The sequence below is a fragment of the Roseobacter sp. YIN89 genome (assembly GCF_057219365.1).
Genome location: NZ_JBXVVD010000001.1, coordinates 901,059 through 1,013,139 on the forward strand (window position 1 = coordinate 901,059; position 112,081 = coordinate 1,013,139).

At 59.2% G+C, this 112,081-nt stretch carries 118 protein-coding genes (2 of these 118 only partly in view); 61 read left to right on the forward strand and 57 right to left on the reverse strand.

The features are described 5' to 3' along the window. The 3 genes in view from proC to AC2D8V_RS04440 are tightly spaced (at most 11 nt apart) and all read left to right on the forward strand, a layout consistent with a single transcriptional unit that may run on beyond the window. Positions 1-260: the 3' end of a pyrroline-5-carboxylate reductase gene (gene proC, locus AC2D8V_RS04430; protein WP_484732304.1), read on the forward strand. The gene continues 556 nt to the left of window position 1, outside the view; 260 of the gene's 816 nt are visible here — the last part of the coding sequence; the start codon falls outside the window, past its left edge; it ends in the stop codon at positions 258-260. Beyond that, positions 253-591 (forward strand): tRNA-binding protein, encoded by a 339-nt coding sequence (locus tag AC2D8V_RS04435; protein WP_484732305.1) that lies wholly within the window; start codon positions 253-255, stop codon positions 589-591. Before proC ends, AC2D8V_RS04435 begins: the two co-directional genes overlap by 8 nt. An 11-nt stretch (positions 592-602) precedes the next feature. Beyond that, on the forward strand, positions 603-1,541 hold the full coding sequence (locus tag AC2D8V_RS04440) for a 2-hydroxyacid dehydrogenase (RefSeq protein WP_484732655.1): 939 nt from the start codon (positions 603-605) through the stop codon (positions 1,539-1,541). A gap of 2 nt (positions 1,542-1,543) precedes the next feature. Here AC2D8V_RS04440 and AC2D8V_RS04445 read toward each other — a convergent pair whose 3' ends face one another. Together AC2D8V_RS04445 and AC2D8V_RS04450 are read right to left on the reverse strand one after the other, a co-directional pair. Continuing rightward, positions 1,544-1,789: a hypothetical protein gene (locus tag AC2D8V_RS04445; RefSeq protein ID WP_484732306.1), complete on the reverse strand. Its 246-nt coding sequence runs from the start codon at positions 1,787-1,789 to the stop codon at positions 1,544-1,546. 48 nt (positions 1,790-1,837) lie between these two features. Next, on the reverse strand, positions 1,838-2,431 hold the full coding sequence (locus AC2D8V_RS04450) for a thymidine kinase (protein ID WP_484732307.1): 594 nt from the start codon (positions 2,429-2,431) through the stop codon (positions 1,838-1,840). A 277-nt stretch (positions 2,432-2,708) separates the two neighbouring features. Here AC2D8V_RS04450 and AC2D8V_RS04455 point away from each other — a divergent pair, with 277 nt between their 5' ends. After that, complete coding sequence (locus AC2D8V_RS04455; RefSeq protein ID WP_484732308.1) at positions 2,709-3,176, forward strand: hypothetical protein; 468 nt, start codon at positions 2,709-2,711, stop codon at positions 3,174-3,176. Between the two features lie 12 nt (positions 3,177-3,188). On the opposite strand, the gene AC2D8V_RS04460 is transcribed toward AC2D8V_RS04455, so the two are convergent. From AC2D8V_RS04460 to AC2D8V_RS04480, 5 genes are all read right to left on the reverse strand, one after another. After that, complete coding sequence (locus tag AC2D8V_RS04460) at positions 3,189-4,313, reverse strand: beta-ketoacyl-ACP synthase III (RefSeq protein ID WP_484732309.1); 1,125 nt, start codon at positions 4,311-4,313, stop codon at positions 3,189-3,191. Between the two features lie 97 nt (positions 4,314-4,410). Then, a complete protein-coding gene (locus AC2D8V_RS04465) occupies positions 4,411-4,713 on the reverse strand; it encodes a hypothetical protein (protein ID WP_484732310.1) in 303 nt (100 codons plus the stop codon). A gap of 39 nt (positions 4,714-4,752) precedes the next feature. Further along, positions 4,753-5,712 (reverse strand): homocysteine S-methyltransferase family protein, encoded by a 960-nt coding sequence (locus AC2D8V_RS04470; protein ID WP_484732311.1) that lies wholly within the window; start codon positions 5,710-5,712, stop codon positions 4,753-4,755. An 86-nt stretch (positions 5,713-5,798) separates the two neighbouring features. After that, positions 5,799-9,143: a carbamoyl-phosphate synthase large subunit gene (gene carB / locus AC2D8V_RS04475; protein ID WP_484732312.1), complete on the reverse strand. Its 3,345-nt coding sequence runs from the start codon at positions 9,141-9,143 to the stop codon at positions 5,799-5,801. A 157-nt stretch (positions 9,144-9,300) separates the two neighbouring features. Continuing rightward, positions 9,301-10,059: an alpha/beta fold hydrolase gene (locus AC2D8V_RS04480; protein ID WP_484732313.1), complete on the reverse strand. Its 759-nt coding sequence runs from the start codon at positions 10,057-10,059 to the stop codon at positions 9,301-9,303. Positions 10,060-10,215: 156 nt separating this feature from the next. On the opposite strand from AC2D8V_RS04480, the gene AC2D8V_RS04485 reads away from it, so the two are divergent. From AC2D8V_RS04485 to AC2D8V_RS04505, 5 genes are all read left to right on the forward strand, one after another. Beyond that, positions 10,216-10,677 (forward strand): c-type cytochrome, encoded by a 462-nt coding sequence (locus AC2D8V_RS04485; protein ID WP_484732314.1) that lies wholly within the window; start codon positions 10,216-10,218, stop codon positions 10,675-10,677. Positions 10,678-10,680: 3 nt separating this feature from the next. After that, a complete protein-coding gene (locus AC2D8V_RS04490) occupies positions 10,681-11,574 on the forward strand; it encodes a c-type cytochrome (RefSeq protein ID WP_484732315.1) in 894 nt (297 codons plus the stop codon). A 560-nt stretch (positions 11,575-12,134) separates the two neighbouring features. Beyond that, complete coding sequence (locus AC2D8V_RS04495; protein WP_484732316.1) at positions 12,135-12,788, forward strand: VPLPA-CTERM sorting domain-containing protein; 654 nt, start codon at positions 12,135-12,137, stop codon at positions 12,786-12,788. Between the two features lie 502 nt (positions 12,789-13,290). Beyond that, positions 13,291-13,617 (forward strand): hypothetical protein, encoded by a 327-nt coding sequence (locus tag AC2D8V_RS04500; protein ID WP_484732317.1) that lies wholly within the window; start codon positions 13,291-13,293, stop codon positions 13,615-13,617. A 481-nt stretch (positions 13,618-14,098) separates the two neighbouring features. After that, positions 14,099-14,578: a GNAT family N-acetyltransferase gene (locus AC2D8V_RS04505; RefSeq protein ID WP_484732318.1), complete on the forward strand. Its 480-nt coding sequence runs from the start codon at positions 14,099-14,101 to the stop codon at positions 14,576-14,578. Positions 14,579-14,634: 56 nt separating this feature from the next. On the opposite strand, the gene AC2D8V_RS04510 is transcribed toward AC2D8V_RS04505, so the two are convergent. The 4 genes from AC2D8V_RS04510 to AC2D8V_RS04525 form a co-directional block, all read right to left on the reverse strand. Further along, a complete protein-coding gene (locus AC2D8V_RS04510; RefSeq protein ID WP_484732319.1) occupies positions 14,635-15,237 on the reverse strand; it encodes a response regulator transcription factor in 603 nt (200 codons plus the stop codon). A gap of 533 nt (positions 15,238-15,770) precedes the next feature. After that, entirely contained in the window at positions 15,771-18,713 is a 2,943-nt protein-coding gene (locus tag AC2D8V_RS04515; RefSeq protein ID WP_484732320.1) for a calcium-binding protein, read from the reverse strand. Positions 18,714-19,058: 345 nt separating this feature from the next. Further along, positions 19,059-19,436, reverse strand: a complete 378-nt coding sequence (locus tag AC2D8V_RS04520) for a phospholipase D-like domain-containing protein (protein ID WP_484732321.1) — start codon at positions 19,434-19,436, stop codon at positions 19,059-19,061. Between the two features lie 17 nt (positions 19,437-19,453). Further along, positions 19,454-19,591, reverse strand: a complete 138-nt coding sequence (locus AC2D8V_RS04525; protein WP_484732322.1) for a hypothetical protein — start codon at positions 19,589-19,591, stop codon at positions 19,454-19,456. Positions 19,592-19,610: 19 nt separating this feature from the next. Here AC2D8V_RS04525 and AC2D8V_RS04530 point away from each other — a divergent pair, with 19 nt between their 5' ends. Beyond that, positions 19,611-20,648 (forward strand): hypothetical protein, encoded by a 1,038-nt coding sequence (locus AC2D8V_RS04530; RefSeq protein ID WP_484732323.1) that lies wholly within the window; start codon positions 19,611-19,613, stop codon positions 20,646-20,648. A gap of 224 nt (positions 20,649-20,872) precedes the next feature. Here AC2D8V_RS04530 and AC2D8V_RS04535 read toward each other — a convergent pair whose 3' ends face one another. Then, entirely contained in the window at positions 20,873-21,223 is a 351-nt protein-coding gene (locus AC2D8V_RS04535; protein WP_484732324.1) for a hypothetical protein, read from the reverse strand. Between the two features lie 229 nt (positions 21,224-21,452). Between AC2D8V_RS04535 and AC2D8V_RS04540 the strand changes: the two genes are divergently transcribed. Then, a complete protein-coding gene (locus AC2D8V_RS04540) occupies positions 21,453-22,133 on the forward strand; it encodes a recombinase family protein (RefSeq protein ID WP_484732325.1) in 681 nt (226 codons plus the stop codon). A 320-nt stretch (positions 22,134-22,453) separates the two neighbouring features. On the opposite strand, the gene AC2D8V_RS04545 is transcribed toward AC2D8V_RS04540, so the two are convergent. After that, on the reverse strand, positions 22,454-23,836 hold the full coding sequence (locus AC2D8V_RS04545) for a DUF6538 domain-containing protein (protein WP_484732326.1): 1,383 nt from the start codon (positions 23,834-23,836) through the stop codon (positions 22,454-22,456). Between the two features lie 101 nt (positions 23,837-23,937). Here AC2D8V_RS04545 and AC2D8V_RS04550 point away from each other — a divergent pair, with 101 nt between their 5' ends. Continuing rightward, on the forward strand, positions 23,938-25,656 hold the full coding sequence (locus tag AC2D8V_RS04550) for an adenylate/guanylate cyclase domain-containing protein (protein ID WP_484732327.1): 1,719 nt from the start codon (positions 23,938-23,940) through the stop codon (positions 25,654-25,656). A gap of 30 nt (positions 25,657-25,686) precedes the next feature. Here AC2D8V_RS04550 and AC2D8V_RS04555 read toward each other — a convergent pair whose 3' ends face one another. Together AC2D8V_RS04555 and glyA are read right to left on the reverse strand one after the other, a co-directional pair. Further along, entirely contained in the window at positions 25,687-26,679 is a 993-nt protein-coding gene (locus AC2D8V_RS04555) for an NAD(P)H-dependent flavin oxidoreductase (protein ID WP_484732328.1), read from the reverse strand. A 107-nt stretch (positions 26,680-26,786) separates the two neighbouring features. Then, complete coding sequence (glyA, locus tag AC2D8V_RS04560; protein ID WP_484732329.1) at positions 26,787-28,082, reverse strand: serine hydroxymethyltransferase; 1,296 nt, start codon at positions 28,080-28,082, stop codon at positions 26,787-26,789. Positions 28,083-28,292: 210 nt separating this feature from the next. Here glyA and AC2D8V_RS04565 point away from each other — a divergent pair, with 210 nt between their 5' ends. The 3 genes from AC2D8V_RS04565 (at position 28,293) to AC2D8V_RS04575 (ending at position 30,585) form a co-directional block, all read left to right on the forward strand. Continuing rightward, complete coding sequence (locus AC2D8V_RS04565) at positions 28,293-29,054, forward strand: NAD kinase (protein WP_484732656.1); 762 nt, start codon at positions 28,293-28,295, stop codon at positions 29,052-29,054. Beyond that, a complete protein-coding gene (locus AC2D8V_RS04570; RefSeq protein ID WP_484732330.1) occupies positions 29,051-30,295 on the forward strand; it encodes a Coenzyme F420 hydrogenase/dehydrogenase, beta subunit C-terminal domain in 1,245 nt (414 codons plus the stop codon). Before AC2D8V_RS04565 ends, AC2D8V_RS04570 begins: the two co-directional genes overlap by 4 nt. Positions 30,296-30,378: 83 nt before the next feature. After that, positions 30,379-30,585, forward strand: coding sequence for a CsbD family protein (locus AC2D8V_RS04575; RefSeq protein WP_484732331.1), 207 nt, complete (start codon positions 30,379-30,381; stop codon positions 30,583-30,585). A gap of 102 nt (positions 30,586-30,687) precedes the next feature. Here the strand turns inward: AC2D8V_RS04575 and AC2D8V_RS04580 are convergent, their stop codons facing one another. The 8 genes from AC2D8V_RS04580 to AC2D8V_RS04615 all read right to left on the reverse strand — a co-directional run bounded on the left by AC2D8V_RS04580 (position 30,688) and on the right by AC2D8V_RS04615 (position 38,694). Beyond that, positions 30,688-31,251: an SCO family protein gene (locus AC2D8V_RS04580; protein ID WP_484732332.1), complete on the reverse strand. Its 564-nt coding sequence runs from the start codon at positions 31,249-31,251 to the stop codon at positions 30,688-30,690. Then, positions 31,251-31,814, reverse strand: a complete 564-nt coding sequence (locus tag AC2D8V_RS04585) for a hypothetical protein (RefSeq protein WP_484732333.1) — start codon at positions 31,812-31,814, stop codon at positions 31,251-31,253. Before AC2D8V_RS04585 ends, AC2D8V_RS04580 begins: the two co-directional genes overlap by 1 nt. After that, entirely contained in the window at positions 31,811-32,266 is a 456-nt protein-coding gene (locus tag AC2D8V_RS04590; protein ID WP_484732334.1) for a hypothetical protein, read from the reverse strand. The genes AC2D8V_RS04585 and AC2D8V_RS04590 overlap by 4 nt, the downstream gene beginning before the upstream one ends. Positions 32,267-32,385: 119 nt before the next feature. Next, a complete protein-coding gene (locus AC2D8V_RS04595) occupies positions 32,386-33,627 on the reverse strand; it encodes an adenylate/guanylate cyclase domain-containing protein (RefSeq protein WP_484732335.1) in 1,242 nt (413 codons plus the stop codon). A gap of 23 nt (positions 33,628-33,650) precedes the next feature. After that, positions 33,651-35,546, reverse strand: a complete 1,896-nt coding sequence (locus tag AC2D8V_RS04600) for a propionyl-CoA synthetase (RefSeq protein WP_484732336.1) — start codon at positions 35,544-35,546, stop codon at positions 33,651-33,653. A gap of 213 nt (positions 35,547-35,759) precedes the next feature. Continuing rightward, the gene (locus tag AC2D8V_RS04605) at positions 35,760-36,014 is read right to left on the reverse strand and encodes a hypothetical protein (RefSeq protein WP_484732337.1); all 255 of its coding nucleotides are present in this window, start codon (positions 36,012-36,014) and stop codon (positions 35,760-35,762) included. 23 nt (positions 36,015-36,037) lie between these two features. Beyond that, positions 36,038-36,319 carry a hypothetical protein gene (locus tag AC2D8V_RS04610; RefSeq protein ID WP_484732338.1) on the reverse strand — a complete coding sequence of 94 codons (282 nt, stop codon included), beginning with the start codon at positions 36,317-36,319 and terminating at the stop codon, positions 36,038-36,040. 101 nt (positions 36,320-36,420) lie between these two features. Continuing rightward, positions 36,421-38,694, reverse strand: coding sequence for an NADP-dependent malic enzyme (locus AC2D8V_RS04615; protein WP_484732339.1), 2,274 nt, complete (start codon positions 38,692-38,694; stop codon positions 36,421-36,423). Between the two features lie 200 nt (positions 38,695-38,894). On the opposite strand from AC2D8V_RS04615, the gene AC2D8V_RS04620 reads away from it, so the two are divergent. Further along, the gene (locus AC2D8V_RS04620; RefSeq protein ID WP_484732340.1) at positions 38,895-39,986 is read left to right on the forward strand and encodes a cupin domain-containing protein; all 1,092 of its coding nucleotides are present in this window, start codon (positions 38,895-38,897) and stop codon (positions 39,984-39,986) included. Here AC2D8V_RS04620 and AC2D8V_RS04625 read toward each other — a convergent pair. Continuing rightward, a complete protein-coding gene (locus AC2D8V_RS04625) occupies positions 39,983-40,201 on the reverse strand; it encodes a hypothetical protein (RefSeq protein WP_484732341.1) in 219 nt (72 codons plus the stop codon). The two genes, AC2D8V_RS04620 and AC2D8V_RS04625, sit on opposite strands and share 4 nt — an antisense overlap. Positions 40,202-40,289: 88 nt before the next feature. Between AC2D8V_RS04625 and AC2D8V_RS04630 the strand changes: the two genes are divergently transcribed. From AC2D8V_RS04630 to AC2D8V_RS04650, 5 genes are all read left to right on the forward strand, one after another. Further along, entirely contained in the window at positions 40,290-40,685 is a 396-nt protein-coding gene (locus tag AC2D8V_RS04630) for a cytidine deaminase (protein WP_484732342.1), read from the forward strand. 1 nt (position 40,686) lies between these two features. Then, positions 40,687-41,997, forward strand: coding sequence for a thymidine phosphorylase (locus AC2D8V_RS04635; protein WP_484732343.1), 1,311 nt, complete (start codon positions 40,687-40,689; stop codon positions 41,995-41,997). Beyond that, on the forward strand, positions 41,997-43,193 hold the full coding sequence (locus AC2D8V_RS04640; protein ID WP_484732344.1) for a phosphopentomutase: 1,197 nt from the start codon (positions 41,997-41,999) through the stop codon (positions 43,191-43,193). Before AC2D8V_RS04635 ends, AC2D8V_RS04640 begins: the two co-directional genes overlap by 1 nt. Positions 43,194-43,289: 96 nt before the next feature. After that, on the forward strand, positions 43,290-43,925 hold the full coding sequence (gene upp, locus AC2D8V_RS04645; RefSeq protein WP_484732345.1) for a uracil phosphoribosyltransferase: 636 nt from the start codon (positions 43,290-43,292) through the stop codon (positions 43,923-43,925). Between the two features lie 72 nt (positions 43,926-43,997). Then, positions 43,998-44,603, forward strand: a complete 606-nt coding sequence (locus tag AC2D8V_RS04650) for a hypothetical protein (RefSeq protein ID WP_484732346.1) — start codon at positions 43,998-44,000, stop codon at positions 44,601-44,603. A gap of 3 nt (positions 44,604-44,606) precedes the next feature. Here AC2D8V_RS04650 and AC2D8V_RS04655 read toward each other — a convergent pair whose 3' ends face one another. From AC2D8V_RS04655 to AC2D8V_RS04665, 3 genes are all read right to left on the reverse strand, one after another. Further along, a complete protein-coding gene (locus AC2D8V_RS04655; protein WP_484732347.1) occupies positions 44,607-45,620 on the reverse strand; it encodes a M48 family metalloprotease in 1,014 nt (337 codons plus the stop codon). 315 nt (positions 45,621-45,935) lie between these two features. Next, on the reverse strand, positions 45,936-46,379 hold the full coding sequence (locus AC2D8V_RS04660; protein ID WP_484732348.1) for a MaoC family dehydratase: 444 nt from the start codon (positions 46,377-46,379) through the stop codon (positions 45,936-45,938). A 96-nt stretch (positions 46,380-46,475) separates the two neighbouring features. Next, entirely contained in the window at positions 46,476-48,101 is a 1,626-nt protein-coding gene (locus AC2D8V_RS04665) for an AMP-binding protein (protein ID WP_484732349.1), read from the reverse strand. Positions 48,102-48,204: 103 nt separating this feature from the next. Between AC2D8V_RS04665 and AC2D8V_RS04670 the strand changes: the two genes are divergently transcribed. From AC2D8V_RS04670 to AC2D8V_RS04680, 3 genes are all read left to right on the forward strand, one after another. Continuing rightward, positions 48,205-48,861 carry a sulfotransferase family 2 domain-containing protein gene (locus tag AC2D8V_RS04670; RefSeq protein ID WP_484732350.1) on the forward strand — a complete coding sequence of 219 codons (657 nt, stop codon included), beginning with the start codon at positions 48,205-48,207 and terminating at the stop codon, positions 48,859-48,861. Between the two features lie 237 nt (positions 48,862-49,098). Further along, positions 49,099-49,758: a Hint domain-containing protein gene (locus tag AC2D8V_RS04675; RefSeq protein WP_484732351.1), complete on the forward strand. Its 660-nt coding sequence runs from the start codon at positions 49,099-49,101 to the stop codon at positions 49,756-49,758. Between the two features lie 162 nt (positions 49,759-49,920). Then, positions 49,921-50,895 carry an ornithine cyclodeaminase family protein gene (locus AC2D8V_RS04680; RefSeq protein ID WP_484732352.1) on the forward strand — a complete coding sequence of 325 codons (975 nt, stop codon included), beginning with the start codon at positions 49,921-49,923 and terminating at the stop codon, positions 50,893-50,895. A gap of 18 nt (positions 50,896-50,913) precedes the next feature. Here the strand turns inward: AC2D8V_RS04680 and AC2D8V_RS04685 are convergent, their stop codons facing one another. The 10 genes from AC2D8V_RS04685 to AC2D8V_RS04730 form a co-directional block, all read right to left on the reverse strand. Then, positions 50,914-52,317 (reverse strand): alpha/beta fold hydrolase, encoded by a 1,404-nt coding sequence (locus tag AC2D8V_RS04685; protein WP_484732353.1) that lies wholly within the window; start codon positions 52,315-52,317, stop codon positions 50,914-50,916. 121 nt (positions 52,318-52,438) lie between these two features. Beyond that, positions 52,439-54,637, reverse strand: coding sequence for a 3-hydroxyacyl-CoA dehydrogenase NAD-binding domain-containing protein (locus AC2D8V_RS04690; RefSeq protein WP_484732354.1), 2,199 nt, complete (start codon positions 54,635-54,637; stop codon positions 52,439-52,441). A 37-nt stretch (positions 54,638-54,674) separates the two neighbouring features. Continuing rightward, positions 54,675-55,568 (reverse strand): hypothetical protein, encoded by an 894-nt coding sequence (locus AC2D8V_RS04695; protein ID WP_484732355.1) that lies wholly within the window; start codon positions 55,566-55,568, stop codon positions 54,675-54,677. Between the two features lie 7 nt (positions 55,569-55,575). Continuing rightward, positions 55,576-56,787, reverse strand: a complete 1,212-nt coding sequence (locus AC2D8V_RS04700; protein WP_484732356.1) for an acetyl-CoA C-acetyltransferase — start codon at positions 56,785-56,787, stop codon at positions 55,576-55,578. A gap of 47 nt (positions 56,788-56,834) precedes the next feature. After that, a complete protein-coding gene (locus tag AC2D8V_RS04705) occupies positions 56,835-57,473 on the reverse strand; it encodes a glutathione S-transferase family protein (RefSeq protein ID WP_484732357.1) in 639 nt (212 codons plus the stop codon). A 288-nt stretch (positions 57,474-57,761) separates the two neighbouring features. Further along, positions 57,762-58,910 (reverse strand): acyl-CoA dehydrogenase family protein, encoded by a 1,149-nt coding sequence (locus tag AC2D8V_RS04710; RefSeq protein ID WP_484732358.1) that lies wholly within the window; start codon positions 58,908-58,910, stop codon positions 57,762-57,764. Positions 58,911-58,930: 20 nt separating this feature from the next. After that, a complete protein-coding gene (locus tag AC2D8V_RS04715) occupies positions 58,931-59,143 on the reverse strand; it encodes a hypothetical protein (protein WP_484732359.1) in 213 nt (70 codons plus the stop codon). A gap of 16 nt (positions 59,144-59,159) precedes the next feature. Continuing rightward, positions 59,160-59,582, reverse strand: a complete 423-nt coding sequence (locus AC2D8V_RS04720; protein WP_484732360.1) for a GFA family protein — start codon at positions 59,580-59,582, stop codon at positions 59,160-59,162. Beyond that, a complete protein-coding gene (locus AC2D8V_RS04725; RefSeq protein WP_484732361.1) occupies positions 59,582-61,363 on the reverse strand; it encodes an acyl-CoA dehydrogenase C-terminal domain-containing protein in 1,782 nt (593 codons plus the stop codon). Before AC2D8V_RS04725 ends, AC2D8V_RS04720 begins: the two co-directional genes overlap by 1 nt. A 36-nt stretch (positions 61,364-61,399) precedes the next feature. Then, positions 61,400-61,801 (reverse strand): MerR family transcriptional regulator, encoded by a 402-nt coding sequence (locus AC2D8V_RS04730; RefSeq protein ID WP_484732362.1) that lies wholly within the window; start codon positions 61,799-61,801, stop codon positions 61,400-61,402. 209 nt (positions 61,802-62,010) lie between these two features. Here AC2D8V_RS04730 and AC2D8V_RS04735 point away from each other — a divergent pair, with 209 nt between their 5' ends. Both AC2D8V_RS04735 and AC2D8V_RS04740 read left to right on the forward strand, forming a co-directional pair. Then, positions 62,011-62,577, forward strand: coding sequence for a hypothetical protein (locus AC2D8V_RS04735; RefSeq protein ID WP_484732363.1), 567 nt, complete (start codon positions 62,011-62,013; stop codon positions 62,575-62,577). Beyond that, positions 62,574-62,822 carry a hypothetical protein gene (locus AC2D8V_RS04740; protein WP_484732364.1) on the forward strand — a complete coding sequence of 83 codons (249 nt, stop codon included), beginning with the start codon at positions 62,574-62,576 and terminating at the stop codon, positions 62,820-62,822. The genes AC2D8V_RS04735 and AC2D8V_RS04740 overlap by 4 nt, the downstream gene beginning before the upstream one ends. Here AC2D8V_RS04740 and AC2D8V_RS04745 read toward each other — a convergent pair. Then, positions 62,819-63,190 (reverse strand): MerR family transcriptional regulator, encoded by a 372-nt coding sequence (locus AC2D8V_RS04745; protein ID WP_484732365.1) that lies wholly within the window; start codon positions 63,188-63,190, stop codon positions 62,819-62,821. The genes AC2D8V_RS04740 and AC2D8V_RS04745 overlap by 4 nt on opposite strands. Positions 63,191-63,315: 125 nt before the next feature. On the opposite strand from AC2D8V_RS04745, the gene AC2D8V_RS04750 reads away from it, so the two are divergent. Genes AC2D8V_RS04750 through AC2D8V_RS04760 form a run of 3 tightly spaced genes read left to right on the forward strand, consistent with a single transcriptional unit; the run spans position 63,316 to position 65,574 of the window. Continuing rightward, positions 63,316-63,738 (forward strand): PaaI family thioesterase, encoded by a 423-nt coding sequence (locus tag AC2D8V_RS04750; protein ID WP_484732366.1) that lies wholly within the window; start codon positions 63,316-63,318, stop codon positions 63,736-63,738. After that, the gene (locus tag AC2D8V_RS04755; protein ID WP_484732367.1) at positions 63,735-64,250 is read left to right on the forward strand and encodes a PaaI family thioesterase; all 516 of its coding nucleotides are present in this window, start codon (positions 63,735-63,737) and stop codon (positions 64,248-64,250) included. The genes AC2D8V_RS04750 and AC2D8V_RS04755 overlap by 4 nt, the downstream gene beginning before the upstream one ends. After that, entirely contained in the window at positions 64,243-65,574 is a 1,332-nt protein-coding gene (locus AC2D8V_RS04760) for an MATE family efflux transporter (RefSeq protein WP_484732368.1), read from the forward strand. The genes AC2D8V_RS04755 and AC2D8V_RS04760 overlap by 8 nt, the downstream gene beginning before the upstream one ends. 42 nt (positions 65,575-65,616) lie before the next feature. On the opposite strand, the gene AC2D8V_RS04765 is transcribed toward AC2D8V_RS04760, so the two are convergent. Both AC2D8V_RS04765 and AC2D8V_RS04770 read right to left on the reverse strand, forming a co-directional pair. Further along, the gene (locus tag AC2D8V_RS04765; RefSeq protein WP_484732369.1) at positions 65,617-66,660 is read right to left on the reverse strand and encodes a quinone-dependent dihydroorotate dehydrogenase; all 1,044 of its coding nucleotides are present in this window, start codon (positions 66,658-66,660) and stop codon (positions 65,617-65,619) included. After that, entirely contained in the window at positions 66,657-67,007 is a 351-nt protein-coding gene (locus tag AC2D8V_RS04770) for a DUF952 domain-containing protein (protein WP_484732370.1), read from the reverse strand. Before AC2D8V_RS04770 ends, AC2D8V_RS04765 begins: the two co-directional genes overlap by 4 nt. Before the next feature lie 148 nt (positions 67,008-67,155). On the opposite strand from AC2D8V_RS04770, the gene AC2D8V_RS04775 reads away from it, so the two are divergent. Continuing rightward, positions 67,156-68,712: a bifunctional metallophosphatase/5'-nucleotidase gene (locus tag AC2D8V_RS04775; protein WP_484732371.1), complete on the forward strand. Its 1,557-nt coding sequence runs from the start codon at positions 67,156-67,158 to the stop codon at positions 68,710-68,712. Positions 68,713-68,869: 157 nt separating this feature from the next. After that, entirely contained in the window at positions 68,870-69,547 is a 678-nt protein-coding gene (locus tag AC2D8V_RS04780) for an SOS response-associated peptidase (protein WP_484732372.1), read from the forward strand. A gap of 17 nt (positions 69,548-69,564) precedes the next feature. Here the strand turns inward: AC2D8V_RS04780 and AC2D8V_RS04785 are convergent, their stop codons facing one another. Together AC2D8V_RS04785 and AC2D8V_RS04790 are read right to left on the reverse strand one after the other, a co-directional pair. Further along, a complete protein-coding gene (locus AC2D8V_RS04785; RefSeq protein ID WP_484732373.1) occupies positions 69,565-69,909 on the reverse strand; it encodes a hypothetical protein in 345 nt (114 codons plus the stop codon). Positions 69,910-70,102: 193 nt separating this feature from the next. Further along, positions 70,103-71,017: a LysR substrate-binding domain-containing protein gene (locus AC2D8V_RS04790; RefSeq protein WP_484732374.1), complete on the reverse strand. Its 915-nt coding sequence runs from the start codon at positions 71,015-71,017 to the stop codon at positions 70,103-70,105. A 96-nt stretch (positions 71,018-71,113) separates the two neighbouring features. Between AC2D8V_RS04790 and AC2D8V_RS04795 the strand changes: the two genes are divergently transcribed. The 17 genes from AC2D8V_RS04795 (at position 71,114) to tig (ending at position 89,196) form a co-directional block, all read left to right on the forward strand. Further along, entirely contained in the window at positions 71,114-72,337 is a 1,224-nt protein-coding gene (locus AC2D8V_RS04795) for an acyl-CoA dehydrogenase (RefSeq protein WP_484732375.1), read from the forward strand. Between the two features lie 270 nt (positions 72,338-72,607). Beyond that, complete coding sequence (locus AC2D8V_RS04800; RefSeq protein ID WP_484732376.1) at positions 72,608-73,660, forward strand: ABC transporter ATP-binding protein; 1,053 nt, start codon at positions 72,608-72,610, stop codon at positions 73,658-73,660. Positions 73,661-73,740: 80 nt separating this feature from the next. Continuing rightward, on the forward strand, positions 73,741-74,961 hold the full coding sequence (locus tag AC2D8V_RS04805) for an ABC transporter substrate-binding protein (RefSeq protein ID WP_484732377.1): 1,221 nt from the start codon (positions 73,741-73,743) through the stop codon (positions 74,959-74,961). A 117-nt stretch (positions 74,962-75,078) separates the two neighbouring features. Further along, positions 75,079-76,104 carry a carbohydrate ABC transporter permease gene (locus AC2D8V_RS04810; RefSeq protein ID WP_484732378.1) on the forward strand — a complete coding sequence of 342 codons (1,026 nt, stop codon included), beginning with the start codon at positions 75,079-75,081 and terminating at the stop codon, positions 76,102-76,104. Further along, positions 76,104-77,261 carry a carbohydrate ABC transporter permease gene (locus AC2D8V_RS04815; RefSeq protein ID WP_484732379.1) on the forward strand — a complete coding sequence of 386 codons (1,158 nt, stop codon included), beginning with the start codon at positions 76,104-76,106 and terminating at the stop codon, positions 77,259-77,261. The genes AC2D8V_RS04810 and AC2D8V_RS04815 overlap by 1 nt, the downstream gene beginning before the upstream one ends. A gap of 73 nt (positions 77,262-77,334) precedes the next feature. Then, on the forward strand, positions 77,335-77,874 hold the full coding sequence (locus AC2D8V_RS04820; RefSeq protein WP_484732380.1) for an ester cyclase: 540 nt from the start codon (positions 77,335-77,337) through the stop codon (positions 77,872-77,874). A 3-nt stretch (positions 77,875-77,877) separates the two neighbouring features. After that, complete coding sequence (hisD, locus tag AC2D8V_RS04825; RefSeq protein WP_484732381.1) at positions 77,878-79,209, forward strand: histidinol dehydrogenase; 1,332 nt, start codon at positions 77,878-77,880, stop codon at positions 79,207-79,209. A 59-nt stretch (positions 79,210-79,268) separates the two neighbouring features. Next, complete coding sequence (locus tag AC2D8V_RS04830) at positions 79,269-80,315, forward strand: ester cyclase (protein WP_484732382.1); 1,047 nt, start codon at positions 79,269-79,271, stop codon at positions 80,313-80,315. After that, complete coding sequence (locus AC2D8V_RS04835; protein ID WP_484732383.1) at positions 80,312-81,073, forward strand: SDR family NAD(P)-dependent oxidoreductase; 762 nt, start codon at positions 80,312-80,314, stop codon at positions 81,071-81,073. Before AC2D8V_RS04830 ends, AC2D8V_RS04835 begins: the two co-directional genes overlap by 4 nt. A 3-nt stretch (positions 81,074-81,076) precedes the next feature. Continuing rightward, entirely contained in the window at positions 81,077-82,093 is a 1,017-nt protein-coding gene (locus AC2D8V_RS04840; protein WP_484732384.1) for a LacI family DNA-binding transcriptional regulator, read from the forward strand. After that, positions 82,090-83,058: a nuclear transport factor 2 family protein gene (locus tag AC2D8V_RS04845; RefSeq protein WP_484732385.1), complete on the forward strand. Its 969-nt coding sequence runs from the start codon at positions 82,090-82,092 to the stop codon at positions 83,056-83,058. Before AC2D8V_RS04840 ends, AC2D8V_RS04845 begins: the two co-directional genes overlap by 4 nt. A gap of 46 nt (positions 83,059-83,104) precedes the next feature. Next, on the forward strand, positions 83,105-84,070 hold the full coding sequence (locus tag AC2D8V_RS04850) for a cupin domain-containing protein (protein ID WP_484732386.1): 966 nt from the start codon (positions 83,105-83,107) through the stop codon (positions 84,068-84,070). 79 nt (positions 84,071-84,149) lie between these two features. Next, positions 84,150-85,352 carry a hypothetical protein gene (locus AC2D8V_RS04855; protein ID WP_484732387.1) on the forward strand — a complete coding sequence of 401 codons (1,203 nt, stop codon included), beginning with the start codon at positions 84,150-84,152 and terminating at the stop codon, positions 85,350-85,352. A gap of 62 nt (positions 85,353-85,414) precedes the next feature. Next, a complete protein-coding gene (locus AC2D8V_RS04860; protein ID WP_484732388.1) occupies positions 85,415-86,539 on the forward strand; it encodes a cobalamin-independent methionine synthase II family protein in 1,125 nt (374 codons plus the stop codon). 11 nt (positions 86,540-86,550) lie between these two features. Then, the gene (locus tag AC2D8V_RS04865) at positions 86,551-86,988 is read left to right on the forward strand and encodes a P-loop nucleotide/nucleoside kinase family protein (RefSeq protein ID WP_484732389.1); all 438 of its coding nucleotides are present in this window, start codon (positions 86,551-86,553) and stop codon (positions 86,986-86,988) included. Between the two features lie 15 nt (positions 86,989-87,003). Next, positions 87,004-87,699, forward strand: a complete 696-nt coding sequence (locus AC2D8V_RS04870; RefSeq protein ID WP_484732390.1) for an RraA family protein — start codon at positions 87,004-87,006, stop codon at positions 87,697-87,699. A 165-nt stretch (positions 87,700-87,864) separates the two neighbouring features. Continuing rightward, positions 87,865-89,196 (forward strand): trigger factor, encoded by a 1,332-nt coding sequence (tig, locus tag AC2D8V_RS04875; protein WP_484732391.1) that lies wholly within the window; start codon positions 87,865-87,867, stop codon positions 89,194-89,196. 150 nt (positions 89,197-89,346) lie between these two features. Here tig and AC2D8V_RS04880 read toward each other — a convergent pair whose 3' ends face one another. Next, positions 89,347-89,538 carry a hypothetical protein gene (locus AC2D8V_RS04880; RefSeq protein WP_484732392.1) on the reverse strand — a complete coding sequence of 64 codons (192 nt, stop codon included), beginning with the start codon at positions 89,536-89,538 and terminating at the stop codon, positions 89,347-89,349. Positions 89,539-89,569: 31 nt separating this feature from the next. Between AC2D8V_RS04880 and AC2D8V_RS04885 the strand changes: the two genes are divergently transcribed. Beyond that, complete coding sequence (locus AC2D8V_RS04885; protein ID WP_484732393.1) at positions 89,570-90,268, forward strand: class I SAM-dependent methyltransferase; 699 nt, start codon at positions 89,570-89,572, stop codon at positions 90,266-90,268. A gap of 10 nt (positions 90,269-90,278) precedes the next feature. Here the strand turns inward: AC2D8V_RS04885 and AC2D8V_RS04890 are convergent, their stop codons facing one another. The 9 genes from AC2D8V_RS04890 to AC2D8V_RS04930 all read right to left on the reverse strand — a co-directional run bounded on the left by AC2D8V_RS04890 (position 90,279) and on the right by AC2D8V_RS04930 (position 99,298). Continuing rightward, positions 90,279-91,511, reverse strand: coding sequence for a mandelate racemase/muconate lactonizing enzyme family protein (locus AC2D8V_RS04890; protein WP_484732394.1), 1,233 nt, complete (start codon positions 91,509-91,511; stop codon positions 90,279-90,281). Positions 91,512-91,529: 18 nt separating this feature from the next. Continuing rightward, a complete protein-coding gene (locus AC2D8V_RS04895) occupies positions 91,530-92,624 on the reverse strand; it encodes a zinc-binding dehydrogenase (protein ID WP_484732395.1) in 1,095 nt (364 codons plus the stop codon). Positions 92,625-92,708: 84 nt separating this feature from the next. Beyond that, entirely contained in the window at positions 92,709-93,935 is a 1,227-nt protein-coding gene (locus tag AC2D8V_RS04900) for a TCR/Tet family MFS transporter (RefSeq protein WP_484732396.1), read from the reverse strand. Between the two features lie 6 nt (positions 93,936-93,941). Next, positions 93,942-95,267: a lyase family protein gene (locus AC2D8V_RS04905; protein WP_484732397.1), complete on the reverse strand. Its 1,326-nt coding sequence runs from the start codon at positions 95,265-95,267 to the stop codon at positions 93,942-93,944. A 3-nt stretch (positions 95,268-95,270) separates the two neighbouring features. Next, positions 95,271-95,981, reverse strand: a complete 711-nt coding sequence (locus AC2D8V_RS04910) for an alpha/beta fold hydrolase (RefSeq protein ID WP_484732398.1) — start codon at positions 95,979-95,981, stop codon at positions 95,271-95,273. Positions 95,982-95,988: 7 nt separating this feature from the next. After that, positions 95,989-96,777, reverse strand: a complete 789-nt coding sequence (gene pcaD / locus AC2D8V_RS04915; RefSeq protein ID WP_484732657.1) for a 3-oxoadipate enol-lactonase — start codon at positions 96,775-96,777, stop codon at positions 95,989-95,991. Positions 96,778-96,801: 24 nt separating this feature from the next. Further along, complete coding sequence (locus AC2D8V_RS04920; protein WP_484732399.1) at positions 96,802-97,791, reverse strand: threonine ammonia-lyase; 990 nt, start codon at positions 97,789-97,791, stop codon at positions 96,802-96,804. After that, complete coding sequence (locus AC2D8V_RS04925; protein ID WP_484732400.1) at positions 97,788-98,612, reverse strand: alpha/beta fold hydrolase; 825 nt, start codon at positions 98,610-98,612, stop codon at positions 97,788-97,790. The genes AC2D8V_RS04920 and AC2D8V_RS04925 overlap by 4 nt, the downstream gene beginning before the upstream one ends. Continuing rightward, a complete protein-coding gene (locus AC2D8V_RS04930) occupies positions 98,612-99,298 on the reverse strand; it encodes a haloacid dehalogenase type II (RefSeq protein WP_484732658.1) in 687 nt (228 codons plus the stop codon). The genes AC2D8V_RS04925 and AC2D8V_RS04930 overlap by 1 nt, the downstream gene beginning before the upstream one ends. Before the next feature lie 185 nt (positions 99,299-99,483). On the opposite strand from AC2D8V_RS04930, the gene AC2D8V_RS04935 reads away from it, so the two are divergent. Beyond that, positions 99,484-99,918 carry an FKBP-type peptidyl-prolyl cis-trans isomerase gene (locus AC2D8V_RS04935; RefSeq protein ID WP_484732401.1) on the forward strand — a complete coding sequence of 145 codons (435 nt, stop codon included), beginning with the start codon at positions 99,484-99,486 and terminating at the stop codon, positions 99,916-99,918. A 128-nt stretch (positions 99,919-100,046) separates the two neighbouring features. After that, positions 100,047-100,442 carry a hypothetical protein gene (locus tag AC2D8V_RS04940; protein WP_484732402.1) on the forward strand — a complete coding sequence of 132 codons (396 nt, stop codon included), beginning with the start codon at positions 100,047-100,049 and terminating at the stop codon, positions 100,440-100,442. 94 nt (positions 100,443-100,536) lie between these two features. Here AC2D8V_RS04940 and AC2D8V_RS04945 read toward each other — a convergent pair whose 3' ends face one another. The 3 genes from AC2D8V_RS04945 to fabB all read right to left on the reverse strand — a co-directional run bounded on the left by AC2D8V_RS04945 (position 100,537) and on the right by fabB (position 102,980). Beyond that, positions 100,537-100,881: a hypothetical protein gene (locus tag AC2D8V_RS04945; protein WP_484732403.1), complete on the reverse strand. Its 345-nt coding sequence runs from the start codon at positions 100,879-100,881 to the stop codon at positions 100,537-100,539. Between the two features lie 63 nt (positions 100,882-100,944). Then, positions 100,945-101,736 (reverse strand): enoyl-ACP reductase FabI, encoded by a 792-nt coding sequence (locus AC2D8V_RS04950; RefSeq protein ID WP_484732404.1) that lies wholly within the window; start codon positions 101,734-101,736, stop codon positions 100,945-100,947. A gap of 14 nt (positions 101,737-101,750) precedes the next feature. Beyond that, positions 101,751-102,980, reverse strand: coding sequence for a beta-ketoacyl-ACP synthase I (fabB, locus tag AC2D8V_RS04955; RefSeq protein WP_484732405.1), 1,230 nt, complete (start codon positions 102,978-102,980; stop codon positions 101,751-101,753). A gap of 405 nt (positions 102,981-103,385) precedes the next feature. Here fabB and gltS point away from each other — a divergent pair, with 405 nt between their 5' ends. The 8 genes from gltS (at position 103,386) to AC2D8V_RS04995 (ending at position 109,905) form a co-directional block, all read left to right on the forward strand. Continuing rightward, on the forward strand, positions 103,386-104,621 hold the full coding sequence (gltS, locus tag AC2D8V_RS04960) for a sodium/glutamate symporter (protein WP_484732406.1): 1,236 nt from the start codon (positions 103,386-103,388) through the stop codon (positions 104,619-104,621). A gap of 250 nt (positions 104,622-104,871) precedes the next feature. Then, on the forward strand, positions 104,872-105,036 hold the full coding sequence (locus AC2D8V_RS04965) for a hypothetical protein (RefSeq protein ID WP_484732407.1): 165 nt from the start codon (positions 104,872-104,874) through the stop codon (positions 105,034-105,036). A gap of 318 nt (positions 105,037-105,354) precedes the next feature. Next, positions 105,355-105,963, forward strand: a complete 609-nt coding sequence (locus AC2D8V_RS04970; RefSeq protein ID WP_484732408.1) for a Crp/Fnr family transcriptional regulator — start codon at positions 105,355-105,357, stop codon at positions 105,961-105,963. Between the two features lie 85 nt (positions 105,964-106,048). Beyond that, entirely contained in the window at positions 106,049-106,480 is a 432-nt protein-coding gene (locus AC2D8V_RS04975) for a YeeE/YedE family protein (RefSeq protein WP_484732409.1), read from the forward strand. Positions 106,481-106,484: 4 nt separating this feature from the next. Further along, positions 106,485-106,916 (forward strand): DUF6691 family protein, encoded by a 432-nt coding sequence (locus tag AC2D8V_RS04980; RefSeq protein WP_484732410.1) that lies wholly within the window; start codon positions 106,485-106,487, stop codon positions 106,914-106,916. A 23-nt stretch (positions 106,917-106,939) separates the two neighbouring features. Beyond that, entirely contained in the window at positions 106,940-107,824 is an 885-nt protein-coding gene (locus AC2D8V_RS04985; protein WP_484732411.1) for an MBL fold metallo-hydrolase, read from the forward strand. Between the two features lie 20 nt (positions 107,825-107,844). Then, positions 107,845-108,183, forward strand: a complete 339-nt coding sequence (locus AC2D8V_RS04990; protein WP_484732412.1) for a protein tyrosine phosphatase family protein — start codon at positions 107,845-107,847, stop codon at positions 108,181-108,183. 12 nt (positions 108,184-108,195) lie between these two features. After that, the gene (locus AC2D8V_RS04995) at positions 108,196-109,905 is read left to right on the forward strand and encodes a SulP family inorganic anion transporter (RefSeq protein WP_484732413.1); all 1,710 of its coding nucleotides are present in this window, start codon (positions 108,196-108,198) and stop codon (positions 109,903-109,905) included. Positions 109,906-109,992: 87 nt separating this feature from the next. Here the strand turns inward: AC2D8V_RS04995 and fabA are convergent, their stop codons facing one another. Further along, on the reverse strand, positions 109,993-110,502 hold the full coding sequence (gene fabA / locus AC2D8V_RS05000; protein WP_484732414.1) for a bifunctional 3-hydroxydecanoyl-ACP dehydratase/trans-2-decenoyl-ACP isomerase: 510 nt from the start codon (positions 110,500-110,502) through the stop codon (positions 109,993-109,995). Between the two features lie 183 nt (positions 110,503-110,685). Between fabA and irr the strand changes: the two genes are divergently transcribed. Further along, positions 110,686-111,105, forward strand: coding sequence for a Fur family transcriptional regulator Irr (gene irr, locus AC2D8V_RS05005; RefSeq protein ID WP_484732415.1), 420 nt, complete (start codon positions 110,686-110,688; stop codon positions 111,103-111,105). 13 nt (positions 111,106-111,118) lie between these two features. Next, positions 111,119-111,943: a phytanoyl-CoA dioxygenase family protein gene (locus AC2D8V_RS05010; protein WP_484732416.1), complete on the forward strand. Its 825-nt coding sequence runs from the start codon at positions 111,119-111,121 to the stop codon at positions 111,941-111,943. A 1-nt stretch (position 111,944) separates the two neighbouring features. Here AC2D8V_RS05010 and AC2D8V_RS05015 read toward each other — a convergent pair whose 3' ends face one another. After that, on the reverse strand, positions 111,945-112,081 hold the 3' portion of the coding sequence (locus AC2D8V_RS05015) for a hypothetical protein (protein WP_484732417.1). 733 nt of this gene lie beyond the right edge of the window; 137 of the gene's 870 nt are visible here — the last part of the coding sequence; its start codon lies off the right edge, out of view — the gene reads right to left on this strand; the stop codon is at positions 111,945-111,947.

Genomic DNA, 112,081 nt, shown 5'->3' on the forward strand with positions numbered 1-112,081 from the left:
TGGCATCTGCGGGTGAGGCAGAAGGCTTGCCACCGGAAATCGCGATGCAACTCGCCAAGGCCACAGTGGCGGGGGCAGGTGCGCTTGCCATGGCCGCGGCAGAAAGCCCCGCGCAGTTGCGCGTGAATGTCACCTCACCGAACGGGACAACGCAGGCCGCCCTTGAAGTACTGATGGACGAAAAGGACGGGTTCCCCGCATTGGTAGCCCGCGCGGTCAAAGCCGCAACAGACAGATCACGGGAGCTTGCCAATGGCTGAAATCACATTCGACGACTTCATGAAAGTGGACATCAGAGCCGGTCGCGTCATCCGCGCCGAGCCTTTCCCCGAAGCGCGCAAACCTGCCATCAAAATGTGGATCGATTTCGGGCCGCAAATTGGCGAACGCAAGTTGTCGGCCCAGGTCACGGCGCATTACACACCCGAGGCCCTTGTCGGCAAAACCGTGATGGGGGTGGTCAATTTCCCGCCGCGCCAAATCGGTCCCTTCATGTCAGAGGCATTGGTGCTGGGGATTCCGGACGCCGATGGCGAGGTGGTTTTGTTGACACCCGATCTTGAGGTGCCAGTGGGAGGGCGGATGTATTGACCCGCATATTTATGAGCCGCCCACTGCCGCAAAAGGTTCAGGCGGCGGCCCGGGCTGAATTTGATCTCACCGTTCGGCAGGACACTGGCCCGCTGAGCCGTGAGGAAATGTGCGCCGCACTTTCGGATTATGACGGGGTGGTGCCGACACTGGGCGACATCTTTTCTGCCGAGATATTCGCGCAAGTGCCCGCGCCGCGCTGCAAGGTGTTGGCCAACTTCGGTGTGGGCTACAACCACATTGATGTCTCGGCAGCGACGGCTGCGGGTATCGCTGTCAGCAACACACCGGGCGCTGTGACCGACGCGACGGCTGATATCGCCTTGTGCCTGATGCTGATGACCGCGCGGCGCGTAGGTGAGGGGGAAAGGCTGTTGCGCGCGGGCGCTTGGGAAGGCTGGCACCCGACACAACTTCTCGGGCTGCATCTGGGGGGCAAAACCGTTGGCATCGTCGGCATGGGGCGGATCGGACAGGCCATTGCACGACGGTGCCACTTCGGGTTTGGCATGAAGATCGCCTATCACAGCCGCTCTGCCAAATCGCTGGATTTTCCCGCCACCCGCGCCGACAATCTGGCGTCACTGGCCGCTCAGGTGGATGTGCTGGTCATCGCAGTACCGGGCGGGGAAGAGACCCACCATCTGATCAACGGGGATGTTTTGTCTGCCATGCAGCGGCATGCGCATCTGGTCAATATCGCGCGCGGCAACGTCGTTGAGGAAAAGGCGTTGATCGCGGCTTTGACCACGGGGCAAATCGCGGGGGCGGGGCTTGATGTTTATGAATTCGAACCCGAAGTGCCACAGGCGTTGCAAGACATGGAAAACGTGACGCTCTTGCCGCACCTTGGTACAGCGGCGCTCGAAGTGCGCGAAGAAATGGGTCTGATGAGTGTTGCGAACCTGCAGGCATTTTTTGCCGGAAAGCCTTTACCCAACGCTGTCTGAGGTCAGACCTCTGGGGCGTTCGCGTCGGGCAGCGCCTTTGGCCGCGGCTTTTTTTCCCAGTTCGGATCCTGTGATTTAATCCGGCGCGAAATCTGATAAGCCACCGGCCAAGCCACCAGCACCGACACAATGGCTGCTAGGATGATAACGGGCAGGGCGGGGTAGCCCATGGCAAAGCCCGGTACAACTATGAGCCCGGCAGCAACGGCACCGGTCATAATGGTCAGAAGTATGCTGAGACGATCCATGTTTGTGCTCCTTTCGATCCTGTCGAAAGAGCAACGCGCAGGGCGGCGTCAGGTTCCGGTCGCACTGTCGCCAACCGCTTCGCGCCAGTGCCGCCGGCATAGCGATACATAGGTTTCATTGCCGCCAATCTGAATCTGCGCGCCGTCGCGCAGCACTTCGCCATTTTCATTTTTTCGAATGACCATGGTCGCCTTTTTACCGCAATGGCAGATTGTCCGCACTTCTCTCATTTCGTCTGCCAGCGCCAAAAGCGTGGCCGACCCGGGAAAGAGCTTGCCGCGAAAATCGACACGCAGCCCAAAGCACATGATCGGGACGGCCAGATCGTCAACCGCGCGGGCCAGCTGCCAGACTTGGTCGTCACTGAGAAAATGCGCCTCATCGACAAAAATGCAGTCAACGCGCCCCGCGTCCAGACGCGCGGCAATTTTGGCAAAAAGGTCCTGTTCGGGCGTAAAGGTGTCCGCAGGTTGCGAGATGCCAATCCGCGATCCGATCCTGCCCGATCCTGCCCGGTCGTCGAATGCGGCAGTGAGCAGATACGGCGTCATACCACGCTCTTCGTAATTGTGAGCGGCCGCCAGCAAAACAGTGGATTTACCGGCATTCATCGTAGAGTAGTGAAAGTATAACTTGGCCATGGCGCTTGATAAGTCAGCCGTAATCCGGCTGCAAGTCGCACCAAAAGGTGGGCCTGCGCGCAGCTGCCAGCCAATGCCAGCCTACCGCCCCCAAAACGGCAGAGCACGTTCAGGCCCCTACCCAAAACCGGCGTTGGGCGCGCCGGCTACTCATCATCCCCCGAACAGTTGGGAGTCTTTTTATAAATGACATTTCCCAAACATCTGATTAATGGGTAAAAATGAAATATATTCCCCGTGAAAAGCATTGTGGCGGGGATCGCAGGAGGTTCCCGTAATGTCGGTGATTGGCAGATATCTCAAAAAGCACACAGAGGCGCTGGTCAAGGACGTGGGCATCGAACAAGCCTGCGAGATCTCGGGTAAATCCAAGGCGACCTTGGGTCGATACTACTCTGACCACGAAGAGCATTCCGATCGCTTTATGCCGGTCGAAACCGTCGCCCTGCTGGAAAAGGCGTCAAGCTACCCGCATGTGACCGGCGCATTGGCGGAACTGGCGGGCAGTTCGTTGCAATACGATGAACGGCGGCCAAACGCGGATCGTCCCGGCGGTGTGAATGCCGATGTCATCGCGCTGAGCCAGCGTTTTGCCATGTTGATGGGGGAATATCAGCAGTCGATGGAAGATGGCAAAATCACGGTAAACGAGGCGAAACGCCTGCTGAAAGAGACCACGCTTTTGCAGCAGGTGCTGATCGACATGAAACTGCACCTTGAAAATGATCACGGTGCCGTCAGCTAGGGCGCTTTGGCCTCACGCGGTCTTGCGCAGCAGCACAGATCCAACCGAATAGCCCGCCCCGAAAGAACAAATCAGCCCTGTGTCGCCGTTTGCCAGATCGTCGGAATATTTCGAAAAAGCAATGATCGATCCCGCCGACGAAGTATTTGCATAGTCTTGCAGAATGTTTGGCTGCTCTCCGGATTCGGGCGTACGTCCCAGAACCTTGCGACCGATGAAGTCGTTCATCGTTTTGTTTGCCTGATGCAGCCACAGACGCTTGAGATCGCCTGCCGATACACCTTCATCAGCCATATGCGCGCTGATGTGTTCTGACACCATCGGCAGTACTTCCTTGAACACCTTGCGCCCGTTTTGCATGAACTGCATGTCGCGGCGGTCCACCATCCCTGCCGGACGAGACCGGCGCAGGTAGCCATTGTTGTTGCGGATGTTGTTCGAAAATTCGGTAGCGCAGCGGGTCGATACGATATCGAACCGTGTGCCGGCCGCGTCTTCGGCCCGTTCGATCAGCGTGGCCGTAGCCACATCGCCAAAGATGAAATGGCAGTCCCGGTCGCGCCATTCCAGATGCGCGGAACAGATTTCAGGGTTGATGACCAGCGCTTTGCGCACGCTGCCGGAGCGGACCATATCCGCTGCCGCCTGAATGCCAAAGGTCGCAGACGAGCAGGCCACGTTCATGTCAAAGGCGAAACCGCCCGCGCCGAGCAGCTTTTGGATCTCGACCGCGATTGCGGGATAGGCACGCTCCATGTTTGAAGCGGCGCAGATAACAAGATCGATGTCTGACGCATCGCGCCCGGCCTGCGCCAGCGCCTTTTGTGCGGCATCCACGCCCATTTCCGCCATCAAGGATGGCTCGTCGTCGACGCGTTGACGCAACAGCGGGTGCATCACCTCCGGGTCCAACACACCGGTCTTGTCGATCACAAACCGCTGTTCAATGCCCGACGCCTTGAGGATGAAGTCTTCGGATGAGTACTCTTTGGCCTCTACATCACCTGCGGCGATAGCATCCGCGTTGCGCGCATTGAACAAATCCACATAAGCGTTGAATGCGGTGACCAATTCGGCGTTGGTGATGATGTTCTCCGGCGTGAATACGCCAGTTCCGGTAATCGCGGGTGTGTGCATGAGGCCCTCCCAAATCTGCGCCGTTGTGCCTGCATATATGCCCTTGGGTCAAGAAAGTGCAGGGAAGGTGACGCAGCGTCTATTGGGCCTAGGGTGCCTAGATTCCGCTGGGAATGCTGTAGAGGACGTATCCGTCCTTGCGCGCGACCTCAATTGCCCCTGTGTCTGTGACAAACACACCCAAATTCTCCATGTTCTCCGGACAGCCCACCAGATCAGCCGTGTGGTCGAGGTAGTCGATGGTATCAGCAGATTCTCCAAGACGGCGGCACATGTCGCCCTCTGCGCGGTAGCCGTCGCCGAAAAACGGCAAGTCGGTAGGGGGCAGCGGTGCAGGCGCTGGCTCTGGCGTACACGCAGCCAGCCCTAAGGCGCTCAGGCTCATCAAAAAAAATCGCATCACATTATCCTTTTCTTTACGCAATGAACTGACACAGGGTCATTCGGCAGCCAACGGCTGGCGGACATCACGAACCTGCCGCGTGATTTCATTTATATGCCGCCCGTCCGTCCCACAGCAACCACCCCACACGTTGATATGGTCAAACCGTCGCGCGATATCGGCCATTTGTCCGCCAAGCTCTTGCGGGTCACCGTCTTCGAGATGCCCCAGTTTACACAAATCAAGTGTCTCCATGGCAACCGCATTGGGCATGATCCCACCCAGCCTTTTGGACCAGTCCCCAGACGTAAGCCCTTTTTCAAATTCGGTCGGATGGGTGCAGTTGATCATGTAATAAGCCGGTGCGCTGTCGGTGGCCGCATCTACGCGCGCGATGGCATCTGCCAGAGTTTCGCCGGTTTTGAGCTTGCCACCTTTCGCCACAAAGAAAGAGATGACCACAGGCATCTCGGCAGCTTTGGCAGCGCGCGACAGGCCAATCGCCTCTTCGACACTGGAAAAGGTCAAGGCCGAAACCAGATCCGCGCCAGCTTTCTTGAAGGTAAGAATTTGCTCTGAATGGTAATCCTCCGCTTCCGCCTCGTCCGGGGTCCGCCCGACATTATAGGCGTCGCCGCGTGGACCGATCACACCGCCCACCAGCATTGGCGTCTGCGCGCTTTCGTATTCCCGCGCGAAATCACGGTAAAGCTCTATGCCGCGCAGGTTGATTTCTTCCAATGCCTCGCGTGAATAGCCGATAAGCTCACCCCAATCACGACTGGCGCGGTAGTGCAAACCCTCGTTGATGACGCCAAACCCGTTGGCGACCGCACCCTCGACGATCTTGCGATGGAAATCCCGGACGCATGCCTCCCCGCGTTTGTCATCGATGAGTTCGAACGCGCAGAAATGGCGCAACTCAAACCCGTCGACATATTGCAGCCATGTCTCGAACCCGCCGCCGCAGGTCATAAGACGCCCGTTCAATTGCGGTAATTTTTCTTGCTGTCCCAAGTGACCCCGCCTTGTATCGAAACCTCTTGCGACGACGGTATCACATCAAGGCGAGAAAATCACCGGGCACGCGAGGTGCGCATGGGTCATCCCTGCAGGGATTTGACCCCGACATCCCCATCTGCCTGAGCGCGGATCGCGAGCGCGGCGGCGTAGCTGCCGGCTGCAGTCGTGAAATAGGGGATTTTGTCGTAAAGCGCGATGGAGCGAATGGATTTACTATCTTCGACCGCCTGAGTCCCTTCGGTCGAATTCATCACCAGATGAATGCGTCCGTCTTTCATCATGTCCGTGACGTCAGGGCGCCCCTCATAGACCTTATTGACCGTATCGCAGGCGAGATCATGTTCATTCAGCCACTTTGCCGTGCCACGGGTCGCCACAAGGTCAAAGCCCTGATCAAGCAGTATGCGCGCGGCAGACAGCATGTCATCAGTCTTGTCGGCGTCCTTGATCGAGATGAAAGCGCAGCCCGAGGTGGGCAGCGGGTTACCCGCCCCCATCTGTGCCTTGAGAAAGGCGCGGGGGAAGTCGCGGTCCCAGCCCATGACTTCGCCGGTCGAGCGCATCTCGGGTCCGAGAATCGTGTCGACGCCGGGGAAGCGTGCAAAAGGAAGAACAGCTTCTTTGACCGAGAACCAAGGCATATTCGGGTTTGCCAGCGTCATCGGGTCACCAAGTGGCAGTACATCGTCGTAGGCTGCGGTTTCGTCGTAGGGCGCGCGCTGCGGGAAGGTTGAGAGCGTTTCACCTGCCATGATACGCGCGGCGATTGACGCGATGGCGCTGTCGGTGGCCTTGGCCACAAATGGCACGGTGCGGGAGGCGCGCGGGTTAACCTCAATCAGAAAGATTTCGCCGTCTTTGACCGCGAACTGGATGTTCATCAACCCCACGACATTCAGCGCGCGTGCCAGCGCGTGGGTCTGTTTTTCCACCTCCGCGATCACCTCTGCAGCAAGTGAATAGGGCGGCAGAGAGCAGGCGCTGTCGCCGGAGTGGACCCCCGCCTCTTCGATGTGTTGCATGATGCCGGCCACATGCACGTCCGTCCCGTCGCACAGCGCATCGACGTCCAGTTCGACCGCACCAGCGAGGTAGCTGTCGAGCAGCACCGGACTGTCACCCGAGACGACGACCGCGTCCGAGATATAGCGCTCCAGACTGGCCTGATCGCGCACGATTTCCATCGCGCGCCCGCCCAACACATATGAGGGGCGGATCACCAGCGGAAAGCCTATGTCAGCCGCAATATCCAACGCTTCGGCATCGGAATGCGCGATCCCGTTCTTGGGCTGTTTCAAGCCGAGGTCCTGCACCAGTTTCTGGAAACGTTCGCGGTCTTCGGCCAGATCGATCGCATCCGGCGTGGTACCGAGGATCGGAATACCGGCATCGCTTAGCGCATTGGCCAGCTTTAGCGGGGTCTGCCCGCCAAATTGCACAATCACGCCGTGCAGCGTGCCGTTTTCCAGCTCGACACGCAGAATTTCCATCACGTGCTCAAAGGTCAGCGGCTCAAAGTACAGACGGTCCGACGTGTCATAGTCGGTTGACACCGTCTCTGGGTTACAGTTGACCATAATGGTCTCATAGCCCGCGTCCGTCAGCGCATAGCATGCGTGACAGCAGCAATAGTCAAATTCGATGCCCTGACCGATCCGGTTTGGCCCGCCGCCCAGAATGACGACCTTTTTCCGGTCTGTCGGGCGCGCCTCGCACTCTACCTCGTCAAACACGGGTGTTTCATAGGTCGAGTACATGTAGGGGGTCTGCGCTTCGAATTCGGCCGCACAGGTGTCAATGCGCTTGAACACAGCAGTGACGCCGGCATCAATACGCGCCTGCCGCACGGCTGTCTCGGGCTGGTCGGTCAGCTTGGCGAGGCGCGCATCGGTAAAGCCCATCATCTTGAGCTGGCGCAGCGCCGCGGCATCCGTTGGCAGCCCGGCAGATTCCAGCTCTTGTTCGGCGTCAATGATCTCGCGGATACGCGCTAGAAACCACGGATCGAACTTGGTAATGGCGTGAATCTCATCATCCTCAAGGCCTTCCCGCATGGCCTGTGCAATCACGCGCAACCGGTCCGGTGTCTGCTGGCTCAGCGCCTTGACGATGGCGGCATGGCCGGAGGCCGGATCACCGGCACCGGGGATGTCGATCTCGTCAAATCCGGTCAGCCCCTGTTCCATCGATGCCAACGCTTTTTGCATCGACTCGTGGATTGTCCGCCCGATCGACATGGCCTCGCCCACCGACTTCATCGCCGTGGTCAGGTCAGGAGTGGAGCCGGGGAATTTTTCAAAGGCAAACTTCGGGATTTTGGTGACGACATAGTCGATGGTCGGTTCAAAGCTCGCGGGCGTGACCTTGGTAATGTCGTTGTCAAGCTCGTCCAGCGTGTACCCCACGGCCAGTTTCGCTGCGATCTTCGCGATCGGGAACCCAGTCGCCTTGGAGGCAAGCGCAGAAGAGCGCGACACGCGCGGGTTCATCTCGATAACCACCATGCGACCGTCTTCAGGGTTCACCGCCCATTGCACGTTCGACCCGCCGGTCTCCACACCGATCTCGCGCAGCACGGCGATCGAGTGGTTGCGCATGATCTGGTACTCTTTGTCGGTGAGTGTCAGGGCAGGGGCCACAGTGATGCTGTCGCCGGTATGCACGCCCATCGGATCGACGTTTTCGATAGAGCAGACGATGATGGCGTTGTCGGCAGTGTCGCGCACCACCTCCATCTCGTATTCCTTCCAGCCCAACAGGCTTTCGTCGACGAGGATTTGGCCAACGGGAGAGGCATCCATGCCGGACCGGCAGATCGCCTCGTAGTCATCACGGTTGTAGGCCACGCCGCCGCCTGTACCGCCCATGGTAAAGGCAGGGCGGATAATCGCCGGCAGACCGACCTCTTCAAGGGTGTCCAGCGCCAGTTGCACACCCGCGGCAAGGTCTTTCTTGCCGGATGCATCTTTCGGGGCGGTTACGATTGCCGCGCGCGGGTTTTCAATGCCCAGACGGTCCATCGCTTCGCGGAACAGCTTGCGGTCTTCCGCCATCTCGATGGCTTCGCGCTTGGCACCGATCATTTCGACGTTGAACCTGTCGAGCACACCCATCTCTTCGAGCGCCAGCGAGGTGTTCAGACCTGTTTGCCCACCCATCGTCGGCAGCAATGCATCGGGGCGTTCCTTTTCAATGATCTTGGCGACCATCTCGGGTGTGATCGGCTCGATATAGGTGGCGTCGGCAAGGCCGGGGTCGGTCATGATGGTGGCTGGGTTCGAGTTCACCAGAATGACCCGGTAACCTTCTTCCTTCAGCGCCTTGCAGGCTTGCGCGCCCGAGTAGTCGAACTCGCAGGCCTGTCCAATAACAATGGGGCCTGCACCGATGATCATGATCGAGTTGATGTCGGTTCTTTTTGGCATAGCCCGGCCCCCTGTTTTTTGAACGCCCCCGTGCATCCAAATTGTCCTGCGTTATAGGCATCGCGCGCCTGCGCGCAAGGGGCAAAGGCGCAGGTGTGGCCCCACTCTGTGCGTTTTCGCCCAACATCAGCCTTTGTCAGCCAAAATTGTCGTTGAATCAGTCCGGCTTGAAGAACCCGCGCAACGCGGCTTCGAATTCGCGAGGTTTGTCCGCGTGCAGCCAATGGCCTGCATCCTTCAACTTGGCAAAATGCGCGCCGGGAAACAGGTCTTTGATCCCGGTCCGGTGTTCAGGCAGGACATAGTCGGAATTCGCACCGGTCAGAAACAGTACGTGGCCGTCGTATCGGCCTGCTACATCGGGAAAGCTCATGATCTTGGGCATCTCCGTCTCCAGCGTGTCGAGGTTGAGACGCCAGCGCTTTTCATTGATATCAAGAGATTGCGTGAAAAAACTGCAAAGCGCCGGCTCAACCCCCTGTGCCGAGAGCTGCGCTTCGGCTTCCGACCGGCGGGTCACGGCGTTGAGATCCACAGCTTTCATCGCGTGAATGTAGGGTAACTGGCTGTGAGTGTACGTCACCGGTGCGATGTCCGCGATAATCATGCGATCGACCAGATCCGGCTGCGTGAGGGCAAGCGTCATCACGGCCTTACCCCCCATGGAATGTCCGACAATCTGCATGGGGCCGCCGAGATGGGTGATAAGCTCTGCTATATCCTGCGCCATTTCAGGATAGCTGTGGGTGTCAGTATGTGGGCTTAGGCCGTGGTTGCGCAGGTCAATGGTAAAGACGCGGAACCTATCCGACAGCCGCTTGGCAATCACGCTCCAATTGCGACCAGACCCGTAAAGCCCGTGAACGATCATGACCGGTGGCGCGCCTGCGTCGCCAAATTCGGAATAACTCAGCATGGCGGCAGAGGTAGCGAAGTTTTACCGCCATGACCAGCGTTTGCCTCCACCGACCTCGCGTCGATCTTGCAGTGCGGCAAGAGGGCTGTGGTACGGACAGATTGACGCAGGGCCACATGGCTCTACACTTCAGATTAACCACAACAGGAGTCTATTATGAACAAGGGTATTTTCAGCGCCGCTGTGCTAGGCGTTACAATTGCGGTCGTTGCGGCAACACAACCGATGGCAGGGGGCCACTCGCCAGTGGAAAAACGCGAAGCGGCCATGGGCGTTGTCGGTAAATCCACCGGATTGATCGGAGACATGGCGAAAGGTGAAAAACCCTTTGACGCGGCGATGGCAAATCAGGCGCTGGCGGATATGCGCGCGGCTGCAGAAGGCTTTGCCGATCTTTATCCCGAAGGGACCGAGGGCGAGACCACCAACAAGTTTCTCGCGGCACCTGCCGTATGGACCGACCGCGCCGGTTTTGAGGCCGAGTTGACCAAGTTTCAGGACGCGCTTGACGCGGCCATCGAGGCGAACCCACAGGACCAAGCCGCGCTTGGCGCTGCCTTCGGCCCGGTTGGACAGTCATGCCGAAGCTGTCATGAAGGTTATCGCTTGCGGCAGTAACCCATGCGCCGTTTTCTAGGCATTGCACTGGCCCTTGCGGTTCTGGCGGGCGCGGTGGGGCTGTGGCTCACCCGCCCCACCAGTGTCACGACCGCCGAGCTTCCAACGCATCAGGCGGACGCTTCGCGCGGGGCGCTGATATTTCACGCGACCGGCTGCGCCTCCTGTCACGCAGCACCAAAAGCCAAGGACGAGGCAAAACTCATACTCGCGGGCGGGCATGAATTTGCCACCGAATTCGGCACGTTTTACGCCCCCAATATCTCGCCTGACACCGAGGCAGGCATTGGAGGCTGGACCGAGGCGGAATTTGTATCTGCCGTGAAATATGGCACATCGCCAGAAGGGCAGCACTATTATCCGGCTTTTCCATACGCCTCCTACATTCGCATGGAAGTGGCCGATATTCTCGATCTCAAGGCATACATCGATACGCTGCCGCCTGATGCAACGCGGTCAAAGCCTCATGATCTGGGCTTTCCCTTTAACATCCGTGCAAGTCTTGGCGGATGGAAGATGCTTTACCTCAACGCCGATCCTGTGTTGCCGCAAACAGACCCGATCTTGGCGCGCGGGCAATACCTTGTAGAGGCCATGGGGCACTGCGCTGAATGTCATACGCCGCGCAACGCGCTGGGCGGTCTCGATATGGCCCGCTGGCTGGGCGGCGGTCCAAACCCCGATGGCAAAGGAACGATCCCCAATATCACACCGGGTGCGCTGGAATGGTCGCAAGGCGATATCGCCTACTATCTGTCCAGCGGGTTTACGCCGGATTACGATAGCGTTGGCGGCTCTATGGTGTCGGTGGTGGAAAACCTGTCCAACCTGCCGCCCGAAGATCTCGACGCGATTGCGGCCTACCTCAAGGCGGTGCCTGCCGTTTCTTCGCGCTGAACCCGAACAAGGCGTGCCCTGATGCCCTTGTCCCCCCTAAACCGGGGTCAGGGAATGCGCAGGGTGTCGAATTGGCAAATTCCCTTTATCATGTTGTTTTTACAAATGATTTGGTCTGGCGCATTTTCTTGGTCGGGACAGTAAGAGATGTCTGCCAAATTCAAACAAAGGGTGTGCCAATACGTCAGTCCGTTTTCATGCGGGCTTCGCGGGATAGGTTATGTAAATCAACAATTTGGAGATTTTGGCGGCGGCATGTTCAACGCAAAAAACCTCCAAGCACGATGGTGGCATCACCTGAGGACCAACTGGAGATGTTATACTCTGAAAGACCCCTGAGAAGGTCTGTGGAATTTTCATGAATTGCACACCGGTGCGGTAAACCCTTCGCTTGACTCAGGGCATAACATATTGATTTAGATTAAATAATTCCGCTCTGTTAACCATTGTTTACAAATCCCCGCTAATGTTTACGATCAACTGCAGGCGCTTACGGTTGAATACACGGTCCCGAAAATACGATGGGGCCGATCATATTTATGGGTAGGGGCAATTACACAATGACGATCAAGAAAATTTTGACGGCGTCTGCACTGGCGCTTGCATTTGCCGGTGTCAGTTCCGCTGAGGCGGCGACCTTTAAATGGGAAGTCACAGGCAATGTGCCAGACATGCGGTTTCTCGACACAGACGGCGGAAGTGATACGTACGCCTATGAGCAGCTCAAAGATGCAGTACCTGTTTTCAGTGGACCGGACAGGCTTCGCTTCATCGAGAGATTTCAAACTGTACTTGGAGCCTCATATGGGAGCGCGGAAATAAGCTTAGTGGAAACGTTCGGCGGACCGCGTTGGCATTTTAACAACTGTACTGGCCTTCTCATTCTTAATTGCGGCACGGCATTTTCGGGAACGACTATCGGACCAGATGGCCCGAATAACGGCTTTATTGGCGGTGGTAGTGGTGGAATTTTTTTTGGCGTAACTGAAGGCCGTGTCTCAGGTGGGTTCTGGTATCAAGACGACTCCTTTAACTATTTCGCCATAGGAGCAACCGAATATTTCTATAACAATGGGGTTTCCGTAGAAGGCACTTTTGACACCTCCACTCTACGTTCTGTACCCGTGCCTGCGGCTCTGCCCATGCTACTGGCAGGCATGGCAGGTCTCGGCTTCATCGGTCGGCGTCGAAGGAAAGCAGAGACGGCACTCTAATTGAACGAATACAACTATCATTGCCCCGAACGCTCCTTGTCGGGCTGTTCGGGGCAATGCGTTTGGGAAGGGTTTGTCGCGCACGGTAGGCGACGAGATTTTTTTGGATAAGAAAGCCAGCGAAGCGCCCCGAAGAGCACATCACCAAATGCAACAAATGCGCCACGCGCCGCCGCAAAACCCAGACCAGCCTTGCCGGGGCGCCCTTTGCCACCCAAACTGACGTCAGAGAATGCGGAGGATGTCGGATTAGACCCTTTCCCCTTAGACTATTGTTTTAATTAGATATTTTATGGGACATATGTTCCTAGTTGGTGCAGTCCGTATGTTCCATCGCTTCGAGTAGGAAGTCACTCCAGCTAAATTGAAACCTGTCGAGAAGGGACGGTTCAAAGGCACTAAAGCCGGTAGTCTGGAGACCGATCAACTCTATGCCGCCATTAAGCAGATGGGCGCTAGGGGTACTTGTCGAAATATTGACGATGACGGTAAATGTGCCCCGATGGTCCTGAGCATTGCATGGGCCGATCTGGACAGGGAGGAAGTGCAGAAGGTCTTTCCGAGTTCAAGGTTCATTCCCATCTCGTCCAAAAACCCTCTGCTGCAACCCAAACCAAAAGGGATCATGGTGAAGGTGATCGACTTCCTGAACGAGACAGAACTGGATGAAGTGACATACAAGGATTTGGAAGCCGTAATAAAGAACCCACGGCAACACGCTAAACGCTTCAAGAGCGAGACAGTTCTATTGGAGTGTCACGGTTGGCAGTTCGTCCAAGGTGGTAGGGGCCAACACGGCACACCTAGCAAGTTCATTCGGACGGGTTAATGTACCGTGGCCGGTCTAACGTCCACACTGTTATTTTCTCTTTCAGTAAAGACAAAATTCAAATGTAGTGTTTCTCTAGTAGTACAATCCCTCTAGGAAAATGCTACATTTGGATAATGTACAATAGTATCAATGACTTAATGGCCCATTTTCGTAATTTCTTTGTCTTTTTGTATAACCAAAGTTGGAGGAATGTAGGCCCGGCCAACGTACATTAGCGACCTTCAATGCCACCTCACAGAAATGTCTTGCGCAACGAGACGCTTTGCCCCAAGGCGGTGCATCGGTGTAGAGGTTGGCCCTCGCTAGTTTCTTGGTCGGGGCGCTCAACAACTCGCAAACGATAGGTGCGGTTTACGGCGTCGCGCAGGCAAACGAAGATAAATAAAGTCCGCACCTTGTCTCGACTTGAACGGCCAATGCAAACGCCAAAGGCGCAAGCAGATCGAACGCCGGAAACTGAAATGACCGAGTAACGCCCATGGTACAGATAACATTCACGCGCCTTTCCAGTATCGCAACAGAAGAAATCGTTGCGCATATGTCAGACCCGGCACTGACAGCGCATATGCCACTTCTCCAAGGCGGTTGGGACGCGCAACGTGCTTCTGATTTCGTGTCAATGAAGGAAGCCAGATGGACGCAAGACGGACTGGGTCACTGGGCGTTTCTCTCCGATGGGGCTTACATCGGGTGGGGAGGCTTTCAAAGGGAGGGCCATGACTGGGATTTCGGTTTGGTGTTGAAGCCTTCTGCCTTTGGTTTAGGAACCAAGATCACGGGTCAGACTCTGACGATCGCACGGGACGATCCACTCATCACATCTGTGACATTCCTGCTGCCATCAACGCGCACGAAATTAGGCGCGTTGACGCGTATCGGCGCAATCCACGAGGGAGAAGTGACATATGATGGCGCACTGTTCCGGAAATATCGCCTCGTAACCAACGACGCCGGGTGAGTGTGTCTGTTTACGAACACAGTGCCTTTTCCCGTATTTTGCGCCCTTTGCCGGGTCTAAACCAGATCCCGGTCTCTTCCAATCATGGCTGCGTGCGTCCGGTTCTTGGCATTGAGCTTTCGACAAAGCGTTTTGACATGTAGCTTGATCGTGACTTCTTGAAGGCTCAGGTCAACGCCGATCTCCTTATTGGATTTTCCTTTACATATCCCTCTCAAAACATCGGTTTCACGCTTCGTCAAATCGCCCACCGGTTTGACCTCGGGCTGCTGCAAAAAATCATAGGGCACGTAAGTCTCGCCACACGCCATAAAGTGAACCGCGGATATCATTGATTTTGCCGCCAGCGTTTTTGGCACGAACCCTGCAGCGCCAGCAGCAATAGCGTCTTTTGCGATCCGTGGCGTTGCGGTACCGGACATCAACGCAACGGGGTAATTCGCGTTTGCCTCTTTCATCCGGGGCAAACCCTGCAATCCGTTCATGCCCGGCATGTCAAAATCAAGCAAAACCAGATCAAAACTGCCCGTATCGTCGGCCGCTTCAATCGCCTTTTCGAGGTTTCCGACGCAAACGATCTCGTGGATTCCTTCAGCCTTGAGGAACAACCCGATCGTTTCACGCACAAGATCATGGTCGTCTGCAATTAGGATGCGCATAGACCCAGCGCTGTTTGCTTCACTCTCGTTCAAATCGTCACGCGTCCGCAAAGATACGGCGTTCTGCATTTTCTTCTCCGAACCTCACACTGTTACCGGTGCTGATCCGAGTAATGCCAAATCGTTCGGAAATCGTCCGTTACGAAGTATGCCCCGTCGCGCAATCGCCTAGCTGAGCTATACGAAAGGCAATTTCTTTTATTTACGTGGCGGGGGCTTGGCAAGTTTCCTGAGGTTTAATTCTGCCCGGGCAGCAGATTGCCATCACGGGCAAAACGGACGAGGCATAAGGCCAACGGCTTTGGTTATCGTGTAAATTGCGCAATCAGCATTTCCGTCGCTGCCCGAAAAACTCTGACTCGTACCGCCGGCTCAGTAAGATTAAGATGATGTGTGCTCGGATTTTGAGGTTTTTTGCTTTTGGAATTGAACCTACCGAAGTACGTCCTCCCGCAAATACTCCTTTTGCATCGGTTCACTTCAGCTTAAGGCGCGGGCCCTGCCCCTTGAGGCCGGCCCGCGCTGCTTTACGATCAGACAAAATCGATTTCTGTAAGGGTAGAAATGTCCACGCCAATCAAGGTCACGGTGTCCTGCCCAACGGTGACCAACGCGTCCGCGTTCTCCTGCGTCAGTTCCACGGAAGTATCGAAACTGACCCATTCAGCGTGCGCGGTGAAGTCGAGAAGATCAACCGCATCCTCCCAATCCATTACGAAATCACCGTCTAACGCGTCACCTTGCTCAAAAATGAAGGTGTCGGCGCCCCCGTGCCCAAACAACATGTCAGTACCGGAGCCGCCATCAAGCGTGTCGTCACCACTGCCTGCCCATAACTTGTCATTCCCAGCGTTGCCCGACAAAAGATTGTTCCCGCTGTTGCCTGATAGTCCGTCGACAAAGGCGGAGCCTTCTACATTTTCTATGCCAACCAACCTGTCTCCGAGCGCTTCACCGCTAAAGCCTTCGCCCAAATCGCCTTTACCTACCCAGAGCCGCACATGCACTCCAGAGGCTGCATTGGCATAGCTGGCTGTGTCCACGCCGTCCTGACCTTGCAACAAATCCGCACCAGTGCCGCCTTCAAGAGTGTCGTCACCACGTCCGGCCCAGATACTGTCGTCGTCTGCGCCGCCCATGATTAGGTTACCCACGGCATTGCCCGACAATACGTCCGCAAAGTCTGTTCCGCGCAGGTTTTCAATGGAAACGTATTCATCGCCAAGCGCTTCGCCAGATGATCCGGTTCCAGACCATAGCGCCACATTGACGGCGCTTTGCGCGTCAACATAAGTCGCGGTGTCAGCCCCTATGCCCCCATCAAGCGTGTCGGCACCGGCACCACCATTCAGAATGTCGTCGCCTCCCAGACCATAAAGCTCATCGTCACCCGCCAAGCCTATCAGGATGTCATCACCCTCTGTGCCAGTCAGCGTGTCAGCCTCGTCGGTGCCGGAAACAACGCTCACATTGCTGGGATTGGTCACAAGGAAGCTATCCAAAAGGCTTAACCCCTCGCCGGGATCAATGGCGGCTCCAACTCCAAGTTCAAGAGCAACCCCTTCGAGCGTGGCCACCAATGCGCCGCCCACCGAAATGGTCAAATCGTCCCCTGAAACTCCCTGAGTGATTAACGCCGCCGACGCTGGAACTTCTGCATTGAAGCCCGACAGAATATCAAACCCAATCAAGCCAATCTTATCCGATCCGACTTCAAAATCAGTCACGGTACTTTGGTAGAACTGACCACTGACTGAGGTACCATAGGAAAGGACAAACAAATCCGATCCGCTCCCACCTGTGAAGGTGTTGTACCCGACGCCGACAAGGTGATCATCTCCCGACGTGCCCGAAATCGCGGCCCCGGCTGCCTGAATGGCGATCTCTTCATAGTCCATCACCAGTTCTGCGCTGTAGATTGTTGCAGGCTTGATGTCGCCCTTGACGTAGACCGCCAGATCGAAGTTTTCAGTCAGGTTGAGGCCGTTGCCGGAAACTGTTCCCGCGCCGTTCTGCCAGCCTGCACTGATCGACAGCGGAGAGATATCCTGCGCCCAGTCCAAAAGATTGATCACAGTTTGCGTCTCGGCGCCCACCTCATATTTGATCTCGTCCTTGGTGGGTGGCGGGGGGCTGCTGGGATCAATCGGAATTTCGACGCTTGGCAGGTCTTGCCCGTATTTGTTGGGTTTGAGCCGCCAGCGCGGCCCGATGTCATAATCTGTGCCAGCCTCGTTCAGATCTGCTTCGAACGGCTCACGGCCCATGGTGGTGTACCATGCGTTGGTATAGCCTTCTTGCAGATCTTTCGACAGGGTGCCTAGCTGATCCATTAACGTGCCTTGCACCGCATCTGCCAGCATCTGATCCTTCAGGATCGTGCCTGCCGGGTAAAAGGTCCCGTCGCCCGCGTAATAATCATCCGTGCTGACCCAGACCTCTCGCGCGGGGTTGCCGTCGTCGTCATACGCGGCAATCACTTCGTAGGTCGGCAACTGACCGATTGCTGCTTCGTTTTCAAAATCCTCCGGACGCAACTGGTCATTGGGGTTATTGGTAATGGTGTGATGGACCACGAGTTCGGCCTCTGTAATCTTATACAGCTTGGTCAACTCGCTTTGCAGGTCGGTCTCTGTCCACTCGTCAGGCAACGGCATTTCCGCCTCGATGCGCACATCATTGGGCCTCTTGACGGTATTGCCCCAGCGGTAAAGCAGCTTGCCATCGTCTTTGACCGTCACCGAATAGTCGGTGCTATAGGCGATATCCGTTGTGATCGAGCTTTCATTAGGGTTGAGCGCATCGCGAATATCCACCACGCCATCGCCGTTACGGTCCTCTACGACCACCGGATTACCATCATACGTCGCAGTGCCTGCCAACAGATCAGCAAGGTATTGGTTGTTGAATTCAGGTGTGTCGCTAAGGACAATCAGGTTGTCATCCAGCGTGTAAAGTGCATCGGGATCTTCGGGGTATTTTTGATCCGACAGTACATTTTGCATCACTGTATAGTGCTCAGTAGAGGCTTTGACGGTGTTGCCACCAATACCTGCGAGCCAAGTCCCTAATACGGCTGGCGTCTTGAATGTGTCAGTTGGCGCGTCAGAGACCACAAGGCCCGCCTGCACGCCTTCGATTTTTACATCGCCAACATAACCTTCAAGATAATCCGGCGAGCCGTCGTTATCGAGATCCTGCTCGAAAGTCTTTTGTTCGGCGCCTTCAAAATCAGAGACGTTAAAACCGAACTCACTGTTGACCGGATAAAGCTCGATACCATCGTTGGTCATGCGCGGGTCAGCACTAAAATCCACAACTGGGATTTCGCCGACACCGACATCCCCTTGGGTCAAACCGCTGAATGTGCCGGTCACATCGTCCGTACTGAACACGTGGGTGACGGAGTAAACTGGGTCTGTGTTAAGTGGCTCATCCCAGTCCTGGACATTGCTCGGATCAATTTGATTAGCCATGAAATTCTCCCCTTCTAATGGCTGTTTACGCAGAGCACTTGCTCGAACGCAGAAGGAGTCTATCTGAACCATCAGCAATTACTTTGATACATATCAAAAAATGAATGTATTCGTTGGTGAGGGTGCCGTCAGACGAATTCCAACTCGTCTCTGGGGGGCCAGTGTCACTGCCCTTTGAGCCGCGACACGATCGCCGCCTCGAAGAAGAAGGGGCTGGGTCGCTCGTTGAGTTTGAGTGCGACGGCATCGAGATGCAGACGAAGCATGCGTTCGTGTGTTGTTGCACCAAAGGCCGTTTGGCCATAGTTTTAGGATCTTCGCCTGCAAAAAATTTTAAACAATAGCTTACAATTGTTGTTCTTCGGGTAGCCAACCCGTCAGTCTCGCTATCAACTTACGCAAAAACCCTGCGTTGGGTTCGTCGTAGTAGATTTCGCTGATGCCTGCGCCTTCATATCGCCAAACTGGTTCGCCGTCGGGTCCAGCAACTACGTCGAAGACGTAGTCCCTGACCTCGGCATTCCATTGCTTCAACATATCCGACGCCAGTTGTGGGCTTTCTATGATCATCCCTATTTCAGTATTTTGCCGGATGGACCTAGGATCGATATTTGTCGAACTTACAAACAGTCTTTCTGCATCGATGATTGCGAGTTTCGAGTGAAGCACCAACGGAGTCCGACTGCCTTCGGCTATCAACGGGGCATCTGCGCGAACCTCCATAAACTCAACCCCTGATTTCAGAAGGCGATTCCGGTATGTTGCGTAAATGCGTTGATTTGATAGTTGATCGCGTAGTCCGCAAGCTGAGCCCAAAGAACAAAAGGTAAGGGGGATTTCTTGAGGTCACGCGTTCGATTGGCGGCTTCAATAAGCATACCCGATTGGGTTCAAAGTGTGATCGATAGCAGTCCACGAGGCGATGCTGCGAAAGAGATCAAGCGACTAGCAATTCACATCAAGAATGGCACTGCTTTTCAGAGGTCGTGGAAGAAGGTTAATTGGGTATGGTATGATTACGATCTGCCATATGAAGAGAAAGCTATTGTGTTCTCAGCTACGGCCCACCTTGAGGGTTGGCATTTTAGTGCTGGTAAGATCAACAGGAGCGACATCAAAGTTGATTACCGCAACGTAACGGCTAACTATGTCCCTTGGCCTGTAGGTGTTTCCCATTATCACCGTGATCTGTTGAGCAATTATGACCAACGCACAGCTTTCCTTGATTACCTTGTTGAGCAAATAGGTCTTGCGGTAGAGACAACGCTTCTAGTCTGCCCCAAGGACTTGGAAAGCGACATTGCGCGTAAGTTCCCTCATGCTCATGTTACCCATTATGGGTGTGATGTGGGGAGTAATCTTTACCGAGACTGTTCGGACGTGTGGTTGATTAGCATGTTTCATCAACAAGCTGACGTTCTATTCTCAAAATACCTAGGGCACTCCAAGAAGTTGGCTACCGAGAACAATCTTGAAGAGGGGCAAAATACCCAAGGTAAGTTGATTGACCAGTTGAAGTTTGAACACCATTCAACACATACTAAGCAGATGGGCGCTAGGGGTACATGTCGTGCTGTGGACGGCGATGGAGTGGCCAATAGCATGACAATAAACTGTCTTTGGAAGGATGTAGATTACTTCACTAAGATCATCCCTACAGTGTTCCAAGGATGTAAAATGGTTTATCCTGAAGGTCATGACAAGAAAGTACCCTCCAAGCAGAATACGTCTATCGTAGTTAAGATTGCTGAACACCTTCAAACTACCGATAAGAACTGTGTAACTGCCTCTGACCTGAATAAAATGGGGATTAAGATCAAAGGTACACCTAGAAAAGACAAGATCATCGCTAACGAGGATACGTTCTCAGGACTTGGCTGGAAGTTCTTTGACGGGGTGTCCGGTAAGAAACCCGCTATGTTTGTCAGACAGTAAGGGTTCCACCGGAGCTAGTGCATACATGTATATTTGTTTTAATTTAAATGGACATAAAAGGAGAATGGAGATGGTCACATTGTCCTTAGTGTCCTTAGTGTCCTTAGTGTCCTAAAGGTGGAAGGAGTAGAGTGCCGATTGTCCTCAGTGCCCGAAGGGTTCCAACTCTTAGGATGTTCTCTAAGAACCGGTACCCTTTGTTACCATTGGCTCCGCCGGTACCTTTACGGCCACCTACCACAGTCCTCATACTGTCTTTCAATGCACCAATCGGCTCTACGTCTTACGTCAAATACGAAATCGTCAGTAGGTTTACGATGGAAGACGAAATCTGCCATTGAAAACTTGGCTTTCGGATGCTTGTTGAGATGCGCTATTGTAAGCCACATCAAGCCGGTGTGTCGGTCTTCTGCCTCAGCATCAATCGGATGCAGTAGGACTTCGCCCAGCCGATACATAGCTTCTGTATCACCTTCAATCGCCCTAGTCTCCAGCACGTCAACTGCAACGGCTGTCTGGCCATAGGCTACAGTTCCACTCAGGGCCGCCAGAAGACTGGGAATTAGAAGTCTCATTTGTCTCTTTGCTCCTTGGTGTGCGGAGAACGCTAGTTGCACGTATCCATTTTTTCCAGAGATAATTTTTCGGTGTCATTCAGTAATACGAAGGTACCCCGTGCCCCCCTCGGCCCCCCTCCCGAACATTAGCCATCACATATTTTATTGTGTTTATCTGTCACAACGAACGTTGACATTTGACAAATGGTACATATCCTTGTCCTCACACCACCAATGGAGACAGAGAATGACCATGCAATACGTGACATATCGTAGGGTATCGACCAAAGGACAGGGTGACAGTGGGTTGGGATTGGAAGCACAGGAAAGGGACATTGGGCTATACCTCACTAACTACAGCCCTGAACCGTATGAGGTGATAGGGGAGTTCACTGATGTGCTGTCTGGCACAACGTCAGACCGTCCCGAACTGAACAAAGCAATCAGTATGGCAAAGGACACTGGGGCCACATTACTCGTCAGCAAGCTAGACAGGTTGTCTCGTAAGGTATCTTTCATCGCTACTGTAATGGACGATCCTAGGCTGTCACTCCGGGTCGCCAGTATGCCGAATGCCGACAAGTTCCAACTCCACATCTACGCTGCACTGGCCGAACAGGAACGGGACTTCATATCCAAACGGACCATCGCTGCACTGAAGGAAGCTAAGGCCAAGGGCGTCAAGCTAGGTGGACTGAGAGACAAGACGATGAAGCGCAACGAGGCCCTGAAGGAACAAGCGGACCAACACGCTCAGCACGTCTACCCCATGATTGAGACATACCGGAAAGCAGGGAAAACCCTTCAAGCCATAGCAAACGAACTCAATCGTTTGGACGTTAAGACAGCTAGGGGCGGTAAATGGACAGCCACCACTGTCCGCAGAATAGCCCTGAGAGCCACGGAGAGCGTCACTGAGGGCCGTTAGGTCTATTTGGTAGGGTGGGTAGCCGACAGGCGCTATCGTTGCTGTACGGGCCTTAGAATGACTGTGCTACAATGGTACAATGTACATTATCACCTTCTCACTTAGAAACACTAAGAGCACAATGTACTATGTATACATTGTACTTAGGGTACCATAGGTTGAGTAATTTGTCAAATGACACAAGATGTAGATGCACAGTGGTAACTTGTCACAAGATATACTTGCACAGTGGTGCCTTGGTACACGTTATAGTAGCATAGAATATTGTCTGACCCACCGCAGCCCCGTCTAATACAATCTAACCCATTGTAATTAAATAATTATCGTCCTCTTTGGAAGGTGTACTGTTCCCTAAGGCTCAGCGGTACGATGTAGGTATGGTTCACCCTGTTCAGTGCCTCCCTTCGCACCTCCAAACTGGGGCCGGAACCATAAGCACCAGCTACGTCACCTGAACCATGTCCGGTAATGAAATCATTAACCTCTTTGGGGACTTCGGCATCGCGCAACATGTCTTTCAGGTTTCCCCGTAAGGAGTGAACGACCTTCTGTCTGTCTGTCGTTACCTTCCTAATCCGGTTCATTAGGGCTTTAGAAGCACCGTTCTGAGCCTTCCCATCTTTGTCTCTCTTGAACTGAGGGAACAGTGGCCCCGTTCCTCTTTCACCCATGAACATGTCTTCAATGTAGGTGGGGACTGGAACCATTCGCATTGAGCCTGAGTTCTTCAGGATTGTGTCCACTCCAGTGAGGTCAAAGTACAACTTGCCTGTCTCGTCAGTCTTAATGTCTTCCCAACTAAGCAACGCTGCCTCGTCTAGCCGCATCCCAGTTGTGACAAGGATACTAAACAACACCCGGATATGAGGAGGCATGTCCAAGCCGAACAAGTCTTCAATCTCGTTCTTTTCCAACTTGACCCATTTGGCTGTCTTCTTCCCTAGCTTGGGTGACAGGGTGTAATCGGAGATCGGGTTGGAGGGTATCCAGCCCTTGTTCACTGCGTGTTTGAACATCCCCTTCAGGTAGGTGACACGTTTGGATATCGTCTGATGTGCAGACCCCTTGTCGTGGAGGTCTTGGGCAAATTCTTCCAGCTTCACAGGTGACAACTGATCCAGTGGTATGTCTCCGACAAACTCCACCACCCGCTCAATCGACAACTCAACGTCTCTCTTGGTCTTTTCCCTGCCGAATGACACAGTATCCAGATAGTCCCTGAGAGCCACGGAGAGCAGCGGAGAGCCACTTGGTGATGATGCCTTAGGGGTGACCAGCCTGCGGAGTTCTTCGAGCTTCTCCCTTGCCCTGTTCATCTCGCTAGCGATTGCACTGTCTTCCTCAGGATCACCGATGAACCGCACCTCAGGGTTATCAGCGATCAATTCAATCTGTTGCAGATCGTCTTCGGTCAATTCGTCTGGCGCTGTGTGACCTTGAATGTCGAATGGAACGACGCCCATTTCACAAAGGCTCTTAAAGACTTCATTCGTTCTGTCAGGCTTGGCCTTGGCAAACTCCTCGTAAATCTCAGAAGAAATTGAGTGCTTCAGACGCTCAGCAAGTGACTTGTCCGACGTGCCAGTGGACCGTCTTATCTGCTTTCTGCCCTTGAACAGTGGCCTGAGATCGTCCGGTATCGTGCAGTTAACGTACCACTTGCCCTTGATCATTACTAAGGTAGTGTGAGGGAGTTCGACCATGAGTATGTTCCAAAATATGTTCCGATGTATTGTCTAAGTCATAGTAAACTAATGAAATAAAGGCAATATGAGATGATAGGGGAGGATGTCGGATTCGGCGATTGACCACGATAGTTGCGGCTGATTTGGCGGCCTATTCGCGGCTTATGGCGCTGGACGAAGAAGGCGTCATCGCGCGCCTGAGCCGCATATGGTCCGACGTTGTCGAACCGCCCGTCAAAGACGCGGGCGGCCGGATCGTCAAAACCATGGGCGACGGCTTTCTCGCGGAATTTGCATCACCGACAGAGGCCGTGCGCGCGGCGCTGGCCATTCAGCAGGCCATGTCCCAGCGCGATCTCGACAAGCCGGAAGACGAACGGTTGCGATTTCGGATCGGCATGCACGTGGGCGATGTCGTTGCAATGGAGGACGACATTCTGGGCGAAGCGGTCAACGTCGCAGCACGGCTGGAAGGGATATCCCCCGTGGGTGGCCTGTGCCTCTCGCGTGCGGCGCGCGATCAGGTCAAATCCAAGATCGACCAGAGCCTGACCCCAATCGGAGAGATCAGGGTAAAAAACCTGCCCGAACCGATCGAGGCATGGGTTCTCGGGCAGGGTGCCGAACGGCTGAACTCGGAGGATATCAGCCTGCCGGCGGTTGCGGTCATGCCGTTCGAGGAACTTGGTAGTGAGGACGAATTTTTTGCCGACGGCGTCGTGGATGAAATCACTTCCGCCCTGTCCAGCGTTGGTGAAATCAGCGTCATCGCCCGACAATCAGCGTTCAGTTTCAAAGGGCGCGTGGTCGATATCCGCACCGTCGGGCGAGAGCTTGGTGCTCGCTACATTGTGACGGGCGCGATCAGGCGATCCGGCGCGCGCGTGCGCATCTCGGTGCAACTCGCCTCTGCGATCACTGGCGCCAACATTTGGTCGCAGCGCTTTGACGATGATCTCAAAGACCTGTTCGAGCTTCAGGACCACATCGCGTCGCAGGTGGTCGGGGCGGTGTCGCCATCCATTCGCGCATCAGAAATTGCTGCAGCGCGTGCGGTCGCACCGATGGAGCGACGCGCCCACCACCTCTACATGAGCGCGTTTCCCCACTTCTGGGCGCACAGACGCGACGAAAACGAGCGCGCAATCACGTTGTTAAGCGCGGCAATGGATCAGGACCAAAGCGCTTTTCGCGCGCAGGCACTGAGGGCATGGGCCTATGCGCAACAAGCCACCTACATGTGGAGCGACACACCGCTCGTGTCGCGCCAGCACGCCCAGAAAGACGCCGAAACAGCGGCACTGGCGGCGAGCGATCATGCACCCTCGCTTGTTGCCATTGCCGCAGCACTTGGCATGACCGGGCTTGATCACGACCGTGCCGACCAGATCCTCAGCCGCGCATTGTCACTTGACCCGAATTCGGCGTGGGGGTGGATGCGACTTGGCTGGAACAACCTTTACCGGCAGGACGTGGAAGCGGGTCTGACCGCTTTTGACCGGGCCGAAGAACTGAGCCCGCGCGATCCGTTTCTGTTCAACCTTCATTTTGGCCGCGCCTATGCGCACGGTTTGAACGGCGACTTCGACAAGGCCATCCGTCTTGCCAGACTGGGGCTAAGCGCTGGGCCCGGCGTCACTTGGGCATACCGCGATCTTGCCAGCTTTTGTGCTAATGCGGGCCGGCAGGACGAGGCGGACGAAGCAGTTTCTGCCTTGCTGCAAAGCTATCCGGGTCTGACAATAAGACGCGTGGTCGACAGCATGCCTCCTGCCACGGACTCGCGGCATCACGGCTTTATCGAGGGATTGCGGCGCGCGCGCGTCCCCGAAGGATAGCCGCACCGTGCAACAGCATAACCTCTGCTGTCACAACAGTTCTCCCGCTGCCCGCAGCAGGTGTCGCGCGTCGCGGCAAATGTCGTCAATGATCTCGCCTGCGGGCTGGATCTTGCGCACAAGCGACACACCCTGACCGGCCCACATCGACATGGCGGCGATATCGCCGGTTGTCGAACTGACCGGTGTGCAACTCTGGTAGCGCAGGATCGGGCTGCCGTCGGCGGCCTGTCCCAACTCATCCTCTTCGCCGGGGCGGTTGCCTATCGCTGCCTCACCTGACTGTCGCCATAGCTCGGATGTCGCGTTACCGAGGGCGCGGTGCGGGGCGTTCTCCCACGCAAGATCGTACAGGTCCGCATACCACTCCGCCTGCGTGGCACTGGCTGCCAGAATACGCTCGCGATAGTCGGGGTGGATGTCGGCTTCTTTGCTCGCCAGAAACCGCGTGCCAATCCAGACGCCCTGCGCGCCCAGCATCAGCGCCGCCGCCATGCCGCGCCCGTCCGCGATACCGCCCGCGGCAACAACGGGCACATCGACAGCATCGACAACGGACGGCACCAGCGCGAGCGTTGCGACCTTGCCCCAGACGTGGCCGCCTGCCTCCCAGCCTTGTGCAACGATGACATCCGCGCCGGCGGATTGAGCCTCCAGCGCTTCTTCGGCAGACGCGACAGTAACCATCACTTTCACGCCGGCAGCGGCAGCGCGCGTGATAGCGTCCGGGGTCACGCCCCAGAACAGCGAAACCGCATGCACCCGGGCATCAATACAGGCCTGCAAGTGATCTTCCCACGGGAAGAACATGTTGAGGTTAACCGCAAAATTGCCGCCGGTTCTGGACCGCACGGCCTCGATCCCCTCGGCCACGGCTTCAGGCGCACGGCCCCACAAGGGGATCACACCATACCCGCCGGCATTGCAGACGGCTGCGACCAGATCAGGGCTTGCGACGCTTCCGATCGGCGCGGACAGGATCGGCCTGTCCATTCCCAACGTCTTGCAAAGCGTGTTTTCCACCTTTTTCCCCCGTCAGAACGTATCACAGGCGGAGGCTAGCACAGATCACATTTCACGCAAAAAGCCCCGGCGGTTGCCGGGGCTTTTGGGTAATTAATCCGGAAATATCAGAGGTTCGGATAAAGCGGGAAGCGTGCGCACAACTCGGCCACTTCGGCTTTGACCTTGTCCTCCACCGCGCCATTGCCCTCTTCGCCATTGGCGGCCAGACCGTCCACTACTTCGATGATCCAATCGGCAATCTGACGGAACTCCGGCTCGCCGAAGCCGCGCGTCGTACCGGCAGGAGAGCCGAGGCGGATGCCCGAGGTCACCATCGGCTTTTCCGGGTCAAACGGCACGCCGTTCTTGTTGCAGGTGATATGCGCACGGCCCAGTGCCTTTTCGGTGGCGTTGCCCTTGACCCCTTTGGGGCGCAGATCCACCAGCACCACGTGGGTGTCGGTGCCGTGGGTCACGGTATCCAGCCCACCCTTGATCAGCTGATCCGACAGGGCCTGTGCGTTGATGACAACCTGCTTGATGTAATCCTTGAACGATGGCTGAAGTGCCTCGCCAAAGGCCACGGCCTTTGCTGCGATGACATGCATCAGAGGCCCGCCCTGAATGCCGGGGAAGATGGCAGAGTTGAATTTCTTGGCCAGCGCCTCGTCGTCGGTCAGGATCATGCCGCCGCGCGGGCCGCGCAATGTCTTGTGAGTTGTTGTCGTGGCCACATGCGCGTGCGGGAAAGGCGACGGGTGCTCGCCCGCTGCCACCAGACCGGCAAAGTGCGCCATGTCCACGTGCAGGTATGCGCCCACGCTATCCGCAATCTCGCGCATTTTTGCGAAATCGATCTGGCGGGGAATTGCCGACCCACCGGCGATGATCAGTTTGGGCTGATGCTCTTGCGCAAGCGCCGCGACCTGATCGTAGTCCAGCATGTTGTCCTGCTTGCGCACACCGTACTGAATGGCGTTGAACCACTTGCCCGACTGGTTGGGGCGCGCGCCATGGGTCAGGTGACCACCCGCATCAAGGCTCATGCCCAGAATGGTGTCGCCGGGTTGCAGCAGTGCCTGAAACACACCCTGATTGGCTTGAGACCCCGAATTGGGCTGCACGTTGGCAAAGCCGCAGTTGAACAGTTTGCACGCCCGTTCGATCGCTAGGTTTTCCGCCACGTCCACATACTGGCACCCGCCATAATACCGACGGCCCGGATACCCTTCGGCGTATTTGTTGGTCATGATCGACCCCTGCGCCTCAAGCACGGCGGCAGAGACGATGTTCTCCGAGGCGATCAGTTCAATCTCGTCACGCTGGCGGCCCAGCTCGTCGGTGATCGAGCCGAAAAGCTCGGGATCGCTGTCGGCTAGCGACTGGGTGAAAAATCCGGGGGCGCGGTGTGGGGCGTTCATGAAGGCTCTCCGTGATGAATGAGCAGGTTTTGGCGTGTCACTACGGCAATTTAGGCGGGGACGAAAGAATGTAAACGACCCCCGCGCAGCCGTTTGCGCCTGCTTGTAAGCGGCCCGGCCTTTGCCCGCAACTCCCTGCGTGCGCCGATACTGGTCAATCGTAAGGATATGTGTTTGTCTTTTGAACAAGACGTGCCCATCGGAAACATCATGCCGCAAAAGATCGCCTTTACCGCCAGCCACGCGGATATTGCCCAGACCGCCCGTGCCGCACTGGTCACCCGTTATGGCAACGTCGATGTGTCAGAGGCCGACGTTATCGTCGCGCTGGGCGGTGACGGCTTCATGCTGCAAACGCTGCACGCAACCCAACACCTAAACGCGCCCGTCTACGGCATGAACAGGGGCACCATCGGATTTCTGATGAACGCCTATGGTGAAAGCGATCTGCGCACCCGGCTCGCCGCGGCGGAGCTTGCCGAAATCAATCCGCTCAATATGACGGCCTATTCCGAGGACGGCACGACAACCAATGCCCTTGCGATCAACGAAGTCTCGCTGTTGCGATCCGGCCCGCAGGCGGCCAAGCTGAAAATTTCCATCGACGGGCGGCTGCGCATGGCAGAGCTTGTCTGCGATGGTGCGCTGGTGTGCACACCGGCAGGCTCTACGGCGTATAACTATTCGGCGCACGGACCGATCCTGCCCATCGGCTCGGGCGTGCTGGCGCTGACCGCGATGAGCGCGTTTCGCCCGCGGCGCTGGCGCGGGGCGCTGCTGCCACAAACCGCTACCGTGCGGATCGACGTGCTTGAACCCGAAAAGCGCCCTGTGATGGCAGAGGCCGACGCGCAGTCGGTTGTGGCCGTGACCGCGGTCGAGATACGGTCCGACCCCTCGGTGGTGCACCGCATCCTTTTTGATCCCGGCCACGGGCTGGAGGAAAGGCTGATCAACGAGCAGTTTACGTGACGGTCACGCCACGCCTGCGCCCGCCCGTGCCGCGCGGGCTGTGTACGGACTGCGGCCTGTCCCGGCTCAAAGATCCGACGGTTTGCGGCAAGGCGTGCCAGTTCATCGCCCCCGACTACCCGGCCATGGAAAAAGCAGTTCACGGTGCGGCGCGCAACACAGGCGACGCGCTGTTTTTTGGCCCGTTTCAGGCGATGTACCGCGCCCGCATGTCCGAACCAAGAAAAGGCGCGCAATGGACAGGCATAACGACTTCGCTGGCCGCGGACCTGCTGACGCGCGCGAAGGTGGACGCGGTCCTGACAATGCTGCCATCCAAGGACGATGTTTGGCGTCCCGAGCCGGCGCTGATCACCGATCCTGCCGATATGGCGCGCGCGCGCGGTATGCGTATGGGATACGCGCCGCTGCTGGCGCTGCTCGAAGAGGCCGCCGCACGCGGTTACAAGCGCCTCGCGGTGATTGGCATCCCCTGCCAGATTTATGCGTTGCGCCGCATAGAGGCGCAACTGGAGCTCGAACGGCTCTACGTCATCGGCACCCCCTGTTCGGACAATACGACCACCGAAAACTTTCACCAATTTCTCGCCTTGCTGGACGAAGCCCCCGAAAACATCACCTATCTGGAATTCCGCGCCGACTACCGGGTCGAATTGCGTTACGCGGACGGGCGCCGCCGTCTGATCCCGTTTCTAAGCCTGCCCATTTCCGATCTGCCCCGCGATTTCTTTCCGCTGACCTGCCGGACCTGTGTCGACTATACCAACGCTCTGGCCGACATCACGGTAGGCTACATGGGCGGCGAGGGCGCACAGTGGGTGATCGTGCGCAATGGCCGCGGTGCGGAGATGCTGGAGGGTCTGGACGGCCAGATCGTACTTGAAGCACCGGGAACGGGGGGCAAGCGCGCGAGCGCCGTCAAGGGCTTTGTTGCCAACACAGCACGTGCGGCAGGCGGGTTGCCCCTGCGCCGGATGCCCAACTGGGTCCGTCCGCTGGTCAGTTGGCTGCAGCCGCGGATCGGCCCGCGCGGGCTGGAATTCGCCCGGGCGCGCGTCGAGATGAAAGCCGCCGAAACCATCCTTCACCTGCGCCGCGAGGCACCCGCAAAGATGAAAAACATGATCCCGCAACATGTCTGGGCGATCGCGGCCCCCTACGCGTTGACACCACAGCCGGACGAAATCGCGGAAAACCGCGAAAAACCGCAAAAAACACCAAAAAAACCGGAACAATCCTAGCCGCGCCCGCGTTTGATACCCAAGAGCGCATGATGCGCATGTGCTTGGCTCAACTGAGACTGAAAAGACAAAGGAGAGACAAGATGAACTGGGACATTATCAAAGGTAACTGGTCGCAATTCAAAGGCGAAATGAAATCGGAGTGGGGCAAACTCACCGACGATGAGCTCGATCAGGCGGCAGGCGAACGTGAGCAGCTTTCCGGCCTCATTCAGGAACGCTATGGCATGGCCAAGGATGAAGCCGAACGCGAACTGGACAAGTTTGTGGCCCGCCACAAGGCAGCCTGACACGCCTGACGGCTTGGTCAATGAACAAAAGGGTGGCTCTCGCCAGAGCCGCCCTTTTTACACGCCGGGGGATTGGCGCACGTCTGGTTTTGCAGCGGATTGCTACCCGTTGTCCGGTGCCAGGTAGCCTTTGACGACTTTCGCGGTCTGATCGGTGTCCAGAACCGGTGGCAGTAGTGTCAGAACCGTACCGTCTGCGTCCAGCAGATGGACAAAGCTGCCATGCGCATAGACCCACCCGTGCTCTGGATCCTGAAACAGCGGCTCGATCTCCACCGAAAACGCATCATAGGCCTGCGCCAGCGCATCTTCGGAACCGGTCAGCCCCACAAAAGCGGGATGGATTTCGGCCAGCGGCGCGCCCATCGTCTCCACCCTGTCCTGATCCGGCGCCACAGTAATCATTACCGGCGTCACCGCGATGCCGTCTTCGGCCAGCGCATCGACAACGCCAGCCATGACGGGCAGGGCCGCCGAGCAGATGTTCAGGCAATTGGCATAGCCGAAAAACAGCAACTGAGCGCGTCCATCAGGGTCCTTTTCAGTCCGCACCTGCCCATTCTGATCAATCAGCCTGTAGGCACCGCCGATGTCAAAGGGCAAAGGTTCGCTGGCCTGCGCCAGACCGGCCAGAGCGCAGATCGCAAAAACCGCCGCCTTGCGCATCAAAAGTTTTCCTCTGCGTAGGTCTCGTCTGCCTCCAGCCCCAGACCCAGATAGCCTTCTTCTGCAATGATTGCATTGACGCGCGGGTCGCGGCGAAACCACGGGCCTTTGCCCTTGGCGTCCGGATGCCGCTGCGCCCACTTCTTGGTCCAGGTGTTCGCCTTGATCCAGTCTGCGCCCTCTGCCTTGATCCGCTGGACCAGATAGACGTTGTTGATGGGAAAGTCCTCGTCCACGATCATCAGCCCGTCAACTTCAACGATCTGGTTGCAAAACGGGGCCAACTCGCTGGCTGCACCGGTAAAGGCAGGCTGGCTGTTTTTCATCGGCAGGATCAGCTTGTTGTCGGCGCTGCGCAACAACCCGATCTGCCGGGTGCCGCCACCACAATCCTCGGCGCACTCTCCGGTGATCTCGCACAGCATGTCGACGACCTTGGCCTCGAACCGCGCAGGCACCTCGCCGTAAAGGTTCCATGTCTTCGCTTCGGAGTTCTCAGAAAAATCTTGCGCAGCAAGCGGGCCGGCGATCAGCGCCAGTGCAAAACTCAGACGTCTCATCATTTCGGCTCCGGGAAAGAGAAGGGCGGCACGGTGCCGTAGTCCTCATGGGTCATTTGCGTGATGTCCATATCGCTCACCACGCTGTTCACGACGATATAGTTCAGCCCGTCGCGTTCGTAGAACATTCCGTCCGCCGTGACAGTATGCGCCGCCAGTTTCAACTGGGTGTCCCCCCCGGCAGAATTCGCATCCTGCGCAATCTTGAGGATCATGTAGACGGTGCCGTCTTCAGTCAAAAGCCCCACGGGAATGCCCCCTGCCGAACACCACAACGCGCAGGTATGATGCGCCGAGCCGACCACCGCATCCGGCCCGCCCATGACACCAGAATAGTAACACCACGTGTCGATGATTTCGCCGGTAACCTCGATCCGGGTGCCTTCAGCGGCCAGCGCGCTTGCGGGCAACCCCGCTGCCAGCACGGGCAGAAAAGCAAAAAAACGTTTGAACATGTAAACCTCCGTTGACGCGCCAATCGTTGCCGCCGCGTCACTGTGGGTCAATGAAAAACACTGTGGCGCCCGATCACTTTTTCGGTGTTGGGTGTAAGTGTCTGTAAGTAGATGATTGTTCAGAGACTTTCGGGCTCGTCGAGTGTGAACAACTCTTGCCGTTCTGCGACACCCCGCAGCCGGTACTGCCCCAGAGATACAAGCTCTGACCGGGTTTTCAGCAGCGGGCGAGCGACATTTGCCGAGATAACGATTGACTGGTCCACATGCGCACACATGCCTGACAAGCGTGCGGCTGTGTTCACCGCTGGCCCGATCACCGTGAAATCCAGCCGCGACGCGCCGCCAATGTTTCCGTAAAGAACCTCGCCCCGGTGTAGCGCAAGCGTAAAACCCGTTGTGCGCAACCCCTCGCGCTGGCGCGCCACGTTCAGGGCGTCGATCGCGCCGCGCAAATCCGCTGTTGCATCAAGCGCCGAGAGGTTGGCGTCTTTGCATTTTTCCACGTTGAAGATCGCGAGCATGCCGTCGCCCATGAACTTCAGAACATTTCCGCCATGGCTTTGCACAACACGCACCGCCACTTCAAAGTACGCATTCAGCATGTCGATGACCTCGCGGCCCGACAACGCTTCGGAAAGCTTGGTAAATCCGGACAGATCAAAGTAGCAGATGACCGCATCAATGCCCTGCACCGACCCGCGTTGAATATCGCCCGACAATACCCGCGCGCCCGCATCGCGCCCCAGATATGTGCTCGAAACGCCCTCGGCCATCTGCCGGTTGGCGTTGCTTTTGATCGCGAGCAGCAACAGCGGCAAAACTTCCCGCACGCCGCTGATATGCCACTCTTCCAAGCCGTCTTCCGCGTCGGACAACACCGAAAAGATGCAGCCTACCTCAGGATCGTCCGGATCGGTGGAGACAGAGCCCTCAACTTTGGTGAAAAACGTCTTGAAGGCGATGTAATCTGTACCGCCCAGTTCTCTGAAGTCCTGAAAGACAGGAAACTCCCGTGGCTTCGACGGCTCCGCCAGCAGTTGCCGGTATTCCGTCAATTCGCTCTCAAGCAGATAGTAAAACGGGCTTTCGACAAAGTCGCGGCTTGGTTCGGTCTCATGCTCGAAACTTGTCGACTGCAACCCGTCCGAGCGTCGCCACATGTGCAGAAAGGCACCGAATTCCGGGTGCAATGCACGCAAGGTAATCTGCAGCCGCAGGATCGGCACACCTGCTGCGTTCATCCCCTCGCCAAAGGCTTGCAGCAATTGATCTGACGGAACCCCTTCCAGTCCCATGGCCACAATCCGTTGACCCAGAGCCGCCAGCCTCGAATCTGTGGGCGGTTCCGGGTCGATCATGGCGATGTCCTTGTGCAGCGGTATCAGCTGCCCTGAGCGTACCCTATTTTTTGCAAGGCTTCACGGATTTCATCAAGGATCGCCGGATCATCGATGGTCGCAGGCATCTTGAATTCCTGATTATCCGCGATCTTGACCACCGTGCCGCGCAGGATCTTGCCCGAACGTGTCTTTGGCAGACGATCCACGACGACCGCAGACTTGAACGCGGCCACAGGCCCGATTTTTTCGCGGACAAGTTTGACGCACTCTGTCGTGATCTCGTCGTGCGGGCGGTTCACGCCGGTGGTCAGGCATAACAGGCCAAGCGGTGACTGCCCTTTGAGGGTGTCGCTGACGCCGACGACGGCACACTCGGCAACATCTGGGTGGGCTGCCAGCACTTCTTCCATGGCGCCGGTAGACAACCGGTGGCCCGCGACATTGATCACGTCATCCGTGCGCGCCATGATATAGAGGTACCCGTCCTCGTCGATCATGCCGGCGTCACCCGTTTCGTAATAGCCGGGGAAGGTCGTCAGATAGCTCTTTTTAAACCGGTCCGTCGCATTCCAAAGGGTTGGCAGGGTGCCGGGCGGCAGCGGCAGCTTCACCGCGATCGCCCCCAACTCGCCCGCCGCCATCGGGTGGCCCGCCTCGTCGAGGATCTGCACGTCATAGCCTGGCATGGCGACTGTCGGAGAGCCGATCTTGACGGGCAGTGCTTCCAGCCCGGCGGGATTGCCCGCGATGGTGTATCCCGTTTCTGTCTGCCACCAGTGGTCATAGACAGGCACACCCAGTATTTTGCCCGCCCATTCGATGGTGTCGGGATCCGCCCGCTCGCCCGCGAGATAAAGCGCACGCAGGCATGAAAGGTCGTATTTCTCGCGGTACGCGCCCTTCGGGTCCTCGCGTTTAACCGCACGGATCGCCGTCGGTGCGGTGAAAAAGCTGCGCACATTATGCTCGGAAATGACCCGCCAGAATGTCCCTGCATCGGGCGTGCCCACGGGCTTGCCCTCAAAGACGATGGTGGTGTTTCCGTGGATGAGCGGGCCGTAGCAGATATAGCTGTGCCCGACGACCCAGCCGACATCAGAGGCTGCCCAGAAAACATCGCCGGGATCCACCTGATAGATGTTTTTCATCGTCCAGTTCAGCGCCACGAGGTGGCCGCCAGTCGGCCGTACCACCCCCTTGGGCGCGCCAGTCGTGCCGGAGGTATAAAGGATATAGGCTGGGTGGTTGCCCTCAACTGGTACGCAATCTGCGGGGGGTACACCCTCTTGTGCCGCGTGCCAGTCGAGATCGCGGCCGGGGATCAGTGCCGCCGGTTCCTGCTCGCGTTGCAGAATGATGCAAACATCCGGCTTGTGCTCGGCCAGCTCTATCGCACCGTCCAGCAGCGGCTTGTATTTCACCACGCGGCCGGGCTCAACGCCGCAGGAGGCGGCGAGGATTGCCTTGGGCGAACAATCGTCGATCCGCACCGCCAGTTCGTTTGCCGCAAAACCGCCAAAGACGACGGAGTGCACAGCGCCAATGCGCGCGCAGGCCAGCATCGCTTCAAGCGCTTCGGGCACCATCGGCATGTAGATGATCACCCTGTCGCCCTTGGTGACGCCCTGTGCGACCAATGCACCGGCAAGCTTGGCAACCCGCGTTTGCAGCTCGGCATAGGTGAGGCGCGACTTGCTGCCTGTGATGGGGCTGTCATAGATGATCGCGTCCTGATCGCCACGTCCGCGTTCAACGTGGCGGTCTACCGCGTTGTAGCATCCGTTGACCATGCCATCGGAAAACCACTCATAAAGGCTGTCGCCTTTTTCAAAAAGCGCCTTGGATGGTGCGCGATCCCAGTCAATCGCTTCTGCCGCCTGCATCCAATAGCTCTCGGGATCTTCCAGCGATGCCTTGTAAACGTCCGCATATTTCATTTGAGTGTCCTCCGTCCTTGGCAATGGTGTTACGCAGCGATGCGCCACCTCGCAAGTGTTCTGACGGGACGAACGTGGGCACTGCGACAAATCGCTTTGCAAAATTTGCAATGCCGGGGTGTGAAATTTGCAAAGTTCCGGATAATTTGCAACGCAGAGCAAACATTCGCAAAATTTGCAAATTTTACCGGTTGAAAAGCCCGTCGGCGCGACTCAGTCGCGTTGCGGCTGTGACCGCGCTTCGCGGACGGCCGCCTCGCAATCGCCCGGGCTGTCTGGCCGACAGGTCACCCTGCGCTGCCGGACAACCGCGGCGGTATGCTGGTAGGTGCGCCCGTTTTGCGAAATTTCCTGGGTTTCCAGCGTGTATGCACGCCCGTCGACCATGATCGTGCTACGGCTGGTCGATTCGACCGTGCCGCAAGCGGCAAGGCCGCACAGCACACAAGTGCGCGCGATCCAAGCCACCAGACGCTTTTCAGACGGCTTTATCAGAACGTACCTCCGAAGAACCGCTCATTCACAAGACGCTGCGCGGTAAGCTCGCAATCTCGTGGGCTATCCACGCGGCAGACTGCCTGCCGTCCGCGATAGACAACAAACGAACGCTCGAACGTCCCGCTGTCGCCCTGCACGGTTTGCGTCACGATATCGTAGGGTTCACCCTTGTAATAACCGCTATCCAACTGCGCTGGAACGCGTTGTTCGCTGATGACCTCACCGCAGCCTGCCAGCAGAACCGCCCCGATGATTAAACAGTTTCTCAGATTCATGGATGACCCCTTTACCTTCGCCAACAGACTGTGTTTTTGCCGTTCGCCTACCTGATATTAAGCCAGTCCTGCGCGATGCACAGCTTTTTTTGCAAGTCGCTTCAGCCGTAGTGTGCCACGGGCGTGCCTGCGATGGCCGACATATTGAGCAATCCGCGCGCGGTAATCGAAGGCGACACGATATGCGCGCGGTTCCCCATGCCCATCAGGATCGGACCGACTTCAAGACCACCGCCCTTCATCTTCAGGATGTTTCGTACGCCCGAGGCCGCATCGGCATGGGCAAAGATCAGCACATTTGCCGCCCCTTCCATCCTGTTCGACGGCAGAATGCGGGCGCGGAGTTCCGGGTCAAGCGCGGTGTCGATATTCATCTCGCCCTCATAGCAGAAATCGTGGCCGGCCTCGTCAAGCAGCTTGAGCGCGCCGCGCAACCGGCCACCGGTACCTTCGCCCTTGTTGCCGAACTGGCTTTGCGAACAGAAGGCGATTTTTGGCTCCAGACCGAAACGGCGCACATGGCGCGCCGCACCGATGGCGATATCGGCGATCTCTTCGGGGGTGGGATGCAGGTGGACCTGCGTGTCTGCGACAAAGAGCGGCCCGTCCTCAAGGATCATCATCGATAGCGCGCCGACAGGGCGCAGCCCGTCACGTCCGAGGATCTGGTTGATGTAATTCAGATGCCACGAGAACTCTCCGAACGTGCCGCAGATCAAACTGTCGGCTTCTTCGCGATGCACCATCACTGCACCAATCGCCGTCGTGTTGGTGCGCATGATCGCCCGCGCAAGATCGGGCGTCACACCGCGGCGGCACATCAGCCTGTGATAACTCTCCCAGTAGTCGCGGTAACGCGGGTCATTCTCGGGGTTGACCAGATCGACATCGCTGCCAAGTTTTATGGTCAGCCCTGCCTTTTGCAGGCGCATCTCGATGACCTCGGGACGCCCAATGAGGATCGGCCGCTCGGTCGTTTCTTCCAGCATCGCCTGACTGGCGCGCAAAACCCGCTCGTCCTCGCCCTCGGCAAAGACGATCCGGCGCGGCGAACTGCGCGCGGCCTGAAAAACAGGACGCATCAGCAGCGCCGATTTAAAGACCGACCCGTCCAGTTTTTGACGGTAGGCAGTCAGATCGTCGATCGGGCGCGTGGCAACGCCGGTTTGCATCGCGGCCTCGGCCACCGCCGATGACACCACGCCGACGAGCCGTGGATCGAACGGTTTGGGGATCAGGTAGTCAGCGCCAAAGGTCAGCTGCTCGCCCTGATAGGCGGCTGCGGCCTCGGCGGATGTGGTGGCGCGGGCCAGCGCCGCAATCCCGTCGATACAGGCAAGCTGCATCTCGTCATTGATTGCTGTGGCACCCACATCCAATGCGCCGCGAAAGATAAACGGAAAGCACAAAACATTGTTCACCTGATTTGGAAAATCAGAGCGTCCGGTCGCAATGATGGCGTCGGGGGCCACCTCGCGTACCAGATCAGGCAGGATTTCGGGGGTAGGGTTGGCCAGCGCAAAGATTATGGGTTTGTCTGCCATGCGCGATACCATCTCGGGCTTCAGCACGCCCGGACCCGACAGCCCCAGAAAGAGATCGGCCCCATCGATGACGTCATCCAGCGAGCGTTTGTCCGAGACCTGCGCAAACTCGGCCTTGGACGGGTTCATGTCTTCGGTGCGGCCCTCGTAGACCAGACCATGGATGTCGCAGAGCCAGATGTTTTCGCGTCTCACACCCAGTTTCAACAGCATGTTGAGGCAGGCAATGCCCGCAGCCCCGCCACCGGTCGAGACGATCTTGATGTCCTCAAAGCTTTTACCAGCCACATGCAGCGCATTTTTGGCAGCCGCGCCGACCACGATGGCCGTACCGTGCTGGTCGTCGTGAAACACAGGGATATTCATCCGTTCGCGGCAGATGCGTTCCACAACAAAACAGTCAGGGGCCTTGATGTCCTCCAGATTTATCGCCCCGAAACTCGGCTCAAGCGCGCAGACGATGTCAGCCAGCTTTTCGGGGTCACTTTCGTTCACCTCGATGTCGAAACAGTCGATGGAGGCAAATTTCTTGAACAAGACAGCCTTGCCTTCCATCACCGGTTTGGAGGCCAGTGCGCCGATATTGCCCAGTCCCAGCACCGCCGAGCCGTTGGAGACGACGGCAACGAGGTTGCCGCGCGCCGTGTATCTTGCCGCCGTGCTCGGGTCGTCTTTGATTTCAAGGCAGGCTTCGGCGACGCCAGGGGAATAGGCGCGCGCCAGATCACGTCCATTGGCCAAGGGCTTTGTTGCGCGGATTTCCAGCTTTCCGGGCTTTGGAAATTCGTGATAATCCAGCGCCGCTTGCCGCAGATTTGGCGTGTCTGACATGTGATGTCCCCTGTGAAGTCAAATATAGTTTAACGTTAAACCATTATGGTGTCGACGCGGTGTCTGATTGCACCTGATCGCAGGGCGTGTCCACCCCGTCGTTGATTTGCAAAATGACTTTGGCCAGCTTAATCATCAGAGCAAGAATTGCGACCCTTTAGTTTTCATGCTGAAAACGGGCCGCGTCGAGGAGCCAGCAAATGACCGACATCAGGGCCGAAGTGCGCTTGCCAACGCAGGAATTGCGCGACGATATTCCGTTTTTTACCAAAGTGTTGGGGATGCGGATGGATATGATCTATCCGGCTGACGACCCGTCCGTCGCGGTCTTTTCGGGCCACGGGCTGCGGGTGCGGGTCGACAAGGATGCGACAGAGCCACCCGGCACGCTGCGGATACTGACCGAGGACGTCGCGGGGTTTGCAAAGGGCGAAACGGCGTTGCAGGCCCCCAATGGCACACGTATCGAAATTGCCCCGTTGAACGAACCATTGCAGATGCCGCAGACGGTCCACAGCTTTGTGGTGCGGCGGCTGGCGGATCAGGCGCCATGGGTGATCGGTCGTGCCGGAATGCATTACCGCGACCTGATCCCCGACCGGCTTGGCGGGTCGATCATCGCCAGCCACATTCGCATTCCCGACGGTGGCCCGGTGCCGGATATGGTGCATTACCACACCGTCGGGTTCCAGTTGATCTTTTGTTACCGCGGGTGGGTCGATCTGGTCTATGAGGATCAGGGCGAACCGTTCCGTCTGCACGCGGGAAACTGCGTGATCCAGCCCCCGCAGATCCGCCACCGGGTGCTATATGCCTCGGACAATATCGAGGTCATCGAAATCGGTGTGCCGGCAGAGCATGTCACGACCATTGACCACGAGATGACCCTGCCGAACGGTCTGGCTCGGCCCGAGCGCCGTTTTGACGGCCAGCGGTTCGTACATCACAAGGCTGAAACGGCGGTTTGGGCACCGTTTCGTGTGCCGGGGTATCAAAGCCGCGATACGCTGATCTCTGACAACACCCAAGGCGTGGCGGGCGTGCATGTCGTGCGCCCCGGTCGCGGTGATCCGGCGTGGACACGTCATAACAGCGATATCCTGTTCACATTCGTGATGGAGGGCAGCATGCGGCTCGAAGGTGAGGGGCGCGAGCCCTTCGCTCTGGGTGCCGGAGACGCCTTTGTCATCCCACCCGGAATGGCCACGCGCTATGCCGAACCCAGTGCCGATCTGGAACTATTGGAGGTGTCGCTGCCCGGTGTCTTTAAAACCGAGCCTGCCGACCCCTAATCGGTTGCGCTGACGTCGTATTTCTCTTCCAGCAGTGCTATGCGCGCGCGCGCCTGTGCTTCGGTCAGCGCCCCGTCAAAGGGCTCGCCCACCTTGTCGCAGAGCGCGCGCAGAATCGTGGCGGTCTGGTTGCTCACGGGCTCGTCGTGCTCGGGCGTGTGCAGATCGACCGCCTGAGGCCCTGCGATGATGTCGTTTTGAGGTGTTTTGGTCATCGTAAAACTCCGGTAACGTGTCACGTAAAGCAAACGCACAGGCCGGTGGCGCGGTTCCATCCGGTGCGATCACAACAGCGGAGACGACATGTCAGCAGACCTCAAAACAGCCGCCACGGCGGTGCGTGAAAACGCCCATGCGCCGTATTCCAATTTCAAGGTGGGCGCGGCCATCCGTGCCGCCTCGGGAACGGTCTATGTCGGTTGCAATGTCGAAAATGTGGCGTACCCCGAAGGAACCTGTGCCGAAGCCGGAGCGATTGCCGCGATGGTGGCAGCGGGCGAAACCCGTCTGACCGAAGCCTACGTGATTGCGGGCTCGCCCATGCCGGTGACCCCCTGCGGCGGCTGCCGTCAAAAGCTGGCCGAGTTCGCGGATGCCGGGGCATCGGTGATCATGGCGACAACGGGCGGTGTGGAACAGATCACGACCGTGGGCGATCTGCTGCCGGGCGTTTTTTCTGCAGCGCATATGGAGCCCTGAGATGGCCGACGCGCGGTCTGTTCTGGCGCGGTTACGCCATGCCCAACCGCTGAGCACAGAGGATCTGGCGTGGGTGGCAGGCGCTTTGGCTGACGGGCAGATCAGCGATGCGCAGGCCGGCGCCTTTGCCATGGGAGTTTGCGCACGCGGGCTGGGGACCCAAGGCCGGGTCGCACTCACACTTGCGATGCGTGACAGCGGTCAGGTGCTCGGCTGGGATGTGCCGGGGCCGGTGCTCGACAAGCACTCCACAGGGGGTGTCGGGGACTGTGTGTCGCTTCTGCTGGCGCCCGCGCTGGCGGCCTGCGGTGCTTTCGTGCCCATGATTTCGGGGCGAGGGCTGGGGCACACCGGCGGCACGCTGGACAAGCTGGATGCAATTCCGGGGCTGGTCACGCAACTGGACGAGACGCGCTTTCGTGCCGTCGTCGCAGAGGCGGGCTGCGCCATTGTCAGTGCCAGCGCCGATATCGCCCCTGCGGACAAGCGCCTTTACGCCGTGCGCGATGTGACCTCCACAGTTGACAGTCTTGATCTGATCACCGCCTCGATCCTGTCCAAAAAACTGGCAGGCGGGCTTGAAGGGCTGGTGCTGGATGTCAAGGTGGGCAGTGGCGCGTTCATGAAGCAGATCGGCGATGCCCGCGCACTGGCCGAGGCTTTGGTGCAGACGGCGAATGCTGCGGGGTGCAAAACCTCGGCCCTGATTAGCGACATGAGCCAGCCGCTGGCGCCAAGTCTAGGCAATGCGCTTGAGGTGGCCGAGGTGATGGCCGTGCTCACCGATGCGCCGCGCGGCCCGCTGGTCGAGATTTCCGCCGCTCTTGGCGGGGTTCTTCTGGCCAACGCGGGCCTTGCGGACGATGTGCAGGCCGGCGCCGACGCGATCGCGTCAGCCGTGCGCGACGGTCGTGCGGCAGAGCGGTTTGGCCGGATGGTTGCGGCCATGGGCGGTCCGGTGCAATTCGTCGATAACTGGCGTCGGTTCCTGCCCGAGGCGACCGTCATCCGTGAGGTGACGGCGCGAGAGGACGGATTTGTCAGCGCGATTGACGGCGAGGCGCTTGGCTTGGCGGTGGTGGCGCTCGGCGGCGGGCGCCGTGTCGAAAGCGATACCGTCGATCCGGCGGTGGGTATCGCGCGGGTCGCGCGTCTGGGTAACCCGGTGCGCAAGGGCCAGCCGCTTGCTGTCGTGCATGCCGCACGCCCTGACGCGGCTGATCGGGCCGCGCGCGCGGTGCGCGAGGCCATTACCCTGACACCTGACGCGCCTGCCGCAGCCGCCGATCTAATACTGGAAAGGATAGGCTGATGACCCGCGCATTTCTGGTCGTGATGGATTCCGTGGGCATCGGCGGCGCACCGGATGCGCAAGACTACTTCAACGGCAACGTGCCGGATACGGGCGCCAACACGCTGGGGCACATCGCGCGGGCCTGCGCGCTGGGCACGGCAAACAAGGGCCGGCTCGGCCCGCTGGACGTGCCCGTGCTGGACGGCCTTGGGCTGGGACGCGCAGCGCAGCTTGCCAGCGGCAAACCCGCGCCGGGGCTGGGGCGTGAGCCAACCGGCTACTGGGGGGCCGCGACCGAGGTGTCACGCGGCAAGGATACCCCGTCGGGCCACTGGGAACTGGCAGGTGTGCCGGTGCCGTGGGACTGGCACTACTTCCCCGACACAGACCCCGCCTTTCCCGAAGAAATCGTCCGGGCCGTCTGCGCGGCGGCAGGATGTGACGGTATTTTGGGAAATTGCCATGCCTCGGGCACTGCAATTATCGAAAAGCACGGGCTTGAGCACATAAGCAGCGGCTGGCCGATCTGTTACACCTCGGCGGATTCCGTGTTCCAGATCGCCGCGCATGAACAAAGCTTTGGGCTTGATCGCTTGCTGGCCCTGTGTGCGGATATGGCCCCCTTGCTGCACGAAATGAAAGTCGGTCGCGTGATTGCCCGCCCCTTTATCGGCAGCACACCGCAGGATTTTCAGCGCACAGGCAACCGCAAGGATTTTGCCATCGCGCCGCCTGCGCCGGTGCTGACCAACTGGGTGCAGGATGCTGGCGGCAAGGTGCATGCCATTGGCAAGATCGGCGACATCTTTTCGATGCAGGGCATCGATGACGTCCGCAAGGGCAGCGATGCCGAACTGATGGCTTATCTCGACGAGGCCGTGGACCAAGCCGAAGACGGCAGCCTGACATTCGCGAATTTCGTCGAGTTTGACAGCCTTTACGGTCACCGGCGCGATGTCGCGGGGTATGCCCGCGCGCTGGAGTGGTTCGACCGCGCGATAGGGCAGATACTGCCGAAACTGCACAGCGGTGATTTGCTGGTGATCACTGCGGACCATGGAAATGATCCGACTTGGGAAGGCACCGATCATACACGCGAACGCGTGCCGGTGTTGGCCTGCGGGATCGGGTGCGGCGCGTTGGGCCACATCGGCTTTCGCGATGTGGCGTCACTCGTGGCCCGGCACCTGAATGTGCCGGTCCCGCGCAATTGATCCGACCCGCGTTTTTGGCGGGGCACTTGCCATGGCGGGTTGCGGCGCCCCTGCCCAAACCGCTACATCGGTCTTAGTAAAACGCGAGGGGCACTCATGTCTGATCACCACCTTACCATCGTCGATCACCCGCTTGTTCAGCACAAGCTCACCATCATGCGGGACAAAAGCACGCCCACTGCCGTGTTTCGCCAGTTGCTGCGAGAGATCAGCCAGCTTCTGGCCTATGAGGTTACCCGCGGTCTGCCGATGACCACCAAAAGCATCGAGACGCCGATGCAGCAGATGGACGCGCCGACGCTTGATGGCAAGAAACTCGCGCTCATTTCGATCCTGCGCGCGGGCAACGGGCTGCTGGACGGGGTGCTGGAACTGATCCCGTCTGCCCGTGTCGGTTTTGTGGGCCTTTACAGGGACGAAGAGACCCTGAAACCCGTGCAGTATTACTTCAAGGTGCCCGAAGCGCTGGAAGACCGGCTGGTCATCGCGGTGGACCCGATGCTGGCAACCGGCAACTCATCGGTGGCGGCGATCGATCTGCTCAAGAAGTCAGGCGCCACGAACATCCGTTTCCTGTGCCTTCTGGCCGCGCCCGAGGGCGTCGCGCGGATGAAGCAGGCGCACCCTGACGTGCCGATCGTGACTGCGGCGCTGGATGAAAAGCTCAACGATATCGGATATATCGTTCCCGGACTCGGCGATGCCGGCGACCGGATGTTCGGAACGAAATAAGCGCGCCGCCACCGCTTTCGGTTGCCAGTGCTGCAGCTTTCAGGCACGGTACCGGCACATCTTGTGGGGGCAATGATGCACAGAAATCGAAGCTTTTCTGCCGTGGTCGCGGCGCTTGTTGCGGCAGTGCTGTGCGCACCGGTGGCGGCGCAATCTCAGTTGCGGCCACCAGCAGAGGTGCCGCCTGCAAGTTATGCAGGTGCGCAGTATGTAGACAGCCGTGGGTGCGTCTATATCCGCGCCGGTAACGCGGGGCAGACCAACTGGGTGCCGCGGGTCACGCGTGACCGTAAACCGGTATGCGGGTTCCAGCCGACGCTGGCTGCCGCGACAGCACCGCAGCGATCCGCCGCCCCCGCGCCCGAAGTGGTCGAAATCGGCGCGTCCACGCCCGCGCGCCCAACGGTCACACCGCCGGTTCGGGCAGGGGTGGGCACTGTTTTTACCGCGGAGACGGCCTCGGCAAAGGGCGTCGGGCCACGCACCCGTGTTCTGCCGCGCCACCTTTATGAGCAGCGCAGCGCGCTGCCGCCCGTGGCGGTGCCCAAGGGCTACCGCTCGGCGTGGGACGATGACCGCCTGAACCCGCAGCGGGCAGAGCAGTCACTGCAGGGGCTTGGCGCAATGCGTCAGGTGTGGACCTCGACGGTGCCACGGCGCCTGCGTGAAGAACGCTAGTCCTCAGCCGCCGCAGATATTCTGAAGCCGCAACCAGTCGGCATCGCTCAACACCATCACCGGCTCGCGTCCGGCCATCGGGTCTCCCTCGATCAGCGGCAGCACGGTTTCGCCCGTCACATCGCGCGCGTAGGCATAGGCGGTTGATCGGATGTCCCGCGCTTCAAAGGCCTGTAACAGTGCATCTGTCGGGGCGGGTGCGCGCGCGTCGGTCAAAAGCACCTGCGCATAACGGTCGAGTGTGTCACTACGGAATTCGCCCGTGGTCAGAAGCTGAAAGTTGGCCAGCGTGCCGACCCGTTCAAGCATTTGCCGCAACGGGTCATCCGCACGTGCGCCGACCTCAGCGGCAAGCACGTAACCGGCGACGACATCCGGTTCTTCGAAATCCTCAACCAGCGCACGGTCCAGCAAAATGGTGCCGCCGGGCAGTGCAAGGCTGCTGTCGATCGCATCCGGGACCACCTGCAACGGCCCGGTGCCGAGCCGCGCACGCAGCTTGCGCAGTGCCGCAAACCCCGCCGGGGCGGTGCAGGCCGGTCCGGTCATCCGTTGCAGCCGGTCACTCAGAGCAGCACCGATTTCGGCACGTTTGACCTGCGGGACAACCTTCATCGTATGTGACACCAGCGCGCCGGGCAGCCACAAGAACGCGAGTGCTGCCACCAGACCGACAGAGACAAGCACGCCGGCCCAACGCAGACGACCCGGCTTGGGCCGGCTCCGGTCAATCGCGCGGCGCAGCTTCTCGATGGAATCGATCATATGCGCTTCGTCTTCGGCGAACTCAAGCGTCTCGCCCGCGTCGCCATCGGGATGAAAGATTGCCGGGCGTTTGCCGGGATTGGCACGCACCACCGCTGCCAGCGACCAATGGGTGATCGCGCGGTCCTGCATGTCGGAAATCACCAGTGTGGCATCGCCGATTGAGACGATAACCTCGCGCCGTTGGTCGTCGGGGTGCGCGCGCCAAAGCGCGGCACCTTCAAGACGGGCGTATTTTGTCAGGGCGACCATGCGGTGCGGAACTGCTCTTATCGCTGTTGCTTGCCGCGAAATTAACACGCCCGCCCGACGAACTAAAGCACCAGCACACAGGCCCCGCTACAGGCTGCATCGCCTGGCAGGGTCACGGGTAAAAAAGGGGAATGCATCAGGGTGGCAGGCCTGCCGGAATACCAGATGACCGGACCCGGCGTGTCAGACCGGACCCCGAAAGACTGCGCAAGGATGCGCCATCTGTCCTGATCGCGCCCGAGGTAGCAGACGCGGTGAGATCTCGCTCAAACCATTAGCAGGCAGAGCTAAAGCCTTCGTCACCCATGCGTACGCTTATGCCGGCGGCCGCCGCCGCAGGATGTGCGTGGCCTGATACTGTGCCACCAGTTCGCCGGACTGGTTGAAAACGTCATTGCGGATGTCAACAATCCCGCGATCGGGTTTCGACTGTGATGCCCGCGCCGACATCACCTCTGCGCTGACCCGTATGGTATCATCGACATAGACAGGTTTGAGCCAGAGCAATTCCTTGATGCCCGGCCCGCCCATCGAACTTTCCGCCCAGGTTTCGGCCTCCACCGTCAGCCGGAAGGCCGCAAGCAAAGTATGAAACCCCGAAGCGATCAGTGCGCCATAGGGCGACGTTTTTGCCGCCTCTTCATCCAGGTGAAAGGGTTGCGGATCCCATTCTTGCGCAAATGCCTTGATGGCGTCGGCGCTTAACTGATGTGCGCCGGTGTCAAACTTGTACCCCACAGGCAGATCATCGAAATACATCGGATCCCTCCCTCGTTTGTTCCGACCGCAGGGTACCGTGTTTCAGCAGGGCGTCAAAGCGGGCACTTCGCGTCGCAAGCACCCGGGCCGGCGGCGCTACATCTCGCGTGCGCGTTTGCGCAATTCGAATTTCTGGATCTTGCCAGTCGAGGTTTTGGGCAGTTCCTGAAACACCACCTGCTTGGGCGACTTGAACCCGGCAAGCGTCTCGCGGGAAAAGGCGATCAGCCCGGCCTCATCCACAGTGGCCCCCGGTTTCAACTCTACAAAGGCACATGGCACCTCGCCCCATTTCTCATCCGGCTTGGCAACCACAGCCGCCAGCATCACGTCGTCATGCCCCATCAGCACGCCTTCGACTTCAACAGACGAGATGTTTTCGCCCCCGGAAATGATGATGTCCTTGGCCCGGTCTGCGATTTGCATGTAGCCGTCATCATGCTGCACCGCGATATCGCCGGAATGGAAATAGCCGCCCGCAAAGGCTTCCTGCGTGGCCTGCGGGTTCTTGTAATATCCCTTCATTACCGAGTTGCCGCGCACCATGATTTCGCCTTGCGTGGTACCATCCCGCGGAACCTGCTGCATTTTATCGTCCAGCACGGTGATATGTTCCATCATCGGAAAGGCGACGCCCTGCCGTGCCTTGATCGCGGCGCGTGCCGCCTCGTCCAGCGTATCCCAGTCAGCAGCACGCCACAGGCACTCGGTGACGTGGCCGTAGGTCTCTGTCAGCCCGTAGACCTGCGTGACGTTGAAGCCTAGCTTTTCTATCTTGGCTAGCGTCGCCGGGGCAGGGGGCGCGCCTGCTGTAAAGACTTCGACCTGATGATCGAACGCGCGTCGTTCGTCATCGCCTGCGTTCACCAGCATGTTCAGCACGATAGGTGCGCCGCCAAAATGGCTGACCTTTTCGTCTGCGATGGCGTCGTAGATCGGTTTGGCGGCAATGTCGCGGCAACAGACCAGCGTGCCGCCGACCAGCGGCATCATCCACGCGTGGTTCCAGCCGTTGCAGTGAAACAGTGGCACGATCTGCATGAATGTCGGATGCAGGACCATGCGCCATGAGATCACCGTTCCCATGGTCATTAGGTAAGCGCCCCGGTGATGATAAACCACGCCCTTGGGGCGCCCGGTGGTGCCCGACGTATAATTCAGCGCAAGGCTTTCCCACTCGTCTTTTGGCATGATCCAGTCGAAATGCGGGTCGCCCTGCGCCAGCATCTGCTCGTATTGCATATGCCGTCCCGACGCGGAAAGCCCCGCGACCGGGTCAGGGACCTCGACGATCTTGGGCGCGGGGTCGAGCCCCTCGCAGGCAGCTTCCGCCAGTTCCAGAAACTGGGTATCGACCAGTGCCATCTTGGCTTCGCCATGGGCAAAGATGTAGCGGACCGTGTCGACATCGAGGCGCGTGTTGATGGTGTTGAGCACCGCCCCGCAGGCAGGCACGCCGAAATGCGCCTCGACCTGAGCGGGCACATTGGGCAGCAGTGTCGCAACCACATCACCCGGACCGACACCTGCTGCCGCCAGCGTCGATGCCAGCCGCGACGCGCGGGCGTGCAACTCGGCATATGTCAGGCGCGTTGAGCCATAGACCAGCGCCTCGTGCCCGGCAAAGACATCGCGCGCACGGGCCAGATGCGACAGAGGCGTCAGCGGCACATGGTTGGCCGGGCACTTGTCCAGCCCCGTCTCATCGCTCATCCATCCCATCTGCTCACTCCCTTTTCACTTTCCGCAGCGCGCATCAGGATAATATGAATAACGAGATTGAAAAGCGTAATGTAAGACATTTGCCGATGCGGCGGGCCAAGACATGATCATTTCACACGGGCGCAGGTACGTCTTTGTCCATATTCCGAAAACAGCAGGCACCTCGCTGGCGCTTGCGCTGGAAGATCGCGCCATGCGTGATGATCTCCTGATCGGAGACACCCCCAAGGCACAGCGTCGCAAAAAACGCCTGCGTGATCTGGCGCCGGCGGGGCGGCTCTGGAAACACAGCACGCTGGCCGACATTGACGGGATACTCACGCCACAGGAACTGGCCGACATGTTCACCTTTACGCTGGTGCGCAACCCGTGGGACAGGGCGGTGAGCTACTATCACTGGCTGCGCGCGCAACACTTTTCCCATCCGGCCGTCGATCTGGCGCGGCGCGCCGACTTCGAAGGTTTCTGGTCCGACGCAAGCCAGCAGCGCGCCTTTGCCGCCTTGCCCGCCGCGCAGTACATGCGCGATGTCACCGGACAAGAAAGATGCTCTCTTTATATCCGGGTCGAGCATTTTGCGCAGGACGCCGCACCGCTTTTCGAACACCTCGGCTTTGACTTTGCGCTACCGCAGAGCAACGCCTCTGACCGCAACCGCGCCTACCAAAGCTACTACTCGGACAGGTTCAAAGACCTGATTGGAGAGATTTGTGCGCCCGACATTGCCCGTTTCGGCTACCGGTTTGAGGCACAAAAGTGATTCTTTTTTGGTGAAATTCGTGAGTTTTCGCCGCGTTGCCGCCTTGGTCCGGTCACGATTTATCCCTCCTTTGGCATCAGTGCGCTGCAAAGCGTGTCATTACCCCGCTGATGCGAGACAATGCCTTGCTTCGGCCCCATTGGCGGCAAAAGGCAGCCTTTGTTCTGGCCATCTTTGAACATGTCGCAGTTTTGTCGAAATGCCTCTGGGGAGGGGCAGGACGGAAAGGATCGGGAAATGAACGCAATGAACACGAACTTGGACGGGTTGCCCTTTATGGGGCGGGCAGTGGCAACGATTGTCGAGCCGCAGTCACGCCGAGGCATCGCCCGTGGAACGCTCATTGTTGCAGAGGATGGTATGCGTCCAGTCGAGACGCTGGAGGTGGGCGACAGCGTGCGCACCTTCGACAATGGCTGGCAGCCCATTTTAGAAATCCACCGCACCGTTCTGAAAACGGATCCGCAAGACGACGTGGATACTCCCTTACCAATGACCATTCCGGCAGGCACTCTGGGCAATGCCCGGGCGATCACCGTCATGCCGGATCAGGGGTTGATGGTGGGGAGTGAAAACGCCTGTGATGTCATGGGCGATCCGTTTGCCGTGGTGCCGGTGCAAGCCTTGGAGGGACTTTGCGGGATCTGTCGCAGCGCACCCGCCCGGCAAACGGAACTATTCGTGCTGGTCTTTGCCAGCGAAGAGGTCGTCTATTCCGACGGCGGGCAGCTCCTGCATTTTGATCGCGTGCACCCGGATCGGACTTGCGCATGTTACGACGTAAAGTCGGTGAGCGAGGCGCGCGCAATGCTGACTGACCTCGATCTGGCTGAACTGGTGCTCGAAGACGAGCGCAATGAGGTGTTGTCCCGCGGGCGAATGGCCCGCGTTGCTTGAGAAGGGCGCAGGCAAAAACCGAAACAAGAGCAGATGCTGAGCAGCATGTGAAAAGAGGGGCCTTCGGGCCCCTCTTTGTCGTCTTGGCAGCGCGTCTCATTTCTCGGGACAATGGCGACACGGGGCGCTAGGTTTGCGGGCGCAGGCCGGAGGGAGCACGCGATGAGCACATTGGTCGTCACCGAAGCAGAGCTGCGGTCTTGCCTGCCGCTCGACATGCAGTCGCTGGATGCCGTGGAACACGCTTTCAACTGGATTGCCGAGGGCAGGGTCACCATGCCCCCCGTGATGCACATCGATGTGGACGCGGACAGCGCGGTGGATATCAAAGGTGCCTTCGTCGAGGGTGTCGCGCATCTTGCCGTTAAAATCGCCACCGGATTTGTGCGCAATCCGGATGCAGGGCTGCCAAGCTCGGGCAGCGCCATTGCGCTGATCAATGCGGCTAACGGGCTGTTCGACGGGATGTTTCTCGACAATGGCTACCTGATGGATCTGCGCACCGGGCTCGCGGGAGGTGTGGCGGCGAGGTATCTGGCGCCGGCGGACGTCAACACCGTCGGTGTTGTGGGGACCGGCGCGCAGGCTCGCTATCAGATCGAAAGCCTTGCACTGGTGCGGCCTTTCAAGCGCCTGCTCGTCTTCGGGCGCAACCCGGCGCGTCTGACGCGGTACTGCACGGACATGAGTGCAAAACTGGGGGTTCCGGTGGAACCGGCGCCAAGCCTTGAGGCACTGACGCGGGCATCGCAGGTGATTGTGACCACCACCCACGCCACAACACCCCTGATCCGCGCAGAGTGGGTGCAGCCGGGGACGCATATCACCGCCATGGGATCGGACCTGCCGGGCAAGCAAGAGATTGAACCGGCGATACTGCACCGCGCCGATCAGGTGGTGTGCGACACGATTGCGCAATGCCGGATCGGCGGGGAGTTGCAACATGTCGCGGAAAGCGCGTTGCACCGACCGGTCACAGAGCTTGGCACCTATACATCGGGCCGCGAAAGGCTGGAGCGCACGGCCGATACGGTGACACTCTGCGATCTCACCGGAACCGGTGCACAGGACACGGCCATTGGCGTTGCAGCCTTTGCCCGGATCAAGGCGGCTGGCTTGGGCACCGCGATCGATTAGGGGCGGCCGCCCGCGGCCTTATGTGACAGGGGCCAGAAACTGCGCCACTTCGGACAGAAAACGCCGCAAGCTCGGGTCAGCAGAGAGCATGACGTGATTGCGGCCATCAAGGGGGATAAACCGCGCGTCAGGAATGCTGGCAGCCATGCGTCGTCCCTCCTCAAAAGGCGCGCGCGCATCTTCGCGTACATGAAAAACCAGCGTTTGGGCCTGCACGTCCCGCAACTCGGAAGAGATATCAATGCTGTCGATGGCCAACTGGATGGCGGCGGCATTCTTTGGCGGTGTCGCGCTGCGCTGCAAATGCGTGAAAGTTGACAATTGGTCGATATTGGCATCGGGCATGAAAAACGCGCCGAACATGCGCACGTAGGCATCAATGTCCTTGCCCCAGCCTTCTTTGATCATGGTAATGAAGGCATCACTTTCCGCGATTTCGCCCTGCGATCCGCGCATCCGCCGCCCCCGCGCATACCCGCCGCACAGCACAAGCTTGTCCACCCGCTCGGGGTATCGCGCGGCAAAGGCTGCCGCTACCGCTGCGCCTTGCGACTGACCGACCAGCGACGCTTTTTCAATTCCCAGATCGTCGAGCACGGCCATAAGGTCGGTGACCGAGGCGTCCAGCGTGAAATCCTCGATATCACGTTCGGACAACCCGCTGCCCCGCGCATCGTAGCGGATCACCTGATGCTGCGGAGACAGCAGGCGGATCAGTTCGCGACGCATCGGGATCGACAGATCGAGTTCAAGATGGGTCAGCCAGTTCGACACAGATACCACAGGCGGCCCCTGACCGATGACGGTATAGGCCAGTTGCACACCGTCTGGAGTGGTGCAAAAACGGATGTCCTGCGCAATGTCGAAAGACGCGTTTTGCGGCGCATCTGCTGCATCTTTGCGCGCGCGGGAGAGCGCGAAAACATGAACCGGGTCTGGCAGGTTCTTGACCTGACACAAGCCAAGATCAGTCAGGTCAAACGACGCGCTGCCCTTGAGGTGTTCGCGCAGGTTGCCGGAAATGCAGATCGATCCGGGCTCGGCCAGACTTTCCATACGGGCCGCGATATTGACACCGTTCCCGAAAAGGTCCGCGCCATCGACAATCACTTCGCCAAGGCTGATCCCGATCCGCATCTGGATCGGTGCGCCAGAGGCGCTCTGTCCGCGCAGGGCATCCTGCAGGTCCAGCGCGCATTCGACCGCGCCGTTGACGCTGGAAAATTCCACAAGGGCGCCGTCGCCCATCACCTTGAAAATCCGTCCGCCATGCCGCTTCACAGCGGGTTTGAAATGATCCGCCATGACGGTTTTCAGCCGCTCAAAGGTGCCGGCTTCGTCCTGCGCCATAAGGCGCGAATAACCGGCGATGTCCGCCGCCAGAATTGCGGCGAGTTTTGTTTTGCGCGACTGGTCTTTCACAATGCCCCTGCGTCTACTGTTACCGGTTCACAGTAAGAGGCATGTCACGGCCTGTCCACTTGGCCTTTAGACAAAGAAAAAGGGGCCGGCGGCCCCTTTTCCAAGTCGATGTCACGCCGGGTTACGCAGCTTTGGCTTGCGGGCCAAAGCGGCCGTAAAAGCTGTCGCCGTTTTCGGCCATGTCGCGCAGCAGTTTGGGGCAACTGAACCGCTCGCCAAAGGCTGCTGTCAGCTCGTCGCAACGCTCTGCCGCATAGGCGGAACCCAGCATATCGAACCAGCTGAGCGGGCCGCCGGACCACGGTGCAAAACCCCAGCCGAGGATCGCGCCGACGTCCCCTTCGCGAATGTCCATCAGCACGCCTTCTTCCAACGCGCGGACCGCTTCGAGGGTTTGGGCAAAGAGCAGGCGGTGCTGCACGTCGATCAGGTCAGGCTGGTCCTCTTTTGGCGGATACTGCGTGCGCAGACCTTCCCACAGACCCTGGCGTTTGCCTTTCTCGTCGTAGGCATAGAACCCCGCGTTTGCCTTGCGACCCAGACGGCCTTCGCCTTCGAGCCAGAAGATCACCTCGTCCGCGAAATCGTCATAGGCGTCGCCCATGCCTTCCTTGGTCGCACGGGCAATCTTGGCCCCAAGATCGATGGATGTTTCATCGGTCAGTTGCAGCGGGCCGAGTGGCATGCCGACAAGCTTGGCCGCGTTCTCGATAAGCGCAGGCTCAACCCCTTCTTTCAGCATCCGCACACCCTCATTCACGTAAGGCAGGATGCAGCGGTTGGCGTAGAAGAAACGCGCGTCGTTCACAACAATCGGCGTCTTGCGGATCTGGCGCACGAAGTCGAGCGCCTTGGCCACGGCAACGTCGCCGGTTTCTTTGCCCTTGATGATCTCTACCAGCAGCATCTTCTCAACGGGCGAGAAGAAGTGAATGCCGATAAATTGGTCCGGACGGCTCGACGCCTTGGCCAGACCGGTGATCGGCAGGGTGGAGGTGTTGGAAGCAAAGATGCAATCCTTGGGGATCACTGCCTCCACCTTTTGGGTCATCTCGGCCTTTACCTTGGGGTCCTCAAACACCGCTTCAATGATCAGGTCACAGTCTTTGAGCGCGTCAAGATCCGTGGTGGCTGTGATCAGGCTGAGCAACTGCTCTTTCTTCTCGGGTGTCGTCTTTCGCCGCGCGATGCCCTTGTCAGCAAATTTGGCAGTGTAATCCTTGCCGCGGTCGGCAGCTTCCTGCGTCTGGTCGATCAGCACGACCTCGATACCCGCCTGTGCGGATACAAGGCTGATACCAGCCCCCATCATACCGGCGCCCAGAACACCCAGCTTTTTGACTTTCTGGTCAGGCACATCTGCGGGGCGCACAGCACCTTTTTCCAACGCTTCCTTGTTAACAAAGAGCGAGCGGATCATCGCAGAGGAGGACGGGTTCATCAGCACGTTGGTGAACCAGCGGGCTTCGATCTTGAGCGCTGTGTCAAAGGGCACCAGCGCGCCTTCGTAGACCGCCGAGAGCAGCGCCTTGGCTGCGGGGTAAACGCCTTGCGTCTTGCCGTTGACCATGGCGGACGCGCCAACGAAGGTCATGAAACCGGCAGGGTGGTAGGGCGCGCCACCGGGCATTTTGTACCCCTTGGCATCCCATACCTTGACCAGATCGGCATCCTTTGCGTTCAGTACCCATTCGCGAGCGTCAGCCATCGGGTCGTCCGACACTTCGTCGATGAGGCCTGCCGCCTTGGCCTTGGCCGGATCCACCAGCTTGCCTTCGAGCAGGAAGGGCGAGGCCGCCATGGCCCCCATCTTACGGGTAAGACGGGTGGTGCCGCCGGCACCGGGGAAGATGCCGACCATGATTTCCGGCAGGCCGATCTTGGCCTTGGGATTGTTGGCCGCAAAGATACGGTGGCACGACAGCGGAATTTCCAGCCCGATGCCCAGCCCGGTGCCGGGCATGACGCAGGCCACGGGCTTGCCGCCCTTCTGGGTTTTCGGGTCCATGCCCGCCAGTTCGATTTTGCGCATGATGCGGTGCGCGTTCATGATGCCGTCAAACAGGCCTTTGGCAGGATTGTCGCCTGCCATTTCCTTCATCTTGGCAATCACGTTGAGGTCCATGCCACCGGCAAAGCTGCCGGGTTTGCCGGAGGTCAGGATCACACTCTTGACCGCGTCGTCGGCAAAAGCGTCGTCAAACAGACCCTCGAGCACGTCCCACGCCTCAAGCGTCATGACGTTCATCGATTTGCCCACCGTGTCCCAAGTGATCGTGGCGATACCGTCGCCGTCTTTTGTCATTGTAAAATCAGTCATTTCTCGTCTCCGTCGTCGCGGGTTTTCATTGTTTTGTTCAGTCGGGCCGGACATCGTGAGATGTCCTGCCTGCGTTGCTGTTCCAGTTCAGGTGGCCCAACGCGTTGACGAGCTTTTGCAACAGCCAGCGTTCGTCCACCTTTTTGAAGATCATGGCGCCGTCCCAAGGCTGGACGACATACCGGGTACCGCTGAGCACATGCACACGGTAATTGACACGCAGGGTGGTGCTGTCGATCTCTTCCACACCGGTGACCACGCGGGTCAGTTCGCTGATGCGGTGAATGCGAAATTCCTTCTGGTAGAGATCGAAGTCACGCTGCAGGTCTGCCTCGTTGGTGAAGATGTCGGTACCGTTGCGCGTCTCGAAAGTCAGCGGCAGGTGTACGCTGTCCCGCCAACCGTCGAAGTCGTCGGCCATGTAGACCGCGTCGATGCGATCGACGATGGTCTGGGCCAGTAAACGGCGCGCCTTTGTTGCGTCGCCGCCCACGTGGTCGAACTGCGTCAGCGTGTTGTGCGGGATGCCGTCCCAGTCGCTGGCGCTCAGCGCGGAATCGGATTTTGCCACACGCCAGACGTCGTCTGTGCGATGCAATACCCAGCGCACGGGGTAGCCCGGATAGGCTGTCCCGTCACCGGAATGCATTGCTGTTGTGTGGAATCCCACGATTGTCTCCTCGTTCACTCGGCGTGCCGTGTCGCAAGTTCGGTCCATGCGGACCACGTCCAGTTTGCGCAGTGCCATATGGTAATCGGTGAGCCCGATGCGCGCGTCTCTCTCGGTTTCAAGAACCAGCTTGCCATCGCAGGTGCTCATGAAGTGAGGCACGTGGATATGCTGGATCCAGAGGTCGATATCATGGGTCATGATCGCCTCTGTCAGCCGGTCGAGAACCCCTTGATAAATCGCGCGCGTTTCCAAGCTCATTGCGGGCTTATACCCTTTCGATAACCGTCGCCGCCCCCATGCCGGATGCGATGCAAAGCGTGGCCAGGCCAACTTCCTTGTCCGCGCGCTCCAACTCGTCGAGTAGCGTGCCAATGATGATCGCGCCGGTGGCACCAAGCGGGTGCCCCATGGCGATAGAGCCACCATTCACGTTGACCTTGGCGTTGTCTACGTCAAATGCCTGCATGAAGCGCAACACGACCGAGGCAAAGGCCTCGTTGACCTCAAACAGATCGATGTCGCCAATGGCCATGCCGCTGTCGGCGAGGATCTTTTCCGTGACCGGCACGGGGCCCGTCAGCATGATGGTCGGATCGGTGCCGATCTTTGCGGTGGCGCGGATGCGCGCACGCGGTTTCAGGCCGTATTTCTCGCCAAATTCCTTGCTGCCGATCAGCACGCCCGCGGCGCCATCCACGATCCCGCTGGAGTTGCCAGCGTGGTGGATGTGGTTGATCCGCTCCAGATGCGGATACTTCATCAGCGCGACCTTGTCGAAGCCCGGCATGACCTCGCCCATTGCCTGAAAGGCGGGGTTGAGGCTGCCGAGGCTCTGCATATCGGTTTGCGGACGCATGTATTCGTCGTGATCGAGGATCGGCAGGCCGTTCTGGTCCTTGATCTCGATAACCGATTTGGAAAAGCGGCCTTCGTCCCAGGCGCGTTTGGCGCGCTTCTGGCTTTCCACGGCGAGTTGGTCGGCGTCGTCGCGCGAAAAACCGTATTCGGTCGCGATGATGTCGGCGCTGATGCCTTGCGGGACAAAGTACTGGTCCATCGCGATAGAAGGATCCACCGCAATCGCCGCGCCGTCGCTGCCCATGGCAACCCGTCCCATCATCTCGACACCACCGGCAATATAGGCTTCACCCGCGCCGCCACGGACCTGGTTGGCGGCGAGGTTCACCGCTTCCATGCCCGAGGCGCAGAACCGGTTGATCGCAAGGCCGGGAATACGCTCGTCCAAATCGGACGCCAGCACGGCAGAGCGCGCAAGGCAGCCGCCTTGCTCCATCACTTGCGTGACATTGCCCCAGATCACGTCTTCAACAGCGTGTCCTTCAAGGTTGTTGCGCTCTTTCAGCGCGTTCAAGGTCTGCGCCGACAGGCGCAGCGCGGTAACTTCGTGCAGGCTGCCATCCTTGCGGCCCTTGCCGCGCGGCGTGCGCAATGCGTCATAGATATAGGCTTCGGTCATTGTCGTCTCCTTTGTGCGCGGTCCCGCGCCCATTTGGTGTTTGCGTTTCAGGCCCGGTCTGCTGGAGACCCGGGCATCAGGTCATAAGGGGCTTTCCAGCCCGGTGTCTGGGAAAGGCGGGTGAGCCAGGCGTCGATATGCGGCCAGTCGGTGCGATCAAACCCAAAGGGCTCCGGGTAATAAAGGTAGCCGCAACAGCTCAGATCGGCATTGGTAATGCCATCGCCGACGATCCAGTCGCGCCCCTCAAGGTGACTGTTCAGCACCGTATAGGCCGCCTTGAGCCGCCCTTGCGTAAAGGCAATCACCTCGGCGGGCCGCTTGTCTTCCGGCAGGAAGTTCATCAGGAACCGCAACATGCCCGCCTGCGAACTGAGCTTGTGGTTGTCCCAGAGCACCCAGCGAAAGGCCTCGTAATTTTCTTCGCGGGACTTACCCCCGAACTTGCCAGATTTTTCAGTGACATATGCCTGAATGGCGCCCGACTGGCTGGTCGAGAAATCGCCGTCCACCAGCACCGGCACTTCGCCCATGGCATTCACTTGGGCCCGGTATTCGGGCGAACGTGTCTCGCCGCCGAAGAAATCAACATAGACAGGCTCCCACTCAAGCCCGGACAGTTCCAGCGCAAGCGCGGCCTTGTAAGCATTGCCGCTTTCGCCGAAGCAGTGAAGTTTGATGGTCATCGGTACGAGCCCTCCCATGGCGCGGTTTGAACGGTCAGGACCGGGGGTTTCACACCCCCGGACCCCCGTGGAGTTTTTCTGGCAAGATGAAAGAGCATGTTCATCTTCTCTTAACTGTATGTCGCGCAGTCTGCCGGTGCGCAGCAGGCTGGAGAGCTGAGCTGTGTGCAAGGTGACGCTCTGTGTCTGGCGCGACCGTCAGGCACAGGGCGGAGCTCCTTGTCATCTTGCCAGATAAACTCCCGCCGGAGGCTCCCGCAGGTGCAATGCGCGCCGTCCTCGAACGCATCAGAAAGACCTCGCAATCAGCTCTTTCATGATCTCGTTGGTGCCGCCGTAGATGCGCTGAACGCGGGCGTCTGCCCACATCTCCGCCACGGCGTATTCCTGCATGAACCCGTAGCCGCCGTGCATCTGAAGGCAGGCGTCCAGCACTTCGCCTTGTGTGTCGGTCAGCCAGTACTTGGCCATGGCCGCTTTCTCGACCGTCAGCGCCCCGCGCAGATGCTCCGACAGGCATGCATCGAGGAAAGCGCGGGCCACTGCGGTTTTGGTGGCGCATTCCGCCAGCGTAAAGCGGGTGTTCTGAAACTGTGTCAGCGGACCGCCAAATGCTTCGCGTTCCTTGCAATAGTCAATCGTGCGGGCCACCGCGCCTTCCATGGCACCGACGGCCCCGCACCCGATGATCAGCCGCTCCTGTGGCAGTTGCTGCATCATCTGGTAGAACCCCTGACCCTCGACACCGCCGAGGATATTTTCCGGGGGGATTTCCACATCATCGAAGAACAGCTCCGAGGTGTCGGAGGCGTGCAGCCCGACCTTGTCGAGGTTGCGCCCCCGGCTGAAGCCATCGGCGCCATCGGTCTCCAGTGCGACCAGCGATATCCCCTTGGAGCCCTCGCCGGGGTCGGTCTTGGCTGCCACGAGGATCAGCCCCGCATGCTGACCGTTGGTGATAAAGGTCTTTTGTCCCGACAGCCGGTACGAGTTGCCCTGTTTGAGCGCGCGCGTCTTTATGGCCTGAACATCGGACCCGGTAGAAGGCTCGGTCATCGCCAGAGCGCCCACCAGTTCTCCCGATACCATGCGGGGCAGCCAGCGTTTCTTTTGCTCTTCCGAGCCATAGGCCAGAATATAATGCGCCACGATGCCAGAGTGGATGCCGTGGCCCCAACTGGCGATATTGGCCTTGGCCGCTTCCATCAGGATCACCGCCTCATGGCCGAAGTCACCACCCGCGCCACCGTACTCTTCGGGCACCGAGGGGCAAAGCAGACCAAGCGCGCCCGCTTCCTGCCAGATCTCGCGGTCCATCTCGCCCTGCTTGCGCCACTTCTCGAACTTTGACGACCATTCGTTGGCAATGAAATCGGCAGTCATCTCGGCGAGCATCTGGTGCTCGTCGGTCATCCAGTTTGATACGTGCTGGTTCATGTCTCCCCCCGATGTCCCGGTCACTGCTTGCGCGTATCCAGCTCGGCATTGAAAAGCCTGAGCCGGTGACCGAATGTTTCTTCGTTGATTACGCTGTCGAAATTCTCAAAGAGAAACGACAGCGCCTCTCCCTCGTCCAATCCTGCGTCTGCCGCAAAGCGCCGCAACCTGCGGTATCCGTCTTCTGTCATCGCCACGTTGAAACGGCGGGTGGCGCGAAAGCGTTTGGGCATCGGAACTGGGTTTCCTTTATTCTTCCGTTTGCTCGCCGCTGCAGTCTGCCGGCGAAAAGTCGGGTTTTGGCAGGTCGTCAAGGGCGGCCAGCCATTCAGGGTGCTGGTCGTAGTAGAAGACCACATCAGGGGCCAAAGCAACATCTGCCGAACCTGCCGTCAGCCCCCATGTGGCACTGCCGTTTCCAGCGTAATAAAGCGGTGTGCCGCAAGTGCCGCAAAACCCCCGCGTTGCCACATCGGACGAGGCGTAAACCGTTGGCGTCCCGTGCCATGCAACGCGCGTACGCGCCACGCTGATAAAGGACGGGACCGGTGCGCCGGTCGCCCGCCGGCACATGTCGCAAAAGCAGACGTTCACCTTGCCCGGGCCGGCGGCGACAGTGTAGCGCACCGCGCCACACTGACATCCACCAGAAAAACCGGGAAGCTCCGCCATCAGAAGTTCGCCGCGTCCAGCGCCATCACCGTATCGGCCCCGGATTGGATGCGGCTCAGGTGCAACGCTGTTGCGGGCAACTGGCGGGACATGTAGTAGCGGCCGGTTGCCAGCTTGGTCTCGTGGAACTCCGGATCGGTGGTGCCACCAGCCAGCGCATCACGCGATGCCTTGCCCATCTTGGCCCACATCAGGCCCAGACAGACGTGGCCGAACATATGCATGAAGTCATAAGAGCCCGAGAGCGCGTTATTGGGGTTCTTCATGCCGTTTTGCATGAAGTACATGCCCGCGGCCTGCAAATCCTTCGATGCGGTCTTGAGCGGCTCAAGAAACTGCGCGTCAAACGCTGCGTCCTGACCTGCATTCTCCTTGATGAAAGACTTTACCAGATCAAAGAAGGCCATGACGTGCTTGCCGCCGTCCTGCGCGAGCTTGCGACCCACCAGATCAAGCGCCTGAACGCCGTTGGCACCCTCGTAGATCATCGCGATGCGGGCATCACGGGTGAACTGGGACATGCCCCATTCCTCGATATAGCCGTGGCCGCCATAGACCTGCTGCGCCTTGATGGTCATGTCGTAGCCCTGATCTGTCAGGAAGCCCTTGATCACCGGGGTCATCAGCGACACAAGGCCATCTGCAGCCGCATCGCCAGAGCGGTGCGCCGCGTCAATCAGCGTGGCACCCCACAGTATGAAGGCGCGCGCGCCTTCGGCAAAGCTTTTCTGGTCCATCAGAGAGCGGCGGATGTCCGGATGCACGATCAGCGGGTCTGCCGGACCATCCGGGTTTTTCGCGCCGGTCACATCGCGGCCCTGCAAGCGGTCTTTGGCATACTCCAGCGCATTCTGATACGCCACTTCGGCCTGGCTCAGGCCCTGCATGCCGACGCCCAGACGCGCTTCGTTCATCATGGTGAACATGGCGCGCATGCCCTTGTGCTCTTCGCCCAAGAGATAGCCTACCGCGCCGTCGTAATTCATGACGCAGGTAGAGTTGCCGTGGATACCCATCTTTTCTTCGATTTTACCCACGGCAACGCCATTCCGCTCTCCCAGGGAACCGTCGTCATTCACAATGAATTTCGGCACGATGAACAGTGAGACACCTTTGATGCCTTCTGGCGCGCCAGTGATTTTCGCCAGCACGAGGTGGATGATGTTATCCGCCATGTCGTGCTCGCCTGCTGAAATAAAGATCTTCTGACCGGTGATTTTGTAGCTGCCGTCGTCTTGCGGCTCTGCCTTGGTGCGCATCAGGCCCAGATCGGTGCCGCAATGGGGCTCCGTCAGGTTCATGGTGCCGGTCCATTCGCAAGAGACCATGTTGGGCAGGTACGTCTCTTTTTGTGCCTCCGTGCCATGCGCCAGAATAGCGGACGCCGCGCCATGGGTCAGGCCCTGATACATGGTGAAAGCCATATTCGACGAAGAGAACATTTCACCCACGGCGGTGCCGATGACGCAAGGCATTTCCTGCCCGCCGTACTGCTCCGGCATGTCGAGACCCGGCCAGCCGCCTTCGCGCACCTGATCAAAAGCCTGTTTGAAGCCTGTGGGCGTCCGCACCACACCATTTTCCAACCGGCATCCTTCTGTGTCGCCCACGACATTAAGCGGGGCAAGCACTTCGGCGGTCAGCTTGCCGGCCTCTTCCAGAATGGCAGAGGTAAAATCAGCCTCGAGATCGCCGTAACCGGGGATTTCGCTGTCGGTGACTTTCAGCACATCGTGCAGCAGGAATTGCATGTCTTTGGTGGGTGGTGTGTAGCTTGGCATTGTGTCTCTCCCTGAACCTGACGGGCGTTTTCGTGATTATTCGGCAGCGTCGCGCGAGGTGCGCATCGAAGCGAGCATTTCCTCGCCCCATTTCAGCTGCTCTCTCAGATCGTCGATGGCTTCGTTCAGCTCATCGCGTTGCTTGACCAGATCGGCGAGGCGTTCCTGTGCAATTTCGAACGTCCGGACGAGCTGTGTCTGTTGCTGGTCACCCATGTCGTAGAGATCAAGCAGCTGCCGGATTTCTTCGAGGCTGAAGCCGAAACGCTTGCCGCGCAGGATCAGCTTGAGCCGGGCGCGGTCGCGACGGGTAAACAGGCGCTTCTGGCCTTCACGGATGGGGAACAAAAGCTCTTTTGCTTCGTAGAAGCGCAACGTTCGGGGGGTAACCTCGAAGGCGTCGCACATCTGTCTGATGGTCATGATCTCGTCAGTCATCTCTGTCTCGCTCAACAATTTTCATCGCCGATGTAAGTGTTGTGACACGTGCTACAACACCCGCTCACGTTTACGTAACCGAGACGTTGCGTCACTTTCGAGGAGGTGGATTTTGCGTGAAAGTCGTAAGTCTGCTACAATTCAGGGATGTAGCGATTGGCATATGTTCATCTTTTGCAGGCAGATTATTGCAGATAAGGAATTTACGCGTGCCGGTCTTTAAGACGCTGAACGCATTTGGCATTTCAATTCGTGACACGTGGTCCGTGCCGGATCTGTGGCGCAACCTGTTGAATTTACTGCGCGAACGCGGCCCTGAACTGTTCAGGGATCACAGCGATGCGGCGCGGCAACCCGGCGCGCAGCCGCTGGGCACGGTCGCCTGCGGCGTTACGCCGGTGTGGGCGCGGTGCGGCACTACCCAAGGGTGCAGGCCGTCGTATCCTGCATCCGTGACGCCACGTCCCTTCACGTGGTCCAATGCGCCGGACCGCGCCGGGCGGAACCAAGGCGGTTTGCGGCACATCCAGATTCTGGCCAAAGCGGTCTCTGGCGGCGGGCGGACGATGCCGGTTGTCAGGGCAGGCATGCCCAACGCCTGTGCCGGAGCGCGGGGCGGCAGACCTGTTCCCGCGCGCGCACCCGGGCAGATCGTCAAAGGGCAGTGTAAAGGGCAGTGCGCCGCATTGTCGGCAAGCACGCCGTCAACGACCATATGGTCGGGCGCCCGCGTTGCCGCGCCTCCACCCCGCGCGCGGAATGCGGGTGACAGATGATATTGAAAGCCACCACAAAACCCCAAGTCCAACGCGCCGCGGCCGGTGACCCGCCCGGTGGTTCATCTCTGGTCGCCGATGAAAGCCCCACGCAGGCTCTGCGCCGTGCGGCGGAAATTGTTGAAAAAGCCGCCTATGACGCGGCAGGAACGCAGCAGCCCAGCTGGGTATCGCAACTGATCATCATCGCCGCCGAACTGGAGCGGCTGGCGCAGGTCAGTGACGACGCGCCGCCGCCGGGCTAGCTGTCGAGCGCCTTGGCCGTGTCATCGCGGATCTTGCGCAACTCATCCATGGCTTCGTCAAGCTGCGCGCGTTCTTCGGCCAGCCGTACAAGCTGCTGGTCGGCCAGTTCAACCCAGGCCCGCATCTGCGCCTCGGTGCCTTCATTCTCGTAGATCAGCAGCCACTGGCGGATGTCTTCCAGCTGAAACCCCCACTTGCGTCCGCGAAGGATGAGCTTCATCCGGGCGCGTTCGCGCGGCCCGTAAAACCGGGACCGGCCCTCGCGGTCGGGTTGCAGCAATTCGATATACTCGTAATAGCGCAGCGTACGTGGGGTCACGTCGAATTTCGTGCACATCTCCTTGAACGTGAGACGGTCCGTAGTCATGACTTCTCTCTCTCTCCCCTTAAGCGTACGCTAGGGCCGTTAAGGTGCGAAAGCAACCGCCTCGCGCTTGCAGTGCAGTCACAAATCGGCAAGACAGGGAACAGGGTTTTGGCAGAGGTCCGCAAATGGCAGACAAGAGCACCGTCGCGCGACAATTCATCGAGGCGATACCGCACAGCAAGGCGCTGGGGATGCAGCTTCAGCAGATGAGCGACGGGATCGCCGTGATCGATATGCCCTATGACGAAAAACTGGTGGGCGACCCCGAAAGCGGGGTGATCCACGGCGGCGCGGTATCGGCACTGATGGACACCTGTTGCGGGGCCGCGGTGATGTGTCATCCGGACAGCCGCGCAGGGACGGCCACCATCGATCTGCGCATCGACTACATGCGCGCGGCAACACCGGGCCAGCGCATCACCGCACGGGCAGAGTGTTATCACGTTACCCGTACCGTCGCCTTCGTCCGCGCGACTGCGACGGACGACGACGCTGATAACCCCGTCGCGGCGGCAACCGGTGCGTTTACCGTGGAGAGCAAGGTATGAGACAGCCGCGCCGCAAGCCCGAACCGGTACAGGTCGTCAAGCGACGCCGCGACGCCACGCTGCGCGCACTGGTGGACGGGGTGCCTTACATCCGCTTTCTGGGCATCGAATTCGACCGCCGGGGCGATGAGTTGACAGGTGTTCTGCCCTTCGATCACAAGCTGATCGGCAACCCGTTGTTGCCGGCAATCCACGGCGGGGTGACCGCCGCCTTTCTTGAGGTGACGGCGATTATCACACTGAGCTGGACGTACCTGTGGGAAGACGTGGAATCCGGCGCCATCGACACCGACGGGCTGGCCAGTGGCAAGCTGCCGCGGCTGCCCAAAACCATTGATATCTCAACGGACTATTTGCGGTCCGGCTTGCCGCGCGACGCCTATGCGCGAGCGCGTATCAATCGCTCGGGGCGGCGCTATGCAAGCGTGCATGTCGAGGCGTGGCAGGACAACCGCGATCGGCTTTTCGCGCAGGCCACCGGCCATTTTCTGATGCCGTCCAACCGTGACTGACGCCACCGCCGCCCGGCAGGATATCACGCACCGCCGCGTGCTCAAGATTGCCCTGCCGATCGTGCTGTCCAACGCCACCGTGCCAATCCTCGGCGCGGTCGACGTGGGCGTGGTCGGGCAAATGGGCGAGGCCGCCCCGATTGCCGCGGTCGGGCTGGGCGCGATTACGCTGTCGACGGTCTACTGGATTTTCGGCTTTTTGCGTATGGGCACGGTAGGGCTGGTGGGGCAGGCCGAAGGGGCGGGCGACCGTGCCGAGGTTTCGGCGTGGCTGACCCGCGCGCTGGTGGTGGCTCTGGTGGCGGGGTTTTCGCTGATCGTGTTGCAGCCTCTGGTGATCTGGGGGGCTCTGCAGGTCTCGGACGCAAGCGACACGGTAGAGACACTGGCACGGCAGTACCTTGCCATCCGCATCTGGACAGCCCCCGCCGCCATTGCTGTCTATGCGCTGACCGGATGGTTGGTGGCGATGGAAAAGACCTCGGGCGTCTTTTGGGTGCAGTTGACCATGAACGGGGTCAATATCCTGCTCGATCTCCTGTTTGTGCTGGTGCTGGAGTGGGGGGTGCCGGGGGTGGCGATTGCCACGGTCATTGCCGAGTTGACCGGTGCCGCGCTGGGGCTGTGGTTCTGCCGCGAGGCCTTTCGCCACCCGCAGTGGCGCAACCGGGCGCGCATCTTTGACCGGGCCAAGCTGGTGCGCATGGCGCTTCTGAATACCGATATTCTGCTGCGCTCTGCCATGCTGATGATCATCTTTTCGTCTTTCGTGTTCATCGGCACACGCTTTGGCGATGTGACGCTGGCGGCCAACGAGGTGCTGATCCAGTTCATGTACATCACCGCCTATGCCATGGACGGGTTTGCATTTGCTGCCGAGACGCTGATCGCGCGTGCCATCGGGCAGGGCAGGCGCGCGCATGTGCGGCGCTCCGCGCTGGTCACGTCGATCTGGGGGCTCGTTGTCTGCGTGAGTATGGCTGTGTTCTTTGCGCTGATCGGCAGTTGGCTCATCGGCGTTATGGCCAAGGACGTGGAGGTGCAGCGCGTTGCCCGTGATTTTCTGCCCTATATGGTCGTCGCGCCACTGATCGGCTGCGCGTCGTGGATGCTGGACGGGATCTTCATCGGGGCCACCCGCAGTCGTGACATGCGCAACATGATGGCAATCAGCTTTGCCATATACTGGGCGGCGATCTTTGTTCTGCTGCCGCTGATTGGCAATCACGGGCTGTGGTGCGCCTTGCTGATCTCGTTTGCGGCACGCGGGGTGACGCTGGGGGCGCGTTATCCGGCGCTCGAGCGGCAGGTGGTCAAGGCCTGATCGGGGCTCTGCCCCGACTTCGGCGTCAAAGACTCCTCTTGGTCAGAGCCAGCGGTCTCTGTCGGTACCTACCGCGTCGGACACGCCAGAGAATCCGTCCTTTTGCAAAAGCAGGTCGAGTGATTGCGCGATCTCGGCGGCCAGTGACAGCCCGCCGTAGACCAGCCCGGTATAGAGTTGCACAGCGCTGGCGCCTGCGCGGATCTTTGCGTAAGCCTGCGCGCCGCTGGCCACGCCGCCCACCCCGATCAGAGGGATATCTGTAAGCGTTGACAGCCGGGCCAGCACGCGGGTGGATTTCTCAAACAGGGGCTGGCCGGACAGCCCGCCTGCCTGATCGCGGTGCGGGCTGGTCAGGCCGGTGCGGTCGAGTGTCGTGTTCGTGGCGATGATCGCATCCACCTGCGCGTCGCGGGCGACGTTGGCGATGTCGGCCAGTTCTGTTTCGGTCAGATCGGGGGCGATTTTGAGAAACACAGGGACGGTGCCACGGGTCTGCATCACCCCGTCAAGCAATGCGGCCAGCGCGTCGGCCCCTTGCAGGTCACGCAGCTTTTCGGTGTTGGGGGAAGAGACGTTGACGGTGGCAAAGCTGACCTTGCCGGCCATGTGTTCCATGACGCGCGCGAAATCTGCAGCGCGGTCGGCGCTAGTCTTGTTGGCGCCAAGATTGATGCCCACCGGAACCGCGCTGTGCGCGCGCGCCAGCCGTTCGGCGATGGCGGCCATCCCGTCGTTGTTGAAGCCGAAGCGATTGATGGCGGCGCGATCCTCTCTGAGCCGGAAAAGGCGCGGGGCGGGGTTACCCGGTTGCGCCAGCGGTGTTGCGGCACCCACTTCGATGAAGCCGAAACCCGCCTGCGACAGCGGCGCGACAGCTTCGGCGTTCTTGTCAAAGCCCGCCGCCAGCCCCACAGGGTTGGGCAGGTGCAGGCCCGCCAGCGTCTGGTGCAGCCGCTCAGAGGTGACAGGACCGGGCAGGGGCGCCAGCCCTGCCTTCAGTGCCTTGAGGGCCAAGGCGTGGGCCCGTTCGGGATCGATCCGGCGCAGCGCGAACAGTCCGAGCTTTTCCAGCGTGGCTTTCACGTGCTGGCCTCTTCCAGCCCCGCCGGAAAGACATGCACCCCATCTTGCAGCGGCAGCGGCTGCGCCCAGACGACGTCTGCCATACGCAACACCCGGTAAAGGTGCGGAAACAGCTGCCCGCCGCGCGACGGCTCCCACGTCAGGTCACCGTCGAGCCGGTCTGTATCAATGGCCAGCAGCATCAGCCCGTCTTCCGCGGCAAAGTGCTTGGCCGCGGTTTCGGCCACCTGCGCTGCGGTAGAGAAGTGGACATAGCCATCCGCCACGTCAATCGGTGCGCCAGGGGTCTCTCCCTCGCGGCGCAGCAAGGACCATTCATCGGCCCTGAATATTTTGTAAATCATCATGCGCGCGGTGATGCCCCGCACCCGACGCGAGGTCAAGTGCTCCGCGGATGCGCGCGCGGCAACGATTTGCCGGATTGGGCCACACAGGCTTTGACAGTCCCCGCAACGCTTGGCACGATGGCTGCATCCAACTGAGGGGACAATAATAATGAAACGCATCCTGACCGCCACCGGTCTGCTGGCGCTGAGCGCAGGCATGGCCGCGGCCGAGTATAACCTGACAATTCTACATACCAACGACTTCCACGCGCGGTTCGAGCCGATCAGCAAGTATGACAGCGGCTGCTCTGCCGAGGACGACGCCGAGGGCAAATGCTTTGGTGGCTCCGCCCGCCTTGTTACGGCAGTGGCCGAAGCGCGCGCGCGCTCCAACAACGCGATCCTCGTAGATGGCGGCGACCAGTTTCAGGGCACGTTGTTCTACACCTACTACAAAGGCCAGCTTGCCGCTGAGATGATGAACAAGCTCGGCTACGACGCGATGACTGTTGGCAACCACGAATTTGACGACGGCCCCGAAGTGCTGCGTGGTTTCATGGATGCGGTGAACTTCCCCGTCCTGATGTCCAACGCCGATGTCTCGGCAGAACCGCTGCTGGCCGATACGCTGGCCAAATCCACCGTCATTGAACGCGGCGGAGAGAAAATCGGGCTTATCGGACTGACACCGCAGGACACCGACGAGCTTGCCTCACCCGGCGACAACATCACCTTCTCCGATCCCGTGGCCGCCGTGCAGGGCGAGGTGGACAAATTGACCGCCGATGGCATCAACAAGATCATCGTGCTGTCGCACTCCGGTTACGGCACTGACCAGCGCGTCGCAGCCGAAACCACGGGCGTTGACGTGATCGTAGGCGGGCATTCGAATACGCTTTTGTCGAACACGTCTGATCGGGCGCAAGGCCCGTATCCGACAATCGTGGGGGATACCGCGATCGTGCAGGCCTACGCCTATGGCAAGTTCCTCGGAGAGCTGAACGTCACTTTCGACGATGCAGGCAAGATCACCAGCGCTGTAGGCGAGCCGCTGATCATCGATGCCTCTGTCACGGCGGACGCAGCAACCGCCGCGCGCATCGCCGAAGCAGCCGCACCGCTGGAGGAAATCCGCAACCGCGTCGTGGCAGAGACGGCGACAGAGATTGTCGGCGTGCGGGAAGAGTGCCGCGCGCGCGAATGCGCCATGGGCAACCTGATTGCCGATGCGATGCTGGCGCGGGTCAAGGATCAGGGCATTGATGTCGCTATCCAGAACGGCGGCGGTATCCGTGCGAGCATTGACGCAGGCGAAGTGACCATGGGCGAGGTGCTCACCGTGCTGCCGTTCCAGAACACGCTGTCCACCTTCCAGGTCACAGGCGAAACCATCGTGGCCGCTCTGGAAAACGGTGTCAGCCAGCATGAAGACGGGGCGGGCCGCTTCCCTCAGGTCGCGGGCATGAGCTATGCCTTTGACGTCTCCAAAGAGCCGGGCAGCCGCATCAGCGATGTGATGATCGGGGGGGCGCCGATTGATCCGGCCAAACTCTACGGCGTTGTGTCCAACAACTATGTGCGCAACGGCGGCGACGGCTATGACATGTTCAAATCGGCGATGAATGCTTATGATTTCGGCCCCGATCTGGCAGACGTCACAGCGGAGTTCATCGCGGCTAATGCGCCATACACGCCTTACAAAGACGGGCGCATTACTGAAAAGTGATGCCGCACCGCGCCGGCGGTCGCCTTGTGCGACACCGGCACGGCACCGACAAAACACCGACGTCATACCGACGTGATACCGACGTTGCAGAATGCCCCGGATTTCCGGGGCATTCATGCGTCTGGCTCATAGATTGATAAACAGTTAAACTGCGTGCATGTGCGGACGTTTTGCCATCACCTTGCCCAGCGATGCCATGGCGCAGCTCTTTGCGGCGCAGCCTGACAACGATCTGCCTGACGTGCCGAATTACAATGTCTGCCCGACAACACAGATACATGTAGTGATGCGTGAGGAGGGCGGCGCGCGGCGGCTTGCCGCCATGCGCTGGGGGCTGTTGCCGCGCTGGTACAAAAAACCCAGTGGCGGGCCGCTGCTGATCAATGCGCGCGCCGAGACGATTACAGAAAAACCCGCCTTTCGGGATGCGGTGCGTACCCGTCGGGCGCTCGTGGTGGCGACTGGTTTTTACGAATGGACCAAGACAGAGGACGGTGGGCGCGACCCGTGGTACATCACGCCCACAGCGGACGGCCCGCTTGTCATGGCGGCGATCTGGCAGGATTGGACGGGGCCAGAGGGCGACCGCCTGCGCACCTGCGCCGTCGTCACGACCGCCGCCAACGATGTGATGGCCCGGGTGCACCACCGAATGCCGGTTATCCTCGCACCGGAGGACTGGGCGTTGTGGCTGGGAGAGGAAGGGCACGGTGCAGCGCCGTTGATGCGTGCCGCACCTCAGGACGCGTTGCAAATGCACCGCGTAGATCGCGCGGTGAATTCAAACCGTGCATCCGGCGCGGCTCTGATCGAGCCCATAGAAAACCACACCTGATATCCGCAGCAGCCCGGTTATTTGGACGCTGCCTGCCGCATCAGGTCCATCCGGCCTACGATCAACTGCTTTGCCATCCCGTAAAAAGACCCGACCATGTCCGGTTCGATCTCGACCAGCAACTCGTCGCCGTCCGACATCTCATGGGTAATCCACTTTTCTTCGGCATGGGTAACCTGATGGTTTCGCCCGCTCACATTGACGAATCTGACAATGTCACCGTCCTCGACGATGGTGTGCTGCGGGAAATACGCTGAACCAAGGATAATGATGATATGCTCTTCCGCCCACGCTGCTGTAGCGCTGAATGGAACCGATCCAAGCGTTAACAAGACAACTAGTGAAACAGATTTGAGCAGCAATACTACAGTCCTTAGATCGGTCCCACCCAATCAGCAGATGCCCAAGTTCTACCGATGAATTGGGACATAAAAAGGCCAAGCCAGTGGCCACCACGCGGCTTTGGAACAGGCAACACAGTGTTTCGATTTTAAGGATAGTCGGGCAAATGCGGCGGGGGTTCTCGCGATAGGTGAAAATACCCGTGGATTTGCCTCAGCGGTTAAGTTTTGTGTCGGATTGGTGGCGCAACCAAGCGCGAAATGAGGTCAAAGCGCCACCTTCTGGCCTATCTTTGGGCCAGACCAGATAATAGCTGCCGATGCTCTGCGTGGCATGTTGCGACGCCAGAGCAAGCTGCCCCGACGCAAGGTAGGGTTCGGCGACGAAAGTGGGCAGCAGCGCAATCCCCAAACCATGCATCGCGGCCTGTGCCATCGTTGAAAACTGGTCGAAGGTCATGCCCGGAGCGGGCGTATCCGTCACCCCGACCGCTGCCAGCCACCGCGCCCAGGCGCGGGGGCGTGTCTCCAGATGCATAAGATCGAATTGCAGCAACGCACGCGGGTCTTGCACAGGTTCGGGCATCAGCTTGGGCGCGGCCACTGGCACGACGGTTTCGGGCAAAAGCGGCAGATAGTCCACTCCGGGCCAGTCCTCGCGCCCGAAATGGATTGCGGCGTCGAAATCCGAGGTGCGAAAGTCGAAAGGTGCCAGCCGCGTCGACAGGTTGATCGTCACTTCCGGGTGTGCACGGGCAAAGTCGGCAAGCCGCGGGGCCAGCCAGTGCATCCCGAACGCCGGCAGGATCGACAGGTTCAGCACACCGCCTTGGGCAGCGGTCCGCGCGGCAATAGAGGCGCGCGCCAGCTTTTGCAGCACCGCGCGTACTTCTGTCACGTAAGACTGGCCCGCAGCGGTCAGACGCAAGCTGCGCCCGGACCGCTCTACCAGTTTTGCTTCCAGTTGATCTTCGAGGGATTTGAGCTGGCGGCTGACGGCGCTTTGCGTCAGCGCAAGCTCTCCTGCGGCATCGGTGGCGCTTCCCAGACGCGCAACCGCCTCAAAGCAGATCAGGGCCGAGATCGAGGGGAGGAAGCGGCGTGGCGAGGACATATGAGTTTTTCTCATGCTTTCTGTGCAAAAGCATCGTTAGCCATTTCTCCTGATCTTTGCAATAAAGGGGCGCTCCCCGAATCTTCACCGACCTTCACGAGAGGAAAAATCATGAATGTTGAACGCCCCGTGCTCAAAGCTAAAGACGCGCCTGACCTTGGCACCTTTGATTGGACCGACCCCTTTCGCCTGAACGAGCAGTTGGCCGAAGACGAGCGCATGATCCAGCAAAGCGCAGCGGCGTACGCACAGGAAAAACTGCAGCCGCGGGTGATTTACGCCTTTGCCAATGAAACGACTGATCCCGACATTTTCCGCGAGATGGGCGAGATGGGCCTGTTGGGCGTGACCTGCCCCGAGGAATACGGCGGGCTGGGCGGCTCATACGTGTCCTATGGCCTTGTCGCGCGCGAGGTGGAGCGGGTTGATTCCGGGTACCGTTCGATGATGTCAGTGCAAAGCTCGCTGGTGATCTACCCCATCTATGCCTACGGCTCAGAGGCGCAGCGTCGCAAATACCTGCCAAAGCTCTGCGCGGGCGAGTGGATTGGCTGTTTCGGACTCACGGAACCGGATGCAGGCTCCGACCCGGCGGGTATGAAAACGCGGGCTGAGAAGACTGAAACCGGCTATCGGCTGACGGGGTCGAAGATGTGGATTTCGAATGCGCCCATTGCCGATGTGTTCGTGGTTTGGGCGAAATCCGAAGCTCACGGCGGCAAGATCCGTGGCTTTGTCCTTGAAAAAGGTATGAAAGGGCTGTCAGCGCCCAAAGTGGGCAACAAGCTGAGCCTGCGGGCGTCCATTACGGGCGAGATCGTCATGGATGGCGTCGAGGTGGGCGAAGAGGCACTGCTGCCAAATGTGCAAGGCCTCAAAGGGCCGTTTGGCTGCCTCAACCGGGCGCGATACGGGATCAGCTGGGGTGCTATGGGCGCGGCGGAGTTCTGCTGGCATGCGGCGCGGCAGTACGGGCTGGACCGGCACCAGTTTGGCAAGCCTCTGGCCGGGACGCAGCTCTTTCAAAAGAAGCTGGCGGACATGATGACCGAGATTTCGCTGGGGCTGCAGGGCGCGTTGCAGGTCGGGCGCCTCATGGATGCAGCGCAAGCGGCACCTGAGATGGTCAGCATCGTCAAGCGGAACAACTGCGGCAAGGCTCTGGATATTGCGCGCATGGCCCGAGACATGCACGGCGGCAATGGTATTTCAGGCGAGTTTCAGGTCATCCGCCACATGATGAACCTTGAAACCGTCAATACCTACGAAGGCACGCATGACATCCACGCGCTGATCCTCGGGCGTGCGCAAACTGGTCTGCAGGCCTTTTTCTAAGGCCGGACAATGTCGCGTGATCAGAGCGGTTCGATTCGCGGACTGTTTGCGCTCTCTTTCTCAAGCTGCACCGGCGGCCCGCGCGGCACTTGCCGCGCAGGCCGTGTGCCATGGTGTTGTCAGGTATTAGGCAAGGCATTGTTTATAAAGTGAAATATCCAGTCTTGCACAAATTTTGCAAACGTGTGCAAAATTTCCTTGCCAAGTCGAGGAGCACGCCGCTAGCGTAAGGTTAACCTGCAGGATGCGGGGGGCGACTGCGGGGGCAACATGGCTGAAATTCAACTGCGCAACGTCAACAAGCGGTGGGGCAGCTTTGTCGGGGTCGACAATTTTGACCTGACGATTGCCGATCAGGAATTTCTTGTGCTTCTAGGTCCTTCCGGATGTGGCAAGACGACCACGATGCGCATGATCGCCGGATTGGAAGATCCAACAGACGGCGAAATCATCATCGGCGACCGGGTTGTGAACGACCTTGATCCGAAAGACCGCGACGTTGCCATGGTGTTTCAGTCTTACGGGCTTTACCCGAACATGAATGTTTACGAAAACATTCGTTTCCCGCTGAAAGTGCGCAAGATCCCTGAGAACGAACATGACGAACGCGTGCGGCGCGCTTCGGCGATGGTCGAGCTGGACGACTTTTTGCACCGCAAACCGGCGGAACTTTCCGGCGGTCAGCGGCAGCGGGTGGCGCTGGCCCGTGCGATCGTGCGCGAGCCCAACGTGTTCTTGATGGATGAGCCGCTGTCGAACCTCGACGCCAAGCTGCGCGTATCTACCCGCGCGCAGATCAAGAACCTCAGCCATGAGTTGAAAGTGACCACCGTCTACGTGACGCACGACCAGATCGAAGCGATGACGCTGGCCGATCGCGTGGTTGTCATGAAGCAGGGCAAGGTGCAGCAGGTCGGTACACCTACCGACATTTACGACTATCCGGCCAATACATTTGTTGCCAGTTTCATCGGCAGCCCTGCGATGAACCTGATGGATGGTGAGATCAAAGGTGGCACCTTTACCGGCAAGAACGTCAGCATCAGCGGGCTTGCTGCACCCGACGGTGCGGTCACGCTTGGGTTTCGCGCCGAGGATGCGACCCTTTCCGACGCAGGCGCAGGCCAGATCACCGCGCCGATCTACACAATCGAGCTGTTGGGCGACGCCACGATGTTGACCGTTCGCGCTGGCGGGCAACTGGTGTCCGTCAAGGCGCACAAGGAATACCGCGCAGAGATCGGGGATACCATCTCGTTCTCTGTGCCTGCAGAGATTTGTCATTTGTTTGACAAAGAGAGCGGCGCGCGCGTCGCGTCGTGACCTAACCTGCCTCGCAAGAGGCCAAACAGGGTGCAGGCTTGCAAGATGCACCCGATCAAACCGCAACAGGGAGTTTGCATATGTATCTCAAAAGAATAGCACTGGCGGGCGCTGTGTCCTTGATGGGCTCGGCCGCATTTGCCGCTTGCTCTTACGAAAACGACGTGCCGCTGAAATCGCTCAGCGCCGGGTTCGAGGCATGGAAAGCCGTGACAGAAGCAATGGCGGAGTGCGGAAATTTCCAGGCCGAGCTGGATCAGGAATTCCGCACCAAGCAGCCGGCGGCGTTCGAGGCGAACCCGTCTCTTTACCAGATCGGTGGTGTTTCCAACGGGACGATCACGCCCTTGATGAACGCAGGCACCATTCGTCCTCTGGATGATCTGGTCGAGAAATACGGTCAGAATCTGAGCCCGAACCAGCTGATCCGCATCAACGGTCAGGTCATGGCGATTGCCATGATGGTGAACACCCAGCACCTGATGTACCGCGAAGATATTTTGTCGGATCTGGGCATCGAAGTTCCAACCACTTGGGACGAAGTCTACGCCGCCGCGGACAAGATCAAGAAAGCAGGCGTCGTGGATTACCCGCTGGGCGCGACCATGAAGTCGGGCTGGAACCTCGCTCAGGAGTTCGTCAACATGTACCCCGGACACGGTGGTACGTTCTTTAACGACGACAACACGACTGCGGTAAACTCCGATGCCGGTATGGCGGCGCTTGCCACCATGAAAAAGGCGCTGGAGTACACCGACCCGGAAGTTCTGGTAAGCGACAGCACATACGTGCAGCAGCAATTCCAGCAGGGTAAGATCGCCATGGCGAACCTGTGGGCGTCTCGCGCCGGTGCGATGAACGACGAAGCCGAAAGCCAGGTCGTGGGCAAAGTGGCAATGTCCGCAGCACCCAAGGCCGTTGCTGACGGCGCGCCTGCGACCACACTGTGGTGGGACGGCATCGTGATCGCCAAGAACATTTCCGACGAGGAAGCCGACGCGGCGTTCCGTCTGGCGATGGAAGGGCTCGACAGTGAAATGGTCACCGCTAATAACGACGCGGCCATCTGGCTGGTGCAGGGCTACGCGCCAACTGCAATCGCCAAAGGCGCAATCGACACCGCAACGGCACAGCCTGCACCTCCTGCATACCCTTCCACCACCCAGATGGGTCTGTTGCACACGGCACTTGGCAACGAACTGCCAGCGTTCCTGACAGGTGAGCGGGATGCGGCAGCCACGCTGGTCGCGATTGAAGAGGCCTACACCACCTCCGCGAAAGAAGCGGGTGTGCTGAAGTAAAAGCTGCGCCGGCCGGGGTGATCCCGGCCGGCCTCCCCGCCGCTGCGGGTTTTGCAAAGTGCCAGCGAGCGCTTTGCAAAGCGTCGCGGAGATTGATGGCTCACGAGGATCAAGCTTATGAAATTCAAGACTTTTGCAGCCTTTGTTGGCCCGTCTGTCTTTATGATGCTGCTGTTCATTGCCTTGCCTTTGGTGACGGTCTTTATCCAGAGTTTTCAGGTCACTCAGCCGATCCTCGAACAGGTCGAGGTTGAAACCTGTACGCCAGGCTTTCTGACCCAGACATGCACCACCGAAACCAAATCTGTTCCCGTACTTGATGAGAACGGCAAGACGATTACAGAGACCAGCTGGGTTGGTTTGCAAAGTTACCGCAACGTTCTGCAGATGGACAAGTTCTGGGACGGTGTCGCGAACGGCAGCTGGAATGACATCATGCAGATCGATTTCTGGCGGGCGCTGCGTTTTACGCTGATGTTCACGCTTTTGACCCTGCCCATGGTGCTGGTTATGGGACTTGCCATTGCGCTTGCGGTCAATAACGCGACCCGTTCCATCCGGGGCCCTGTGATCTTTGTCTCTTTGCTGCCCTTCATCATTACGCCGGTGATCGGCTCACTGTCGATCTACTGGCTCTTTGTCGGGGACGGTATCCTGACCGCAATGCTCGAGAGGTGGTCAGGGCAGAACATATCGATGTTCGCACAGGCCTGGACAATCGAATTGCTGATGTACTTCTTCCGTGTCTGGAACAATGCGCCCTTTGCTTTCGTGATCTTCTACGCCGGTCTCCAGACAGTGAACATGGATACTCTGGAATCCGCCGTGATCGACGGGGCGAGCCGGTGGGAGCGCCTCCGCCATGTCATCATCCCGCACCTTATGCCGCTGATCATCTTCATCTCGCTCATTCACCTGATGGATGTCTACCGTGTCTTCGAAGAGATCGTCGGTTTCCGCAGCCAGGCCCACGTCATCTCGCTGCAGTGGCTGACCTACGACTTCATGACACCAGATGATGCGGGCAACCGCGCCATGAGCCGCGCGTCGGCCTCCGCAATGCTCACCATGATCGGCATTGTCTTCCTGCTCATTCTGCCGCTGCGCCGTACGTGGCGCGACCACAAGGGGAGCTCGCACTGATGTCTACCGCCAAAGCCATGCAGCAATCATTTGCGCTGCGTTTCTCCTCGGGCGCTTTCCTCGCCTTTTGGTGTCTGCTCGCGGCCTTCCCGATCTTCTGGATCGCGGTCATGAGCTTCAAGTCGCCGGTTGACGCTTTTGCCGCGTCACCACTCGACGTCATTTTCGGGCCAGCGACCCGCGCCAAGGGCGATGGCCTTTCGGTGCCCGATCTCTTGGTTGGCATTGCGGTGCTGTTCTTTTCGATCCGCTGGGCGTTTACGCGGCTGCCGGATCTGGTGCGACGCTTCACACCACCCGCCCTGATTGCACTGGGCTGGATCATCGGTGCGCTGGTCTATGCGCTTTTGTTTATTCTTGTGTTCTTTGCCATTCTGCCTCCGGTGATGGGGGTGCTGAATAGTATTCTCGGTCCGTTGGGCACGCCTGTGATCGGGCTGACCACAGAGCATTATGTGTCCGTCTGGGCGGAGAACGCTTTTTACCGGAATTTCCTGAACTCCATGCTTGTGACCGCGGGTGTTGTCACAATCTCGCTGACTGTGGGCACCCTTGCAGGATACGGTCTGGCGCGGTCGGGCTCGAATCTCGCGTTCTGGCTGTTGATTATGGCGTTGATCTTCCGGGCTTTGCCGCATTCGGTTCTGGTTGCCGGCTATTTGCCCGTGTTCATCAACTCGTCAGAGATTTTGCGACCCGTTATGGGCGACGGCGCGCCAACGCTTTACGGCCAGCCATGGGCGGTGATCGCCGTGCTTGTGTCCATCAACCAGCCTTTCACGATCTGGATGCTGCGCTCTTTCTTCCAGAATATCCCGGCCGAACTGGACGAAGCCGCGCGCGTCGACGGATGCTCGCATTTTCAGGCCTTCCGCCGCGTGATCATGCCCGTAATGTGGCCCGGTGTGATCACCACCGGTCTTTTCAGCTTCCTGCTGGGGTATAACGACTTTCTGGTCACCTCACTGCTGCTGGACGCGCAGAACCAGACGATGGTGCCGGCAATTGCGGGCTACTTCAACCGAGAGACAACCACGACCGACCAGGTCGAAGCAGTGGCCGCAGCAGTATCGATCACCGCGCCTCTGTTCCTGCTGGTCATGGTATTCCAGCGTCAGATCGTCTCCGGCCTGACTGCCGGTGCCGTAAAAGGATGACGCGCTCTTTCACTTTGCCAGAAAAACTCCCGCCGGAGGCTCCCGCCGCCGGCAACAAGATCAAAGGTTGACCATGAAAGGCTCCCGCCCGGAACAGGCCGTGCTGACCAAGAACACGGATATGAACAAGACAGACGCAACCCGCGCGGTCATAGAAAACATGGTCGACGGGCTCAACGATCACCGGATCGATGACATCGGCGCATTTTTCGCCGAAAGCTTCCGGTGGATGGGCAACCAGGGCTGTGGCACCAAGAAAGGCCTCACTGAGTTTCAGGACAACTGGCAGCGCCCCTTTCAGGCCGCGTTCTCGGACAAGGTCTGCGTCGACGAGGCACGGCTCTATATGGGAGAGTGGGCGGCGGCCTTCGGCAGGCAGGAAGCTACACATTCCGGGACCTTCATGGGCGTGGCCCCGACGGGCAAGCGGATCGACATTCGGTATATGGATTTTTGGAAAGTGGAAGACGGGCGCATCACCGATAATTGGGTGATGGTCGATTTTCCGCATGTTTTGGCACAACTGGGCGTGGATGTGTTCAACGGCGAGGGATGGGAAGCCTACGACCGTGGTGAAAAGACAGCACCCAAACCCGAGGGCGGAGGAAACTGATACATGGCCATAGAATATCTCAAACGAGGCAAACCCGAAACAGAGCGGGCGGATGACGATGCCAAAACCCGCGCCGCCGTTGAGGCGACACTGGCGGATATCGAGGCGCGTGGCGATGAGGCTGTGCGAGATTTGAGCGAGAAATTCGACTCCTATTCGCCGCCGTCTTTCCGTCTGAGCCAGGAAGAGATCGATGGGTTGATCGCGCAGCTAAGCCCGCAGGAATTGCACGATATCAAGTTCGCACAGGAACAGGTGCGCCGCTTCGCTCAGGCGCAGCGCGACAGCATGCTGGACATCGAGGTGGAAACCTTGCCCGGGGTTATCCTTGGTCACAAAAACATCCCCGTTCAGTCCGTGGGCTGTTATGTGCCGGGGGGCAAGTTTCCCATGGTCGCCTCGGCGCATATGTCCGTGGCCACAGCCGGCGTCGCCGGTGTGCCGCGGATCGTGGCCTGCACGCCGCCTTTTAAGGGCAAGCCTAATCCCGGTGTGATTGCGGCTATGCATCTTGGCGGCGCGCATGAAATTTACGTATTGGGCGGCATTCAGGCCGTGGGCGCCATGGCCATCGGCACCGATACGATGGAGCCGGTGCACATGCTGGTGGGGCCGGGTAACGCCTTTGTCGCGGAAGCCAAACGCCAGCTTTACGGCCGTGTCGGGATCGACCTTTTTGCCGGTCCCACCGAGACCATGGTGATTGCAGATGAAACCGTGGATGCAGAGATGTGTGCAACCGACCTGTTGGGACAGGCCGAGCACGGGTATAACTCACCTGCGGTTTTGCTGACGAAATCGCGCAAGCTGGCCGAAGACACTCTGGACGAGATCGCCCGAATTCTGGAAATTCTGCCTACAGCAGAGACCGCCCGCAAAAGCTGGGAGGATTATGGCGAAGTGATCCTGTGCGACACCTGGGAAGAAATGCTTTCGGTGGCGGATGATGTCGCCTCCGAGCATGTGCAGGTGATGACCGAGCGCGACGACTGGTTTCTCGACAATATGACCTGCTATGGAGCCCTGTTTCTGGGCCCACGCACCAATGTCGCAAACGGAGATAAAGTCATCGGGACAAATCACACTCTGCCTACCAAGAAGGCGGGGCGCTACACCGGCGGGCTCTGGGTCGGTAAGTTTCTCAAAACACACAGCTACCAGAAGGTCCTCACGGACGAGGCCGCGGCAGAAATTGGCGCTTATGGTTCGCGTTTGTGCATGCTTGAGGGCTTTGTTGGCCACGCCGAGCAGTGCAATTTGCGGGTGCGGCGCTACGGCGGGGTCAACGTGCCTTATGGTGAAGGCGCGCCGGTAAGGATGCGGGCAGCGGAATAACGGCTGCAGGGTGCAGGGGGCGCTGCCCCCGCCCCGGGATATTTTAAGGTCAGAAAAACATGGATGTTCATACGCAGCACAAAGACAGCTTCGCCAAGGTGCGCGCGGCGATGTATGATTTTGATCTGGAGACGGTGCGCGCAGCGCTCGAAGCTGTCTGCGCACCGGATGTGGTGTTCCGCCTGAGTTTTCCGTTCGAGACGATCGAAGGGATCGACGCGTATCTTGATGCGGTTTATGCGCCTCTTTTGCGTGCGTGGCCTGATCTGGAACGGCGCGACTACATCGTCATGGCCGGTCCGACGCCTGAAGGGGCGGATTGGGTAGGCTGCGGCGGGTATTACACCGGCGCTTTCATGCGGCCTTGGCTCGACATTCCGGCGACCGGCCACATGGTGCATATGCGCTTTCATGAGTTCTACCGGTTTGTGGACGGCAAAATCGTGGAAATGCAGGCGCTGTGGGATATCCCTGAGGTCATGCTGCAATCCGACGCCTGGCCTATGAGCCCGTCTTTAGGGCGCGAGTGGCATATTCCCGGGCCGGCTAGCTGTGACGGGCTGGTTCCGGGGCCGCATGATGCCGGGGCCGGGGCAGACAGCTGTCAGCTCATCATAGACATGCTCGAATATCTCAAACGCCACCCGTCCCAAGGCGGACCGGAAGTGATGGAGATGGAGCGTTTCTGGCACCCGCGCATGTCATGGTACGGCCCTGCAGGAATTGGCACCGGACGCGGGCAGCGCGGCTTTCGCCACTGGCATCAGATCCCGTTTCTGAACGCGATGCCGGATCGGGGCCAGTATCTTGACGAGATCGAGTATCACTTTTTCGGGGACGGGTCTTATGCCGCCGTAACCGGTTGGCCTGATATGATTCAAACCATCACCGAGGGGGGGTGGCTCGGGATTGCGCCGCCCGGCAAACGTATCGATATGCGCAGTCTTGATTTCTGGCGGGTCGAGGGCGGGCTGATCCGGGAAAACTGGGTTTTGGTCGATCTGCTCCACATGTATGACCAGATTGGCGTTGATGTCTTTGCGCGCATGCGCGAGTTCAACAAGGCGCGCGCCGGCTTCGATCCTGAAACGGGAGTGGCCTTGTGACCGGTTTGCCGCGTACACCCAAGTTTGATCTGACAGGGGCACGCGCGCTGGTCACAGGTGCGTCGTCGGGGATCGGATTGGGGTGTGCGGTGGCGCTGGCGGAGGCCGGAGCACATGTGGTCTGCGCGGCCCGGCGGCCGGCCCCGTTGGACGATGCCGTTGCGGCGATGGCGGGCGCGGGTCTGTCTGCTGAGGCGTTGCCACTGGACCAGACCGATCTCTGTGCGCTTGAGGCGGCTTTCGACGCGCCATTCGACGTCGTGGTCAACTCGGCCGGGTTGGCGCGGCATTCCGCGGCGGTCGAGACGACACCGGCGGACTATGACGCCGTTATGAACATAAACCTGCGCAGCGCCTATTTCCTGTCTTCCTATGCGGCAAAGGCGCTGATGGCGGCAGGAAGGCAAGGCTCCATCATCCACATCTCAAGTCAGATGGGCCACGTGGGCGGCATAGACCGGGCAGTTTACTGCGCCTCCAAACATGGGCTGGAGGGCATGGTAAAGTCGATGGCGATCGAATGGGGCAAAGCAGGCATTCGCATCAACACGATTTGCCCGACTTTCATCCGAACGCCGCTTACTCAGGCCACCTTTGGCGATCCAGAAAGGCTGGCGTGGATCATGGACAAGATCAAGCTGCCACGTGTCGGCGAAGTAGAAGACATTATGGGCGCCTGCGTGTTTCTCGCATCTGACGCCTCTGCGATGGTCACTGGTACGTCGATGCTGATCGATGGCGGATGGACGGCAGGGTAGGGCATGGGCAAGGTCACTTCACTGGAGGTAGCTGAAAAAGCAGGGGTCAGCCGCTCCGCTGTCAGCCGTGTCTTTACGCCCGGTGCGTCGGTCAGCAAGCGCACGGCGGAAAAGGTGCGCAGTGCCGCGGCCGCTTTGGGGTATCGCCCCAATGTGCTTGCCCGGTCACTGAACACCGGGCGCAGCCGGATCGTCGGGCTTGTGGTGGCCTATCTCGAAAACCAGTTCTACCCGGAGGCCATTGAAAAGCTGTCAAAAGCGCTGCAGGCCGAGGGTTACCACATGCTCGTTTTCATGGCATCGAACGATCATGCCGCAACGCAGTCCGTGATTGACGAGTTGTTGGACTATCAGGTGGACGCCATCATCGCCGCATCCGTGGGCCTGTCAAACGATCTGACGCGACGGTGCGAGGGTCTTGGCATTCCGCTTGTCCTGTTCAACCGCCACCAGAATGATGCGGGTCTGACATCGGTAACTTCTGACAACGCAGCGGGAGGACGCAAGCTGGCGGAGTTTCTGATTGCGGGAGGGCATCGGCGCATCGCCCATATCGCCGGCTGGGAGGGCGCTTCGACCCAGATCGACCGCGAGCGTGGTTTCGTCGAAGGACTCGCAGCGGCAGGCCTGTCGCTTTATGCACGCGAGGTCGGCAATTTCGATTTCGACCAAGCCAAGATCGCGGCGCGGCGGATGTTTGCGCGCACCGACCGACCTGACGCGGTGTTTGTGGCCAATGATCACATGGCCTTTGCCGTGATGGACGTGCTGCGCTACGAGCTGGGTCTGCGCGTCCCCGAGGACGTGTCGGTGGTGGGCTACGACGACGTGACGCTCGCTCAATGGCCCAGCTATGATTTAACAACTGTCCGACAGCCTGCGAACCGCATGGTGACGCAAACCATCGAGGCCCTTCTCGCGCGCCTCGACGGACAGGACGAGACACCGCGGAAAATCGTACTCGATGGCCCGCTGATGATCCGCGGCTCTGCCCGCAAACCTCAAGGACGAGACACATGAAGGGCTTTGATCCCAAGTTCAAGGATTTCCCCGACTACATCATCGGGATCACCAAGGAGATCTGGGAAGATCGCGGCATCGCCACGCTGCACCAGTATTACTCGGACGATATTGTTGTGCGGTCGCCCGCATCGGTGGTGATCGGCAACCAGAACGTTATCGGTGCGACCATGGCGACGTTGGCCGAGTTTCCCGACCGTACCCTGCTGGGTGAGGATGTGATCTGGTCGGGTACGCCAGAGGACGGCATGCTGAGTTCGCACCGGTTGCTCTCGACGGCCACTCACGCGCACGATGGCGTCTATGGCAAGGCGACGGGTAAAAAGCTGACCTACCGCATCCTTGCCGATTGCCACGCCATCAACAATCAGATCAACGACGAATGGCTGATCCGCGATCAGGGGGCGATCGTGCGCCAGCTTGGATGGGACCCAAAAGCCTATGCTGCCGACCTCATCGAAAAAGAAGGCGGGCCAGAGACCTGCGTAAAGCCCCTGACACCTCTCACAGACCAGCCCGGCCCGTACAAGGGGCGGGGCAACGACAACGAATGGGGCGCGAAATACGCAGATATCATCACGCGCATCATGGGGGCAGACATGGCGGCGATCCCGGTTGAATACGACCGGGCCGTTCAGGTCGAGTACCCTGGCGGCGTGACCGGCCACAGCCACGGGGCGGTGGATCGGTTCTGGATGGGGTTGCGCGCGTCGTTCCCTGACGCGACGTTCCAGATTGACCACCAGATCGGCCGCGACGACCCGATGATGCCCCCGCGTGCGGCATTGCGCTGGTCACTGCACGGTAAGCATTCAGGCTGGGGAACCTTTGGCACGCCGACCGGCGCCGAGGTTTACCTTTTGGGTATCTGCCAAGCCGAATTCGGCCCATGGGGGCTGCGCCGCGAATACGTGATTTATGACGAAACGACGATCTGGAAGCAGATCTTGCTGCAAACCGGATAAGCCGGACGCCGGTCAGGCGTTCCGATCAGAACAGGAAAGAAAAGCAATGACACCTCAGGAAATGGAAAGCCGGATTGTTCGCTACGGCGATCTGCGCCCCTGCAAGACAGCCTTTATCGATGCTCATACGCCCGGGTCGGACCAAAAGGAAAACTTTACGATCATTGGCGGTGGCGTATCCGAAAGCGCCGATCAACACGTGCACATCACCATTCCGCACGGGTTCAACATCGGTGCAGCGGGCCAGCCGCCCAAATGCCGGAACAGTCTGCACAGCCACCGCACAGCAGAGGTGTTCTTTGTGCTCAAGGGCCGCTGGCGGTTCTTCTGGGGCCGCTGGGGTGATGCGGGCGAGGTGGTACTGGAGAAGGGTGATATCTTTAACATCCCCACCGGCATCTTTCGCGGATTCGAAAATATCGGGGACGATTACGGGATGATCATGGCGATCCTTGGGGGCGACGATGCCGGCGGAGGTGTGATCTGGGCGCCTCAGGTGATCGAGGATGCTGCGGATCACGGGCTGGTCCTGTCCGAGCAGGGAAAGCTTTACGACACCAAAGACGGACAGAACCTGCCCGAGGGTGTCAAACCCATGCCGCTGCTGACCGAAGAAGAACTCAAGATCTTTCCTGAACCTGCGGCGTCGGAGGTCGTGCCCGACTATGTGGCGCGCTATTGGGATATGGTCGCCATGGCCGATCGTGCGCCCGTCAAGGTGATCGGTGAAACCGGGTTGTTACGCGACAAGCCCGGCTTCGAAGTTGATTTGATCACGAGGCAGTCTGCCAAACAGCAGATGCACAGCCATGACCGCCCTTCCGTATTGATGCCCGTTACAGGCCATTGGCGCGTGATATGGGAAGGCGGCAGTGCAACCTTGGCGCCCGGCGACACGATGACCGTGCCGGAAAACCTTGCACACACGGCAGTGCCGTCGATGACCGGGGAGGCGGCGCTCTATCATATCGTAGCAACTGATGACGCGGCTGGCGCAACATGGACAGGGTAGTGAACGTGGTTAAGAAAAATATTGAACGATGTTCATAAATGGTCTATCACTTTTGTGAACATAGTTCATGGAGTGAGTAATGCATACGATTGCAGATACAAAAATGCTTGTGGAAGAGGGGGTTATCTCTCAAGCGGCCGCAAGAATCATCGAAGCCCGTGCGCGTACCACAATGGTGGCGCTTGCCATCAATACTGTGTTGTGCGCGGGCATTGTCTTTGCCACCTTTGGTTTGATTTTCTGGCTGGCTAATGCCTTTGCCGTCGCCATCTGCGGGATCCTGATGGCTGGTGCCGGGCTGCTGACGCTGCGGTTTGGCCGACCGCTCTACGCGATGTTCGGCAATGCGGCTGCATTGATCGGGTGCGGCATGCTGCTGGGAGGCATGGCGTTTGAGCTTTCGGACAAGCTGCCGGAAATGGCTGGGTGGATACTGGCGGCTGTCGGCGGGGTGGTCGCTGTGGGTGCCGGATTTTCTTTCCTGCGCGGCCAGCTGACAACGCCATTCGTTACCGGCGCGGTGATGCTTATGGGCGGTGCCCTGCATCTTTTCGGATTGGGGTTCCTGCTCAAAGATCTGGCGCTGCAAGGCGCGCCCATTGTGGCCTTTTGGCTGTATTCTGCGGCGGTGCTGGCCGGTTTGGGGGCGCTTACAGACATCCGGCTGATCTCTGCGCTTGCCATTGCGCCCTTTGCGCAGGCGCTGGATACCGGCACATTCTACTTTCACGCCGCCTATGTTTTTTATTCGCCCGAAGCGACGCTCTCGATCCTACAGATGGCGGGCCTTGCCGCCGGCATGCTCTGGCTTGCGCATAATTCCACTGAACGCACCGCCCGGCACGCGCGTATCCACGTCATGATGGCGTTTATTGTTGCCAACCTGTGCGCGCTCGTCGGAAGCCTGTGGGGCGATGTCGTGGGGCAGACAATCTGGGGGCCCGGCGTGCGTTACTGGCGCAACGGCATGTCCTATGATGAGTGGCGCGCCGCGATGGACGCCTTCGAAGCGTCGGCTCTGGTGATCCACGAGCATGTCTATTCCGTGCTCTGGGCGCTGGCTCTGGCAGCAACCGCCTTTGTCGCCGCACACCGGAACCAGCGCGGGCTGTTCAATGCCGCGATCACCTTTGCGGGGATACATGGCTATACACAGATGTTCGAGACATTCTACGACGAGCCGCTCGCCTACGTGATCGGCGGGCTCGCGGCGGTACCGCTGGCGTGGGGAATGTGGCGTCTGAACACATGGTTTCTGGCACAACGCCAAACACTGGCCTAAAACAGGCCTACCGTGCCTGCAGATCACCTGCGGGCACGGACAAAAAGAAGGGAGACCGGGGGATGGTCAAAACAACACACGTCGGTTCGCTGCCGCGCAGCCAAAAGGTCGTGGATTTTATTTTTGCCCGTGAAAACGGCACAGACTACGCGCAAGCGGATTTCGACGCAGCCATGGCCGAAGCCGTGAGCGAGACCGTCGCGAAACAGGTCGCGGCGGGCGTGGACATCGTAAGTGACGGGGAAACCTCCAAGATATCCTACGCCACATACGTTAAGGATCGCTACACAGGTTTTTCCGGAGACAGCCCGCGCAACGCGCCTGCCGACCTCAAACGCTTTCCCAGCTTTCTCAAGAGGTTAGCAGACGATGGCGGCACCCCGAAATACGCGCGGCCCATGTGCACCGGCAAGGTTGAAAGCAAGGGGCAGGGCGAGTTGCAAAAAGACATCAACAACCTGCAGCACGCGATGGCAGCGCATGGCGCGTCCAAGGGTTTCATGAATGCGGCCTCCCCCGGTGTTATCTCACTTTTTTTGCAAAACGACTTCTACCCGACGCGCGACGCTTATCTCGCCGCACTCGCCGATGCGATGAAAGCGGAATACGAAACCATAGTGGGTGCTGGTCTGCACCTGCAGCTTGATTGCCCCGATCTCGCTTTGTCGCGGCATATGCTTTTCAACGACCTGTCGGATCAGGAATTTCTCAAGATTGCCGGGGCCCACGTCGAGGCGCTGAACCATGCACTGTCGGATATCGACCCCGAAAACGTGCGCATCCACATTTGCTGGGGCAACTATGAAGGGCCACATGTATGCGACATCGGCATGGACAAGGTGTTTGACACGCTGATGTCCGCACAGGCGCGCTACGTCCTGTTTGAAACGTCAAACCCGCGCCATGCGCACGAATGGACAGTGTTTCGCGATCGCCGTGCCGATATTCCGGAGGACAAGGTATTGGTGCCGGGGGTTGTGGATACCACGACCAATTTTGTCGAACACCCCGAAGTGGTGGCGCAACGCATTGAGCGGTTTACGGATATTGTCGGAGAGGATCGTGTGATTGCGGGATCTGACTGCGGTTTTGGGACTTTTGCAGGCTTTGGTGCTGTCGATCCGGACATCGCCTACGCCAAGCTTGAGGCGCTGGCGGAGGGTGCTGCGATTGCGGCCGCGCGCTAGTGGGGCGGGTGGTGCTGCTTTCCGGATTGCCGGGCAGCGGCAAATCCACTTTGGCGCGCGCCATGTGTGAGGGCGCGCGTGCCGTGCATCTGCGGGTGGATACCATCGAACAGGCGATTTGCGACAGCCTGCTGAACGTGTGCAGTGCGGTTGATGCCGGATACCGCACGGCAGCAGCGCAGGCAGCGGAAATCGCAAGTGCAGGGCATGACGTCGTCTGTGACGCGGTCAATGCCGATGCACGGGGTCGGGTGCTCTGGCCCGCCGCTGATATTATCGTCCACGTCAAAGTGCCGGAGCAGACCCGCGCGGCACGCAATTTGCAGCGCGGTGGCCGCGAATACCCGCATGTCTGGGTGGACTGGCCGCATCCGGTGCTCACGCTGGACGGCACAGAGGCTCCCGACAGACTGGCGCAGGCGGTTTGGCACGCGCTGGGCGACCAATGAACCGAGGAACATGACATGAATGATAGTTTGCTTGACCTTCTGCGCCGCGTTGACACCCCCACCGTCTGCAACGCCATCGAAGTGGCTGAGGGCAAGCGCGGCTTTGCTGCGTTCTCGCGGGGCACCATGCTTTGCTCCGCACCTTCCGAACCTGCGATGGTAGGCTATGCCCGAACCGCGCGTATTCGCGCCGTTGACGCCCCGACCGAGCCGGCGGAGGTCATCAAAAAGCGGCGCATGGCGTACTACAAGTACATGTCCGAAGGGCCGCGCCCGGCGGTTGTCGTCATTCAAGACCTCGACGTCCCGAATGCGATCGGCGCATTCTGGGGCGAGGTGAACACCAACATTCACAAGGCCTTCGGGCTGGCCGGAACGCTGACCGACGGCGTGATGCGTGATCTTGGTGACCTGCCCGAGGGCTACCCGGTCGTGGCAGGCTCGATCGGGCCGAGCCACGGGTTTGTGCACGTCGTCGATTTTGATCAGCCGGTTGAGATTCATGGGATGCACGTAACGCCCGGTGCGCTGGTGCATGCGGATCGTCACGGCGCGGTGGTCATTCCGGACGAAGTAGTGCCCAAGTTGGAGGCGGCGATTGCGACCTTGATGCGGTCCGAAAAGATCGTCTTTGACGCGGTGCGGGGCAAGTCGCTGACCTTTGCGGAATTCGAGGAAGTCTGGGCAGCCTTCGAGGCGGCACGCACCTGATCGGGTGACTGGGATTTGGCGGTTCCAAGCTGCCAGCCGGCGGGGCTCTTTCGCGCCGGATGTGGGATGTGCCAAATCCGCTTGCACCTTATGCGCTCTACACATAGAAGAGCGGAAATTTCGATGCTGCGCCTCTTGCGGGGCGCCTTATTCTATGGAGCAAACATGCAGGTCACTGAGACGCTGAACGAAGGGTTGAAACGCAGCTACGCGATCAAGGTCACAGCCGAAGAACTGGACGCCAAGGTCAACGAGAAGCTCGCCGAAGCCCAGCCCGAAGTTGAGATGAAGGGCTTTCGCAAGGGCAAGGTGCCGATGGCGCTGCTCAAAAAGCAGTTTGGCCAGCGCGTGATGGGCGAGGCGATGCAGGAAAGCATCGACGGCGCGATGAACGATCACTTCAAGGAAAGTGGCGACCGTCCGGCGATGCAGCCAGAAGTCAAAATGACCAACGAGGACTGGAAAGAGGGCGATGACGTCGAAGTGTCGATGTCATACGAGGCTCTGCCAGAGATTCCCGAAGTCGATTTCTCCAAAATCAAGCTCGAAAAGCTGGTGGTAAAAGCCGATGACGGCGCAGTAGACGAAGCGCTGGGCAACCTTGCCGAGACAGCGCAGGACTTCAAGGTGCGCAAAAAAGGCTCCAAGGCAAAAGACGGCGATCAGGTTGTAATGGACTTCGTTGGGAAAGTAGACGGCGAAGCGTTCGACGGCGGCTCTGCCGAGGACTACCCGCTGGTGCTGGGCTCCAACTCATTTATCCCCGGTTTCGAAGAGCAGCTTGTCGGTGCCAAGGCGGGTGACGAAACGCAGGTAACTGTGACCTTCCCTGAAGACTACCAAGCCGAGAACCTCAAGGGCAAGGAAGCGACCTTCGACTGCACCATCAAGGAAGTTAAACAGCCGGTCGCAGCCGAGATCGACGACGAGTTGGCCAAAAAATTCGGTGCCGAGGATCTTGCCGGTCTTAAGGCTCAGATTTCAGAGCGTCTCGAGGCGGAATACTCAGGGGCGGCGCGTGCCGTGATGAAACGTTCGCTGCTGGATGAACTGGACAAGATGGTCGATTTCGACCTGCCGCCGTCGTTGGTAGATGCCGAGGCAGGCCAGATCGCGCACCAGCTGTGGCACGAGGAAAACCCGGAAGTCGAAGGTCACGATCACCCCGATATCGAAGCCACCGACGAGCACAAGAAACTGGCGGCACGTCGCGTTCGCCTTGGCCTGCTGCTGGCAGAGATCGGTCAGAAAGCAGAGGTTGAAGTTTCTGACGCGGAAATGACCCAAGCGATCATGGCGCAGGCGCGCCAGTATCCGGGTCAGGAACGTCAGTTCTTTGAATTCGTGCAACAAAACCAGCAGATGCAGCAACAGATGCGCGCGCCGATTTTCGAAGACAAAGTGGTTGATCACGTCTTTGAAGGAGCGACCATCAAGGAAAAAGAAGTCTCAAAAGACGATCTGCAGAAAGCTGTGGAAGCGCTCGAAGAAGAGTGATCCTGTTCCGGTAGGACCAGAATGTTCAAGGCCGCCCACGCAGGGCGGCCTTTTTCTTTGGGCGCTTGGGGTGTGGCGTGCCCTGTCCGGTGAAGGGGATGTTGCGTGTGCCACTGCGCCGCCGCAGTATCACTTTCACCCGCTGCGATATCAGTGCGTCAAAAGTCCGGAGAATTGAATGAAACGCTTGAGAGACTTCTTTGTGGCGCGGTCACCCCAGCCCGACGCAAAAGATACAGATGTGTCCGCGCCAAGCGCGGCCACAGCGCAAGACAGCAGCCCGCTCATTGGCGCCAAAGCCCACCTGAGCGACGCACTGAAAGCCTTCAGTACCCGTTGCATATCCCGACCGTAACAGAATTTCGACAGACTGATGCAGGGTGACATCGCGCAGGCGTGGCAGCGCATCCCGGATGGACACAAGTGGCTTGGATATTTTCCGACCTATGAGCGTGTGTTCTCGGAATATCGGGGCCGTGCGCCGACAGTGTTGGAAATTGGCGTCAACCTCGGCGGGTCACTGCGGCTTTGGAAAGAATACTTCGGGCCCGATACCACCATAGTGGGGATCGATATAACTCCCGCCTGTGCCGCGTTTGAAAACGTCGAAGAACGCGTTTTCGTGCGTATCGGAGATCAGTCCGACCCGGGTTTTCTGGCGTCTGTGGTCGAGGATTTTGGGCCGTTTGACATCATCATCGATGACGGAAGCCATGTCGTCTCGCACCAGATCGCGTCGTTTAATGCCTTGTTTCATAAGGGTATGGCGGCCGGCGGCCTGTATCTAGTCGAAGATCTGGAAACCTCATATTGGGGCCACAAGACCGGGCAACGCGACATCGATATCGGGTTTCACGACTTTACCGCAGCTATTGTGGACGAAAGGCATGCGATTTACCGCAGCAGCCTCTATCCGGATTTCGTCCTGAACACTGTGGCCGGACAGACGCGCGACGTCTCGTTGATTGCAACAATCGTGCAGGAAGTGCGGCTGTTTGAGTCCATTGCCGTGTTTTATCGAAACGACGTGCTGCCACCGGTTGCGCAAAACCTGACCCCCGGCCGCATTTGATGTCCTTGCGTCAGTCGTGCGGGGCCGGGGCACCGCCTTCAAAAGCGTTTCCGTGAACATAGTCACAGGGTTCTTCCTGCATCTGTAGGTGCAACCCCTCACCGGTATAGGGGTGGGCGTGTGCGAGCGCTTCGTTGACCTCGATGCCCAGACCGGGGCCCTCGGGCGGCACGATAAACCCGTCCTCGACGCGAATGGCTCCGCCGATCAACGCGTCGTGAAACGGTGTTTCGATCGTCTCTGCCATCAGAAGGTTCGGGATCGACGCTGCCAGATGCACATTGGCGGCCCATTCGACAGGTCCGGCGTAAAGGTGCGGTGCCATCTGCGCGGCAAAGGTTTCAGCCATGGCAGCCAGCTTTTTCATCTCCCAGATACCGCCGGCGCGTCCCAGCGCCGGTTGCAGAATCTCGGCAGCACCTGCGCGCAGCACCTGCGCAAATTCCCACCGGGTTGTCAGCCGTTCGCCTGTCGCGACGGGAATGCGCACCGCGCGGGCAACCTTCGCCATCTCTTCCGTGGTGTCTGGCGGAATGGGTTCTTCAAACCAAAGGGGGGCGTAGGGTTCTATCGCCTGTCCCAGCCGGATCGCACCTGCAGTGGTGAACTGGCCATGGGTCCCGAATAGCAGATCGGCCTTGTCGCCCACCGCCTCGCGGATGGCACGGCAAAAAGCGACCGACATGGAGATATCACTCATGGCCGGCATGTGCCCGCCGCGGATGGTATAGGGGCCGGCGGGGTCGAATTTGACTGCCGTGTACCCCTTGGCAACCATCGCAACGGCCGCTTCTGCGGCCATCTCGGGTGATGTCCAGAACGCGGGCAACGCGTGCGTCTCTTGCGGGTAAAGGTAGGTGTAGGCCCGGATGCGGTCGTTGACGCGACCGCCCAGCAGCGCGTGGACCGGACGGTTGCGGGCCTTGCCCAGAATGTCCCAGCAAGCGATCTCAAGACCGGAGAACGCCCCCATAACCGTCAGGTCCGGGCGCTGGGTGAATCCGGAAGAATAGGCGCGGCGAAACATCAGCTCGATGTTTTCAGGGTTTTCGCCATCCATGTGACGCGAAAAGACATCTTCGATGACCGCGCGCATCGCAGTTGGACCGACAGAAGACGCGTAGCACTCGCCCCAGCCCGTGATCCCGTCATTTGTCGTCAGCTTGACGAGAATCCAGTAGCGCCCGCCCCAGCCCGGCGCGGGTGGCGCGGTGATGATGACGTCGAGGTCCTGCAACTTCATGGCATTATCCTTTTCCGGTTAGCCGTGATCGAAAATGATGACATTACGCCGAGCGGCACCGGTTTTTGTATCGGCGATGGCGTCGTTGATCTGGTCGAGCGTCCAGCGGCCCGAGATCAATTCATCGAGCTTCAACCGGCCTTGAGAATACAGATCGACCATCCAGGGAATGTCGCGCTGGATCACCACGTCACCCATTTTGGAGCCGACCATACCCTGACCGACCGCGGCAAGGATCACCGGCTCGTAGGTGGACAGCGCACCTGAATGCGGCATGCCGACCATGACCACCTTGCCACCGTAGCCCAGATAACGCGGTGCCTGATCGTAGGCAGGAATGGCCCCGACGGTGACAATGACCGCATCCGCGCCACGATTGCCGAGGGCCGCATGTGCCGCTTCCCAAGGCTTTTTCTGTGTGGCCAGCACGCCGTCCGTTGCGCCGAAATCCCGCGCAACGGCCAGTTTGTCTTCGCTCATATCCACGGCAACGATGCGGCGCGCGCCGGCGATCCGCGCGCCCTGAATGGCATTAAGCCCAACGCCACCCGCGCCTATGACCACGACGTCCTGACCTGCGCGCAGGCGCGCCGCATTCACGACCGCGCCAACACCGGTGATCACACCGCAGGCGATCAGGCTGGCGGCGTCCTTGGGAATGTCTGACGGGATCTTGACGGCCTGATTCTGTGACACGACGACTTTTTCGGCAAATCCGCCGGTTGCCATGGCCTGATGGAGCTTTCCGCCCTCCAGTGTTTTGATCGGCCCGTGATCGCCGTCATAGGGCGTTTCGCACAATGTCGGTGCGCCACCGGCGCAATTGCCGCAACTGCCGCAGGCACGGATCAGCGTGACAACAACGCTGTCTCCGACGTCCAGTCCGGTGACCCCGGCACCAAGAGCGGTAACCCGACCTGCCGCCTCGTGACCATAGACCGCCGGCAGAGAGCCGCCCCAGGCACCTTCTGCATACGAGATATCCGAATGGCAGATCGCCACCGCGTCCAGCGTGACCTCGATCTCGCCCGTATCGGGCGCGCGCAGGGCGATCTCTTCGATTTTGAGGGGCGTGCCGAATTCATGGCACACGGCGGCTTTAATCGTTTGCATGACGGGGAGGGGCCTTTCGAAAGGATCGTTACTGTCGTGCCAGCCTGTCGCCTCGGGCGCGGGCTTGCAAGCCTGATCACGACGTCAATTCATCCCTCCGGCGACCCCGCGCGCGGGTTTTGGCTTAAAAAGGCTAAAGACGGTCAACCCGGCAGCGATCAGAAGGGCAGAAAGCAGAAACGGCGCGCCAGGCAGGTAGACCGGTGCATCTGCCGCGGTGAACTGGGCGAAGGTTGCGGTCATCAACATCGGCGACAGGATTGTGGCCAAGGCGCCGACAGAAACCAGTGCGCCCTGCAACTCGCCTTGCTGATCGGGCCCTACGGATTTTGACATGATGCCTTGCAGCGCCGGTGTGATCACCGCTGCCAGTGCTGCGATCGGTACAAGGATCAGCGCCAGCGTGCCGCTTGCGACAAAGGCGATGGCGACGAAAGCAGCAATGTCAAAGACATGGCCAAAGGCCACTGTACCCCGCTCTCCCAAAAGCCGGATCACTGGGCGGATGAGACCGCCCTGAACAATTGCCATCATGATCCCGAAAAGCGCAAGGCTCAGGCCGATCATCGACGGTTCCCAGCCAAAACGCTCCTTCCCGAAAAAGGACCAGACCGACGGATAAACCGTAAAGGCAACCTGATAGAGGAAAAACACCAGCAAAAGTGCGCCGACACCTGGCAGGGCGCGCATTTGCACGAATGCGCCCAGCGGATTGGCGCGGCGCCAGCTAAAGGAGCGGCGCGCGCTTTGCGGAAGTGTTTCGCGCAATACAAAATAGCCGAATACGGCGTTCATCCCAGACAGGAGCGCTGCGGCATAAAACGGGGCGCGGGTGCCCCATTCGGCCAGAAATCCGCCGATCAGAGGCCCCAGAACAAAGCCAACGCCAAAGGCTGCGCCGATCAATCCAAAGTTCGCCGCGCGATCTTCGGGGGCCGAGATGTCGGCCATATAGGCGTTCGCCGTTGCTTGGGTCGAGGCGGTGATGCCGCCGACGATCCGCCCTGCCAGCAAAAGCCAGATGCTGCCGGCAAGCGCCATCACCAGATAGTCCAGCGCCATAAAGACGAGCGAAACCAGCAAGACGGGCCGCCGTCCGAAACGGTCTGACAGGCCACCAAGAACAGGGCCAAAAAGAAATTGCATGACCGCAAATGCCGTTGACAGAACACCACCCCAAAGAGCCGCACGGCCCAGATCACCTGCGCCAACCTCTTGCAGCAGATTTGGCAGTACCGGCACCATCAGGCCGATGCCCATCGCGTCGATCATCATGGTGATGAGGATAAATAGAACGGCTGGGCGGGGCATAAGGAGTTAGAGTTTCTCCACCCTTGCGGCAAAGGCGCGGGCCTCGCGCGGGGCCGAACCCAGTTGCGCTTGTGGCGTGAAAGTATTTGCGGGCAGATCGGGATAAGCCTCCATCGCGACCAACGGCAACGGGCGGCGCGCGTCGCGTGCGGCGACGCACAGCGCCTTGGTGGCGGCCTGCGCATCGGGCCGCGCCATCTGAGCGGTGAGCGCAAAACTGAGCGCCTCAGCGTGGATCATGCCGAGGTCTGCATCGAGTGCGTCACGCATGCGCGCAGCATCCGGTGTGATCTGTGCCGCCAGCGTCTTTGCGATCTGGAGCGCAGCGCAAGTGCACAGCACGATCTGCGGCAACAGCATCCATTCCGCAAACCATGCCGCACCGTCGCGCTGGTGCCGGTGTTGGGCCGCTTGCGGCATGCCGGCACGCAACGCGCTTGCTTGGCTGGCAAGGGCCATCACAGCAGAAGCGGCCACCGGGTTCTGTTTCTGTGGCATGGTCGACGACGCGCCGGTGTCACCCAGTAAAAGCTCTTGCGTGCCGCTCTCGGTCAGGGCAGCAACAGTATCTGCCATAGCGCCAAGCCCGGTTGTCACGCGGCCCATCCAATCCGTGATCCGCAGGATTGGTGTACGGTCGGTGTGCCAGCTGCGTCCGGGGTCGCCTAGACCCAGCGCCTTCGCCAGGTCGGTCCGGATACCGCCCGCATCAGGGCCGAGCATCGATCCGGTTCCAGCCGCGCCCGAAAGCGAGACCCAGAGGCTGTCGCGGCGCAGATCGGGCAGTTCGGTCAACGCATCGCACAGCGGCGCGCCAAATCCGGCCAGCACCGCGCCCCATGTGGTCGGCACGGCGATTTGTCCATAGGTGCGCGCAGGCATCGCCGTCTCGGCGTGTTGAAACGCGGCCCGGCCCAATACCTCGATCACCGCCCGCAAATCCGCCTCTGCAAGGGTCAGCGCCTGCCGCAGACGCAGCATCAGCGCGCTGTCGATGATATCCTGTGATGTCGCGCCCCAGTGAACGTATTGTGCGTGTTCGGGCGCCTGCATTTCATCGCGAAACGCAGCGACCAAACCGGGTACCGATACCCCGTTCTGCCCGGTGCTGGAGGCAAGCGCCCCGGGGTCGATCTGTATTTCGAGCGACGCGCGATGGATCGCGGCGGCACTCATTTCCGGAATAACCCCTGACGCGCCCTGCACTTTGGCCAAAGCCCCTTCAACCAGCAACATCGCGCGGATGGCGGCGCTGTCGGAAAACAGGCGGCCCGCGTCGCCGGTCGGAAAGAGCCGCGAAAAGAGGGGGCTGTCAAAAACGCTTGCGGCCATCACTCAGCTCCTGATCGCGGTGTCAATCCGCCGGGCAAGCCCTGCGGGATCGGAAAAGAACGGCGAGTGGCCGGTGTTCATGTCCTGCACATGGGCGTCCGGCCAGTCCTGTGTCAGGTCCCTTTGATACTCGGGTAGCACGGTACGGTCATCCAGGCAGCGGATGTACCGGCGTGGCAGATCCTGCGAGGCCGAAGTCAGGTTGATCACCGTCTCTCCGGGCGCGAGCGCCTGCGGGCACAGATTTTCCAAAGCGAATGCGACCGCATCTGCGGGGCAGTCGTGATAAAAGAGCGCCGGTGCCTTGCCAAGATCCACGGTGAAGCTCAGACCATCTTCCGCCATCTGCAATGCCTCGACCAGCGGTTGGCGTGGCTGGCGGGCGCGCATCTGCGCCATCGTCAGACCGGGGGCCGGCACATGCGCGGACAGGTAGATCAGCCGCTCTATCCGATCCGGTGCGCGTTCGGCAGCGGCCGTGATCGGATAGCCGCCTAACGAGTGGCCTACCAGAACCGTGGCATCGCTCAGGGCACCGACAATGGCCGCCGCGTAGCTGTCGAGGGTCACCTCAGCCACTGGCGACGTGTCTGCGCCGTGGCTGGGCAGATCAATGGCCTGCGCCCGGTGCCCCAAGGCTTCAAGTGCAGGGATCGTATCGCGCCAGCACCATGCCCCGTGGCAGGACCCGTGGATCAGCAGAATATCCGCCATGACCGACCTATACGTGTCCGACGTTGCGCAGAAACTCGGTCAGAACGCGCGCATACTCTTGCGGTTGTTCCACACATGGAAGGTGCCCCGCGTTCCGAATGAGGTGAAACTGGCTGCCGGGGATCAAATTGACCGTCTCTCGCACCAGATCGGGCGGCGTCGAACCGTCCTCCGATCCCGCGATGCCCAGTGTCGGCAGGCGCAGGCTTGCCGTGGTCGCGTAAAAATCCGTTCCCGAAATGGCCGCCGAGCATCCCATGTAGCCTGCATCCTCCTGCCGCACGAGCATGTTGCGCCATAACTCCAATTCGGTCGTCTTGCGAAATGCTGCGGAGAACCACCGCTCCATCACCGCATCGGCCAGCTTTTCAATGCCGCCTGCGGCGACATCGGCAATACGGTCATCCCACATCGCAGGGGTGCCGATCTTGGCCCCTGTATTGGACAGGACCATGGCCCGCATCAGATCGAGCCGTTTGATCGCCAGACCCTGCGCGATCATGCCGCCGATCGACAGGCCAACAAAAACACAGTCCCGCACCGAATAATGGTCTAGCAGGCGTTCCGTGTCATTGATCAGTGCGCCCATTGAGTAGGGGCTGGGCGGGCAGGTCGACAGACCGTGACCCCGTTTGTCAAATCGGATGATGCGCAACCCTTCCGGTAACAGCGGCAGGATCGGGTCCCACAGCCGCATATCCGTGCCCAGAGAGTTAACGAAAACCACCGGGGCACCATCTGCGGTGCCGTCCACGCGTGCATGCAGCCGCACATCGCCCAAATCTACCATCTCCATCACCTGATCCTCCTGTTGCTGATGCTAGGATGCCGCCGCTTTGCCGTGCTTTTGCAGCGCTTCCTGAAACAGCGGCGCATCCACGTTGCCGCCGGAAATTGTGACGATCACCGCGTCGCCGTCTATCTCATCGGCCCGAAAAAGCGCAGCGGCCAGCGCCACAGCGCCGCCGGGTTCGGCGACCAGCTTGAGATGCGAGAACGCCACCGCCATGGCCTGCATCGCCTCGTCATCGGTGACGATCAACCCCGGTCCGGCCAGACGCTGCAGTATGGGCAGCGTCAAGTCGCCGGGCGTAGGCGAGATGATCGCATCGCAGATGCTGCCGGTCGGGCTGGCGTTGCTCAGGTGGTGCCCTGCACGCAGGGATCGCGCCATATCATCGAAGTTTTCGGGTTCGGCAGGACGCACGCGCAGGTTTGGTGCCTCGGCCTCCAGCCCCAGCGCAATACCAGAGGCAAAGCCGCCGCCACCGCAGCACACAATGACATCTGCTTGTGTGACCCCGTGCTCCGCCGCCTGCGCCGCGATCTCAAGTCCGGTTGTGCCCTGTCCGGCGATCACTTGCGGATTATCAAAAGGCTTGATCAGCTTCAGACCGCGCGCTTCAGACAGTTCGCGTCCGATAGCTTCGCGGTCCTCGCCGCCGGCGCGGTCGTAAAGCACGACCTCGGCACCCAAAGCGCGGGTGTTGTTAATCTTCATGGCCGGCGCGTCCCGCGGCATGACGATGACGGCGGGAGCACCGTTCTGACGCGCGGCAAGTGCTATTCCCTGCGCGTGATTGCCGCTGGAATAGGCGATGACCCCACCCGTCCGCTCGGCATCCGACAACGCCGAGATCGCAGAGAGCGCGCCGCGATACTTAAAGCTGCCCGTATGCTGCAAACACTCCGGCTTGACGAAAACGCGGCGGCCGGCACGCGCATCGATAAAGGGAGAGGACATAAGCGGCGTCCTGCGCACGTGGCCGTCCAGCCGGGACGCGGCGGCGCGGATCATTTCGATGTTCATGCCAGTTTCCCTGTCCAAGATTGCAGTGTTGCGACCGCCTCCGGCTCATCGAGAAACGGAATATGGCCGCGCCCCGTCACCGTGGCTGCGAGCATATCAGGGCGACGCGCTTGCATCTTTTCTAACGTCTCGGGCATGAACAGGTCCGAATTCTCGCCGCGCAGGACGGCCAGCGGCAACCCGTCCAGCGCATCGAAAAACGGCCACAGATCCGGCGCTGCCTGCGCCCCCTGCGACTCGACTGCATCGCGCAAACGTGGGTCGTAGGTGATGTCGAGGCCATCTTCGGTGGCAACAAAGTGCTTGTTTACCTCCTCGATCCAGCGGTCAAAAGGCACATCGTGGAATCCGGTCATCGCGCGCTCCAGTGCGCGGGCGGCCTCGCTGTGGTCCGAAGCCGCAGGGCGGCGACCGAGATATCCCATGATAAAGGCAAGCCCGACGGGGCTGATTTCCGGACCAATGTCGTTCAGTGCGACGCCCAGCAGACGGTCCTTGGCGGTCATGCCAAGCCCCATCGCGATCAGCCCGCCGCGTGAAGTGCCGAGGATCGCGGCCTTGTCGATCCCCAGATGGTCAAGCAGTTCCAGCGCGTCTCGTGCCTCGACGACGAGGTTGTAGTTCTGCCACTGGGGATCCCATTGCGATTTGCCGCGCCCGCGGTAATCGAGCTTGATCAACCTGACATGAGACAGGTGCGGTGTGACGTAGTCGAAATCGGCCGTGGTGCGCGTCAGCCCGGCGAGACACAGCACCGGCACCCCGCTGCCTTCATCCGTGTAGTAAAGGCTCAGCCCGTCCGAAGTTTCAAAATGTGCCATCAAGCCCCCACCAGCGCCGGAATTCCGGACAAATCGGACAGTACATGCGCAGGGTGCCACGGCAGCCTGTCGACCGGATCACCCGCCCGGTTGACCCACGCGGTGGCAAAGCCATACCCGGTGGCGCAACCCGCGTCCCACCCGTTGGATGAAACAAAAAGCACTTCGTCCTTGGCGCATCCAAAGCGGTCTCCCACGAGATCGTAGACGCGCGCATCCGGCTTGAAGACACCGACGGATTCGACCGACAGCGTGTCATCCAGCAGATCGCCAATTCCTGCAGACGATACCGCCCCTTTCAGCATATCAGGCGACCCGTTTGACAGGATCGCCGTATTCATGTCGGCCTCTTTCAGCGCGGCCAGCACGCGCGGCACCTCCGGATAGCTTTGCAACTCCCAATAAAGCGCCAGCAAGCGTTCGCGCAGGCGCGGTGCCCCTGCATGACCGGTTTTTTCCAACGCCCAGTCCAACCCCTGCTGGGTAACGTCCCAGAAATCGTCATGTGCCCCGACAACCGCCCGCAGCCACGTATATTGCAACTGCTTTTGACGCCAGTGCTCTGCCAGCGCGGGCCAGTCGTCGCGGATTTGTGCAAAATCGGGTTCGGCGGCGGCCTGTCGCGCGGCGGCGGCCACGTCAAACAGCGTGCCATAGGCGTCAAAGATGCAAGTGGTGATCGCCATGGTCGTCCCTTCACTGATACTCAGGGGTAAGACTGTCATGCCCTGATCGCGCAGAAAAGAGCGAAATCCGGAGATTGCGGGTTTACTCGGGCGTGCACGTTGGGGCAGGTTACAGTGATCTTGAGAGAACCCGCGCAGATACGCGGCCTCTGACACTCCTCTCCCTAATCAGAATTGGACATCAAATGACCCAGGTAAAATCGGGGGATCTCGTTGCGATCCACTACAATGGCACACTGCTCGACGGCACGACATTCGACAGCTCTGACGGACGCGATCCGCTGGAGTTTACCGTTGGATCAGGCCAGATCATTCCCGGCTTGGACGCAGCACTGCCCGGCATGGAAGTCGGGGACAAGAAAAAGGTGCAGGTGCCGTGTGACCAGGCCTATGGTGCGCTGAACCCGCAGATGCGTCAGGCCGTTCCCCGTGAAGGTATCCCGGCCGATATCCCGCTGGAGCTTGGCACCCAGTTGCAGATGCAGACCCCGGACGGTCAGGCGTTGCCTGTTGTCGTCGTGGAGGTAGATGAGGCCACCGTGACACTGGACGCCAATCATCCTTTGGCAGGCAAGGATCTGGTCTTTGACATTGAATTGATGCGGATCGGTGCCGCTTAGTAAACAGCAGCACTTTTTGTAAACGGGTTGTTTACCCAAGCAGCTTTAGGATCACGGCATGCCCAACCGGGTGGCGCCGGGCAGGGCGCGTAAATGTCGCCCGCCTTGGCGACCGGTTGGAGAGTGTGATGTCGTTTGACCCAGAGCTGCGCGCGTCCCCGCGTATCGCGAACCCCTTGCAGATTGTTGCCCTGAATGCGGTGCTGAGCAGTCTTTGCGTCGCAGCAGCGGTGCTCGGCGGAGCAGGGTGGGCAGTTGCAATCCCGGCGGGACTGATGGCCGGGCCTGCGGTCACCATGGGGATCGTCGGTCTGCTTTATTCAATAGCAGAACGACGGGTGCGTGCGAGTATCCCGCCCGCGTTTGCCATGCCGCCCGCCGAGACAACCGCCCTGCATCAGGAAATCTGGAAATGGACTGAGGACGCCGCAGACGACGCTTGGATTGCAACCCGTATTAAAGCGAAGGTCGCAGCAGAGATGGCGCGGGCAGAGGCGGACGCACGGGCAAGGCGCCGGAACTGATCTGGGCAAAAGATACAGCGCAATTACTCTGAATTTGGTGTGGTAAAAACGGCGCGGCTGTCTGGACTTTGCGACAGAGTGGCGCTGCGTCGTTTCAGGGGCGGTTCACCGGCTTGACTGAGGTCGGTAGTTCCGGTGTCAGGGCCAGTGCGGCTGCTTCCTGACCTTCGTCTGCAGCGGGGTCTGCCGTCTCTGCTGTCTCCGGTACCGGACCGAACATGCCATCAAGCGGTGTGTTCTGAGCGTAGCTTGCCAGCAGCGGTTTTGCTTCGACGACACCTGCCTCCAGCTGCGGGCCAAGCACCGGGTCAGACCAAAGACTGGTCGACAATGTCACCAGAGCCACGGGGATCAGCAGTTTGCCATAGAGCCGGGAGCTGCGGGCGCGCATCTGATAGGCCAGCTGACGACGCTGGCGTATTTCCAATTTGGTCATCATGACTGGGACGCTAACCGCGCTTTGCGGCATGATTTTGGCGCAATTGTGAGCCTATCGCGGAAATCAGATATTTTCGCCCTGCGGCATGCCAAGAACGTGGTAACCGCCATCGACGCGCACGATCTCGCCGGTTGTGCAAGCACCCGCATCCGACACAAGATAAACGGCCGTGCCGCCCACTGCTTCCAGCGTCGCATTAGACCTCAGCGGTGCATTCTGATCAGTGTGCTTGTAGGTTTTGCGCGCGCCACCAATCGCAGCCCCGGCCAAGGTTTTCATCGGGCCGGGGGAAATCGCATTGACGCGAATGCCTTCTGGCCCAAGGTCATTGGCCAGATAGCGCGTTGCACTTTCCAATGCGGCCTTGGCCACCCCCATCACGTTGTAATTCGGCACCACCGAGTTGCTGCCCTGATATGTCAGCGTGATGAGCGTGCCGCCATTGTCGACCATCAACGGATGCGCGCGGCGCGCCACCTCGATGAAGGAATAGGCGCTGATGTCCATGGTTTGCTTGAAATTGTCGCGGCTTGTGTTGATGAAACGGCCGGTCAATTCGGATTTGTCGGAAAACGCGATGGCGTGGACGACAAAGTCGATGCTGGGCCAGCGCGCCGACAGCGCGCCGAACGCGGTATCCAGCGAAGCGTCGTCTGTCACATCCACGTCCACCATGAAATCCGACCCGACCGAAGCCGCGAGCGGGGCCAGCCGTGACCCGAAAGCCTCGCCCTGATAGGTGAATGCCAGCTCCGCACCCGCTTCCGCCATTGCTTTTGCAATGCCCCACGCGATCGACCGCTCGTTGGCGACCCCCATTACAAGCCCGCGTTTGCCGCTCAGAACACCGGTCATCTTGTTGTCCTACCTTAACCTTTGAATTTCGACAGGATCATCGACCCGTTTGTGCCGCCAAACCCAAACGAGTTTGTCATCACTGAGTCCAGCCCTGCATTGTCGACCCGTTCCTGCGCGATCTCTGAGGGATCAAGTGCGGGGTCCAGTGTTTCGACGTTGATCGACTGGGTGATGAAGTCATTGTCCAGCATCAGCAGGCTAAAGATCGCCTCAAGCGCGCCTGCGGCGCCCTGCGCGTGCCCTGTCATCGACTTGGTTGAACTGACCGGTGGCGTGCTGCCCTCGCCAAAGACCCGCCTGACAGCTTCGATCTCGCCGACGTCGCCCACCGGTGTCGAGGTGCCGTGCGCGTTGATATAATCTACGGAGCGGCCGTCGGGCAGGGTCTGCAGCGCAAGCCGCATTGCCCGCTCGCCGCCTTCGCCTGACGGTGCGACCATGTCGTGCCCGTCCGAGGTGGCCGCGTATCCGGTGACTTCGGCGTAAATTTTGGCGCCGCGGGCCAACGCGTGCTCCAACTCTTCGAGCACGACAATCCCGCCACCGCCAGAGATCACAAACCCGTCGCGGTCGGCATCAAAAGCGCGGCTCGCCTTCTCGGGCGTGTCGTTATATTTCGATGACATGGCGCCCATCGCGTCAAACAGGCATGACAGTGTCCAGTCAAGCTCTTCACCGCCACCGGCAAACATGACGTCCTGTTTGCCCAGCATGATCTGCTCGGCCGCGTTGCCGATGCAGTGAAGCGACGTGGAACAGGCCGAGGTGATCGAATAGTTGATGCCCTTGATCTTGTAGGCCGTAGAGAGATTGGCGCTGACGGTCGAGGACATGCACTTTGGCACGGCAAAAGGCCCGATCCGTTTTGTCGCACCGGTGTTCTTGACGACGTTATGCGCGGTGAACATTGCACTGGTAGACGGCCCGCCCGACCCTGCGACCAGACCGGTTTTGGGGTTGGAAATCAGGTCTTCGTCAAGGCCGGCATCGGCTATTGCCTGACCCATTGCGATAAAGGCGTAGGCCGCTCCCGGCCCCATAAACCGCAGGGTGCGCTTGTCGATATGTTCGGCTACGTCGATCTTGAGCGTGCCGGCAACCTGACTGCGAAAGCCGTGTTCGGCCATTTCCGGACTGGCCTCGATACCGCTTTTTCCGGCCTTGAGTGCGGCCAGCACTTCTTCGGCGTTATTCCCGATGGATGAGACGATGCCCAACCCTGTCACGACGACACGCCGCATATGCGCACTCCCTTTTCTCTTCCTTCACTCTCTACGACAGCTTTCCAAGCAAGCGCAACCGCTTCGCTTTCAGCAAAAGGCGGGCAGCTATGCCGCGACGCTGGTTCCGTCTGGTCAGATGTATACGAGAGTACTGGGCGCAGCGTGGCTGGTTTCAGGTCGAAATCAACTTCCGTTCAGACCAAATATCGGCCATGGCCGTTTCGCCCCCCAAGCACATTACGTCATACCGCACCGGCAAAGTCTTGCGGCCAGCACGCGATAAGGCGCAGTTTTCGGAAGCGGTCAGTTGTTCACCAATTTCACCATGGGCTGCCAAAAACTTTGGAATTTCCCCGCGTCTGTGATGTACCTGCCTCAACAGATCGAGCAATCGCGCCGGATATTTCTGAACAAGAGCAAAACATGACTGCATCCATCGACGTGCCCAGCTTTATCGCCGTAACACTCGGCATTGTTGTCTACTTTGTGGGCGCCGAACTTACGCGGCGGTTCGGGTTTTTGCGGCGATACTCAATTCCCGAACCGGTTTCGGGAGGATTGCTTGCGGCTTTATTGACGCTCGGTGTTGTGCTGGCGACGGGCCGAGAGGTTGTATACGACCTGACATCACGTGACGCGTTGCTGGTGTATTTCTTCACCACCATCGGGTTGAATGCAAAGATTTCTGATCTGGTGAAGGGCGGGCCGCTGCTCGGTATCATGCTGGTGCTGACGGTCGGATACATGTTTGTCCAGAACGGCATTGGTGTACTGGGCGCGTCGGTGCTTGGCGAGCCGTCCCAAGCGGGTATGATGATGGGAACGACTTCTCTGATTGGGGGGCACGGCACCGCAATTGCATGGGGGCCGGTTGTCGTGCAGCAATATCTCGTGTCGGGGGCGGCAGAACTTGGCATCGCCTCGGCAACAATCGGTCTGATTATGGCCAGCCTTCTGGGGGGGCCAATTGCCAGCTACCTGATTGCACGAGACGGGCTGCGCCCAAGCGCAGAAGACCTCTCAGGTGCCGCGCTATCTGACGAGAACGGCAGAACAACGCCCGCTGTGGCGGACCCTGCCGGCGGCCCCAGTAACCCCGGCCTGATGAGAGCCGTTCTGTGGATCCATGTCGCAATTATCATCGGCTACATGATAGAAGAATCGTTGGAACTGGCGGGTATAAATCTGCCGCTGTTTGTGCCGTGCCTGCTCACCGGCATTGTCCTTGCCAACCTGTTGCCGCGAGTGTTTCCGCGGTTAAAGACACCAACGGGCACTGCATCGCTCCAGCTGGTTCAGGATTTTTCTCTCGCGGTGTTTCTGTCCATGTCGTTGATGAGCATGCAACTCTGGACGCTCGCCGGATCCGCAGGCCTTCTGGCCTTTACGATGGTAATGCAAGCCGTTGTGGCGGTGATATTCATCATTTTCGTTGTGTATCGCGTCATGGGACGAAACTATTTTGCAGGTGTGATCTCAGCCGGTTTTGCCGGCTTTGCACTCGGTGCTACCCCGACCGCGATCGCGAATATGACTGCAGTGACAAATAAATGCGGGCCCGCCCCATTGGCCTTTATTGTGCTGCCCTTGGTTTCGGCTTTCTTTGTCGACATCGCAAACGCATTTATCATCCAGATGTTCTTGTCGAACCTACCTTGAACAACAGAGCAGTTGGCAGACGCCGGCACTGAACGCTTCGCGATTGCTCCGGTCAAACTATAAAGGCATCTGCAACCGCCCATCAGTCGTTTGGCAACAGGCGGCAAAAGACCGAACTCAGCACAATGATGGCATGTCTGAAATTCTGCTTTTGGAGGCAAGGGAAAGACAGATTTCTGTGGGGTGCGCTGTAGCATGTTGCGGGGCGGGTTTCGCTGATGGCACAGCGAAGGCGATTGTAATTTGCCGGATGACCACGTCGGACGGGCGCTTTGAAGTGGACGTCTTTGGCACAGACGCTTTGCTTGTCCACGCCGGTCAAATGTCGCCAGCGTGCGGCGTTGATGCCCGAATGTCCGATACGGTCCGCTCAAGAAGGATACACAGGCCGGTTTTTGGCTTTCTGAATACCTGACACCGGCCTCATGCGCGTGGGCAAACCCGCATATGATGCGCAGATGCGATGCCATTTCTGAGGTGGGTATCGCACCCAAAGCCCAGGCTCGCTTGGCGCCGGTTTTCCGAGACTTCGAAGATACTTACACCTATGGTCGCATAATGACGCCTGCCAGCTTTCTCAATTGACCCCGATAGGCTAGTCTGGCAGCCAGTTTTGCAGCGTCCGACCCTTGCGCAAAAGGAACGGACCCCAAAAAGAATTGGATGCGAAGTGGCGCGTTCTATCGGAGATTGGACCGAGAACTTTCTTGGCACGCGAAGCCTCCCGCGGGGCGTGCGCGACAAACTTTTGCACGAAGCACGCATTGTCTCGTACAAGCAAGGCGAGCAGGTTTTTGGGCCGGAAAACATCCCTGACAGCCTGATGTTTCTGTACGAAGGCCGGATACGGGTATCGCAAAGTTCAGAGGCAGGCCGCGAAATTGTTCTTTACCGCGTCGAAGCTGGTGAGAGTTGTGTACTGACCACGGCCTGTATGCTCTCTGAGGAAGCCTATAACGCCGAAGGTATTGCCGAAACGGAAATCAAGGCGATTACCCTGCCAAAGAGTTCCTTTGACAGGCTGGCCGCCGAAGAAGACAGTTTTCGCAACTTTGTGTTTTCTGCCTATTCGCGGCGCTTGATCGATCTGCTGCGTGTCGTGGACGATGTCGCATTTGGGAGAATGGACGTGCGACTGGCGGAACGCCTGTTGGCGCTGGGAGAAGGGTACACAGAAATCCAAGCGACACATCAGGCGCTTGCCAATGAGCTTGGAACCGCGCGCGAAGTCGTATCGCGTATTCTCAACGATTTTCAAAAACGCGGATTAATTGCCCAAGCGAGGGGCCGGATCATCCTGCAAGACAAGGGCGAACTGGAGCGTTTGGCAAAAAGCGCGTAAAAATTTCCTTTTAGGTGACATTGTCACTGAAGCGCACGGCAGCGCCGTTTAGTCAGGGTTCAACTTGACCAAACGGAGACGCTCTATGGAAACCGAATTTACCCCGATTGCCTCGCTTGGCGGTGGCTTGCTCATCGGACTTGGCGCTGTTCTGCTGATGCTTGGTCTGGGCCGTATTTTCGGCGCAACGGGCATTCTGTCGGGCGCGGTTTTCGCTGACAGCAGCGATGAACGCGCGTGGCGGCTTGCGCTTGTGGTCGGGATGATCGCCGCGCCTGGCGTTCTCTACCTCATTTCCGGCCAAATGCCGGAACTGAGCGTTCCTGTAAGCCCAACCATGATCGTTGTGGGCGGTGTTATCGTCGGTCTTGGCGCCAGCCTTGGGTCGGGATGCACATCCGGCCATGGCGTCTGCGGTTTGTCACGTTTGTCGCTACGATCGCTCGTGGCCGTTCCGACATTTATGGCGACAGCCGCAGTTTCCGTCTTTCTTATTCGCCACGTTTTCGGAGGGTAACTTGATGAAACTCGTCTACGCAGTATTCACCGGTCTCGTATTCGGTATTGGCATCTCGCTGTCAGGCATGATCGATCCGGCAAAGGTGCTCAATTTCTTTGACATCGCGGGTACATGGGACCCTAGCCTGATCTTTGTGATGGGTGGCGCGCTCATCGTCACGTTCTTTGGCTACCGACTGGCATGGCGCAGAGACGCCCCGCTTTTTGGTGGACGGTTTGAAGTGCCAACCTCGACGGTTATCGACAGCAAATTGATCGGCGGCTCAGCACTTTTCGGCATTGGCTGGGGCATAGCAGGCTTTTGCCCGGGTGCCGCGATCCCGGCGCTTGGCACTGGCCGCTGGGAAGTTGTGCTCTTTCTTGTCGCGGTCATCGCAGGCTTCTTTCTGCGCCGCCTCGTTGCGCCGGTCTCTGCCGGCATTCCCGCAAAATAATCAGATCAGATCGGAGAAAAAATATGACGGACTATCCGGTTAACTTGGACATCAAGCCACAGGTGCAGGCCTTTTTCGACGAGGCCACCAACACCATCAGCTATATCGTGAAGGACCCGACGAGTGACGCTTGCGCCATCGTCGACAGTGTCATGGACATCGATTACGCCGCTGGACGCATCACCTATGACCACGCTGACGAACTGATCCGCCAGATCGAGACGCAAGGCTTAAAGCTGGAATGGATTATCGAAACCCATGTCCACGCCGACCACCTGAGTGCCGCCCCCTACATCCAACAGAAGCTGGGTGGAAAGATCGGCATAGGTTCAAAAATCATGGTGGTGCAGGACACTTTTGGCAAAGTGTTCAATGAAGGAACAGAGTTCCAGCGCGACGGCAGCCAGTTCGACCGGCTTTTTGAAGATGGCGATACTTACCTGATCGGCAACATGCAGGTCTTTGCCATGTATACGCCGGGTCATACGCCTGCATGTATGGTGCACGTCATGGGCGACACCGCCTTCGTCGGAGACACGTTGTTCATGCCGGATGGCGGATCGGCACGTGCCGACTTCCCCGGCGGTGATGCAGGAACCCTTTATGACAGCATACAGAAGGTGCTTTCGCTTCCAGACGAAACGCGTCTCTTTATGTGTCATGACTACGGGCCAAACGGGCGCGACATTGCTTGGGAAACCACAGTTGGCGACGAAAAAGCGTTCAACATACACGTTGGTGGCGGCAAGACGAAAGAAGACTTCATCAAGTTTCGCACGGAAAGGGATGCGCAGTTGGACATGCCCAAGCTGATTATTCCCTCGCTGCAGGTAAACATGCGCGCCGGTGAGGTTCCCACAGACCCGGACGGGAACCCGATGCTCAAAGTTCCGGTCAATAAACTCTGAAATGTGAAAGGTCGAAAGCGATGGAGATCAACCAGCTCTCCGAGAATTTCAGCACGTATGGTCAAGTGTGGCCCGATGATTTGGCAACGATAAAGGCGCTCGGTTTTCGATCGCTTATCTGCGCGCGCCCCGATGGCGAAGCGGACGAACAGCCGCTGTTCGCCGAAATCCGGGATCGCGCGAAGGCGTTTGGCCTGCATGCCCGTTACGTTCCCGTTCAGCCTAAGGGTGCCACGGATGCAGACAACCTGGCATTTGCCAGTGCGTTGGCAGAACTGCCCGGTCCCGTGCTGGGATACTGCCGCAGTGGTCAGCGCGCCGCAAAGCTGTGGCTCACACAGCAAAACGCAATCGAATAGCCGGCGGTGAGGATGCGGTTGGCACAAAAATTACCGGTTCTGGATTGGGCAAGCACTTACGGTCGTGCAGAGCTGTCAAGCGATCTGATGGCGGCTTTGATTGTCACGATCATGCTCATCCCTCAGTCTCTGGCCTATGCGCTCTTGGCCGGGCTGCCGCCGGAAGCAGGGCTTTACGCGTCCATCGCGCCCATTCTTCTTTACGCGCTCTTTGGAACCAGTCGCGCTCTGGCTGTCGGACCGGTCGCTGTTGTGTCTCTTTTGACCGCTTCGGCGGTGGGTCAGGTCGCCGAACAGGGAACAGCAGGCTATGCCGTTGCAGCTTTGACCCTTGCGTTTCTATCGGGTGGCTTCCTGTTGCTCTTGGGTATCTTGCGGCTGGGCTTTTTGGCCAACTTTTTGAGCCATCCGGTGATTGCCGGCTTTATTACCGCATCCGGTATTCTGATCGCCGCAAGCCAACTCAAGCATATTCTGGGGGTGAGTGCGCACGGTCATACCCTGGTCGAGATACTCTGGTCGATTGCCTTGCACCTTGATGAAACAAACTGGATCACTCTGACCCTTGGCATAACTGCCACGCTGTTTCTCTTTTGGGCGCGGCGCAGGCTAAAGCCCACACTGTTAAAGCTGGGTATACCCGCCCGCATGGCTGACAATTTGACCAAAGCCGGGCCGGTTGCCGCGGTGGTCGCAACCACAGGTGTGGTTTGGGGTCTCAACCTGGCCGAAAAAGGTGTCAAAATTGTTGGCGAGGTTCCGCAGAGCCTGCCACCACTTACGCTGCCGGGCTTTGCGCCGGATTTGCTTGGTGCGCTGCTGTTGCCGGCAATTCTGATTTCGGTGATTGGGTTTGTTGAATCCGTTTCGGTTGCCCAGACGCTGGCCGCCAAGAAGCGCCAGCGGATCGACCCGAACCAAGAACTCATTGGCCTTGGCGCCGCCAACATTGGTGCTGCATTCACCGGCGGATATCCTGTTACCGGCGGCTTCGCCCGGTCAGTTGTCAATTTCGATGCGGGTGCCGAAACACCTGCGGCGGGCGCGTTTACCGCAATTGGTCTGGCATTTGCCGCGCTGGCGCTGACGCCGCTGGTCTATTTTCTGCCTAACGCCACGCTGGCGGCGACGATCATCGTCGCTGTGACCAGCCTTGTTGATTTTTCGATCCTGCAAAAAACCTGGAAATACTCGCGGGCGGATTTTGTCGCAGTGGCAGCAACTATTCTGGTCACGCTGGGTCTTGGCGTTGAGACGGGTGTCGCCTCGGGCGTGGCGATTTCGGTTCTGCTCCACCTCTACAAAACCTCCTATCCGCACGTGGCCGAAGTCGGCCGTGTGCCCGGGACAGAGCACTTCAGAAACATTCTGCGTCACGAGGTCGAAACCGATCCGTCGGTACTGACACTGCGCGTGGATGAGAGCCTGTATTTTGTGAATGCCCGCTTTCTTGAGGACCTTGTGTACAACCGCATTTCTGAAGGCTCCAAGATCAGACACATCGTGTTGATGTTCTCCGCCGTCAACGAAGTGGATTTTTCCGCACTGGAGACTCTGGAGGCGATAAACCACCGGCTCAAGGACAGCGGGATCGGTTTGCATCTTTCTGAAGTGAAGGGGCCTGTAATGGACAGGTTGAAAAGGTCTCACTTCATCGAGGATTTGAACGGCCGGATTTTTCTTTCACAGCACGACGCATGGACCGCGCTGTCCGAAAGATAACCTCGGACAGCGGGATTCTGGACTCAGCCGGACGGCGATGTTTTCGCAAAGCGGGCGGGCAGATCAGAGCCCGTGCCGCGTCATCACTCAGTTTTCAGACAGGGCGACTTTCATATCGGTGACCTGATAGATCGTATCGCCGTCCGCCTCGACGCGTCCGTTGGCGACGCCCATGGTCAGGCGGCGGGTCTGGATCGCTTTTGTGAAATCAACGAAATACGTCAGCTTTTTACGATCGGGGCGAACCATGCCGGTCAGTTTGACTTCACCCACACCCAAGGCATAGCCGCGGCCTTGCCAGCCGCGCCAGCCAAGGTTGAAACCGGTAAGCTGCCACAATCCATCCAGCCCCAGACACCCCGGCATGATCGGATTGCCGGGGAAGTGGCATTCAAAGAACCAAAGGTCAGGCGTGATATCGAATTCAGCGACCACATGCCCTTTGCCGTGTTCGCCGCCGTCCCCGGAAATATCGGTGATCCGGTCCATCATCAGCATGGGTGGCGCAGGCAGTTGCGCGTTACCCGGGCCGAAAAGCTCGCCACGGGCACATTTCAACAGGCCCTCTTTGTCAAAACTGGTGGGGTATTGGGCCATTCTGCCACGTCTCCTGCTGAGCTGAATTCAAAGTCCAACCCGTCTAACACCGCCGCGCGTCCTCCCGCAAGGGTGTGCGCAGGCTGAGACAAGACGGCGCGGTCACAGGCCCGGCTGCAATTTCCATTGAAAACCGGTGGTATTGCCCCCTATATTGGTAGAAAGCAAGCGCTTGAGGAATTGATGACCACAGTGCCACAGGAAATCGGGAGCAGCTGGCTTGCGAAAGCCGGACTACGCCCAACACGTCAGCGCCTGACGCTGGCAACGTTGCTGGTGGGTGACGGTCAGCACCGCCATGTCACCGCTGAAAGCCTATTTGAATCGGCCAAGGCCGAGGGCGAGGCCGTGTCCTTGGCGACGGTGTACAACACGTTGCGGGCGTTTTGTGATGTCGGGTTGGTCCAAGAAGTGACCGTCGACGGCTCCAAGAGTTATTTCGATACCAACACCCACGATCATCCTCATTTCTACTGGGAAGATGACGCCAAGCTGACCGATGCGCCATCAGAACAACTGGTCATCGCTCAGCTGCCTGACGCGCCTGACGGGGCCGAGATCGCGTCGGTGGACGTGGTGATCCGGCTGCGCCGCAAAACCTGACGCCGGTTTTGACATGAGCGGAGTGCACGGGCTGCTTACAGCACAGGATGTGGCGGATTACGCGCGCGACGGTGCTGTCGTGGTGCGCGGGCTCTTTGCTGGTCAGGTGGATATGCTGCGCGCAGGCGTGGAGCGCAACATGCAAGAGCCCGGCGCCTATGCAGCCGAGAACCTGCACGCACACGAGACAGGCCGCTTTTTCGATGACTACTGCAACTGGCAGCGCATCGCGGAGTTTCGCGAAGCGATCGCCTCGGCACCGGTGGCGGAGGTCGCAGCAGGTCTGATGCAAAGCGACACTGTGCAGCTGTTTCACGATCACGTTTTGGTCAAAGAACCGGGCACGGCCAAACCGACGCCGTGGCATCAAGATGGACCCTACTATTTTGTAGCGGGCCGCCAGACGGTCAGCTTTTGGGTCCCGCTGGACCCAGTGGAAACTGCCAGCTTGCGGTGTGTGGCTGGCTCCCACCTGTGGCCCAGACCCGTGCTACCGACACGCTGGCTTTCCGAAGAGAACTTCTACGCAGACAGCGACGACTACATCCCTGTGCCTGATCCGGACGCCGAAGGGATGAAGGTGTTGGAATGGGCATTGCAGCCGGGCGATGCCGTGGCGTTTCACTTCAACGTGCTGCACGGCGCACGCGGTAATGAAACTGCTGCCCGTCGTCGTGCGTTTTCCCTGCGTCTTTTGGGCGATGACGCGCGCTTTGTGACCCGCCCTGGGCGTACCTCGCCGCCGTTTCCGGATCACGGTATGACGGATGGCCAGCGGCTGCGCGAAGACTGGTTTCCGATGTTGATGGCCGATGGCGCGCGCCAACCGATCCTTTAGTTCAGAACCATTGCCCCGGCTCCATCAGACCCAGATCGAGTAACTGGCGCGAGTGCCATTCGAAAGGGGCCGAGTTGTGCCATTTGAAGGTGTCGATCTCGTGGCGGCTGCCGGGATTGGATTTCAGCGCCTTGGCGG

Coding starts and splice junctions, on each gene's coding strand:
- AC2D8V_RS04435 (WP_484732305.1), top strand. CDS start 253: ATGGCTGAAATCACATTCGACGACTTCATGAAAGTGGACATCAGAGCC.
- AC2D8V_RS04440 (WP_484732655.1), top strand. CDS start 603: ATGAGCCGCCCACTGCCGCAAAAGGTTCAGGCGGCGGCCCGGGCTGAA.
- AC2D8V_RS04445 (WP_484732306.1), bottom strand. CDS start 1,789: ATGGATCGTCTCAGCATACTTCTGACCATTATGACCGGTGCCGTTGCT.
- AC2D8V_RS04450 (WP_484732307.1), bottom strand. CDS start 2,431: ATGGCCAAGTTATACTTTCACTACTCTACGATGAATGCCGGTAAATCC.
- AC2D8V_RS04455 (WP_484732308.1), top strand. CDS start 2,709: ATGTCGGTGATTGGCAGATATCTCAAAAAGCACACAGAGGCGCTGGTC.
- AC2D8V_RS04460 (WP_484732309.1), bottom strand. CDS start 4,313: ATGCACACACCCGCGATTACCGGAACTGGCGTATTCACGCCGGAGAAC.
- AC2D8V_RS04465 (WP_484732310.1), bottom strand. CDS start 4,713: ATGCGATTTTTTTTGATGAGCCTGAGCGCCTTAGGGCTGGCTGCGTGT.
- carB (WP_484732312.1), bottom strand. CDS start 9,143: ATGCCAAAAAGAACCGACATCAACTCGATCATGATCATCGGTGCAGGC.
- AC2D8V_RS04480 (WP_484732313.1), bottom strand. CDS start 10,059: ATGCTGAGTTATTCCGAATTTGGCGACGCAGGCGCGCCACCGGTCATG.
- AC2D8V_RS04485 (WP_484732314.1), top strand. CDS start 10,216: ATGAACAAGGGTATTTTCAGCGCCGCTGTGCTAGGCGTTACAATTGCG.
- AC2D8V_RS04490 (WP_484732315.1), top strand. CDS start 10,681: ATGCGCCGTTTTCTAGGCATTGCACTGGCCCTTGCGGTTCTGGCGGGC.
- AC2D8V_RS04495 (WP_484732316.1), top strand. CDS start 12,135: ATGACGATCAAGAAAATTTTGACGGCGTCTGCACTGGCGCTTGCATTT.
- AC2D8V_RS04500 (WP_484732317.1), top strand. CDS start 13,291: ATGGTCCTGAGCATTGCATGGGCCGATCTGGACAGGGAGGAAGTGCAG.
- AC2D8V_RS04505 (WP_484732318.1), top strand. CDS start 14,099: ATGGTACAGATAACATTCACGCGCCTTTCCAGTATCGCAACAGAAGAA.
- AC2D8V_RS04510 (WP_484732319.1), bottom strand. CDS start 15,237: ATGCGCATCCTAATTGCAGACGACCATGATCTTGTGCGTGAAACGATC.
- AC2D8V_RS04515 (WP_484732320.1), bottom strand. CDS start 18,713: ATGGCTAATCAAATTGATCCGAGCAATGTCCAGGACTGGGATGAGCCA.
- AC2D8V_RS04520 (WP_484732321.1), bottom strand. CDS start 19,436: ATGGAGGTTCGCGCAGATGCCCCGTTGATAGCCGAAGGCAGTCGGACT.
- AC2D8V_RS04525 (WP_484732322.1), bottom strand. CDS start 19,591: ATGCTTATTGAAGCCGCCAATCGAACGCGTGACCTCAAGAAATCCCCC.
- AC2D8V_RS04535 (WP_484732324.1), bottom strand. CDS start 21,223: ATGAGACTTCTAATTCCCAGTCTTCTGGCGGCCCTGAGTGGAACTGTA.
- AC2D8V_RS04540 (WP_484732325.1), top strand. CDS start 21,453: ATGACCATGCAATACGTGACATATCGTAGGGTATCGACCAAAGGACAG.
- AC2D8V_RS04545 (WP_484732326.1), bottom strand. CDS start 23,836: ATGGTCGAACTCCCTCACACTACCTTAGTAATGATCAAGGGCAAGTGG.
- glyA (WP_484732329.1), bottom strand. CDS start 28,082: ATGAACGCCCCACACCGCGCCCCCGGATTTTTCACCCAGTCGCTAGCC.
- AC2D8V_RS04565 (WP_484732656.1), top strand. CDS start 28,293: ATGCCGCAAAAGATCGCCTTTACCGCCAGCCACGCGGATATTGCCCAG.
- AC2D8V_RS04575 (WP_484732331.1), top strand. CDS start 30,379: ATGAACTGGGACATTATCAAAGGTAACTGGTCGCAATTCAAAGGCGAA.
- AC2D8V_RS04580 (WP_484732332.1), bottom strand. CDS start 31,251: ATGCGCAAGGCGGCGGTTTTTGCGATCTGCGCTCTGGCCGGTCTGGCG.
- AC2D8V_RS04585 (WP_484732333.1), bottom strand. CDS start 31,814: ATGATGAGACGTCTGAGTTTTGCACTGGCGCTGATCGCCGGCCCGCTT.
- AC2D8V_RS04590 (WP_484732334.1), bottom strand. CDS start 32,266: ATGTTCAAACGTTTTTTTGCTTTTCTGCCCGTGCTGGCAGCGGGGTTG.
- AC2D8V_RS04595 (WP_484732335.1), bottom strand. CDS start 33,627: ATGATCGACCCGGAACCGCCCACAGATTCGAGGCTGGCGGCTCTGGGT.
- AC2D8V_RS04600 (WP_484732336.1), bottom strand. CDS start 35,546: ATGAAATATGCGGACGTTTACAAGGCATCGCTGGAAGATCCCGAGAGC.
- AC2D8V_RS04610 (WP_484732338.1), bottom strand. CDS start 36,319: ATGAATCTGAGAAACTGTTTAATCATCGGGGCGGTTCTGCTGGCAGGC.
- AC2D8V_RS04615 (WP_484732339.1), bottom strand. CDS start 38,694: ATGTCAGACACGCCAAATCTGCGGCAAGCGGCGCTGGATTATCACGAA.
- AC2D8V_RS04620 (WP_484732340.1), top strand. CDS start 38,895: ATGACCGACATCAGGGCCGAAGTGCGCTTGCCAACGCAGGAATTGCGC.
- AC2D8V_RS04625 (WP_484732341.1), bottom strand. CDS start 40,201: ATGACCAAAACACCTCAAAACGACATCATCGCAGGGCCTCAGGCGGTC.
- AC2D8V_RS04630 (WP_484732342.1), top strand. CDS start 40,290: ATGTCAGCAGACCTCAAAACAGCCGCCACGGCGGTGCGTGAAAACGCC.
- AC2D8V_RS04635 (WP_484732343.1), top strand. CDS start 40,687: ATGGCCGACGCGCGGTCTGTTCTGGCGCGGTTACGCCATGCCCAACCG.
- AC2D8V_RS04640 (WP_484732344.1), top strand. CDS start 41,997: ATGACCCGCGCATTTCTGGTCGTGATGGATTCCGTGGGCATCGGCGGC.
- upp (WP_484732345.1), top strand. CDS start 43,290: ATGTCTGATCACCACCTTACCATCGTCGATCACCCGCTTGTTCAGCAC.
- AC2D8V_RS04650 (WP_484732346.1), top strand. CDS start 43,998: ATGATGCACAGAAATCGAAGCTTTTCTGCCGTGGTCGCGGCGCTTGTT.
- AC2D8V_RS04655 (WP_484732347.1), bottom strand. CDS start 45,620: ATGGTCGCCCTGACAAAATACGCCCGTCTTGAAGGTGCCGCGCTTTGG.
- AC2D8V_RS04660 (WP_484732348.1), bottom strand. CDS start 46,379: ATGTATTTCGATGATCTGCCTGTGGGGTACAAGTTTGACACCGGCGCA.
- AC2D8V_RS04665 (WP_484732349.1), bottom strand. CDS start 48,101: ATGGGATGGATGAGCGATGAGACGGGGCTGGACAAGTGCCCGGCCAAC.
- AC2D8V_RS04670 (WP_484732350.1), top strand. CDS start 48,205: ATGATCATTTCACACGGGCGCAGGTACGTCTTTGTCCATATTCCGAAA.
- AC2D8V_RS04675 (WP_484732351.1), top strand. CDS start 49,099: ATGAACGCAATGAACACGAACTTGGACGGGTTGCCCTTTATGGGGCGG.
- AC2D8V_RS04680 (WP_484732352.1), top strand. CDS start 49,921: ATGAGCACATTGGTCGTCACCGAAGCAGAGCTGCGGTCTTGCCTGCCG.
- AC2D8V_RS04690 (WP_484732354.1), bottom strand. CDS start 54,637: ATGACTGATTTTACAATGACAAAAGACGGCGACGGTATCGCCACGATC.
- AC2D8V_RS04695 (WP_484732355.1), bottom strand. CDS start 55,568: ATGAGCTTGGAAACGCGCGCGATTTATCAAGGGGTTCTCGACCGGCTG.
- AC2D8V_RS04700 (WP_484732356.1), bottom strand. CDS start 56,787: ATGACCGAAGCCTATATCTATGACGCATTGCGCACGCCGCGCGGCAAG.
- AC2D8V_RS04705 (WP_484732357.1), bottom strand. CDS start 57,473: ATGACCATCAAACTTCACTGCTTCGGCGAAAGCGGCAATGCTTACAAG.
- AC2D8V_RS04710 (WP_484732358.1), bottom strand. CDS start 58,910: ATGAACCAGCACGTATCAAACTGGATGACCGACGAGCACCAGATGCTC.
- AC2D8V_RS04715 (WP_484732359.1), bottom strand. CDS start 59,143: ATGCCCAAACGCTTTCGCGCCACCCGCCGTTTCAACGTGGCGATGACA.
- AC2D8V_RS04720 (WP_484732360.1), bottom strand. CDS start 59,582: ATGGCGGAGCTTCCCGGTTTTTCTGGTGGATGTCAGTGTGGCGCGGTG.
- AC2D8V_RS04725 (WP_484732361.1), bottom strand. CDS start 61,363: ATGCCAAGCTACACACCACCCACCAAAGACATGCAATTCCTGCTGCAC.
- AC2D8V_RS04730 (WP_484732362.1), bottom strand. CDS start 61,801: ATGACTGACGAGATCATGACCATCAGACAGATGTGCGACGCCTTCGAG.
- AC2D8V_RS04740 (WP_484732364.1), top strand. CDS start 62,574: ATGATATTGAAAGCCACCACAAAACCCCAAGTCCAACGCGCCGCGGCC.
- AC2D8V_RS04745 (WP_484732365.1), bottom strand. CDS start 63,190: ATGACTACGGACCGTCTCACGTTCAAGGAGATGTGCACGAAATTCGAC.
- AC2D8V_RS04750 (WP_484732366.1), top strand. CDS start 63,316: ATGGCAGACAAGAGCACCGTCGCGCGACAATTCATCGAGGCGATACCG.
- AC2D8V_RS04755 (WP_484732367.1), top strand. CDS start 63,735: ATGAGACAGCCGCGCCGCAAGCCCGAACCGGTACAGGTCGTCAAGCGA.
- AC2D8V_RS04770 (WP_484732370.1), bottom strand. CDS start 67,007: ATGATGATTTACAAAATATTCAGGGCCGATGAATGGTCCTTGCTGCGC.
- AC2D8V_RS04775 (WP_484732371.1), top strand. CDS start 67,156: ATGAAACGCATCCTGACCGCCACCGGTCTGCTGGCGCTGAGCGCAGGC.
- AC2D8V_RS04780 (WP_484732372.1), top strand. CDS start 68,870: ATGTGCGGACGTTTTGCCATCACCTTGCCCAGCGATGCCATGGCGCAG.
- AC2D8V_RS04790 (WP_484732374.1), bottom strand. CDS start 71,017: ATGAGAAAAACTCATATGTCCTCGCCACGCCGCTTCCTCCCCTCGATC.
- AC2D8V_RS04795 (WP_484732375.1), top strand. CDS start 71,114: ATGAATGTTGAACGCCCCGTGCTCAAAGCTAAAGACGCGCCTGACCTT.
- AC2D8V_RS04800 (WP_484732376.1), top strand. CDS start 72,608: ATGGCTGAAATTCAACTGCGCAACGTCAACAAGCGGTGGGGCAGCTTT.
- AC2D8V_RS04805 (WP_484732377.1), top strand. CDS start 73,741: ATGTATCTCAAAAGAATAGCACTGGCGGGCGCTGTGTCCTTGATGGGC.
- AC2D8V_RS04810 (WP_484732378.1), top strand. CDS start 75,079: ATGAAATTCAAGACTTTTGCAGCCTTTGTTGGCCCGTCTGTCTTTATG.
- AC2D8V_RS04815 (WP_484732379.1), top strand. CDS start 76,104: ATGTCTACCGCCAAAGCCATGCAGCAATCATTTGCGCTGCGTTTCTCC.
- AC2D8V_RS04820 (WP_484732380.1), top strand. CDS start 77,335: ATGAAAGGCTCCCGCCCGGAACAGGCCGTGCTGACCAAGAACACGGAT.
- hisD (WP_484732381.1), top strand. CDS start 77,878: ATGGCCATAGAATATCTCAAACGAGGCAAACCCGAAACAGAGCGGGCG.
- AC2D8V_RS04830 (WP_484732382.1), top strand. CDS start 79,269: ATGGATGTTCATACGCAGCACAAAGACAGCTTCGCCAAGGTGCGCGCG.
- AC2D8V_RS04840 (WP_484732384.1), top strand. CDS start 81,077: ATGGGCAAGGTCACTTCACTGGAGGTAGCTGAAAAAGCAGGGGTCAGC.
- AC2D8V_RS04845 (WP_484732385.1), top strand. CDS start 82,090: ATGAAGGGCTTTGATCCCAAGTTCAAGGATTTCCCCGACTACATCATC.
- AC2D8V_RS04850 (WP_484732386.1), top strand. CDS start 83,105: ATGACACCTCAGGAAATGGAAAGCCGGATTGTTCGCTACGGCGATCTG.
- AC2D8V_RS04855 (WP_484732387.1), top strand. CDS start 84,150: ATGCATACGATTGCAGATACAAAAATGCTTGTGGAAGAGGGGGTTATC.
- AC2D8V_RS04860 (WP_484732388.1), top strand. CDS start 85,415: ATGGTCAAAACAACACACGTCGGTTCGCTGCCGCGCAGCCAAAAGGTC.
- AC2D8V_RS04870 (WP_484732390.1), top strand. CDS start 87,004: ATGAATGATAGTTTGCTTGACCTTCTGCGCCGCGTTGACACCCCCACC.
- tig (WP_484732391.1), top strand. CDS start 87,865: ATGCAGGTCACTGAGACGCTGAACGAAGGGTTGAAACGCAGCTACGCG.
- AC2D8V_RS04880 (WP_484732392.1), bottom strand. CDS start 89,538: ATGCAACGGGTACTGAAGGCTTTCAGTGCGTCGCTCAGGTGGGCTTTG.
- AC2D8V_RS04885 (WP_484732393.1), top strand. CDS start 89,570: ATGCAGGGTGACATCGCGCAGGCGTGGCAGCGCATCCCGGATGGACAC.
- AC2D8V_RS04890 (WP_484732394.1), bottom strand. CDS start 91,511: ATGAAGTTGCAGGACCTCGACGTCATCATCACCGCGCCACCCGCGCCG.
- AC2D8V_RS04895 (WP_484732395.1), bottom strand. CDS start 92,624: ATGCAAACGATTAAAGCCGCCGTGTGCCATGAATTCGGCACGCCCCTC.
- AC2D8V_RS04900 (WP_484732396.1), bottom strand. CDS start 93,935: ATGCCCCGCCCAGCCGTTCTATTTATCCTCATCACCATGATGATCGAC.
- AC2D8V_RS04905 (WP_484732397.1), bottom strand. CDS start 95,267: ATGGCCGCAAGCGTTTTTGACAGCCCCCTCTTTTCGCGGCTCTTTCCG.
- AC2D8V_RS04910 (WP_484732398.1), bottom strand. CDS start 95,981: ATGGCGGATATTCTGCTGATCCACGGGTCCTGCCACGGGGCATGGTGC.
- pcaD (WP_484732657.1), bottom strand. CDS start 96,777: ATGGAGATGGTAGATTTGGGCGATGTGCGGCTGCATGCACGCGTGGAC.
- AC2D8V_RS04920 (WP_484732399.1), bottom strand. CDS start 97,791: ATGAACATCGAAATGATCCGCGCCGCCGCGTCCCGGCTGGACGGCCAC.
- AC2D8V_RS04925 (WP_484732400.1), bottom strand. CDS start 98,612: ATGGCACATTTTGAAACTTCGGACGGGCTGAGCCTTTACTACACGGAT.
- AC2D8V_RS04930 (WP_484732658.1), bottom strand. CDS start 99,298: ATGGCGATCACCACTTGCATCTTTGACGCCTATGGCACGCTGTTTGAC.
- AC2D8V_RS04935 (WP_484732401.1), top strand. CDS start 99,484: ATGACCCAGGTAAAATCGGGGGATCTCGTTGCGATCCACTACAATGGC.
- AC2D8V_RS04940 (WP_484732402.1), top strand. CDS start 100,047: ATGTCGTTTGACCCAGAGCTGCGCGCGTCCCCGCGTATCGCGAACCCC.
- AC2D8V_RS04945 (WP_484732403.1), bottom strand. CDS start 100,881: ATGATGACCAAATTGGAAATACGCCAGCGTCGTCAGCTGGCCTATCAG.
- AC2D8V_RS04950 (WP_484732404.1), bottom strand. CDS start 101,736: ATGACCGGTGTTCTGAGCGGCAAACGCGGGCTTGTAATGGGGGTCGCC.
- fabB (WP_484732405.1), bottom strand. CDS start 102,980: ATGCGGCGTGTCGTCGTGACAGGGTTGGGCATCGTCTCATCCATCGGG.
- gltS (WP_484732406.1), top strand. CDS start 103,386: ATGACTGCATCCATCGACGTGCCCAGCTTTATCGCCGTAACACTCGGC.
- AC2D8V_RS04965 (WP_484732407.1), top strand. CDS start 104,872: ATGACCACGTCGGACGGGCGCTTTGAAGTGGACGTCTTTGGCACAGAC.
- AC2D8V_RS04975 (WP_484732409.1), top strand. CDS start 106,049: ATGGAAACCGAATTTACCCCGATTGCCTCGCTTGGCGGTGGCTTGCTC.
- AC2D8V_RS04980 (WP_484732410.1), top strand. CDS start 106,485: ATGAAACTCGTCTACGCAGTATTCACCGGTCTCGTATTCGGTATTGGC.
- AC2D8V_RS04985 (WP_484732411.1), top strand. CDS start 106,940: ATGACGGACTATCCGGTTAACTTGGACATCAAGCCACAGGTGCAGGCC.
- AC2D8V_RS04990 (WP_484732412.1), top strand. CDS start 107,845: ATGGAGATCAACCAGCTCTCCGAGAATTTCAGCACGTATGGTCAAGTG.
- AC2D8V_RS04995 (WP_484732413.1), top strand. CDS start 108,196: ATGCGGTTGGCACAAAAATTACCGGTTCTGGATTGGGCAAGCACTTAC.
- fabA (WP_484732414.1), bottom strand. CDS start 110,502: ATGGCCCAATACCCCACCAGTTTTGACAAAGAGGGCCTGTTGAAATGT.
- irr (WP_484732415.1), top strand. CDS start 110,686: ATGACCACAGTGCCACAGGAAATCGGGAGCAGCTGGCTTGCGAAAGCC.
- AC2D8V_RS05010 (WP_484732416.1), top strand. CDS start 111,119: ATGAGCGGAGTGCACGGGCTGCTTACAGCACAGGATGTGGCGGATTAC.